The organism is Stenotrophomonas sp. STK17_22, from assembly GCF_051983905.1.
GTDB lineage: Bacteria > Pseudomonadota > Gammaproteobacteria > Xanthomonadales > Xanthomonadaceae > Stenotrophomonas > Stenotrophomonas maltophilia_A.
Genome location: NZ_CP197010.1, coordinates 2,479,285 through 2,590,870, shown reverse-complemented (window position 1 = coordinate 2,590,870; position 111,586 = coordinate 2,479,285). Strand labels below are relative to the sequence as shown.

Genomic DNA, 111,586 nt, shown 5'->3' with positions numbered 1-111,586 from the left:
CATCCTGGCACTGCTACTGAGGGGGATGCCGTTCTCGGTGTCTGCCGCCGTAGGGTTCATTGCAGTTTCTGGCGTTGCAACCCTGAACGGCCTGGTATTGATGCAGGCCATCCGCGAACGCCTTGATGCGGGCGATGCGCCGCTGGTGGCGTCTCTCAACGGCGCAGCGAGTCGTATCCGCGCCGTGCTCACCACTGCACTGGTGGCCATTGTCGGTTTCATTCCTATGGCCATCGCCAGCGGTTCGGGTGCAGAGGTCCAGAAGCCGCTCGCTACCGTGGTTATTGGTGGCTTGCTCACCGCAACCATCCTGACGTTGCTGGTGCTTCCCACCTTTGCGGGTCGCATCGCAAAGCGAGGCACAGCTGCCGCAGGAAAGGGCGAAAGCGACTGATCAACTGAAGGTGGCTCCGGCGCAGTATTTACTGCGCCGGAGCCTTCAATGATCAGGCCACAATTGGAGTATCAAGATGAGCCAAGAAAGTGAAGGTGGCGCATCCCCTAACAAAGGGGGCGCCCATTCCCATGGCGGCCTGTTTGGCGCCAATACAGAGCTGATGTTTGCCTTGGGCTGCGGGCTACTGCTCGTGACCGGCTTCATCATTGAAAGGTCGGCTGCGTTCGGGATCGTGTGGCTGCCCAAGTCGATGTACATGCTGGCGTACGTGTTCGGCGGATGGTTCACCCTGCGCGAAGCTATTGAGAACCTCCAGCAGAAGCGTTTCGAAATCGATACGCTTATGTTGGTGGCGGCAGCGGGTGCCGCTACGCTTGGGGCGTGGGCAGAGGGCGCGCTGCTGCTGTTCCTCTTCAGCCTGGGTCATTCGCTGGAGAACTACGCGATGGGGCGCGCCAAGCGCGCCATCGAAGCCCTCGCCAAGCTTGCACCGGAAACCGCCTTGGTGGTGAAGGAGGGTGGCCCTGTGGAAGTACCGGTCACCGCGCTCGAACCCGGTGACGTCGTTCTCGTCAGAGCAAATGACCGTTTGCCCGCTGATGGCTTCGTGATCAAGGGCACGAGCAACGTCAATCAGGCACCGGTCACGGGTGAGAGCATCCCTGTGGACAAGCATGCCGTAGCCGACGCCGAAGTCGCGAGGCGCAGCCCCGACGCAGTGGATATCGCGTCGAGGGTGTTTGCCGGAACCATCAACGGCTCCGGTGCCCTCGAGGTGGAAGTCAGCCGACGCTCAACCGAGTCTGCGCTCGCACGCGTGGTAAAGATGGTCAGCGAGGCCGAGACACGAAAATCACCTACTCAACGCCTGACCGACAGGTTTGAACGCATCTTCGTTCCCTGCGTTCTGGCCCTTGCCGGCGTGCTGCTCTTCTCATGGGTAGTGATCGATGAGCCATTCCGGGACAGCTTCTACCGGTCCATGGCCGTGCTGGTCGCCGCCAGTCCTTGCGCATTGGCCATTGCCACACCCAGCGCTGTTCTCGCAGGCATCGCCCGCGCCGCACGCAGTGGCGTGCTGATCAAGGGCGGTGCGCCGCTCGAGGAGCTCGGCATGGTAACGGCGATCGCCTTCGATAAGACCGGCACCCTCACTGCAGGCAAGCCACGCGTGACCGATGTCGTCACGGCAGAGGGCGTGAGCGAGCAGGAACTGCTTGAGGTGGCCGTCGCAGTGGAGGCACTGAGTGACCATCCGTTGGCGGGCGCCATCGTTGTCGACGGCAAGGCGCGCCTCTCCGGACAGGTCACGCTTATGGCAAGTGGGTTCGAGAATCTCGCCGGGCGAGGCGTGCGCGCAGAGGTGGGGGGGCGACCGGCCTGGATCGGGAAGGCGGAGATGTTCGGGGCAGACGGAGTTCCGTTATTGGGGGCAGCCGCCAAAGAAGGCATCGAAGCGCTGCGCAGTCGCGGACGGACGACGATGGCGGTGCGTCTGGGCGATCGAGATCTGGGCATCATCGGCTTGATGGACACCCCACGCGCCGAGGCACGCGAAGCGCTCCAAAAGTTGCGCGGTTTGGGTGTGAGCCGGATGATCATGATCTCCGGTGACCACCAGTTGGTCGCGCAATCAGTAGGCAGCGACGTTGGCGTGGATGAGGCCTGGGGCAATCTCATGCCAGATGACAAGGTATCCGCCATACGCGAGATAAAGGCGAGTCAGAGGATTGCTATGGTCGGCGATGGAGTCAACGACGCGCCCGCCATGGCCAGCGCCAACGTAGGTATCGCGATGGGCGCAGCCTCCTCCGATGTCGCCTTGGAAACGGCGGATGTCGCGCTTATGTCAGAGGATCTACGGCAGGTCGCTTTTTCTGTGGCCCTGAGCCGACGGACCAAGCGCGTTATTCGCCAGAATCTTTATGTGAGCCTCGGCGTGGTGGCCTTGCTAGTGCCCGCTACGGTCATGGGGCTGGGAATTGGTCCTGCCGTGGCAGTGCATGAGGGGACGACGCTCCTGGTTGTGATCAACGCGCTTCGGCTGCTCGGATTCCGAGCGGCCTGACCGTGAACATACTACTGATTGACAATGATCGAAGCTTCGTTCGGACCGTCCTGCGCGAAATTGAAGCCAAGCATCACAGCGTGGACGTTGCGCTGGATGGAGTGACAGGCCTGCATCTTGCTGTATCCAACAGCTATGACGTCGTGGTGATTGAATGGGACCTGCCGCGGATAAGCGGCCTGGATGTCGTGCGCAGGTTACGAAGAGAGCATAACGCGTCGGTGCCCATTGTCATGCTTGCGTCCAAAGCTGACCTTGCCGACAAGGTCGATGCGTTTAGAACAGGAACCGACGACTACCTCACCAAGCCCTTTGAGCTACTGGAGCTTGAAGTTCGCTTGGAAGCGTTGGTGGCACGGTCGCGTGGCAGGGTGGGCATGCGTCGGCTTGCGGTAGCCGATCTGACCCTTGATCTGACCACTCTGGAGGTGTTTCGTGCCGGAGACCGACTTCAGCTCTACCCGGCGTCACGCAAGTTGCTGGAGGTGCTGATGCGTGAGAGTCCAGGGGTGGCATCCAGAGAGCAGCTTGAGCGTGCAGTGTGGGGTCACCAACCGCCGGACCATGACCTACTTCGATCACATATATCCAGTCTTCGCAGTGCCATTGATGGTCCTTACAAGCAAAAGTTGATTCACACCATTCCACGCTTTGGATACCGACTGTCCATTCAAAGTGCGGAAGACATCCGAGCCGTCGTGATGGACAGACCGGGTTCCGATGGATGACCGGGGGCACCCATGTACAAAAAATTGCTTGCCGGCGTGCCGGTTGTCACCTTTGTTGTCGGCGCTCTGTGGGGCATGCTGGCGATGCAGCCGTACGCGCCGAAACCACATGAAGGAATGATGTGGATTCCAACCACAGTCACAGTTTGCAGCATGGCCATGGCGTGGATTGGCGCGGTGATCGTGGATCAAGCCTGGACTACATCGAAGAAGGGGACGCGCCATAATTCGGTGTTTTCCGCCAGCAGCCTAATGTTCGCGTTAGTGGCCGTCCTTGTAGTCGCAATTACTTGGACGGGATGGAATGAGGTTAGCGGGCCAGTGGTACTGCTTGTTGGCTTGGCACTGTCCTTGTTCTCTTCAGCCACATCTCTTGTTGCTGCTGCGCGCCATCGCGCAAGAATTCCCTCAACGATATTCGCGATGCTCCTACAAGCCACCATCATTCTGTCAGTTGCATCTTTAGCAGGACGGGCCCAACCAGAGGCAGGCAGGATAAGCGGAAGCTGGTTCACCGCATCCACCCTGGTTCTGGGCCTCTCTGCACTTGCTGCCGCCGGGTACTGGCAAGCTATGCTACGGGACCCTTCGATTTCATTCTCACTCATGCTGCGCTCAATTGTGCGCCTTCTAGCCAGCAATATGCCGGTGGAGGAATGGTGCACAAAGAACCTTCTCCATGGCGGCGTGCCTCACGGGAAACGGCGCAAAACACCGAGCAGGAGGAGGAGGGAGCGGCGGGGCCGGCGATAGCACCCGGATGATGACGCGGGTTTTTCGGGGCGAGGGATCGAGCAATGCCGGGGCTTCCGTGAGTCTACTTGTACGCCGCAAGGGCCGGCACAGGCCATTAATCCAAAAGCGCCATAAGGTGGGCATGCACGCGCTGCAACCCTGGAAAACCCTCCTTTAGCATGTGCGCCAAGGCAGACGTGCTCTGGAACTTTCCGGTCACCTGCACTCGGCGGAGCCACCCGTTAGCTTGGTTCCGATCACTGAAAACAGTGTGCAGCGCTCGGTAGATTCCCAGCAGCAATGAAATGCGCACCAGAACCTCGCAGTCAACTTGGTCAATTGCACCCTGACACCAACGCTCAAGCAGGGATTCATCTGGGATCCCGAGCAGGTTGGACCCCTCGCACGTCGAAAGGGACCACTCTTCCGCCAGACGGAAGAACGTGCGTAATGCCGGCCCCTCAAGCGCGAGATGGTCAGTCATTCCTACCTCTATTCATAAAGGGCGGACCAAGACCCAAGACCCTCGCGTCGGGTGGCTGCCTTTAGAAATCACCAGCACGGGACGGCCCCAAGCCTCACTACGTCCCCACACTACGTCCCCAAAAGATAGCTCGGCGCAAATTGTCCATACCCGTCCTGCAAGGAATCGCCAATAGCTTACTGTCTACCTAGCGACCGGGACAGCAGAAAAGAGCGTCCGAACAAGGACGGCCATCGCAAGTGACTTACAGCGTGAGCCTACTGGTGCGTGAGCCTACTGGTACGATGCAGGCGGCCAATGAGACGGAAGTCCGTCCTACCTTTAGGCAACGGTTACATCTCAGCGCTTGAGGCACTTCTCAAGATGGGTAGTGTGTGTGCGCAACGATGGCCGGGCAAGCCGAGCGAGACAACCTGCAGCCAGTTCTAATATATCCGCAAACCAGATATTCTAAGCCGTCACGAATGCATCGGGGCTCGACCGCCGGATCGAACCGCCGCCGCCGGGCCTTCTGATGCCACCATTCATTGCCCCTGCCACCGGAGCATTCCGCCAATGCGACCGACTATACTTGCGCTGGATCTTGAGGGAACGTTGCTATCCAATGCGGTCAGCCAGATCCCGCGCCCCGGCCTCTATCGCTTCCTAGAGTCAGTCAACGAACTCTTTGAGTCCTTGGTCATCTACACGACCGTTCCTGAGATTTCATTCCGAGCGATCGCCAAGCTCCTGGCGGATGAGGGCTCTGTTCCTAGTTGGTTCACCCAACTTCCATATGTCGACTGGAGTGGCGCCACGAAGGATCTTGCCAATGTAGCTAGTGCACCTGGTCGGGCGCTCCTCCTAGATGACCACCAGGCCTATGTTCATCCGGGACAGGAAGATTGCTGGATTGAAGTGGCATTGTTTGCAGCTCCTTACCCTGCAAACGACTCCGGCTTGGACATTGCCCTTGAGCAGATCAGGATCAGGCTAAGTAGAGCGATGTAGTTGGCGAGTGGCTGGCAACCGACGAGCGGCATAGGGCAGGGCATAGGGGGGGATCACTATGTCATTGAGTCGTGACCATCTTCGCCCTGCTTGTACGACAGAGAACACTGCTCGTGTTCTGCGCGGCGCGCTTACCCAGTTTGCGATTGGCTGACGATTGCTGCTCCAGCTAATTGGCTGGGCCCTAGAGCACCCAGCGGTCGGCAGCTTCCAGCCAATATCGCGCCCCCAAGGGGAGGAATGTCTCCATAGCCACATCCAGCATAAGTGGCCGACGCCAGCTATGGTCGGGCAGAAAGCAAAAATCAGTGGCAGCGAGCGAACCCGCATGGCTGCGGCTGAGCAACCACGCGATCTTTTTCCCGATCTCCCGGTCCAGCACGCGACGGGCGTCTTCTCCATCTATTGCGCCCTGCAGGAACTCCGAGGAGGCATTGCGCATGCTCGCCCACAGGACGTATCTCTTCCGACCCAGGCTCAATGCGTCCCACTCGGCCAACTGCATCGATCGTAGGCGATCACCTACTGAGGGGTCCAGCCGATGCTTGCGGAGCAGGTTCGCCAAGTATGACCGCGTCTCGCTTCTGCCCAGCGAAAGCCCCAAGCCACGCTTTAGGCCTGAACCACATTCTGCAGCCCACCGCATGAGAGCGTCAGTCAGCATGGGATTCAGCCGAGATACGTGTAAAAATGCCCCATAGAATCAGATTTCCTCTTATGAATCATGAGGATGTCGGAAAAAAATGGTACCTTGTCGAGGCTATCCACGACCCCGCCCCTTTTCGCCTGACGCGGTGTCGGCAGCGGCCTGATCGGGTTTCAGCTGCACCAGTAGTTGTTCCAGTGTTTCCAGTCGTACGCCGGCACGCAAGGCCTCGATCTCGGCCTGCTCGCGGCGTTCCCGCTCCTTGGCCGCTTCGGCACGAACACTGGCCAACTCGGCCCGCGCCCTCTCCAGAGCCTGTGCGTCTTCGGCCCACCGCCCCTGCAATGCCTGATGCTCTGCGGCCATCAGCCGCAAGGCGTCCAGTTCCTTTTGCTGGACCTCGATGCCGCGGCGGACTTCGGTCAGCTCCCGCTCCAGGCGCCCGTGGCGCTCCAGCCATTGGCTGTTGTCGCGGTTGAGCTGGAGCAATTCGTGGTTCTTGGCCGTCAGGGCCTCGTTAGCCTGGCGCAGCGCGACCTGCAGTTCTTGCACCTGGTGCTCGTGGCGCCGCTGTTCCTGTTCGCGCTGCTCCTTCACCGAGGTTCGGTAGTGCTCCAGTGCGTCGCGGGCGTGGGCATGCTTTTCTTCCAGCGACTTCGCATGGGCCTCGTGCTCGCCCAGGCGGGCGGTCAGGCCGGCGATGCGCTCATTGAGTCGGGCCACCTCGGTCACCCGATCGGCCAAGGTCTGCTGGGTCGACGCATGGGCGGCGCGCTCTTCCTGCAGGATCGTCTCGGTCCGCTGCAACTGATCGCCGAGTGCGGCTGTTTTCTGCTGAGCCTGCTCCAATGCGCCCGTACGCTCCTGTCGCTGGGCCGCGAAGCGCTGCTGTGCTTCGGTGACGACGATCTCAGCCTCCTCGTGCAGGCGCCCGGCGAGCCGGCCTACTAGATCCTGCAGGGCTTCGCTGACCGCAACCTTGGCGCCCAGGCCTTGCCCTTCCTCTTCTTCCAGTTCCTTCAGGTAGCGGTGAATGGTGGTCTTGGAGCCGGTGTTGCCCAGCGCCACCCGCACCGCGTCCACTGACGGGTGCTTGCCCTGCGCCCGCAGCGTATCGCGGGCCTTCTGGATGTCGCTCTTGTACAAGCCGCCGCGTGCCATCGCCCTCTCCGACTATTTCGTAATGTATTACATACCACGTAATTACATAACAATAAAGTACGGAAGTGGTCATAACTTCGGCTATAAATTTACACGGGATAATATTGAATTATCCCGCCTGATCATTTTATTCGAGTGGGACGGAGGGAAATTCGGTACGAAATACCGATTTCGAGGTGCGGCTGCACATGGCGCGAGAGCGTGGGACCTCAAGCGGCCCGAGAGAACGCACACGCGTTTCCCCTCGCCTGCAGTTGGACGGCATTGCGGCTTTAGGAGACGGCGGGTTCGCATGGAAGGCGCCCTACTTCTCCGGCGCGGTTATCGTCTCGTGGGCCCCGCACAGGGGCTACCAGGGTTGGCTCGGACTAAGCGGAATGGCGATGACCCCGCGGATAGGCCATGGCTTTTGCGCCGATTGCGGCATTGCTCGAACCCGAAACCGTCACGGGTGGTATCTTCGCTATGTCGCGCGCCAGTTGCGTTCAGTGCATGAACTTCCTGCAGTCGAACCCTCTTGAAGTCGCCACGCGGCCATCCTCTTTCGCGCCTGTTGATCTTCACAGTGGGGAACGAATGCGTGTCACAGTGCCCGAAAAGATTTCAATGCCGTTCTGGAACATCCGGACTTCGTTGCCTCGTCGCTTGACTCCGAAGCACTCGTTCTGGCCGGCGGGACGTACCCATGCGTAGCACAGGCAAGGGCCCTTGACCTTCCATGTGCCATTGAACCTTTCGCCCATATCCACGCCGATGACCGATCCGTCGCGACGGAACTGATTGGTGTAATGCACGCCGTCGCTAAGCTCATGATCGGAGAAAAGTGACTGCAGATCCTTGCCTTGGACAGTACGCCAACCTGCGTCCTCGGCAAGGACGATGCCGGGAAGCATGGAGGCCATGAGCCATCCAGACGCGACGATCACCTTCATTCACCGCCTCCTTTGGAGTGAAGCGACTGCCTCTTCCCACATTTGCGGAGTTCGGCGTGCATGGATGTCCCGGCTCATCATGCAACATGCGGGATGATGGTCACCGCGCCCGGCCGGAAGGATCGACAGCTTGACGCGCGATCCCAAGTTCGATGGGCCTTTTCGTTGCGACATGGCGATCTCGACGTTAGCGTACGTACTTGATTGTGACAGCGGTCTTCGCGTCCGAAGCAACCTGCGCCGGCGCTGATTCCAGATCACCGACATGCGCGTTCGCAACGCCAATTCGCGACGCCGCGGCTCCGTGCGTTACTTCACGTGAGAGCTTTTCACGAAGGGGCGTCCACCGCTTACAGCACCGCACTCACTCGACTGGATTCGTCTCTGCGTCGTGCTCCGCGACTTCCGCCAGCGAGAGCCGCTCGTCACCATTGAAATCCACGCCTGCGAAGTGCTGGCTCAGCGAGTGTTCCATAGGCAATTCCTCCGGCCTGAGGTACCCATCGCGGTTGGAGTCCAAGTCGGCGAACTTAGCTCGGATATCTTCCAGGTCGCAACGTTGCTTCAGCATGCCGACTCCGCGCGAACTGAAGTCGGCTGCATCGCCCCAGGCGGCCAGTTCAATGCACGTCGTAGGAGCTGAATTCGCTGGCCGCGACACCGTTCCTTCATCCTGCAAACTGCTGGAGCGGACCTCCGGAGTGGACACGAGCAGAACAAGTGCGAGGAGCAGAAACGTAGGCTTTTGGTCAATTTTCATTGCAGCTTCTCCAGAAAGTGCGTGTGCGGATATACCTCGGTTCCGGCAGTCGCCGGCGTGATGATGACCAGGCGCTGTTTCGTCGCCCAACGCAACCGGTTCAGTGGCCAAGTGCCTGCGACACCCAGCCCCACAGTGCGGCGCCTGCAATCACCGCCGGAATCACCAGCCGCGCCTTGCTGGCGAATAAGATGCTCAGGACGATCGCAAATAGGATCAGAGCCTCCAGGCCCGTCAGGCTTACGCGCAGAAGGGCCAGCGTCGTTCCCGCAATCAGGCCGACCACGCCTGCGGTCACGCCCTCCAAAAAAAGCCGCACGCGTGGCTGATGCACTATGCGTTCCAAGGCATCGTGACCCAAAAGCGTGAAGGCGAAGGCCGGCAGGAAGATGCCCACGGTCATCACCACTGCGCCCCACGGCCCGCCGCCGAGGTAGCCCACGAAGGTCGAAAAGATGATCAGCGGCGCCGGCAGCAATCCCGACAAAGCCAGGCCGTCAAGGAACTGCGCATTGCTCATCCACGCGCCCTGGGTTACGGCATCGCGCTGCAGGAATGGAATGACGGTATAGGCGCCACCGAACGTCAACAGGCCGGCCTTCAACCCGGACCAGAACAGCAGCAGCAGCGGTACCGTCGCCTGCACGACGGCGGTGCTCTCTGCGCCCACATGACTCAGCGCGTCTAGTCCGGCCAGGCCGCCGTTGCGCACTGCGAACACGACGGTCCCGGCGGCCGCCACTCCGATCACGCCCAGCGCGGCGATGCCGAGGCGGTGGCGTGCCATCAGGTAGATGATCCCGCCCACAGCGAGGATCAGCGCGAAGTGCACACCGGCCAACTGCGCACCTGTCGCCAGGATCGCGATCGCCCAGAGCCAGCGATCGGTGACGACGTGGCCGCCGATGCGAAACACGGCGCGCACGATCAGCGCCGCCACCGCCACCTGGACCGCCGCGAAGATGGCCAGCACGCCGTCGGCCTTCAACCCGAAGCGCACGTACGCCCACGATAGCGCGAACATCAGCACGAACCCCGGGAGCATGAAGCCCAAGCCCGCCAGCACACCGCCCCAGCGGCCGCGCGACAGCATCCCGAAATACACGCACAACTCGTGCGCCTCTGGGCCCGGCAGGATCTGATAGACGGCCAGCACCCGGTTGAACTGGGCGCTGCTGATCCAGCGCTCTTGCTCCACCAATTCATGCCGGATCATGCCGATCTGGGCGACCGGGCCACCCCAGGCTAATGCGCCGAAGCGTAGGAACCGCAGGAACAGCCGCAGCCACGGTTCTTGCGGTACCACGTAGGTGGGCGCGTCGTTGGTCTCGCTCGCGGCCACAGGGTTGGTGACTGTGCTCATGGGGCTCCCGTGGTCGTTGTTTGCGTCAGGTCGTGCATCGGATCACCGCGCCGCGGATTTGACTTGGGCACTTTGGGCATCCAGCACACGGCGAAACCCTTGGGCCAGCCCGGCCGCAGGCCCCTTGCCCCAGAAGTGGACGAAATAGAACGCCGGCTGCTCGCCCACCATGTGGTTGTGCAGCGCCACGACGTGGAAGTCTGCCTGGCGCAGTGCACGCAGCACCGGCTGGACTTCGTCGGCGGTCATGATCACGTCGCCGGTGACGGCAGCAAGCCGATCCGACCCGGTGAAGGCCGCCCAGGTCGTCAGGCCCATCGATCCGCCTACCGGCCGGCCGTGCATGCGTCCCTCCCGGCCGATCGTCACCTTCACCACGTCGCCAGTGATTTCCGGTGGATGCCCGATGGCCTTGGAGATGGCAGCGGCATCAATCTTTCCCGGTGTGGGCACGGGACCGCCGAAGCCAGTGGCCGGCTGCGGGCGCTGCGCGCGCACGGCCTTGATGGCGTCCCACACCTCTTTGACGCTGCCGGCCAATCGCACCGGATCGCCGTGACCGCCGATGTGCATGAAGTACACCTTCGGAGAATCGAAGAAGAAATGGTTGTGGAGCCCGGTCACATCGAGGCCGGCCTTGAACGCTGCGTCCATCGCCGCATCGACCTCATCCTCGAAGACGACGGTGTCACCCATCAGCATCGCGTTCTCGTCCGCCGGCATGAACGCGGCCCACGAGCCGAGCCCTGCGGGCGGCGGCAGCCGCATGCCGTCCACGGTCACCGCCACGTCGTCGCGGCTCCACCCGATGCGAACCACCCCGTCCGGTTGCACCTTCGCGACTGCGCCGCTGGCCTCGCCAATCCGGGCGGAGTCGATCTCGGCCGCGTGAACGCTGGCCCAGCCCCAAAGCAGCGACAGCGTGAGGGCCCGCAGGGCACGATGAGCGATGGCGTTCATGACTACTCCTTACATTTACATCGACAAAAAAGATGAAGGGGCACTTGCGCTCGCGACGACAGCGTCTCAATCTGACGGGCGAACTTGGGGTCAGGCAGCGGAAGGCCTGCAGCAAGCCTCCAGTCGCTGCGCCACGGTGTCCCATTGGATGTTCTGGAAGAACGCATCCACGTACTTGGCGGCCGCGGCGCCGTAGTCCATCTGGTAGGAGTGCTCGTACATGTCCATCACCAGGATGGGCAGCGTGGCCGCCGGGCCGTGAGCGTGATCGGCCATCCAGTAGTTCTCGAGCTGGCGGGTGTGGGTGTTGAAGCCGAGTACCACCCAGCCCGAGCCGCCGCCCAGCCCGGTGCCCATCCGGCGGAATTCGGTTTCCCATGCATCGAAGCTGCCGAAGGCTTCGGCCAGGGCCTTGCGACTGCCGGCATCGGCCTGGCCGCTGCCGCCCAGGTTGTCGAAGTAGTACTCGTGCAGCACCACCGAGCCGGTGCGCAGCAGGTGCTCCCGCTTGAGTTCGTTGTAGAGGTACGGCGGCATGTCCGGTGCGGCGAGCGCCTCGGCAAGGTGCTTCTTCGTCACGGCCAGCGCCTTGACCGAGCCGCCGTAGTTGTTCTCCCAATGCGAGCGGATCAGGCGTTCGGACAATCCTTTCAGTTTGGACGGGTCGAACGGCAGCGGCTTGAGCGTGGGGGTGCTGACGGGTGCAAGTGTGGAGGTGGACATGGCGGTGGTCTCCGAAGTCGGAACGGCATGGGCGGCCTTGGCGGCTCCCAGCGCGAGGGGGGCCGCAGCGGCCAGGCTCAGAACGTGGCGGCGTTGCGTGTCGATTGGTGAAGTCATGGTCATCTCGGTGATCACCGGAGCTTGAGGAGAAAGGTGCGGCCCATGCAGTGCGCGCATTGCTGCATCGCGAGCGCGCTTCGATTGAGTGGGAGGCGATTCACGCGGTGCTCCCGTTGCTGCGGAAACTGGCCAGCAGCCCGTCGAACACGGCGCAGGCGCGTTCCAGCAACTGGTCGTCATCGGCCACGGTGTCGCGCAATCCCGCCAGAACGCTTTCCACGCCCGACGCTTCCGGCGGCGGTGCGCCGCCCACGTCGAGGTAATGCACCAGCAGGCCCACGCGTGCGATCGGGCCTTGTTCCAGGCCGAAGCTGGCGGCGAGCACCTCGAAGGTGACGCGGTGGGCGACGTGGCTGAAGGTGGCGCCGTCGAAGTCGAAGCCCAACGCCTCCGGCGGACAGTCAGCCGGGTGGGTGAGCCACAGAATGCGGGCCTCGGGATCGATGAAGCGGCGGATCAACCAAGCGCTGGCCAGCCGATCCACCCACGGACGTCGCCGCGTGGCCCACAGGCGGCCTTGGTAATCGGCGGTGCGCAGCCGCTGGATCGTACCGGCCACAAAGCGCGGCTCGTCTGGCGCCTGCAGGCGGGCACAGGCCATTTCCAGCTCGGCCAGCGTGTCCTCGACCTGCCGCCGCGCTTCGCCCGGGAAGAAGTCGATCGCAGTGATCGACTCGAAGGTCCTGCGCAACTTGCGCGAGTGCTTCAACGCCTCTGACGGCGTAGTGTCGGGAAGGCTTTCACGAAGCCGCGTGGCATCGGCCAGCAGCTCGGTGTAGTCCCGGCTGCGGTCGAACAGGGCTACGTAGGGCGCCTCGTCGGTGGCCTGGGCGGTCAGCAGATGGGTAGCACCGCCACCCCCGGTCACATCGACCGCCACCGCTTCGAGCACGGCACGGTGCTCCGCCGCCGCTGGCAGCACGTAAACACCGTCCCGCAGGGCCGCAGCACCCGCCGCCTTGAGCGAGCGCCAAGCCCGCTGGCGCACCGTGGCATTCTCGGTGGGCAAGGAAAGAACCATGATGAGCCAATTCATTGGTAGAGTATCCTACATGAATGATGTAATTACTACGTCAAAATTAAGCAAGGCAATCGCGCGTGCCGTCGGCGGAGGTCGCAGATGACAGTGGAGCGCTATCTGGAGGCCGCCAACCGCGAAAACACGCAGCGCAGCTATGCTTCGGCACTGCGACATTTCGAGGTCGAATGGGGCGGGCACCTGCCGGCCACGCCGGACAGCGTGGCCCGCTATCTGGCTGATCACGCGGGCGAACTTTCCACCAACACGCTTCGGCACCGGCTTGCGGCCCTGGCAGGCTGGCACCACGAACACGGCTTTGTCGATCCGACCCGGGCTCCGCTGGTGCGCAAGGTGCTCAAAGGCATACAGACCCTGCATCCGTCGGTAGAAAAGCAGGCCGAGCCGCTGCAACTGACCCGACTGGCACAGGTGGACGATTGGCTTGGCGCCGCGATCGCCGCCGCACGCGAGCGCGGCGATCATGCGGACGAACTGCGTCATCGCCGCGATCGCTCGCTGATCCTTCTGGGCTTCTGGCGCGGCTTCCGTGGCGACGAGTTGATCCGGGTGCAGGTCGAGCACCTGCGCCTGGTCACCGGTGAGGGGATGACCTGTTTTCTCCCGCGCAGCAAGGGCGACCGGCAGGCACAGGGCAACACGTACAAGGTGCCGGCGCTGTCGCGGCTGTGCCCCGTGACGACCACGTGGGAGTGGATCGACGCCGCCGGGCTGACCGAGGGGCCACTGTTCCGTGCTGTTGATCGCTGGGGCCACGTTGCGGACGAGGCGCTACACCCCAACAGCCTGATTCCGCTGCTGCGCCGGTTGCTGACGTGCGCTGGGCTGCCTGATGCCGACGAGTACAGCAGCCACTCGTTGCGCCGCGGCTTCGCCGGCTGGGCCAATGCCAACGGCTGGGACGTGAAGGCATTGATGGAATACGTCGGCTGGCGCGATGTGCACTCGGCGATGCGCTACATCGATGGCGGCGATCCGTTCGCCCGCCAGCGGATCGAAGCGAGCTTGCCGGGAACGCCAACGCTGCTTGGGCCTACCTGAGGATACCGAATGGCGTCGATTGAACGGACCGCATACCCGCAATTCAAGCGCAACCCCGTCGTACGCGAACTGGTTGCGGCCTACACGCCGACCGACGCCGAACTGGCCTTTGTTGCCGAGAGTACCCGGCAGCCCGCGCACCGCCTGACATTGGCGATCCTGATCAAGACCTTCCAACGGCTGGGATATTTCCCTGCGTTGGACGAAGTGCCGCCGGCAGTGGTCCGCCATATCCGCGGCGCGCTGAAACTGAGGGTGCAGGTCAAGCCGGCGGTCCTCGCCAACGCCTCGCGCTATCGCTATTACCGCCGGATCCGCCAGTTCCTGCAAGTCCGGGCTTACAGCGATGGCGGCCTGAAGATCGCGGCACGGGCGGTATACGAAGCCGCCGCAGTCATGGACAACCCGGCGGACCTCATCAACGTGGCTATCGAACAGCTCGTGCGCGATCGCGTCGAGCTGCCGGCGTTTTCCACCCTAGACCGCTTGACGCGGCGCATTCGCACGCTGGTCAACGGTCGCTATTTCGCCCAGATCGAAGCGCGGCTGACCGTCGACGAAAAGCAGCGCCTTGAAGGTCTCCTGCAGGTCGAAGAGGGGCGCAAGAAGAGCCCGCTGCACGCGATCAAGCGCCTGCCCAAGCGCGCTTCGCTGCAGCACTTCCAGGAACTGATCGACCACATCGCCGAACTGGGCGAGTTGGTCGGCAGCGAGTTGCACCTCGCTGGCATTCCGGAAATCAAGCGCAGACACTTCGCCGCAGAGGCACGGGCGCTGGATGCCTCCGAGTTGCGCAAGTTTCGTCCCGCCAAGCGCTACGCCGTACTGGTGTGCCTGATCCACCGGGCCCGCGTCCAGACCCGTGACGATCTCGCGGAGATGTTCATCAAACGCATGGGCAATATCCACAATCGCGGCCGCGAGGAGCTTGAGCGGTTGCGGGCACGCTACCGCGAGAAGACCGAAGCGATCGTGGCGACGATGTCGGACGTGGTTCGCGTCCTTGACCATCATCCCGGCGACACTGAGGCGGGCCGGGAAATCCGGCGCCTGGTCAACGCCCACGGCGGCGTGCAGACCCTCCAGGCCGACTGCAATGCCATCGCGGCGCACAGTGGTGACAACCATTTGCCGCTGCTGTGGCCGTTCTACAAGAGCCATCGTGCCACCATCCTGCGGATGGTGCGCATGCTGGATCTGGCCTCGACCACGGAGGATCGCTCGCTCATCGATGCGATCGAGCTGATCCTGACGCAGGAACGGGCCCGCGGCGATTGGCTGGATGAACCGGTCGATCTGGCGTTCACTACCCAACTCTGGCGCAAGAGCATCGTCCATCGCACCGAACAGGGCGAGGAGCGCATCCACCGGCGCCTGTTCGAGGTCTGCGTGTTCTCGTCGCTGGCCAACGAACTGAAATCGGGCGACGTGGCCGTGCGCGGATCGGAAACCTACGCCGACTACCGCGAGCAGTTGCTGCCGTGGGAGCAATGCGAGCCCATGCTGGAGGACTACTGCGGCCAGGTCGGCCTGCCGGCAACGGCCGTGGGCTTCGTCAATGCGCTGCAATCACGCCTGATGCAGGTCGCCGAGCTGACCGATCAGGGCTATCTGGAGAACGGCCAGGTCGTCATCGGCGAGGACGGTATCCCTGTGCTCAAGCGCAGCAAGGCCAAGGAGATGAGCAGCGGCGCCCGTGCCCTGGAGACCGCGATTCTCGACCGCCTGCGCGAACGCAGCGTCATCGAAATCCTGTGCGACGTGGCTCACTGGACACGCTGGACCCGACACTTCGGGCCGTTGTCCGGCTCGGACACCAAGATCGAACAGCCAACCGAACGCTACGTCCTCACCGCCTTCACCTACGGCTGCAACCTCGGGCCGGCCCAGGCCGCCCGGCACCTGCGCGGCGCCGTCTCGGCACACATGCTGTCGTTCGTCAACCGCCGGCACGTGGACGCCAACAAGCTGGCGGCGGCCTGCCGCGACATCATCAACAGCTACGCTGGCCTGCAGCTCCCCAAATTCTGGGGCGACGGCAAGAGCGCCGCCGCCGACGGCACCAAGTACGACCTCTACGACCAGAACTTGCTGGCGTCGTACCACATCCGCTATGGCGGTTACGGCGGCATCGCTTACCACCACGTCTCCGACACCTACGTGGCGTTGTTCAGCCACTTCATCCCGTGCGGCGTCTGGGAGGCGGTCTACATCATCGACGGCCTACTGAAGAACACCTCCGACATCCAGCCCGACACCGTCCATGCCGACACGCAGGGGCAGTCGCTGCCGGTGTTCGGGCTCTCGCACCTGCTGGGCATCCAGCTGATGCCGCGCATCCGCAACTGGCGCGAGTACAAGTTCTTCCGCCCGGACGAGGACATCCGCTACGAGCACATCGAGCCGTTGTTCCGCGACACGGTCGACTGGGACCTGATCGAGACCCACTGGAAGGACCTGATGCAGGTCGTGCTCTCGATCAAGACCGGCAAGATCGCGGCCTCGACGCTGCTGCGCAAACTGGGCAACTACAGCCGCAAGAACCGTCTGTACCAGGCCTTCAAGGCGCTCGGTGCGGCCGTGCGCACCTTGTTCCTGTTGCAGTACATCTCCAACCGCGAGCTGCGCGAGCAGATCACCGCCTCGACCAACAAGGTGGAGGCCTACAACGGCTTCGCGAAGTATTTCTTCTTCGGCGGGGAAGGGGTGATTGCCGACAACGACCCTGTCGAGCAGGAGAAGGCCGTCAAATACAACGATCTGGTCTCCAATGCTGTCATCTTCTACAACGTGGTCGAGCAGACCCGGATCATGAAGTCGCTGATACGACAGGGGTGGAAGATCACCCGGGAGGACGTGGCTTCGCTCAGCCCGTACGTGACCAGCCACGTGAAGCGGTTCGGCGACTACCTGATCGATGTAGAGGCGATTCCGGAACCGTATGAGATCGAACTGGCGTTGGCGGCATAGTCTTGGCGCCAGAAAATATTCTCTAACCAGCTGATTCAATGGATAAAAACGGATCTTGTGAGCGATTTTTACACGTATGTCGGCTGAACCCCAGCATGGCCTCAAGGTTTGCGTCAGGACGCGACCAAGGAGATTGATATCTCCAAGCCAAAGGCTCATACAACGACCTGGCCGTTGAGTTCGGATCATCGCTTGAAAGGCGATGCAGGACCTGCAGCGTTGAGAGCGTATCAAGCGCATCTGAGGCCAAGCCATACGATGCCACTGGGGCGCTTACAGTTCTTGAGCGCTCTAGCGCGCACCACGCGCAAGCGAGGAATGGGCCAATAGAACGAACAAATTCGTCCAGTTCTGGCCAATGCAAGATGAGGGTCGGTTGGTTAACGACATAGGCCACACTGCCCTCAAATCGCGCTTCCAGTTGTCAGGATATCAATACGATCATAGGCTGTCTATCTGACTTTCAGATATCCAGTAGCGTGAGTCATGAGCTTTACGTGGCAGGCGCAGCTCCAGCCCCCGGCTTAAGCTGAGGGAACACCGGATAGTGCGGAGGGGGCAGAATACAAGGCTCGCCCGTACTCGAGGGAGCGTTGGTCCATATGCTAGAACACCGGACAGGCCAGCCTGAGGCTGGCTCAGTTCTGGCGACACGCACCTTCAATCACATCATCCGTACGTCAGAAATATCTACGTTGCGTCACCTGTCAACCAACATACCCTACGTTTCGCCTACCACGAGTCAAAATTTTCTGCAATGGTTCGTCCTGCACTGAAATTTTCCTTCTCAAAAGCTGAAATCTCTGCGATGGCGACCTAAAAATGTCTGCGACGGACACTTCTGGAGGGAGCTGCAGTGTCCGCGGCTAGTGCGACTGACAAGTCGCGACATCTCAGGCTTACTTGAGATTTTGTTCACGACCGATACACACGCGCCTTGTCTAAAGTGATATACCATGTCGCCCGTGTCAGCCTCCTCACTTCTACTGCGACTGTTCCTGATCGCCATGCTCGTGCTTAACGGCGCGTGGTCGGCGTTTGCGTCCGTCAGTATGAACCCGGTCATGGAAGAGCAGGCCAGCGAAGTGGCTGCCGCGGTGCAAGTCGACGAAGACTGCTTCGCCCATCACAGTGCTGAGCATCATCCCGATGCCACATCGATTGAAAAGGCTGGCACTGGGCATGGCGACCATGCCGGTCCCGACTGTTGCAAGTCTTCTGCGTGCCGGTGCGCCTGCGTACACGCTTGCGCGAGCGCACTTCCTGCGCGCCTGCATGTTTCGGTGCAACTGGCCTTGGGCCTGGATGTCATGCCGCTGCCCCTAGGGCATGCGGCACCTGCCTTGCCTCATCTGATCCGACCACCGATCGGCTAAGCGTCCCTAGGCGCCGCAATGGCGCCGTTGGTGTGGCTTGCATGCCTGTTTAGGCCAGCCGCCCGCTCTGTACCACCGCCCGCCGGTGGCAACACGACGCTTGGAGCATTTTCATGTCGCATGATGATTTTCGTGGTCCACGCGGTGGACCGCTGCTGCCTTCGCGGCGGCGATTTGTCCAAGGCTTGGCCTTGGGAGGCGCAGTCGCAGGATTAGGTTTCTGGCCCAAAGCCAGTTGGGCGCTCAAGGGGCCGGGACAACCCAACGTACTATCGGGCACTGAGTTTGACCTGACCATTGGCGAGACGCCGATGAACTTCACCGGCAAGACCCGCACCGCGATCACGGTCAACGGGTCCGTTCCGGCGCCGTTGCTGCGGTGGCGGGAAGGCACCACGGTCAACTTGCGCGTCTCTAATGCATTGCCCGCTAACTCCATCCATGGCGCGGACACCTCCATCCATTGGCACGGCATCATTTTGCCGGCCAACATGGACGGCGTGCCGGGTCTGAGCTTTGACGGTATCGGACGTGGTGAGACCTACCACTACCGGTTCACCCTGCATCAGGGCGGAACCTACTGGTACCACAGCCACTCAGGGTTCCAGGAACAAGCCGGGCTCTATGGCCCGATCGTCATCGACCCATTGGAGCCGGAGCCCTTCAGTTTCGATCGCGACTACGTCGTGATGCTGAGCGATTGGACAGACCTGGACCCGACGGCCCTGTTCGATCGTTTGAAGAAGATGCCGGGCCATGACAATTACTACAAGCGCACGGTCGGCGATTTTGCGCGCGATGTGAAGCGCAACGGCCTGTCGGCCACGTTGGAAGATCGCAAGATGTGGGGCGTGATGCGGATGACGCCCACGGACCTGTCCGACGTCAACGCCAACACCTACACCTACCTGATGAACGGCACGACCTCACTGGGCAACTGGACCGGTTTGTTCCGCAGTGGCGAGAAGGTGCGCCTGCGTTTCATCAATGGCTCTGCCATGACGTACTTCGATGTGCGTATTCCGGGGCTGAAGATGACCGTGGTGGCGGCAGATGGCTTGTATGTCCATCCGGTTTCCGTCGACGAGTTCCGCATCGCGGTAGCAGAAACCTTCGATGTGATCGTGGAGCCCTCCGGGCAGGACGCATTCACCATCTTTGCCCAAGACTCCGGTCGCACCGGCTACATCAGCGGCACGCTCGCTGTGCGCGAAGGATTACGCGCGCCCGTTCCGTCTGTGGATCCCCGGCCGCTGCTGACGATGGCAGACATGGGCATGGATCATGGGTCGATGGATATGTCTGGCGGCAGCAAGGGCATGGAAGGCGGCTGTGGTGCGGCCATGGGCATGCCTGGCATGACCCCACCTGTCAGCGGTAACGCGACCTCGGCCCATGCAGGCCATGCGATGCCCGCCGCCGGCGATGGTGCCATGGCAGGCATGCAGCACGGGGGCATGCAATCACACCCTGCTAGCGAGACCAACAATCCCCTGTTGGACAACCAAGCCATGAGCGTGAGTTCGCGCTTGGATGATCCGGGCAATGGCCTGCGCGATAACGGCCGTCATGTGCTGACGTATTCCATGCTCAAGAGCACCTTTGAAGACCCTGACGGACGCGACCCCGGTCGCGAGATCGAGCTGCATCTGACCGGACACATGGAGAAATTCTCCTGGGGCTTCAACGGTCAGAAGTTTTCCGATGTCGAGCCGCTGCGGCTGAACTACGGCGAGCGTATGCGCATCGTATTGGTTAACGACACGATGATGACCCATCCCATCCATTTGCACGGCATGTGGAGTGACGTGGAGGACGACAACGGCAACTTCATGGTGCGCAAGCACACGGTGGATATGCCGCCAGGTAGCCGACGCACGTATCGCGTGCGTGCCGATGCGTTGGGCAGCTGGGCGTTCCATTGCCACCTGCTTTATCACATGGAAGCCGGAATGATGCGCACGGTGAGGGTCGACGAATGAACATCAATAGACGCGATACCACCCTGACTGCGCTGACGGCTATCTCGCTGGCCCTGGCCAATGCGGCCAGCGCCCAATCTATGCAGCACGGCTCCATGCAGATGGAGCAGGGCGCGCAGACCCAGACTCAGGATCACTCTGCACATCAGGCACCGACATCAAAACCTGCGCCAGCCCAAAAGCCTGCAACACCGGCCAAGACGAGCGAAGCGACGATCGATCATGCGGCGATGGGCCACGCCGAGCCGCAGGCTAACGCAGCCGAGCCTGCCATGCAGGGCATGGACCATTCGCAGATGGGGCACGGCTCGCCCGCGAGCACACCTGCGGCGCCCACAGCGCAGGCGCAGTCGATGCAGGGCATGGATCACAGTCAGATGGCACAGCCCGCTGCAGCCGACACCTCCGGCACGGCCACGCCTGCGATGCAGGGGATGGACCATTCGCAGATGGGCCATGATTCGCCCGCGCCCGCTACACCAGAAGCGGGAATGCAATCGATGGAGGGCATGGACCACAGTCAGATGGGACACGGGCCTGCAGCGCCAACGCAGCCGCGCACCCCGATTCCCGCGGTGACGGACGCGGATCGCAAGGCGGCCATCGCGCCGGAACACGCGCATCCGGTGCATGACAACTCGATCAAGAGCTACGTGCTGCTCAATCGCCTGGAAACCTGGGATGCCGATCCGGGCACCGGGCTGGGCTGGGAGGGCCAGGGCTGGATCGGTACGGACCTCAATCGCGTCTGGCTCCGCAGTGAAGGCGAACGCACGGATGGTCAGACCGAGTCGGCTGATCTGGAAGTGCTTTACGGCCGCAGTATCTCCACGTGGTGGGATGTGGTGGCCGGTGTGCGTCATGACTTCAAGCCTGGGGCATCGCAGAACTTCGCCGCTATCGGTGTACAGGGCTTGGCGCCGATGAAGTTCGAAGTGTCCGCCACAGCCTATCTCGGCGAAGGGGGCCAGACTGCCGCCAATGTCGAGGCCGAGTACGAATTGCTGCTAACCAACCGGCTGATCTTGCAGCCGCTGGTGGAAGTCACCGCCTATGGCAAGAACGATCCATTGCGCGGGATAGGTTCGGGTCTGAGTGCCGCTGAGGCGGGGCTACGACTTCGCTATGAGTTCACCCGAAAGTTCGCTCCCTACATCGGCGTGGTGTACGAGCGCGCGTTTGGCAATACCGCAGACATGCGACGCGAGCATGGCGAGTCCTTTGAAGACACGCGCTTGGTCATCGGCCTTCGTACCTGGTTCTAAGGGGAACTGACAATGAAATCCAACAAAAAGATGTGGGTATGGCTCGGTGCCGGCGTGGCATTGGTTGCGGTGGTCGCAACCGCCACGCTCTCTCTGGGCGTGTACAACGTGGCCGCCGACGATCCGCATAGTCGCCCGGTGTATGCGCTACTTGAAACGGCGCGCGAGCGTTCCATTGAGGTGCGCGCCGCCAAGCTTCAGCTACCCACGAACCTTGATGATCCTGAGCGTATCCGCCAGGGTGCGGGCAACTACAACGCCATGTGCGTGACCTGCCATCTTTCACCAGACGCGGCGGCCACCGAGATGAGCAAGGGCCTGTACCCCGCGCCACCGAACCTAAGCAAACAGCCGGTCGCTCCAGCTGAGGCGTTCTGGGTGATCAAGCACGGCATCAAGGCCAGCGGCATGCCCGCTTGGGGCGGCAGCATGGACGATGAGTTCATATGGAACATGTCGGCCTTCCTGCAGAAGTTGCCCACGCTGGACGCGACTGCGTACAAGGAACTTGTCGACAGCAGCGAGGGCCATTCGCATGGCGGCGGCGAGACGCAAGGCCACCATGACGACGAAAAGGCCGAGGATCACCCTGCCTTATTCGAGCCGGGCAACAACTCCATGCCGCATGCGCACCCGCCGGGCGTGGACGACGATCACCACGGCCCGACACCCAGCGACACGGAAGTCGGGTTGGTGAGCCACGGCCATCCCGACGGCAAGGTGGAGTCGCACCCTGCACCACACACGCCCGTGGCCGATGACGGCCATGCGCACCCCCATTGATCTTCTTGGAGCCCACGCAATGAACGCAACAGCAATCTCGTTCACCCTCGCACTGGCACTGGCCGTCGTGTCCCCCGCAATGGCGCAGGCGACACAGCCGCACGCACATCACCCCGCTGCCGCGGCATCTGCGGACGTCGACGTCCCAGTCACTGCAGAGGCCGCGGTCGCCGTAGCGGAGCGTTTCAACAGGGCCCTGTCTAGCGGCGATCTGGCCACGGTCGAAGCCCTGCTCGCTGCCGACGTTCTCATCCTCGAGTCCGGGGGCGCCGAACGCAGCCGCGAGGAATACATGGGCCATCACGCAGTCAGCGATGCGGCGTTCCTCAAGGGCGCCCATCGCCAGCTGCTCCGTCAGCGCGCACGAGCCGCTGGCGAGTTCGCGTGGGTCGGAACCGAAAGCGAGTTGCATGCCCAGAAGGACGGCCAGCCACTGACCGTCCAGAGCGACGAGACGATGGTGCTGAAGGAGACCGCGGACGGCTGGCGGATCGTCCACATCCACTGGTCCTCGCGGACCAAGCGCTGAGTCGAGAGATTGAAATGACTACGCTCACATTGCACCGTCTGACTTTTGTGGTCCTTGCCGTGGCTGGTCTGGGTGCTTGCACCCAGGATGCTTCATCCGCGCAACCCACAACCTCGCCCTCCGCACAGGTTGTCGTCCAATCAGCCGACGCGACTCCAGCAGCCCTGCCACGCATGACCGTCCACAAGACCCCGACCTGCGGGTGCTGCGGTGTCTGGATCGACCACGTGCAGAAGGCGGGATTCACCGTGGATGTGCACGACATGGATGACCTGGGTCTGGTCAAGGAGCGGTTGGGTGTCCCCTATGCAAAGGGCTCCTGCCACACGGCCGAGATCGGCGGATACGTCATCGAAGGCCACGTTCCGGCCGCGGACATCAAGCGTCTCCTCGAAGAAAAGCCGAACGCACGCGGCCTGGTCCTCCCAGGGATGCCGCTTGGTTCTCCGGGCATGGAGGTCCCGGAGGGACGCCAGCAGCCGTTCACGGTCGAGCTGATACATCGCGACGGAACCACCGAACCGTTCGCACAGCACTGATCCGTCGCAGCAACAGGGGACGGTGTTGCGGGCGCGCCGATTCTCGCCCGCGAGGAAGAAGGAGAACTACATGACTCACCATTCCGCAGCACACCGGCCCCAGGCCATGAACGAGTGCATCGACAACTGCACGCAATGCCATGCGATCTGCCTGGAGACCATCAACTACTGCCTGACCAAAGGAGGTGTTCACGCGGCCCCGGAGCACATCGCCCTGTTGGCGACGTGTGCCGATACCTGCGCAACCAGTGCCGACGCGATGCTGCGCGGTGCCAGCGTTCACGACGTGGTTTGCGGTGCCTGCGCGGAGATCTGCCGCCAGTGCGCCGATGCATGCGACGCCATGAACGACCCTGAGATGACGCGCTGCGCCGAAGTTTGTCGCCGCTGCGCGGAAAGCTGCAGCGCCATGGCAGCGTAATGCGTCGAGGATCCCGCCTGAGCCGGTGGGATCCTCGTCTCGCGAAAGCGGAAGTATCAAGAAAATCCGACAAATCGTGGTTTCAGTGACAGTCCGACATCTAACGCTTGTCGCATCGAACACAGCGCGGCCCCTCCCGAACGGGCTTTGCATCACATTCCAATGAGGATTTATCCATATGAAGTCGTCCAACGTCATTCGCTCCTTCGCGCTCGTCCTCGCAATCGCGGCCGGGCAGTTTTCGCTGCAGGTCGCGCACGCCCACGCCGCGCTGCAGCAGTCCACACCGGCGGCAAATGCGGTGGTGGCCTCGCCAGGCCAGATCGATCTCGTGTTCAACGAGACATTGATTCCGCGGGCGTCGCGTCTCAAGTTGCTCATGAAGCACGGCAGTTCCACCATGCCGATCGAGAATTTCACGACCGAGATCGTCAACAACGGCAAGACCCTGCGTGCCAAGTTGCCTGGACCGCTGGCTCCGGGCGTCTATACCGTGGAATACCGCGCCGTCGGTGGTGACAACCACCCCATGCCGGGCAGCTTCAGCTTCACGGTGCGCTGAGGAGTCGCGAATGTTCGACCTGTCGGCTTATGCACTGAGATTCTTGGAATACCTTGTCATCATGGTTCTTTTCGGGGTTCCACTCTTCGGTTGGTACGGGTCGCGTCGATCGGCACTCGCCGACGCCTTGGCCGGGTGGTCACTCATGGGCGTTCTATTGGCGGGTGCCGTAGCCGGTCTCGTGCTCACCGGGCTCGATGTCGTCTTCAAGACCGCGGGCATCATGGGAATGCCGCTTGCCGAGGTTGATCGCGCATCGCTTGGCTGGTATCTGCTCGAGACGTCCGCGGGCCGGGCAGCCATGGCGAGAGGCGCGCTGCTGGTCGCCCTGATGTTCGTGCTCGGATGGCATCGTCGCCGCGGGAAGGTGGAGACCGCCTTCCCGCTGGGGGCGATGCTGGCGGGCGGCGCACTCGCTTCGCTGGCATGGAACGGCCACGCCGCCGCTGGCGAGGGCTTGGCAGGCGCGGTCCGGCTTGCTGCAGGCATCGTCCATCTTCTCGCGGCAGGCGGCTGGATCGCAGCGGTCCTGATGTTCCTTGCCATGCTGCTGCGCGGCAAAGAGACGAACGGCAGCGGGCGTCTGCGATCAACGCATGACTTTCTGCATGGTTTTTCGACGCTGGGAACGATCTTCGTTGGTGCGCTCATCGTGTCCGGCATCGCGCACTACGGGGATCTCACCGCGTGGTCGTTTTCGGCCCTGTTCCAGAGCACCTACGGGAAGTTGCTGCTTTTCAAACTGGCCCTGTTCGCTGGAATGCTGGGTTTGGGAGCGCTGCACCGATGGACGCTGGTGCCGCGCTTGGAACGAGCGCTGACCAGCGGAGATCCCGCGCAGGAGGTGCGGGCTTTGCGGCAGAGTGTTACGGCTGAGGCCGCGCTGGCCATCTTGATCCTGATTGTTGTTTCAGTGCTCGGGACGCTCAGCCCCGAATAGCTGTGTAACCCGCAATGGCACACTGCCTTGGCAGTCCATCCCCACTAAAGCGAGCATCGGCATGAACTCACCGTCGTCCCATGACCATCACCATTCTGCAGGCGCAGCCCCTGTCGAGGCTGCGGATGGACGGGTCATCACCAATCCCGTCCGCTATACGGACGATGCTCCCCAGCAAGTTGAAGTGACCGCCCCAGCAGCGGTGGCCCAACCCAGCGGTACCCACGCCACGGTCTACACCTGCCCGATGCATCCGCAGATTCGTCAGCCAGGTCCCGGCACCTGTCCGATCTGCGGCATGGCGCTGGAGCCGGAGATGCCCTCGCTGGAGGAGGACGACAATCCAGAGTTACGCGATTTCACCCGAAGGTTCTGGTGGACGTTGCCTTTGACGTTGATCGTCCTGGTCTTGGCCATGCTGGGACACCGTCTGCCCGGCTTGTCCACGCAGGCGCGCACCTGGATTGAGCTCGTGCTGAGCGCCCCGGTGGTGCTCTGGGCGGGGTGGCCTTTCTTTGAGCGCTGCCTACAGTCCATCGGCAATCGCAGCCCCAACATGTGGACGCTGATCGGCATCGGCGTGGCCGCCGCGTTTGGCTACAGCGTGGTGGCCACCGTGGCACCGGACCTGTTTCCGGACTCTTTCCGCGAGCATGGACGGGTAGGGGTCTACTTCGAGGCGGCAGCGGTCATCGTCTCGCTCACCCTGCTCGGACAGCTGCTGGAACTGCGGGCGCGTTCCAAAACCTCGGCGGCCATCAAGTCCCTGCTGGGATTGGCGCCCAAGACGGCTCGCCGCGTCAAACCCGATGGGGGCGAAGAGGACGTTGCGCTGGATGACGTGCACGTGGGTGATCTGCTTCGCGTACGACCGGGCGAGAAGGTGCCGGTCGATGGGGAAGTCATCGAAGGCCGCGCCAGTGTCGATGAGTCGATGCTGACCGGTGAACCCATTCCGGTGGAGAAGGCTGTCGGTGATCACGTTATAGGCGCCACGCTCAACGGGACGGGCGCCTTAGTCATCCGGGCGGACAAAGTCGGATCCGGGACGGTACTGGCGCAGATTGTGCAGTTGGTAGCCCAAGCCCAGCGCTCCCGCGCGCCGATGCAGCGTATGGCGGACAAGGTGGCGTACTGGTTTGTCCTGGCCGTGCTGGCCACGGCGGTGCTCACGTTCTTCGGATGGGGTCTGTTTGGACCCGAACCGTCCTGGACCTTTGCCGTCCTCAATGCCGTATCGGTTCTGATCATTGCTTGCCCGTGTGCCTTGGGTTTGGCTACCCCCATGTCGATCATGGTCGCCACTGGCCGCGCTGCGCAGGTCGGGGTCCTGTTCCGCGATGCTCAGGCGATCGAGCAGCTACGTCTGATCGACACGTTGATCGTGGACAAGACCGGTACGTTGACCGAGGGGCGTCCAGCCTTTCGCGACACGCTCTCCAACGCCGGCTTCGACGCCGATCAGATCCTTTGTTTGGCCGGCAGCTTGGAGCAGGGCAGTGAGCACCCCTTGGCCGAGGCCATCGTGGCTGAAGCCCAGCGACGTGGCTTGAACCTGGTGGCCGCCCAAGATTTTGATTCGCTCACCGGCCAAGGCGTCCGCGGGCGCGTGTCCGATCAGGATGTCGTGCTCGGCAACCAAAGCCTGATGGCGTCGGTTGGCGCCGATGTAGCACCTTTGCAAAGCAGCGCCGAGCGTCTTCGGAAAGAAGGCGCTAGCGTGATGTTCCTGGCGGTCAATGGTCGGTTGGCCGGCGCCATTGCGGTGGCTGATCCCATCAAAGCCACGACCTTGCCTGCCTTGAACCTGCTACGTGCCGATGGCCTGCACGTGGTGATGGCCTCCGGTGACGCACAGGCGACGGCCGAGGCCGTGGGGCGCACGCTGGGCATCGAGGATGTGCGTGGTGGCGTCAAGCCGCAGGACAAGGCCGACCTGGTCCAGCAACTCAAAGCCCAGGGTCGTCGCGTGGCCATGGCTGGCGATGGCATCAACGATGCGCCGGCCCTGGCGGCAGCCGATGTGGGCATCGCGATGGGGACGGGCACGGATGTGGCCATGTCCAGCGCCCAGCTCACCCTGGTCAAGGGTGATTTGAGGCGCATCGTGCAAGCCCGTGCCATCTCGTCTTTGACGGTGGCCAATATGAAGCAGAACCTGGGCTTCGCCTTCGTCTACAACGCCATCGGCGTGCCTATCGCCGCCGGCTTGCTGTATCCCAGCTTCGGCCTTTTGCTCAGTCCGATGATGGCGGCCCTGGCCATGAGCCTGAGCTCGGTTTCGGTGGTCACCAATGCCCTGCGTTTGTCCGGCTCCACCGTTGTTGCCACCCCCCACCCTGACCGCGCCGATGAGCCTGCGCGCGGCCATTCCTGTCACTGATGGCTCATATCCCACAAGGAGTACTGCAATGAAGCGTTATGCCTCCCTCTCGATGATGGCCTTGTTCCTGATGGCGGGCGCGGCCTTCGCCGGCGGCCAGACCACCACGCCCACCACCGACCACGGTCAGCACAAGCCGGCGGCGGCCGATGCCGATTTCACCAAGCTCGATGCCAACAAGGACGGCTCGCTGTCCAAGGAAGAACTGGCCAAGCACAAGCTGGCGCCGCACTTTGGCATGCTCGATAGCAACAAAGATGGCAAGCTGAGCCCGCAGGAATTCGCTGCCGGCAAGGGTATGTAAGTGTTCTCAGCCCGGGAGCTGTTCCAACAGTTCGCGGGTTCTTCCGCCGTTCTGCCATTCCCACGGAGATTGTTATGTCCTCTTCGCACGGTACGCACGAAAACGCGCAAGACCCGCAGTCCCAGCACGCAAAACCGCACGCCTCACACCAACCTGCCCACCAGGCACAACAAGGGCATCAAGGCCATTACGGCCGCCTGTTGTTGATGATGGGCCTGTCTTTCGTGGCCATGTACGCATTGATGTACGCAATGGTCGATCAGTGGGCTAACGTCTATAACAACGTGAACCAGTTCTACATGGCGGGCCTGATGGCCGCTCCCATGCTGCTGATCGAGCTGTGGCTAATGTCCAGCATGTACCCCGATCGCCGACGCAATCTGATTCTGGCTGGTCTGACGGTGGCGTTCATGCTGTTCTGCTGGTGGGGCATTCGCACTCAAGCAGCGGTCACTGACAAACAGTTCATCCGTTCGATGATTCCCCACCACGCTGGCGCCATCCTGATGTGTGAGGAGAATCGTCTGAAGGATCCTGAGTTGGTGAAGCTCTGCCAGGACATTATTACCTCGCAGACACAGGAGATCGCGCAAATGAAGCAGTTGCTGGCTGAGCGTTCCCATTAGCTCACTGCCTTTTGCCAGCCGATATCACTTCACTGAGCCTGCGCACTGACCATTCGGTGGATCAAACGCGCGGCCACACGTGCGGTGGCTTGATCCGGATCCAGGGGCGGACACAGTTCCGCCACGTCGACCACACGTACCTTGCCCGAGGCCATGACCAGATCCAGCAGGGCTTCCAGGACCTCCAGACTCACCCCGCGTGGGTTGGGGGCGCTCACGCCCGGGGCCACCACCATTGAGTACGCCGGCAAGATCACCAGCGGCTTGGGTAGCTACACCCAGTGGCGTGGCTTGGGCTCACTGCGTATGGGCAAGAACCGTTGGACCGGCGTCTATTCGGCGCAGTACATCGGCAGCGCGGACGACATCATCGCCGTGCCCGACACGATCGGCTCGCATGTGTCCAGCGTGGTGTACCACAGCCTGCAACTGAGCTACGGCATCAAGAAGAAGTGGGATATCTCCGCCGGCGTTGAAAAAGTGCTCGATAAGAAGGCGCCGTTCGTGAAGAACAACCCCAACACCGACACCGACACCGACACCATGACGTACGACTTGCTGGGTCGTCGCTGGAATGTCCGCTTTGGTTACCACTGGTAAGCCACGATCACGAGGAGCTACACATCATGAGAAACACGCAACTATCCGCCACACTACTGCTGTTCGCTGTGGCCGGCAGTGCCGGTGCGCACGACCTGTTTGTCGCTTTCTCCAAGCCTGGCACCGCAGCGGGCGAGGCGAACACAGCGTTGGTGAACAATGGCACCTTCGATGAAAGTGCAGGTGCAGTCACCCGAGCGCGTCTACAGGACGTTTCGCTGAGTCAGGGCGGCGCTAAGGCTGCACCGGACTTGGCCAGTTGGAAAGAGGTCGGCAAGCAGAGCCAGCTCACCGTGCATCCGGCGGGCGAGGGCACCTATCTGCTGGGGGTCTCGACGATGGCCTCCACCAGCACGCGTACGGCCAGCGAGTTCGGCAAGTACCTGGAGTTGGAAGACTTGCCCGATACCCTGGCCACCTATGATGCGAGCAAGTTTCCCAAAGGGGTCACCTATAGCTATACCAAGCATGCTCGTACCATTGGACAGGTGGGCACAAAACTGACCGACGATTTCGCTGCCTCGCTGGGCTATCCGCTGGAGATCCGCTTGGCCCGCAATCCTGGAAGCGTGAAGGTCGGCGAACAGCTGTCGTTCCAGGTGCTGCAGCAGGGCACGCCAGTGCCCAACCTACGCGTGTACGTCGGTCATCGTGCTGACGCACCGGTCAAGGGTGGGCACGGTAGCGCTACGCTCCTGCGCACCGATGCCCAAGGCCAAGCCAGTTTCCAGGTGACCACCGCCAAGACCTGGTACATCCACACCAATCACATTGTGCCCTCTACACAAAAGGGTTTGGATTTTGTGTCGGATCGGGCGTCGCTGAGCTTTGAGATTTCCCCGCACGCCGGGCACTGATAAGTAAGCATGTAGGCGGTACTCTCCCCTTTGACGCCAGTCATGACTTCTTCCATGACTGGCGTCTTTTTGTGGGGACTTACCTCAAGTGCTCAGTCTGTCTCTCATTGGTCGCCCCGCGCCGCGCGCAATCCACGTCGCCGCACTAGATAGAACGCTGCGGGAATCACCACCATAGAGAGCACCGGTGCGGTGAGCATGCCACCCAGCATCGGCGCGGCGATACGTTGCATGACCTCCGAGCCGGCACCGGCACCGACGAAAAGCGGAAACAACCCGGCCAGGATGACGGCTACCGTCATCGCCTTCGGGCGCACCCGTTGCACGGCGCCTTCGTAGATAGCCTCTTGCAGGGTAGACACATCTTCCGGCGCACCGCTGGCCAAGCGCTGCTCCCAGGCATGACGCAGGTACAGCAGCATGATGACGCCGAACTCAGCCGCAACGCCGCCCAGGGCGATGAATCCGATCATGCTGGCCACCGAAATCGCATGGCCCAGCCCCCAGATCAACCAGAAACCGCCCACCAACGCCAAGGGCAAGCTGAGCAGGATGATGGATACATCGCTAAGCCGGCGAAACACCATCCAGATGACCAGGAAGATGATCGCCAACGCCGCGGGCACCACCCATTGCAGGCGTGCCAAAGCCCGTTGCAGATACTCGTACTGCCCCGACCACGCCAGACCATAGCCGGCAGGCAAACTCACCTGGGTCTGCACCGCGGCTTGCAGGTCCTGGACCACCGATCCCAAGTCGCGATCGGCCACATCCACGTAGATGTAGCCCACCAACCGGCCGTTATCGCTCTTGAGCATCGGCGGGCCTGGGCTGATTGACAGCTCCGCCACCTGGCTCAAGGTCAGTTGCACACCGCCTGGCGCGATCAGCGGCAGATCCTGCAAGGCCTGCAACGAGTCACGCTGGCCACGGGGGTAGCGCAAGACGATGGGATAGCGTTCGCGCCCCTCGATCGTTTCCCCGATTGGATCACCGCCAACGACCGTGGCAATCAGTTGCTGGAGTTGGCCTTGAGTGAATCCGTAACGTGCAGCGATTTCCGGGCGCACCTGTACATCGACATAGCGCCCACCCGTGACGCGTTCGGCCAGTGCCGAACTCACGCCGGGCACAGTCTTGGCCACCTGCTCGATCTGCTGGCTCAGGCGCTCGATCTGCTCCACATCGGGTCCGGAGACCTTGATCCCAATCGGGCTCTTGATGCCGGTGGCCAACATATCGATGCGATTGCGAATGGGCGGGACCCATAGGTTGGTCAGACCGGGAATCTTGACCGCTGCGTCCAACTCCTGGCGTAGCTTCTGGGGGGTCATGCCCGGGCGCCATTGATCCCGCGGCTTGAAGGTCACGGTGGTCTCAAACATTTCGATCGGTGCCGGATCGGTCGCACTTTCGGCACGGCCCGCCTTGCCGAACACGTGCTCAACCTCCGGTACGGTCTTGATCATCCGGCCCGAGAGCTGGAGCAACTGACGGGCCTTGTCGGCGGACAGGCCGGGCAGGGCCGTGGGCATGTACAACAGGCTGCCTTCTTCCAAGGGCGGCATGAACTCACTGCCCAACCGGCTAAAGGGGATCAAGGTGAGCACTAGCAGCAGGCCGCTGAGCAGCAAGGTGACACCGGGATGTTTGAGGACCCACAGCAGGATGGGCCGATAGCCAGCGATCAGGATGCGATTGATGGGGTTCTGCTGTTCCGGGCGGATGCGGCCGCGGATCAGGTAGCCCATCAAAACGGGGATCAAGGTCACCGACAACCCTGCTGCGGCGGCCATCGCGTAGGTCTTGGTGTAGGCCAGAGGCGAGAACAATCGCCCTTCCTGCGCCTGCAGGGCAAAAACCGGCACGAAAGACAGGGTGATGACCAGCAAGCTGGCGAACAGGGCCGGTCCGACCTCGGCCGCCGAGCGGGCCATCAGCTGCCAGCGCTCCTCACCCTGAGGTTCCCGGCCGTGCGCCTCCCGCCAGTGCTCCAGATGCTTGTGTGCATTTTCGATCATCACCACCGCTGCATCGACCATCGCACCAATGGCGATGGCGATGCCGCCTAATGACAGCAAGTTGGCGGAGATCCCCTGGGCGTGCATCACGATGAAGGCCGCCAGGATACCCAAAGGCAGGGTGATGACGGCCACCAACGCCGAGCGTAGGTGCCACAGGAACAGCAGGCATACCAGCGCTACGACCAGAAACTCTTCGCCAAGCTTGTGGGTGAGGTTGCGTACCGCATCCTGGATCAGCTCGGAGCGGTCGTACACCGGCACCACTTCCACGCCCTCGGGCAAGCTGGATTGCAACGCCTGCAGTCGCGCTTTGACGTTCCGAATGGCCCCCAAGGCATCCTTGCCGGTCCGCAGGACGATCACGCCGCCGGCCACCTCACCTTGACCATCCAACTCTGCGATACCACGACGGAAGACCGGCCCGCGACTGATCGTGGCCACCTCGCCGAGCAGGACGGGGATGCCGTCGTTGCCGGTTACCGGCACCTGTTCGAACGCCTCCTGTGTGCGCAGGTAGCCTTCGCTGCGCACCATCAGTTCGGCTTCGCCTTGTTCGATCACCGAGCCCCCGGTAGCGCCGTTGGCCGCATCCACCGCCTCGATGAGCTCGGCCACCGTCAGTCCACGGGCCGCCAACGCCTGCGGATCGGGCTGGATCTGCCAGGCGCGCACCGCACCGCCCACACTGGCTACTTCAGCCACGTCCGGCACGGTTTTTAGCTCATAACGAAGAAACCAGTCCTGCAACGCACGCAGCTGCCCCACATCACGTTGACCTGTCCGATCCACCAAGGCGTACTGGTAGATCCAGCCCAGTCCTGTCGCATCAGGACCCAGCGCCGGATTCACATTCGGCGGAAGTCGATCGCGTACCTGGCTCAAGTACTCGAGCACTCGAGAGCGCGCCCAGTAAAGATCAGTGGCATCGTCAAACAGGATGTAGACGAATGAATCACCGAAGAAGGAGAAGCCGCGTACCGCCTTCACGCCCGGCACGGACAACATCGTGGTGGCCAACGGGTAGGTGACCTGGTCTTCGATGATGCGCGGGGTTTGCCCCGCCCATTGCGTGCGGATGATGACCTGGGTATCGGACAGGTCCGGCAGCGCATCCAGCGGCGTGTTCTTTACCGACCAGATACCGACCACCGCCAGCAGCGCGGCGGCAACCAGCACCAGCACGCGATTGGCGATGCAAGCATGGATCAGGCGCGCGATCATGGTGTGCCCTCCATCGCTTCGGACATGACCTCGCTTGCCTGGCAATCAGCGGCTGCGGCGGGGCCGAACTTGGGTACCAACTGCATATCCATGAACGGTGACTTGCCCGGCTTGTCGAAATGCTTCTCCGGCACCATCGGGTCATACCAGTACTGCACCGGGCAGCGCGGCGGCGTAGAGGTGGAGGTGTCTGGCGCGACAGGCGCCGGCTGTCTGGACGGTGACGGCACGACAGTGCGTGGTTCGTGCCCGGCGTCATGGCGCTCGTGCACACCTGATGCGCTGGCAGGGCGTGTCGGTTGTGCAGCACCCAGGCGCTCCAACGCACCGGAGAGACTGGCTTCGGAGTCGAGCAAGAACTGACCCGAGACGACCACGCGTTCACCACCGGCCAAGCCTGCCACGATCTGCGTGCGCCCTTGCACGCTACGTCCCACACTCACCCGCACTGGCCGGAAGCTCCCGTCCGGATCCTGCACGATGACCCGGCTGTCCCGCCCGGTGGCGATCAGCGCCTCCGTGGGAACGACTGGCAGGGCCTGCTCGGCGTCGGGCTGCACCAGAACCTCGGCGAACATGCCCGGCACCAGCCGACGCTGCGGGTTGCGCAGCACAATTCGCGCCCGCTGCGTGCGACTAGCCATGTCGACCTGGGGAAGCAACGCCTGGATCTGTCCGGCAAAGCGCTCTGCCGGCCAGGCACTGACCGTGGCCTGCACTGAGGTCCCCGGCCGCAAGGTGCCCAGCGCTGCCTGGGGTACCGAGGCCTCCAGCCACAACGTGTCCAGCCCATTGATCTTGAACAGTGGCGTACCGGGCATCACCGTCTGTCCCTCGCGTGCCAGGATCTCGGTCACGACACCACTGTGGTCTGCGCTAAGCACGACGCCACTTCTGGCCGAGGCGCCAGAAGGAACACCCAACGAACGCAACCGTTGTTGCGCCGCACCCTGCAGCTCACGCGCGCCCGCGGACTGAGCTTGGCTCAGGGCATGTGCTTCGGCGATGGCCGCGTTCCATGCCGGGGCCTGCACGGTGGCCAGCGTTTGACCACGACGAACCTCGGTAAACGGCGCCTTTACCTGCACGTGGGTGATCAAGCCTTCCATGCGCGCACTGATCACGCTTTCCTGGGTCAGATCCCACGTCAGTGTGCCCGGCACGCGTACGGCAGTCCCTAGTAACTCTACCGTCACTTCCTGAGTGCGTATGCCCACGTTCTGCTGCAGGCGCGGATCGATCTGCGTTCCGCCCCCTATGGCCTCATCTGCGTATTTGGGCAGCAACTCCATATCCATGAACGGAGATTTGCCCGGCTTGTCGAATCGCTGCTCCGGCGCCATGGGGTCGTACCAGTACAGCACCTTGCGTGCTTGATCTGCGACGCTCGTGCCGGGGGGCGGGGTGGTATCAGAGGTTCGAGTCATCCAGGCGTAGCCGCCGGCAAAGCCGAGCGCCAGCAACCCGAGGGCCACGGCGAGCTGTGTGAGACGCGTCTTGGTCGGGCTCATGGCGTGTTCTCCTCATGGGGTAGCAGATAGGCCAGTGCCGCCCAGGCACGGCCCTGTTCGCCCAGCAGACGGGCGTTCTCCAGGTGCAATTCGATCTCATCGCGCCGCGCTTCCAGCCACGGCTGCAGGTCGGCACCGGCGCCGTAGGCGGCCAACGCCGTGCGTGCACGATCGCGCGCCAAAGGCAGGCTCTGCGTGTTCTGGCGCTCCAACTGGCCGGTTAACCCGCGCCATCGCGCTATCGCGCGTTGCACCGACTCGGCTTGGATGCGCCGGGCCTCATCGCGCTCTGCGGACACCGCCTCCAGCTCGGCCCGCCGTGCCGCGATGCCTCGTGCTTGGCGGTTCTTCTGGAACAGCGGCAGGCCCACACCCACTTCCACCATGAGCATGTCGCTGCGCGCCATGCCGTCGGGTGCGCGCTCGCGACGTCCGTAGGTGAGCTCCACACTCCAATCCGGGCGGGTTTCGGCCACGGCCGCATCCACCTGGGCCTGGGCTAAGCTCTCGCGTGCCTCCCAGCCCAGTAGTGGCGTGTGTTGGTCCAGTTTGGCCAGCAGTTGGGTGGGCTCCAATGGCAACTGCGAAAAATCCGGTGCCGCACCACTGGCCAAGATCGCCTCTGGTGCAATACCCAACCACCGCGCCAGGCCGGCCTGCGCGGCGGCGTGCTCCGCATGTACCTGCTCCAGGCGATTGTCCAACTGCAGTAGGGCGGCCTGGGCGGCAAGCACATCACTGGCCCCGGCCGTGCCGCCTGCCAAGCGAGCACGCGCCGCACGCTCGGCTATACGGGCCGGCTCGCGCAGACCTTCCAACGCATCTACGGCTTGCTGCGTACTCCACAGCTCGATCCAGGCCAGCGCGGCCGCTTGGGCCACCATCTGCTGTTCGGCCATCGACAGTGAGCGCGCTTGCGCCAGCGTCGCTTGCGCCAACGCGTGCTCGGCACGTCGTTTCGCACGCGCAGGAAACTCCTGCATCAGACCGATTTGCTGGGTGGTCATCTCATCGGCCCGCAAGCTGAAGGCATCGGGTCCGCTGACGGGCCAGTTCGCCAGCCCCACGATCAAACGTGGGTCGGGAAGCGCGCCAGCACGCGCGGCTTCTTCGGTACTGGCATCGATCTGCGATCGGCGCACGTGCAGGGTTGGGGCGTTAGCAAGCGCCCGTTGTAGGGCTTCTGTGTAGCTGATCGGGATAGCGGGCGATGCCGCCAGCACAGGACCACTGAGCGCCAGGGCAAACACGAACCCACACGCCATCTTGCGCCTTGCACGCAAGAAGAAAGACATCTCCATAAGACCTCCGGGAAACGACAACGAGCGCGCTGCAACGCATGCAGCACGAGCACGGGTCAATCCAGGAGGGGGCTTAAATCAGCAGGCTACAGAAGCGCTGCAGGGGAGGCGGATCGGACACGCACACCGGAACATCCCGATACAACTGCGCGTGTACCGGTGGCAACAGAGCCTGCACCAGCGCGAAGGCGGCCAGCGCGGGCTGGTAAGGCACTTGAGGGGCCTTCGCATCGGCCGTGGCGATGTGATCGCGCTGGCAATGCTGGTCGCACAACGCCGGAGCATCGGGATCCGGCGTGGACATCTCTTCGCAACCGACCATCAGGGTCGCTTGTCCAGCTTCCACCGATTCCAGCGGACAGGCGTAAGCCACCAGCGCGAGTTGCTGCAGCAGCAGCGCCCACAGTCCCAGCCATGCCAGTCGGGCACGAGAACGGGGTCGCCGCCACCGCCTCAGCAGCCTCACCATGACAGCTCCCGCACGCCCGAAGCAGCGCCTGCGGACGCTGGGCAGATCAGGGCAGGGGACGTGCGAGCTCTCATGATGGCCAGTCTAGCCCTCTTGGGGCCGACTGTCATTGATCAGGATCAAGCCCTCGCGCGGACTCAGCGGTGGCATCCGCCGCAGCAGGAGGATGCGACGGCCGGGGCGGCCGGCGTACCAGCCTCAGAAGGGAGCACCGCAGCGATCACATAGCCTTGCCGCTGGATAGCCTCAACCGCCTGTTCTACGGCAAGCAGGCCCTCGATCTTGACCACGCCACTGCCCAGATCGACGTCCACCTGGGCGTGGGGGTCAAGGGCCTGAATGGCTTGGGTGACCGTTCGGACACAGTGACCACAGGTCATACCTTCAACAACGAGATTCATGGACAACCCTCCAAAAGCATCGGCGGTTTGCCGACGGCGTGACGATGAGCCTTCCCACGGTGGGAAGGTCAAACGACAGGCAAGTTGAGTGGTAATCCGTCCCGCGTTGTTGACCTTCCCATCATGGGAAGGCTCAGGCTACCTGCTCGTTCCTATTGGCCCTCACTCCATGGACATAACGCTCACTTATGCGAATTAAGTTATTGATTATATTACATTAATACAGGAATCGCAAGGTCTGTAGTTGCACCGTGCCCTGGCCGGCCACAAACGCGATAAGCTAAGCATTCCTTAGTGCTAGTCATTCTTGATGTCATGACGATGCCATCTGAGCGCACCCGCAATGTGCTGCAGGCGGGCGCGTTCCTCAGGCAGCTAGCGGCCAGCCAAGCCGTGCCTAAAGAGGTGCGGCAAGAGGCATATCGACTGCTGCGGCACTATCCAACCGTCAGCGACATCGAGGCGATTGCTGAGCGCGAAGAGCGGCTGCGAGCGCTGACCCAGTCGGCCTTCGTACGACCCTACCTGAGCAGCGAGATCGAGGCGGATTGGTTCTCCGGGTACCCGCTCGGCCCTCATCGCATCTGACCATGAAGCAACCGAGCAGGCCGCGTGGAAGAGGGACTACGTCTGCGGAGACAGCGCTGGAGGCTTCCTTTGAACGGGCCCGCGACAGTGCGGCCGAGGAACGCGCATTCTTCAAGCGACTGATGGATGCGATCGTGTACGTGCATGCGCCCATCTCGGACGACGCGCAGACACTGCGGCTGGTCCAGTTCCGCCATCCTGACGGTTTCGATGCGATCCCTTTCTTTACCTCGCTCGACAAGGCGCAGGCGGCCAGCTCGTCTGCTGTCAGAATTCTGGGAGTTTCAGGCCGTGAGCTGCTAACCGGTACTCGCGGCGCGACGTTGATGCTCAATCCCAACTACGGCGGCGTTGTCCTGTACCCGGAAGAGGTTGCGACATTGTTGGATACGGGCTTTCTGGCCAGGGTGGAACGTCTGGCGCCGGCGGAGTTCGCGGTGAGACCTGCCCAGGCCGCGCCGGCTTGGCTCGCTCCGGCCATCAGCGGCAGCCTTGAGCACGCCGACTTCGTCTCGTCGGCCTATCTCCTGGAAACTCACTCGTCAGGGGGCGTCGAACAGCCTCCCGGTCTGTTGATCTGGCTGGTGGTGGACCTGGCTTTCGCCGAGCGGGCGGCTCGTCTGGTGACCACCGCCATACAGCCCTTATGCTCAGATTTGGACGTCATCATCGACTTGGCGGTCCACGACGTATCGCTGCCTTTGCCGGCGGGCTTGGATGATCCCCAGATCCTGCCCATATTTTTTCACGAGAATCAAGCCAACTTGAGCACAGCTCATCGGCCTATGAGCCCTGAAGATAAGCTACTAGCACTCCTTCCGGGATTGACCGAGGAAGAGAAGGAACGGCGGACCCGCGAGGGTATGGCCGACGTCGACGCTGGACGTACGATCCCGCACGAGGAACTACTGCAATGGATCAGGCGACGGTCAGAGCCTTCTTGAAGGTTTCCGTTGGGTCAGGAGCGTGGAAACTCTTGAATCCAATATTCAAGAAGGGCACGCGTGCCTGAGCAGTACTCCAGGAATGCCTGTGTCACGCGGCTTCTGGTTCAATCAAGCCTAGGTCTGTAATCCACGAACTGCCTGACGTCGAGGGGTGTTTCCTCGTTGAATCATGGTGTTAGAGACGATTCGGCTGTTTTTCTCACGAATCCCTGCCGACCTTCTTGAAAAACTGAACCAGACCTACCCAAACGCTTCCGTAAGGCAGGTGGTGAGAGGGCAGGTTAAGCACATCAGGGATAGCAATCCCAAGGAGATAGAAGCGCTATGACAGGAGGCCAACGATCAACTTCCTACTATCGCCGAGCTAAAGAGGGTCAGTGCGGTTGATCCAGAGTTCCGGATGGAAAACAGCTTCTTTGGGCCCAAGCCAGTCATCACCGCCCGCATCATCAACCGCTCAACACTGCCATTGAGCGAAGCGAGCTGGAATGCGGCGCTGTACATCAGCTACATCCACACGCGTCGAGCTGGAGATGATCCCTGAGACAGCAATGGACTTTACGGACAAAGCCTATCTAAGTGCCGATCTTCAGAAGCGCATTGATTTCCTTGAGAACCAACTCAAGCAAGCGAGCGAGTTCGAAGATGTCTGATGCTACCAAGCCCCGCCGGCGGATCACCCTCCGGCGGGGCTTGGTAGCGGTACCGACGTTCACCCCCGCCAAAGAGGACCATTACACAATGCGCCCGTCCATCCTCGCCTTGGACTTAGAAGGAACGCTGATTTCCAACGCTGTAAGCCAGATCCCGCGCCCGGGCCTCTACGAATTTCTGGAGTCGGCAAAGTCGCTCTTTGAGGGTCTAGTCATCTTCACCACAGTTCCGGAGCCTAGATTTCGCGAGATTGCCGACCTATTGGCTTGCGAAGGAGCGGCCCCGGGTTGGTTTGCCCGCTTGCCATACATAGACTGGACTGGGCCGACGAAGGATCTTGCCAACGTTTCCCAGCCCATCGGCTCTGCATGGCTACTAGATGATTACGCCCCCTATGTACAACCGGGACAGGAACATTGCTGGGTCCCGGTTCAACTGTTTTGTTCTCCTTACCCCGAGGACGACGCGGGACTGGACGATGCCATCGAGGCAATCCGTAAGCGACTGAACGAGTACTAGAGGGCCATCTCTTGGCCAGCGTCCAATGGGCCACAGGCTCGCCGGTCAACCAAGGTCCAGCGCTTCGTTGGAGAACCGTCGATATAGACCTGGGGGGGCGTTTACCGCGATAGAGTCCTGAGCCCCCTCAAACCATCTCATGGACCCGTGGCAGCTGGTCGGTCTACTCAGACTAGAAGCTAAAGCTGCCAACTGCCGCTAGGTTCCAGCCAGTACGCCATGCCCAGCGGCAGGAAAGTCTCCATTGCAACGTCCAGGATCAACGGCTGACGCCAACCCTGACCAGGCAAGAAGCAAAAATCCTTCCGGGCGAGGGTTCCAGCTTGCTCGCGTCCAGCTAACCAGATGCATCTGCGTTTTATCTCGCGATCAAGTGCTCGCCTCGCGGCATGCTCATCCAAACCGCTTTGTATGAACTCCGAGGCAGAATTTCGCATGCTCGCCCACAGCACGTAGCGCTTACGCCCCAAGCTGAGCGCATTCCATTCAGGCGATCCAATCGACTGAAGCCCGTCGCCTAGCTTCGGGTCCAACCGATGCTTCCGCAGAAGGTTTGCCAAGTACGCTCGAGCTTCGGTGGATGCCAGTGAAATTCCGAGATTCCGCCTCGCACTGGGCGTGCACTCAGCCGCCCACTGGGTGAGCGACCGGGTCAATGCCGACTCAAGGTTCAAGTCACTGCGAGACCACGGAGATTTGTAGGACCAAGCCAGGGGCTCATACAGAGATCTTGCGGCAAGCCGAGAACATTCGACTGGTTCGCGATGGAGGACGCGCAGCGTCGCAAGCGTGTCAAGTGCCTGCGAGGCCAACCCCTCAGCAGCTACCGGCGAACTAGCCGTTCTTGAGCGCTCTAGCGCGCACCACGCGCACGCAAGAAAGGGACCTATTGAACGAACGAAATTGTCCAGTTCTGGCCAGGGCGCGATGAGGGTCGGTTGGCTAACGACATAGGCCACACAGCCCTCAAATCGCGATACCAGTTGTCAGGATATCAACCTGCCCACAGACTGTCTATCTGACTTTCCGATATTGACCCTTAGGTGTTCTCTCCAGTTCAACGATATCTGAACATCCGATATCCTAGCCGTGCAGCGAATGAGCGGGGAGCGCCCCGGCGCACGACGCAGAACGTTACCGCATGTTGGGAGAGCCGAAATGATGCGCACCAGCGCTAGCCACCCGTTACTGATTGCAGAGTTGCCTGTTGGAGCCCATGGAGGCGGCATAGGGGTGACATTTGCGCCAGGCAAGTACCAGGAAGTCGCCATGACTGGAGCATGGGCGAGAGACCTAGATGTGGACGTCTCGGCTATTCAGGACTGGGGTGCCACTCACCTAGTCACCTTGCTTGAGCCTTGGGAGCTCAAGGACCTTCGAATCGAGAGCTTACCGGCGATAGTGGCGGGGAAGGGCATCTCTTGGCATGGACTGCCAATCACTGATGGAGCCGCACCAGACGACAGACTCCTCAAAGATTGGCTACAGCTAAGTGCTGAGCTCGTCGCTGACATGCTGAGCGGTCAAAGGATCGTGGTCCACTGCAAGGGGGGGTTGGGACGCGCGGGAACGGTCGCTGCCATGCTTTTGCTGCAGTCTGGCGAGGCCAAGCGGGCATCGGATGCCATCCACATGGTGCGGCATGCCAGGCCAGGCGCAATCGAAACGATTGCTCAAGAGGAGTTCCTAGAGTACTGGGCGCAGAGCCTTCACCCGGGCGGAGCTTGACCACTCAGGTGCGCAGTCAGGAACTCAAGGACGAGTTGCCTGTGGATCCAGAACTCGAGGGCTTCTTAGGTCTGGATCCAGAAATCGACGGCGTCTCCATAGTGGATCTTCGCGAGGGTTCAGGGCACATCAAAAATTCGCTGCCTCGAAAGCTAAGAACCTTGCTGTCGCACGAATCAGGGTCTTGTGCTGGGGCCGGACCAGCGCTATCGCTGACTAAGGCAGGGCAACCTCCAGGGACTGTACTGCGACGGCGCGATCAATAGACATCTGTCAGATGTATCGCCACCACTATCGATCTAATGAATGCTGACTCAGCCGATGCGTGCTGCCTTAGGAGTTACGATCTGACTGCACTCGTGGCCGAGGCGAAACGCCACGACGTACAGGACCGTGGCATCCATCGGCATACCTGAGCCCATCCGAATGACGACCTTACGCTGACCGTGCGACAGTGATACTCCCAGTTCCCGCAGGACCTCAATGCGCTGCTGCAGCCCGTCGTAGATGTCTAGCTTGTCGACTTCTGAATACAGGTCTTGGCAGTCGCGATACTCACGGTAGTAGTCGACCAGTGCAGCAAACTCGCTCGCCGCCTCGCGCGACAGCTCGAAAGCCGGTTCGGACAGATCCATGTCGCACGAAACGATCAGGCTGGCCAGCTCGCGCCCAGCAGCAAGCGGGGACACCGCCAGGGTGATGTAGTCGCGCTCAAACTGCGCTTGCGCCGCCTGCAGTTCCTCGTCTGTCGGCAGCGAGAAAGGCTTGTTGAGTGCATCGATGTCATTGAAATCGAAGGCGCGCGCCAGTGCGCGACGGGTGTCGAAACTGGCCGAGTCACCCTGCTCAACCCGCTGAACTGTTCGCACGTTCAGGCCCGAGATCTCGGCCAATTGTTCTTGCGACCAATGACGCAACTGGCGGAACTGGCGAATGCAGGCGCCAACCTCAGCAGCGGTAAGCAGGCGAGGCGGGGTCTTGGTGGTCATAGAAGATAACTCCGGAGGGGTAGGGAGCCCAGATTAGGAGGGTGCCGAACTTGGAAACATGACAGTCGCCCGACAGGCCCCCGACACAGATCAACTGCCAGGACTTGCCCCAACGAGAAATCCGGGGCAACTGCTTATGCGCCCGTGATGTTCTCCCCGTGCCCCCAGAGGGGGGCGAGGCCCAACTGCCTAGTCACTCACCACAGACCCCACCCTAGACGCGCAGGCGATCCGGGACAGCTCTATGGCGAGGGCTGATGGGGGGTCAATGGCTCCAACTCTGGCAAAACACCCCCAAATTGATGATGCAGTGCATTCATCCATGCCAGAACTGGTTCGCCTGGCCACAGGTGCGCCAGATTCAGAAGGGTTAGCATGGCAAGCGCATTGCTGTTCATGGCCACCCCCGCCAGAAGCGCGCCCGGGTAGCCATTTAACTGCCTTGCCAAGGGGTGAATCCCGGCATGGAGATAGGAGTTCAAGCCGACATAAAGGCATTGTCTGGCTCTGCCCAACAACTGTGATGCTCCTCGGGGCCCAGAGGACTCAAGCTTTACGAGCATGTCCTGAACGCCAGGGAGCCTCTTTGCCGCTTGCTGACTCTCCAGAGTCAGGGGCGCAAGAAGCTTCTCGATGTCGGTGTCGGTAGCTGCATAACATGCCCAGGTTGCACGCACGAGGGCCTCATACTGGGGCCGGACCAGCGAGATTGCTGACTGGGGCAGAGTAGCGATCAGGGACTGTACTGCCACGGCGTGATCAAGGGACATCTGGCAAAGTGCCGCCACCGCCGTCGATCTTCGGTCACGTCCATGCTCTATCTCCATCCAAGCGGCTCGAATTTCACCCAAGAGCTCTAAGGAGCCCTCCAGCACAGACGCCCGATCCTGGTCAGCCGATTGAGGCACAAGTCATCCTAGAATCGTGATCTGCAGGCAAGAGTAACGGCTCGTCCATCGGGCAAAGCCCTCAGTTGGCCGGCTGGGCTGCAGCATCTGTTAGCCGGTAATCTCTGCATTGCATCATCCGTGCATCAGCAATTTCTGCGTTGCGTCAGTCGCAAGTCAAATTTTTCTGCAATGGACCGTCTTGCACTGAAATTTTATTCCTCAAAAGCTGAAATCTCTGCAATGGCACCCTAAGAATGTCTGCGATGAACAGCGTTCTGGTCCGCGCGCGATTGCTTCCTATATTGCAACCATACGCTCAGCCAGCCAACCGCCGGGATCCATGATCGCGCGAGCGGACGATCCCGGTCGCAAATGGCTGGCTGCCGTCACTCTCGTGGCTTTGAGCGATCAAGGGGAGCAGTCTGGCCCACGTGTCGAACAGAAGCCTTGGATCTTGGTGGATCAGAAGCGAAACCCGCAGCGCATCTTCCATCGCCTTGAGGTAGCCGCGGCGTATCTCAAGTGCGTTCTCGCAAGCATTGGGGCGACCAAGAATTTGTGTGATCGCGGAGGCCATAGCAGTCTGGACAGGAGGGGAGGGGAAGGCGATAGTCTGCAAACGTCTAGACGATCCCGCAATGAGCATCCTCAACGTTCTCCTCACTCGTGACCACCTCGTCGTCGCAGCGGATACCCTGGCAGAGGATGCTCTCACAGGGGCGTATTCCGCGGGGGCAAAGCTGCTGCTGATCCCTCAGCACAACGTAGTGCTTGCTGCGCGCGGGTCTACGCAATTCTTCCTGGGGGGCTCGCAGAATTCGGAAAAAATCGTACGCTAAGGTTTTCCGGGCATCCGTAGGGGCCGAAACTTCCCGTCTTCCAGTCTGCGGCTCTGCCGCCAGACGTAATCGCCGGTGAGGTTGATGTGCTCCCAGCCCAGCGGCGACAGGAATTGCAGCAGCTCGCCGTCCACCGGCTTGCCGGCCTCGACCAACCCCTGGGTGGCGCGCTCCAGGTACACCGTGTTCCACAGCACGATAGCCGCCGTCACCAGGTTGAGGCCGCTGGCCCGGTAGCGCTGCTGCTCGAAGCTCCGATCCCTGATTTCCCCAAGGCGGTTGAAGAACACCGCCCTGGCCAGCGAGTTGCGCGCCTCACCTTTGTTCAGGCCGGCATGCACGCGGCGGCGCAGCTCAACACTTTGCAGCCAGTCTAGGATGAACAGCGTGCGTTCGATCCGGCCCAGCTCGCGCAGGGCCACGGCCAGGCCGTTCTGGCGCGGATAGCTGCCGAGCTTGCGCAGCATCAGCGAGGCAGTGACGGTGCCCTGTTTGATCGAGCTGGCCAGGCGCAGGATGTCGTCCCAATGGGCGCGGACGTGCTTGATGTTCAGGGTGCCGCCGATCAGCGGCCGCAGCGTCGGGTAGGTCTGCACGCCCTGCGGCACGTACAGCTTGGTTTCGCCGAGGTCGCGGATGCGCGGCGCGAAACGGAAGCCCAGCAGGTGCATCAGGGCGAAGACGTGATCGGTGAAGCCGGCCGTGTCGGTGTAGTGCTCCTCGATCCGCAGGTCGGACTCGTGGTACAGCAGGCCGTCGAGCACATAGGTGGAATCGCGCACGCCGACATTCACCACGCGGGTGCTGAACGGCGCGTACTGGTCGGAGATATGGGTGTAGAACAGCCGTCCCGGCTCACTGCCGTACTTCGGGTTGACGTGTCTGGTGCTCTCGCCCCGGCCGCCAGCCCGGAAACGCTGGCCATCGGAGGATGAGGTGGTGCCGTCGCCCCAGTGGGCGGCGAAGGCATGCTGGTACTGGTGGTTGACCAGCTCGGCCAGGGCCGCCGAATAGGTCTCGTCGCGGATGTGCCAGGCTTGCAGCCAGGACAGCTTGGCGTAGGTCAGACCGGGGCTCGACTCGGCCATCTTGGTCAGCCCGAGGTTGATCGCATCACCGAGGATCGCGGACAGCAGCAACGTCCGGTCTTTGGCCTCGGCCCCGTCCTTCAGGTGGGTGAAGTGGCGGCTGAAGCCCGTCCAGTCGTCCACGTCCATCAGCAGTTCGGTGATCTTGATGCGCGGCAGTAACTGACTGGTCTGGTCGATCAGCGCCTGCGCCCGATCCGGCACCGCCGCATCCAGCGGGGTGATCTTCAACCCGGACTCGGTGAGGATGGCATCGGGCAGCTCGTTGTCCTTGGCCAGGCGGGCGACAGTGGCCAACTGCTCGTCCAGCAGCTGCAAGCGCTCTTCCAGATACTGGTCGCTGTTCGGGTTGATCGCCAGCGGCAGGGCCTGTTCCCGCTTGAGCGCGGCGAACTTCTCGGCCGGCAGCAGGTAGTCGTCGAAGTCGCGGAACTGCCGCGAGCCCTTGACCCAGATGTCGCCGGAGCGCAGGGCGTTCTTCAGCTCGGACAGGGCGCAGATTTCGTAGAAGCGCCGGTCGAGGCCTTCCGGGGTGATCACCAGTGGCTTCCAGCGCGGCTTGATGAAGGCGGTGGGAGCATCGGCCGGCACCTTGCGCAGGTTGTCGGCGTTCATCTCGCGCAGCGTCTGCACGGCTGCCAGCACGCCCTGCGCGGCCGGGGCGGCGCGCAGCTCCAATACCTCCAGCAGAGCCGGCGTGTAGCGGCGCAGGGTGGCGAAGTTCTCGCCGACCAGGTGCAGGTGGTCGAAGCCCTCCGGCCGGGCCAGCAGCTCGGCTTCGCTGACGCTCTCGGTGAACTCGTCCCAGGGGATCACCGCCTCGATGGCGGCATAGGGGTCGCTGCCGGCTTCCTTGGCCTCCAGCAGCGCCTGGCCGATCTTGGAGTACAGGCGCACCTTGTCGTTGATCGCCTTGCCCTGCTTCTGGAACTGCTGCTGATGCTTGTGCTTCGCGCCGCTGAACAGCTTGACTAGGATGCGGTCGTGCAGATCCACCAGCTCATCAATCACGGTTGCAGTGCTCTCCAGCACCACGGCGGCCAGGGTCGCATAGCGCCGCTGCGGCTCGAACTTGCCGAGGTCTTTGGGCGTCATCTGCCCACCCTCGCGGGCCAGCTTGAGCAGGCGGTTCTGGTGGATGTGCCGGCCCAGGACTTCGGGCAAGTCCACCAGCTGAAATGTCTTCAGCCGCTCGATGTGCTCAAGCATGTGCCGAGAGTTGGGTTTCAGCGGTGCCTGGCGCAGCCAGGTCAACCAGGTGATGCTGCTGCCGGCCTTGAGCTTCAACAGCTCGTCCAGCTTGGCCCGATGCGAGTCCGTGAGCGGTTCAACCAGGGCGCGGTAGACCCGCCGATTGGCCCGTGCAATGGCCTCCGAGCAAGCCCGGTCGATCACGCTCAACGCCGGCAGGATGCGTCGCTTCTGCCGCAGGCTCTCCAGCGCCTGGCCGGCCAGCAGCAAGCCCTTGTCGGTCTGCTGGGCCAGTTCGGTCAGCTCGCGCACCAGGGCGCGGAAGTCGGACAGGCCGAACGGGGCCAGTTGAAGGTAGGTGCGCAGTTCCTGGGCGTGCTCGCGACGGGTCACATCGCGCTCGCCGTACTTCGTCCAACTCGCCGGATCGGTCTGGACTTGCTTGGCCACCCACAGGATGACCGGTTCGGGCAGCTCGCTGTCAGTGCCCAACGCATAGCCGGGGTAGCGCAGCAGGCAGAGTTGCACGGCGAAGCCGAGGCGGTTGGCGTCGCCGCGCCGCTGACGGATCAGCGACAGGTCGGAGTCGTTGAAGGTGTAGTAGCGGATCAGGTCATCCTGGCTTTCTGGCAACGCGAGCAGGGTGCCCCGCTCCGTGGCCGAGAGGATCAAGCGACGCGGCATGTGTCAGTCGTCCGTGCGGAGGTACTGGTAGAGGGTTTCCCGGCTGTCATTTTCAGAAGGTGACTGCACGGAATATCAAGAGTCGGCTGCACAGTCTTTTCTGATCTGTGGTCGTCTCAGAAAACGGAAAATAAAGCACGCTAAGCTGTGGAAGCCCCTGCCAAGCTCGTTCCACCTTGCAACGACGCAATCAGCGGACACGAAACATTCCCCTGCCGCGAATGGCAGGCGCACACCAGGTCAGACAGCACAGCCTCCATGCGCGCCAAATCGGCCATCTTCTCGCGCACGTCTTGGAGCTTGTGCTCGGCCAGGCTGCTGGCCTCCTCGCAGTGGGTGCCATCGTCGAGCCGCAACAGCTCGGCAATCTCGTCCAGACTGAACCCCAGCCGCTGTGCCGATTTCACGAATTTCACCCGAACCACGTCCGCCTCCCCATAGCGGCGGATGCTGCCGTAAGGCTTGTCCGGTTCCGGCAACAGGCCCTTGCGCTGATAGAAGCGGATTGTCTCCACGTTGACCCCGGCCGCCTTGGCAAAAACGCCAATGGTCAGGTTTTCCAAATTATTTTCCATATCGCTTGACTCCGTACATGAGTACGGAAGTAAGGTTACGCTATCCAATCCAAATTCAAAAGGGCCAACGTATGTCTGAACCACAAAACGGGCGCGGTGCGCTCTTCGCCGGCGGGCTGGCCGCCATTCTTGCATCGACCTGCTGCCTGGGGCCGCTAGTACTGGTCGCCCTGGGCTTCTCCGGTGCTTGGATCGGCAACCTGACGGTGCTGGAACCCTATCGACCGTTGTTCATCGGCGCGGCGCTAGTGGCGCTGTTCTTCGCCTGGAAGCGGATTTACCGGCCCGTGCAGGCATGCAAGCCAGGTGAGGTCTGCGCGATTCCGCAGGTGCGCGCCACCTACAAGCTGATTTTCTGGATCGTGGCCGTGCTGGTCCTGGTCGCGCTTGGATTTCCCTATGTCGTTCCATTTTTCTATTAACCAGGAGTTCATCATGAAGAAACTGTTTGCCTCCCTTGCCCTCGCCGCCGCTGTTGCCCCGGTGTGGGCCGCCACGCAGACGGTCACCTTGGCCGTTCCTGGCATGACCTGCGCGACTTGTCCTATCACCATTAAAAAGGCCTTGAGCAAGGTCGACGGTGTTAGCAAGACCGAGGTCGACTTCTCAACCAAGCTTGCCGTCGTAACGTTTGACGATGCGAAGACCAACGTCCAGGCGCTTAGCAAGGCGACGACGGATGTAGGCTACCCATCTGAGCTGAAGAAGTAAGGCAACAAATAACGGCAGCATCGCTAGAACCACGGCAGAGATGCCGCTCAGGCGATTCTGCCGGTCGTCATCGCGTGAGCAGCCTGTAAACGACCCACGGAGCCTGTTCCCTGAAGCGCACAACCGATTCAGTGACCGAGGCGTCGTACTAGTTGGCTTGGGCACAACGGATAAAAGAGAGAGCGGAATGCAAGAGTTAAACGAAGTTGGTTTGAGCGTGGCGGGAATGACTTGCCCAAGTTGTACAAGGCACGTTGAGGACGCGCTGCTGGCGGTCCCCGGCGTAACGCGAGCGGCTGTCGATTATCCATCGAACAAGGCGCAAGTCACAGGCAATAGGCTTGACGTGTCCGCGCTCGTAGCAGCAGTGGGCGCCCTTGGTTACGGTGCTACGCCTACAGACGAATTTGAAAGCAAAGAGCGCAGAGTTGAACAGCCAGGACTCCTTGGCAAAGCCGCCCAGTGGCTGAGCGGCGAGCGCGCGGTGGAGAAACCGGCAGGTCAGCTGCATGTGGCGATCATCGGTACTGGCGGCGCCGCTGTGGCAGCAGCGCTGAAGGCAGCTGAAAACGGTGCCCGTGTCACCCTGATCGAGCGGGGAACTATCGGCGGCACCTGCGTCAACGTGGGCTGCGTCCCTTCTAAGATCATGATTCGGGCAGCGCATATCGCTCATCTGCGACGCGAAAGTCCTTTTGACGTGGGACTGTCGGCAACGCCCCCAGTTGTCCTGCGTGACCGTCTGCTGGCGCAACAGCAGGCCCGTGTGGACGAGCTGCGTCATGCTAAATATGAAAGCATCCTCGAAAGCAATCCGTCGATCAATCTGGTGCGAGGCAGCGCCCGATTCAAGGATGGCCAAACGCTTATCGTGGAAGCGGCAGAAGGTGACACTCGCGAAGTGGCCTTCGATCGCTGTCTCATTGCCACTGGTGCAAGCGCTGCCATCCCGCCGTTGCCTGGTCTTGCAGGAACGCCATATTGGACGTCCACCGAAGCCCTGGTTAGCGAAGCCATTCCTAAACGGCTGGCAGTAATTGGCGCCTCGGTCGTAGCACTGGAACTGGCACAAGCGTTTGCGCGCTTGGGCAGCGAGGTGACGGTCCTGGCCCGGCGCACCTTGTTTGCCAGTGACGACCCTGCCATTGGCGAGGCCGTGACTGCAGCTTTCCGTGCGGAAGGCATCACGGTGCTGACACAGACGCAGGCGAGTGCCGTGACCTATTGCGACCGCCAATTCATCCTGACGACCGCGCAGGGCGAGTTAAAGGTGGATCAATTGCTTGTTGCCACCGGCCGCACGCCAAATACCGCAAGCCTGAATCTCGAGCGCGCAGGTGTGACGTTTGACTCGCAACATCGCATCCTGATCGATCAAGGCATGCGCACGAGTGCTTCGAACATTTACGCAGCTGGCGACTGCACTGACCAGCCTCAGTACGTCTACGTTGCAGCCGCGGCTGGTACCCGGGCTGGCATTAATATGACCGGCGGCGACGTAAAGCTCGATCTCGACGCCATGCCGGCAGTCGTGTTCACCGATCCGCAAGTTGCCACGGTAGGCTACAGTGAAGCAGAGGCCCAGCGCATTGGTCTGCAAACCGAAAGCCGTACGCTCACGCTCGACAATGTGCCGCGTGCACTCGCCAACTTCGATACCCGCGGCTTTATCAAGCTTGTTGCTGAGGCAGGGTCCGGACGCATTCTCGGAGTCCAGGCTGTGACACCGGAAGCAGGCGAAATCATCCAGACTGCCGCGATTGCCATCCGGGCCCGCATGACCGTCCAGGATCTGGCTAACCAGCTTTTCCCTTACCTCACCATGGTTGAAGGTCTCAAACTGGTGGCACAGACTTTTTCGAAGGATGTGACACAGCTATCGTGCTGTGCCGGCTAAACCTTGGGCACCAAAACAGGGACAGAGGAGTTTTTATGTTTTGTGACATCAGACTTAAATTACGCCGTGTACGCGCGTGCTTGACGATCGTACTGGCAAGTACCGCAACGTTAGGCATGCCAAACCAAGCGTTGGCGGCTTATGATTTTTCTAAGCTCGGCGCCGCGATTGAAACATTGTCGCCAGAGACCGTCAGTGATTGGGAAAAGAAGGCCAGGGCTGGCGATGCCATGGCTCAGAACATCATGGGTCTTGCGTACAAATGCGGTATGGGCGTAAAGCAAAACCACGCGGCATCGATCCAGTGGTTCCGCAGGGCGGCCGAGCAGGGTGAAGCCGATGCACAGTTCAACCTCGGGCGCCTCTACGGAAGTGAAGTCGACGGTATGTATAAGAATGGGCGTGCGGCTCCTGCCAACGATGCAGAGGCTTTCAAGTGGTACCGCCTCGCTGCCGAGCAGGGACACACGCAGGCTCAAGTCAGGCTGGCCCAGCTGTTTGCAAAGGGTCTTACCGACATCGCGCCCGACCAGGTGCAGGCATACCAGTGGATGAGTCTGGCCGCAGCGTCGGGAGAACCGACAGCAGCAAAAGTCGTTGCAGACTATGCAGCTCAAATGAAGCCCGAACAGTTACAGCAAGCCCAGCTGCTGGCCGAGGAATGGCAACGCCGGCAAGGCACAAAGTAATTCGTCTTTGTTAAGCGCAGGACGTAACCGCCGAGTAAGGTTTATCCCGGTTGATCGCTGCCCGATATAACAGGTGGAAAATGGACAAGACTATTTATTCCAAAAAGATTGCCGAAAGCCTTTCATCTGGCAATCATCCTAAAGAGTTCGCAACGCTCTTTGTCGCGCTGCTCCGACAGCTAGCGATGGGGGGACCTGTATCACGCGAAAAGCTCGCCGGCGCACTCGGATGGTCTGGAGCGAGAGTTGCAACGGTACTTGAGCAGGCACCTGGTACGGAATATGACGACGAGGCCAATATCATTGGACTGGGGCTGACACTACGTGAAACCTCTCACGTTTTTGAGGTGGATGGCCGTCATTTGTACACATGGTGTGCGCTGGACACCTTGATGTTTCCCGCCTTGACCGGCAAGATTGCCCGTGTCACTTCCCGCTGCGCCGCCACCGGTAGGCCGATCACTCTCACCGTTGCACCAGAAGCAGTGCTTCATGTCGAACCGGCAGAAGCAATGGTTTCACTGCGAACTCCGGATACTTCGCCCGACATTCGTTGTTCGTTTTGCTGTCATGTGCATTTCTTTGCGTCTCCGTCTATTGCAAATTCGTGGGCTTCGACCCACCAAGGGATTGAGGTCGTGCCTGTCGAGAGTGCGTTCGACCTTGGTCATGATGTCGCGCTTAAGCTGCTAGAGGACTGCGAGGAAAGCCCAGTATGAATGCGTACTCGATATCGAAGCTGGCTGATGATGCTTGCGTCAGCGTGCATGTCGTGCGCGACTACATGATACGCGGCTTGTTGCACCCTGCTCGGCGAACCGAAAGTGGCTAGAACATTTTCGATGACAAAACACTCGGAAGGCTGCGGTTTCTCCGCGCAGCCTTCGAGTCCGGAATTGGGCTCGACGAACTGGCGCGACTTTGCAAAGCATTGGACGCAGACGATAGCGAAAGCCTGGACCGATGCGTCGAGCGCGTGCGATGGAAGATCGACGTGCGTCGAACAGTTTTGACTGTCGTCGAGGCCTCTTTGAATGAAATGGCGGCCGGTGCAGCTACTTGAGGTCCGGCCGGTAAAAGCGTTGGAATTAGCCACTTCGTATATAATATATTGATTAATATAGCTTTTTCGATGAATGTTTGACTAAAGCCTTTATCGCGACAGTGACTCCTGAAGCTGCTTAAACTGCCCCTGAATCACCGCTTTTTCCTGAAGAATCAACTTGTTCTCATCGGACAGAACTTCCGCTCTATTCTGAGAGGCTTTCAGATCCGTTTTGGTGACCTCTAATGCTTGGGATAGTACGGCCACCTGCTTATCGGCATCTGCTTTCTGGCTTGCGAGTGCGGCAATATTATCCGCCAATTGTTTGCTTTCATGCTTCCGCTCCCGGTTTTTTGCCGAGGCGTCGTTAAGTTGATGCTCCAAGTTCTGGATATCGGCCACTTGCCTATCCAAGGTGCTTTTGTGCATCGCATTGGCCTGTTCGAGCTCATGCGTTTGTCGTTGTAATTGCGCATTAGTGTCTATCAGCTCGGACGCTCTTGACTCGGCTTGGATGAGCCGGTTTTGCAGGTCTTGAATCTGGTCTTTCAGGCCCCGGTTAACCATCTGGAATTGCTCGCGCTCCTGCTGCCGGTCTTCGGCGGTGCGTTGCTGGTAGGGGGCACCTCAGAAAACGGAAAATAAAGCACGCTAAGCTGTGGAAGCCCCTGCCAAGCTCGTTCCACCTTGCAACGACGCAATCAGCGGACACGAAACATTCCCCTGCCGCGAATGGCAGGCGCACACCAGGTCAGACAGCACAGCCTCCATGCGCGCCAAATCGGCCATCTTCTCGCGCACGTCTTGGAGCTTGTGCTCGGCCAGGCTGCTGGCCTCCTCGCAGTGGGTGCCATCGTCGAGCCGCAGCAACTCGGCGATTTCATCCAGGCTGAAGCCCAACCGCTGGGCCGATTTCACGAATCGCACCCGTGTCACGTCCGCCGCGCCATAGCGGCGAATGCTGCCATAGGGCTTGTCCGGCTCGGGCAACAAGCCCTTGCGCTGATAGAACCGGATGGTCTCCACGTTGACGCCGGCTGCCTTGGCAAAAACGCCAATGGTCAGGTTCTCCAAATTATTTTCCATACCGCTTGACTCCGTACATGAGTACGGAAGTAAGGTTACGCTATCCAATTCAAATAGGAGATGGAACCATGAAGCTCGCCCCATATATTTTAGAACGTCTCACCCCGACCAACCGGCCCAAAGGTTTTGCGGAGTTCTTGGTCGCGCTACTGGGTGAACTTGCCAAGGGACGCCCGATTTCGCGAACTACGCTTGCCAGGACTCTTGGCTGGCCCGCTGAGCAAGTGGCGGCTGTGCTCGAACAAGCCACCAGTACCGAATACGACAACGATGGGAACATCATCGGCTATGTCCTCACCTTGCGCGAGACGTCGCATGTCTTGGAAATTGACAACCGCCGGCTGTATGCCTGGTGCGCGCTGGACACCCTGATGCTCCCGGCGTTAATCGGCCGTACAGCTCGCGTCTCGTCGCATTGCGCTGCAACTGGAGCACCCGTTTCGCTTACGGTTTCACCCAGCGAGATACAGGCTGTCGAACCTGCCGGCATGGCGGTGTCCTTGGTATTGCCGCAGGAAGCAGCCGACGTTCGTCAGTCCTTCTGTTGCCATGTACATTTCTTTGCATCTGTCCCGACGGCGGAAGACTGGGCCTCCAAGCATCAAGGATTGGAAGGATTGGCGATCGTCAGTGTCCACGAGGCTTTCGGCTTGGGCCAGGAGTTTAATCGACATCTGTTGCAGACCATGTCATCTAGGACACCGTGATCGGATATCGACCCAATGTTCTACGGCACCGGCATCGGATTCGCAGCGCGCGGATTGAACTCGGCGAAACGGTATATGCATTGCCGTGAACCGACCCAAAGGAGGTGTTCGATGAACGCCTACACGGTGTCCCGGCTGGCCCTTGATGCCGGGGTGAGCGTGCATATCGTGCGCGACTACCTGCTGCGCGGATTGCTGCGGCCAGTCGCCTGCACCACGGGTGGCTACGGCCTGTTCGATGACGCCGCCTTGCAGCGACTGTGCTTCGTGCGGGCCGCCTTCGAGGCGGGCATCGGCCTCGGCGCATTGGCGCGGCTGTGCCGGGCGCTGGATGCGGCGAACTGCGATGAAACTGCCGCGCAGCTTGCTGTGCTGCGTCAGTTCGTCGAACGCCGGCGCGAAGCGTTGGCCAATCTGGAAGTGCAGTTGGCCGCCATGCCGACCGCGCCGGCACAGCATGCGGAGAGTTTGCCATGAACAGCCCCGAGCGCATGCCGGCCGAGACGCACAAACCGTTCACCGGCTACCTGTGGGGCACGCTGGCCGTGCTGACTTGCCCCTGCCACCTGTCCATCCTCGCTGCCGTGCTGGCCGGCACAACCGCCGGTGCATTCCTTGTCGAGTATTGGGTCATCACGGCGCTCGGTTTGACCGGCCTGTTTCTTCTGTCACTGGCGCGGGCGTTGCGGGCATTCAGGGAAAGATCATGAGCGCTTCCCGGCCGGATGGATGGACTACGGCGGAGGGCCCAAGCGTTCGAGCGCGGGCAAGGCTTTCTGTTCGCAAAGCCGATGCCGGCGGCGGCATTCGCCGTCTTCGTCAGTCAATGGAGGGGTGCCACCATGAATGCAAATGATCCGACCGCCACCAGTTGCTGCGTGTGCTGCAAGGAAATTCCGCTCGATGCCGCCTTCACACCGGAAGGCGCGGAGTACGTCGAGCACTTCTGCGGGCTGGAGTGTTATCAACGTTTCCAGGCGCGGGCCAGCACTGCGACCGAAACGAGCGGCGAACCGAACGCTTGCGGTTCGCCGCCGTCAAATTGAGACAAACCACGCTTTCGCTACGTCGCCTCATGTCGGCATCAAATTCGGCTGAGTAGCTTCTCGCCATCTGGACGTAGCTCGCCCTTGGGTGAAATATGCCGATACAGGGTCTGCCGCGTGATGCCAAGTTCCTGGCACAGGTCGCCGACCTTGGTCTCTGACTGCCCCATTGCCGCCATCGCCAGCCGCAGCTTGGCGGCGGTCATCTTGAACGGCCGGCCGCCTTTCCGGCCGCGTGCCCGTGCTGAGGCCAGGCCCGCCACGGTGCGCTCGGCGATCAACTCGCGCTCGAACTCGGCCAGCGCGGCGAAGATACCGAAGACCAGCTTGCCGGCGGCGGTCGTGGTGTCAATGGCCGCGCCGTGCCCGGTCAGCACCTTGAGGCCGATGCCGCGTCCGGTCAGGTCATGGACGGTATTGATCAGATGGCGCAGGTCGCGCCCGAGCCGATCCAGTTTCCAAACGACCAACGTGTCGCCTGGCCGTAGTGCCTTCAGACAGCTCGCCAGACCGGGACGATCCTCGCGTTTTCCGGACGCTTGGTCTTCATAGAGATGCGCCGGATCAACACCGGCCGCGACCAGCGCATCGCGCTGCAAGTCCGTCGCCTGGGAGCCATCCGCCTTCGATACTCGCATGTAGCCAATCAGCATCTTGTACCTGTCACATATACGTTCGATTATGTGACAGTTTGCATCGGGAAGCTCTGCACGTCAAAATTTGTCACTTAACCCGTCATTCTGTCTAAGGCATGCAAAGGGTAGGCTAGGCTCATAATGTGACAGAAATTCCGGGGGGATGCCTTCCTTCGCGAAGGTGGCGCGCAACTGTTCCAAGGAAGCGGGGTCGCGCCGACCATAGGAAGCCAACGCGAACAGCGAGCGTGCCGTCTCGGGGTTGTGTCGTGCTTCAATGATGGCCTCATCAATGGCCTGGATTGCACGCTGCCAGTGATCGACGGGTTCGGGCTTCGGCGCTTTCGCCGGCAGGCCACTGGTGAACCCGGTTTGGGGCTCGGACCAGAATAGCTTTGCGTGCTCGCCTGGCGGGCTTATATCCCTCACCTCAATCAAGCTGATTGCCGTTGCCGCCGCCTCCAGCATCTGCAACCGTACTGCCGGGTTCAGGGTTTCATACGGTCGCCACAGACTTTGCCCAGCACGCAGCGGATGCCCGCAGCATTCCCAGATTTGGCGGAGATACCCCGCGTAGGTGCCGCACGTCGAAAGCGGGGTGTTCAGCTCATCGAGCAGCGTGCGTAGCAGCCTAAACCACAATCCGGCGTGGATGCGTCGGCGCGGCAACTCCACGTGGCCGGTCGTCAGTGCCTGCCAGGTACGCTGGTCCATCGCCGCAATCGCGTCGCTGGCAGTGCGCGGTTCGGCGTCGGCGTTCTCCCAGCCGAGAAACCGCCCTGGCACGCCCCAATAGGATTCCAGCCAGCAGCCATGCAGTGGGCAGCTCAGCATCAGGGGCAGCTTCCACGCGAGCAGTACGGCTTGGTTCTCCGGATCGTTCAGACAGAGCGGGCAGGCGCGATGTATCGGCTGGCTGGGCAGCCAGGCACGCCAGCTCGTGATGGATCGCGTCCTACGGCGGAGTTTCGGCAGCAGCACCGAGAGCTGGAACGCATAGGTTTCCAATGCATCTGGAATCTGATCATCAAGGCTGTCCAGTAGCCAAGGCACCCAGCCGGCGAAACTCATGCAACGCAGCCGGTCCGGCTCGATGCCGCTCCGCTGGGAGAGCATCGCCAGCAGCGCCAGTGGTGGCGCGGTGTCCAGGTCATCAACCTGGCCGTGACCAAGATCGTGCTCCAGCAGCTCGGACACCTCCATGTGATAGCAAAGGGCCACGCGGTTGAGCCACGAAGACAAGGCTTCGCCTTCCCTGGGAGCCGGATGCAGTGGCCAGTGTGGCGCTGGCTTCACATCAGTTCCCGCTCGAATTGCCGCCGCCGCTCGCTGGGACCGGTGTAATCGGCCATGCTGAGCGTGCGATGGTTGATCGCTTCCTCACCGCTCTCCACGGCAGCGACGGCCGCCGCCATCAACAGGTGCGCCAGCTCGCCGATGGTGCCCTCGCTGCGCGTGAGCAGGTAGCGGGCCATATCCAGCGTGGCAATCGACGAGGGTCGCCGCAGCGGGAGCGAAGCCGCGAAGCTGGCCAGCAGTGAGCAGCAATCGTCGTTGGCCTCCCACACCGGCAGCATCATCGGCTCGAAGCGGTTTTCCAACTGGTCGTCCGAGCGGATCGCCAAGTAGGCATCGCGTGTGCCGACCCCGACCAGCGGGATGCGCAGCTCGTTGCCGAGGAAACGCAGCAGGTTGAGGAATTCCCGGCGGTTGACGCTGTTGCCGGCCAGGACGTTGTGCAATTCGTCGATCACCAGCATGCGCACGCCGACCTTGCGTAGCAGTGCCAGCGCCAATTGCTCCATTTCCGGCAGCCGTGGGCGCGGGCGCAATGGCGCGCCCATCGCGGCAAGTAGCGCGACGTAGAAGCGGATTACCGACGGTTCGGATGGCATCTGCACGACCAGTACCGGAATGTGCTCCTGGTCGGCGTCGGAGCTGGCCGGGTGGGTGCGGCGGAATTTCTCGACGATCATCGACTTGCCGTTGTTGGTTGGACCGACCAACAGCAGGTTGGGCATGCGTTGTTTGTTCGGCCACGCATACAGGGCTTCCAGCCGATTCAGCGCCTCGACTGCTCGCGGATAGCCGATCCAGCGGTCAGCGCGAAGGCGATGGATGCGTTCGTCCGCCGGAAGACGGGCCAAGCCCTGGGCCACCGGCATCAGGTGGGACAAGTCGATGATGGGATATTCTTCCACGGCTACCACTCCTCAATCTGGTCGAACGGTTTGGCAGGTGGCTGGTTGTCTGCCTGCGGGTCAGCCATGTCCGCGTCCGGTGGTGGCGTGGTTTTGAAAAGAACTGCCGTTGCCTTGAGATGCTGGCGTCGATCCGCGTCGCGCCGCGCCTTGCGCGTAGCTTTCTGCGCGGTGGACACGATTTCGCGCATCTGGCCGATCATGCGAAACAGCGCCGACTCATCCACCTGTTCGCGCCCTTGCTGCCGCAATTTCGCCAGCGCCTGTCGTTGTTCCCAGAGGGTGACAGCCGGGTGCGACAAGGTGCGGTATGGAATTTCCAGATAGTGCTGCCCCTCCGGCTCCAGCACCCAAATGCGGCTGATGTCGCGCGGGTCGCGCCGGATCAGGAACGCAGGCAAGCGGTCGCGCCGAGCTATCCACGGCTTGAGCGCATCGGCGTAGTAATGGATGTGGTCGATGACGAAGCCGGTGCGGGTCAGCGTGCGGCGGATGATGGGCAGAAAATCGACCAGAAAAGCCGTGGTGCGAGTGATGACGGTTGGCACGCCGGTCCGCGCGATAGCTTCGGCCCAGCGCGCTGCCGGCGGCTGGAGCAGGCCGTTGTGCACGGAGCCGTGGTAGGTGCCGACCGCCAATGTGAGCCAGCGCTCCAGCTCACGCAGCGTCAGGGCGGCCTTGTTTTCGGAATCGTAGTCGCCGCGCTGGTCAGGGTTGGAGAAGGTCGTCCCTGGCAATTCGTCGTGGATCATCTGCATCGCCGTGCCGATGATCCGTTCCACGATGCCGCCGTAGTGCGGCTGCCCGAGCGGGCGATAGTCAAGCCGGATGCCATGCTGCTCGCAGCCTCGGCGTAGCGCTTCGCTCTTGAACTCGGCCGCGTTGTCCAGGTAGAGCAGCCTGGGCTTGCCGCTCATCGGCCACTCCATTTCTATGTTCAGACCCTCCAGCCAGGGACGCTTGTCGCAGGCGACATGCACAAGGCACAGGCCGACCGAAACAGATGACGGCGCTTCCAGCGTGACGACCATGCCGAGCACGCAGCGGGTAAACACGTCGATGGCGATGGTCAGATACGGACGGCCAATCGGTTGCCGGTCGCGCTCGTCCACCACGATCAGGTCGATGACCGTGTGATCAATCTGCACTTGTTCCAGTGGCGCGGTCACGGCGGGAGGCTCACCACCGACACCTTGCAGGCTGCGGGACGCATCCTGACCTTCCCGGCGGCGAGTGGCCTTGAGCGGATCGAGGCCGGCGATCCGCAGAGCCACGGTGTTGCGCGCCGGCGCCCGCAGCTTTTGCGCTTTGCAAGCCTGCGCGACCTCGCGGTGGAACGCTGCCAGGCTACGCTTCTGCTTGGTCAGGAAGCGCTTTTGCAGCAACTCGCGGATGATGCGCTCAACTGATTCCGGCAAGCGTCCCTTGCCTTTTCCGCCGCCGGATCGGCTGCGAGCCAGGTCCGTCACAAGCCCAGCACCTTGCCGGGCACGGCGGATTAGGACATACACCTGCCGCCTGGACAGGCCAAGCGCGTGAGCAGCGGCATCGGCGGCTTCATGCCCGACCACATCAAGCGCTGCCAGCGGCCCGATGATTTCCGCCCGTTGCCGGGCCTGCGCCCAAGCCGCATCGGGCAGGGTGGCCACGCCTTGCTCGGCAATCAATGATGTGTCTGACGCCATGCTCACACCTCGCTTTGGTGCACACGAGTATTGAGCATAGTCGAGATTGGTGCAGATGACTTCTGATATTGCGTTGTCAGGAGTCGCCTGCACATCTGGCGTTACGCCCCGTCAATTGGTGCAGTCGTCTTCTGAAAATGACACCGGCTGATGTTGAACTCGCGGGCAAGCTGCGCCTTGGGCTCGCCGGCCGTCGCTCGCTGCCGCAGGGTAGCAGCCTGCTCATCGGACAGGGCTTTCTTGCGGCCCCGGTACGCGCCACGCTGCTTGGCCAAGGTGATGCCCTCACGCTGCCGCTCGCGGATCAGGGCGCGCTCGAACTCAGCGAAGGCCCCCATCACCGACAGCATCAGGTTGGCCATCGGCGAGTCCTCGCCAGTGAACACCAGGCCCTCCTTCAGGAACTCGATGCGCACGCCGCGTTGAGTCAGCTTCTGTACCAAGCGACGCAGGTCATCGAGGTTGCGGGCCAGCCGGTCCATGCTGTGCACCACCACTGTATCGCCTTCGCGGACGAAGCTCAGCAGCGCTTCGAGCTGGGGGCGCTGGGTGTCCTTGCCCGATGCCTTGTCGGTGAACACCTTGCTCACCTGTGTCTGTTCCAGCTGGCGTTCCGGGTTCTGGTCGAAGCTGCTGACCCGGACGTAGCCGATGCGGTGCCCCTGCACGATGTCTCCTTGGTTGAAGGCGGCTTAAGTGCTCCTTCTGTTCCGTTGTGCCTCAAACCCCGTTTCTGTCAGGCTGAAATCTATGACCTTCGCAGGCATGTGTCAAAAAATGCGAAAGATGACTCTATTCTGACTAAGCGGCGCGGCCCTGCCTGACATCCAGTTAGGGTATGCCTCAATCTGACGGTAGCGAGTCGCAGGCGTTCGGATCGGCATCGGTTTCGTTCCCTGTCTTGGCACGCGCTTCGAAGCGTTGATAACACTCCAACCCGCAGAAGTGCTCGACGTATTCCGCGCCTTCCGGGGTGAAGGCGGCATCGAGCGGGATTTCCTTGCAGCACACGCAGCAACTGGTGGTGGTCGAGTCACTTGCATTCATGGTGGCACCCCTCCATTGACTGACGAAGACGGCGAATGCCGCCGCCGGCATTGGCTTCGCGAACAGGAAGCCTTGTCCTGTGTCGCAGTCCGCTTGTCGCAATAGATCAAGACTCGCCGATGTTTCCACGCCTTCAGCCACCACATCCATGCCCAGCCCGTGCGCAAGCTGAATCACGGTGTGCACGATGGTTTGGTCGCGGCGGTCGTTGGCGAGCCCGGCGACAAACGATTGGTCGATCTTGAGCGTGCTGATTGGGCAGCACTTCAGATGTTGCAGACAGGAATACCCCGTCCCGAAGTCATCGGCGGCGAAGCGCACACCGATCTGCCGCAAGGCGTCCAGGGCGGGGAAGATCGCCGGATCACCAAACGCGACCGATTCGGTCAGCTCGATTTCGAGATACTCGGCGGGCAACTCGGCATCAGCCAGCACGCCCTTTACCCACCCGTCGAAGTCCGGTCCCACTTGGCTCGCCGAAACATTGACGGCCAGCCGGAACGGTCGCCATGCCAGCATTCGCCAGTCACGCATCTGGCGGCAGGCTTCGCCCAGCACCCAAGCGCCGATTTCAGGCATCAGGCCGGACGATTCGACCACGGGCAGGAACTGGCCCGGTGGCAATAGTCCAAGCGTCGGATGACGCCAGCGCAACAGGGCTTCCGCGCCGACAATCCCACCACTGCGCAGATCGACGACGGGCTGGTAGTGCAGTTCAAGCTGCCCGCGCTCGACCGCTTGGGCCAGTTCCGGCGTCGTCCATCCATCCGGCCGGAAAGCGCTCATTCTCTTTCCCTGAATGCCCGCAACGCCCGCGACAGGGACAGAAGGAACAGGCCGGTCAAACCGAGCGCCGCGATGACCCAATGCTCGCCGAGGAAAGCACCGGCGGTTGTGCCGGCCAGCACGACAGCGAGGATGGGCAGGTGGCAGGGGCAAGTCAGCACAGCCAGTCCGCCCCACAGGTAGCCGGTGATCGGTTTGTGCGTCTCGGACGGCAAGCGCTCGGGGTTGTTCATGGCAGACTCTCCGCGTGCTGTGCCGGCTCGGTCGGCAGGGTGGCCAACTGCACTTCCAGATCGGCCAACGCTTCGCGCCGACGCTCGACGAACTGACGCAGCAGGGCAAGCTGCGCGGCCGCTTCGTCGCCGTCCGCCGCATCCAGCGCCCGGCACAGCCGCGCCAGCGCGTCGAGGCCGATGCCCGCCTCGAAGGCCGCCCGCACGAAGCACAGCCGTTGCAAGGCGGCGTCATCGAACAAGCCGTAGCCGCCTGGTGTGCACGCCACCGGGCGCAGCAATCCGCGCAGCAGGTAGTCGCGCACGATATGCACGCTCACCCCGGCATCAAGAGCCAGCCGGGACACCGTGTAGGCGTTCATTGAACACCTCCTTTTTCTCACCCGGCGCAGCAGGAAAGCTGCTTCACATCCTTGTTGAAGGTCTGCGCCGCGAGCTTCAACCCCTCGACCATCGTCAGGTAGGGGAACAACTGGTCGGCCAGTTCCTGCACCGTCATGCGGTTGCGAATGGCCAGAGCCGCCGTCTGGATCAGTTCACCCGCTTCCGGCGCGACCGCCTGTACGCCGATCAGCCGATGGCTGCCTTCCTCGATAACCAACTTGATGAAGCCGCGTGTGTCGAAGTTGGCGAGCGCACGCGGCACGTTGTCCAAGGTCAAGGTGCGGCTGTCGGTCTCGATCCCGTCGTGGTGGGCTTCCGCCTCGCTGTAGCCCACGGTCGCCACTTGCGGATCGGTGAACACCACGGCCGGCATTGCGGTCAGGTCGAGCGCCGCATCGCCGCCGGTCATGTTGATCGCGGCACGGGTGCCGGCCGCTGCCGCCACATAGACGAACTGCGGCTGGTCGGTGCAGTCGCCGGCCGCGTAGATGTTCGGGTTGCTCGTGCGCATGCCTTGGTCGATGACGATGGCACCTTGCGCATTGACAGTGACCCCCGCTGCGTCCAGCGCGAGGCTGCGCGTGTTCGGTGTCCGACCGGTGGCAACCAGCAGTTTGTCGGCGCGCAATTCACCGTGCGTGGTGGTCAGCACGAATTCACCGTCCATATGGGCGACCTGGCTGGCTTGCGTGTGCTCCAGCACCTCGATGCCCTCGGCACGGAAAGCGGCTGTCACCGCCTCGCCGATGGCCGGGTCTTCACGGAAGAACAAGGTATTGCGCGCCAGGACCGTGACCTTGCTGCCCAGCCGGGCAAAGGCTTGCGCCAGCTCCAGCGCCACCACCGACGAGCCGATTACGGCAAGGCGTTCGGGAATGGTGTCGCTCGCCAGGGCCTCGGTGGAAGTCCAGTAGGGTGACTCTTTCAAGCCCGGAATCGGCGGGACCGCCGGGCTGGCACCCGTGGCGACCAGGCAGCGGTCGAACATCACGACGCGCTCGCCACCCTCGTTCAAACGGACGGTAAGGCTCTGGTCGTCCTTGAAGCGCGCCTCACCGTGCACAACGGTGATGGCCGGATTACCGCCCAGGATGCCTTCGTACTTGGCGTGCCGCAGTTCGTCGACGCGGGCCTGCTGCTGGGCCAGCAGCTTACTGCGGTCAATCGTAGGCACAGTTGCCGCAATACCGCCATCGAACGGGCTTTCCCGGCGCAGATGGGCGATGTGGGCGGCGCGGATCATGATCTTGGACGGCACACAGCCGACATTGACGCAGGTGCCGCCGATGGTGCCGCGCTCGATCAGCGTGACCTGCGCGCCTTGCTCGACGGCCTTCAGCGCCGCCGCCATCGCGGCTCCACCGCTGCCAATGACCGCTACCTGCACCGGGGGCTCGTTGCCACTGTGCTTTTCGGCGGCGGCCATCCATCCCCGCACCTTGTCGAGCAGTCCGACGCGGTTGTCCGCCAGTGGCGCATCGGCTAGCGTTGCCTTGTAGCCCAGTCCGGCCACGGCGGCAGTCAGCGCGTCCGGCGATGTGCCCGGCACGATGGCGAGTTGCGCTGTGCCCTTCGGATAGGACACCAGCGCCGACTGCACGCCTGGCACTTTTTCCAGCGCTTCCTTGACGTGCGCCGCGCACGAGTCGCAAGTCATGCCGGTGATTTTTAGATGGGTCATGCAACAGATCCTTTATCGTTTGTGGCGCCAGACAATGACGTCCGTTGTGCTGCGGTGCCGTTTTCAGTGACTCACTGCTTGACGCTGGACGGATAGCCCGCGTCTGCGGTTGCCTTGGTCAGCTTCTGCACGCTGGTCTTGGCATCGTCGAAGGTGACGACCGCTTGGCGTGTCTCGAAAGTCACGTCAACTTTGCTGACGCCTTCGACCTTGGAAATCGCCTTCTTGACAGTGATCGGGCAGGCGGAGCAGGTCATGCCCGGTACGGACAGCGTGACGGTCTGGGTGGCGGCCCAGACGGGGGCAACAACGGCGGCGAGGGCGAGGGAGGCAAACAGTTTCTTCATGGTGAACTCCGATCAGTAGAAAAATGGCATGACGTAGGGAAATCCGAGCGCGACCAGAACCAGCGCGGCCACGATCCAGAAAATGAGCTTGTAAGTAGCTCGCACTTGGGGAATCGCGCAGACCTCACCCGGTTTGCAGGCCGCTGCCTGCCGGTAGATGCGCCGCCAGGCGAAGAACAACGCCACCAGCGCCACGCCGATAAAGATGGGGCGATAGGGTTCCAACACCGCCAAGTTGCCGATCCAAGCGCCGCTGAACCCCAAGGCGATCAGAACCAACGGCCCGAGGCAGCAAGCCGAGGCGAGGATGGCGGCAAGCCCTCCAGTGAAGAGCGCGCCGCGCCCGGTTTTTGGTTCAGACATGCGCTTGTCCTTTCGAATTGAAATTGGATAGCGTAACCTTACTTCCGTACTCATGTACGGAGTCAAGCGATATGGAAAACAATTTGGAGAACCTGACCATTGGCGTTTTCGCCAAGGCGGCCGGGGTCAATGTGGAGACCATCCGTTTCTATCAGCGCAAGGGCTTGTTGCTGGAGCCTGACAAGCCCTATGGCAGCATCCGCCGCTATGGCGAGGCGAATGTAACGCGGGTGCGCTTCGTGAAATCAGCCCAGCGGCTGGGCTTCAGCCTGGATGAGATCGCCGAGCTGCTGCGGCTGGAGGATGGCACCCATTGCGAGGAAGCCAGCAGTCTGGCCGAGCACAAGCTCAAGGACGTGCGCGAGAAAATGGCTGACCTGGCGCGCATGGAGGCCGTGCTGTCTGAGTTGGTGCGCGCCTGCCATGCGCGAAGGGGGAACGTTTCCTGCCCGCTGATCGCGTCACTACAGGGTGGAGCAAGCTTGGCAGGTTCGGCTATGCCTTAGCGTGCTTTATTTTCCGTTTTCTGAGACGACCCCTTAGAAAGCCTAGTCAAAGAGCTGTCACGAGAACACCGTTAGCTTAGCGTACGATTTTTTCCGAATTCTGCGGTTCCCCCTTCCTCCGCATCTACGAGCTTGCACTGCAGGCCAGCTTCCGCGCAGATTTCACAATAGAACAGCTATCTGCCGAGCTAGGGCTGGTGGTGGACCAACTCTGGCCGAACTTTGAGAAAGCGGTTAGCGAAGCGGGATTGCCGATCGAGCAACTCGGGACCGAGTTGGTGCTTGGTGGATGGTCGTTGAAGAACGGCCGGATGATGGCCACGGCGTATGCGAAGAGTGACAGCCGGCGCCCTTGCGTTGTCCAGCCGATCGGGGGGCAGATGGCGTCGCCGGGCGAACCGCTCCAGGCCGCGACCCCTAGCATGGCCCAGGTGGATCTGCTGGCCCATGCGCGTCTCCAGGTCAGCTACCTCAATGGGCAATTGGGCCGGAAAGTAGCAGGAGGTCGACTGCTAGTTGGGTTTCTGCAGAAGGGGCAAGCCCTGCTCAAGGATCTAGGAGAGATCTAGGTCGCGGGAGTCAAATACGCTAGGGGCTGAAATCGAAGTTCAGGTCTGGCCCTAAGGCAGAAGGCCAAAGCAGACCAAGGTCGTCCGTGGATTTGGGATGTTTATCGAGGGCAGGGTGGATGTCCGCTTCTGGCCGGAAGCGGACATTGGGCGGCGACCGGCCCGGTGATGGCATCCGCCTTCGACCCAAAGCGGGCATCGTTCTCGACACACCTGAGTTGATCCGTACTCCAAAGCCTGTTTCCGCTACCCCTTGTAGTGCTCGACGTAGAGCCCCAAAGCTGCCAACGACGCATACACGGCGGACCCAGCGTTGGTCGCGTACAAGGCAAAGGGAACCGGAGGATCGCAGGGAACTGTTGCGATGAACCACGGAGCTGAGCTCGTCAAGCTCGTCCTAGGTGATGTGAGGAATCCTAGCTCCCTACGCATACCTAGCGCCTCGCGGACGTACGCCTTGTTCCAGCCGCCAGTCTTGCACGAGACCCCAAGAAGTAACTCCGTAAATGCGGGATAGCGACGGGTCTTAATCGGACGATATACACCGACGTCAATCTCGTGACGGTCAGCCGCTTTGACCACCGTCGTGCCTTTCCAGCTATGGCTTAGTGTGGTGACCTGCACTGAAATCCTAATCTCGAGCTTCTCAGTAGACGTAGATCCACTGATGTAATCGTGATCCGGATGGTTTGCTTTGCATGGAGATCCTCCAAACGTCAGGACGCCTGCCATCTTGGGGGTACACGTGAGCTTGTAGCCCGCACTATCGATGATTCGCAGAAGCCTAAGCAGCACCCGAAGTTCGTAAGCCTTTCCTTTCGCGTAGGGAGACCCGCTCGCCTTAGCACGCGAAATGGCTGCTTTCACAGCGTTGAGGATTGCTAACTTACTGATCGTCACAGTCGCGGTCCTCGTGGCGCGTGTTCCTCGCGAGGGTCGTCCGGTGGCAGATATCGAGCGATATAGGCCTCAAGATCTGCCTGCTCGTGATCCGTCAAACGCTGGGGTGATACAGTTGGTAGATGTGACCGGATTGAGCGAACTCGGCGACCTTCTGGTGTCTCAACAGTGTAATGAACGTCCTCCAGTCCGGTGAGACCTTGGACCAGCTTCCCGATCTCACCCAAGGTTTGCGAGAGGGCGTCTTGGGTCGTCACAGGTCTAAAATCGAGAACCGCCGCAAGTGCGGCTGCAGCTTGTGCATTCGTGTCGTCCTCGTAATCAGACATCGCCTGAACAATCGCGGAGCGAAGCGATCTAACAATTTGTGGATCAAGCTCAGACGCAAGGGCTAGCGCCTTCCCTATCTCCCTAATTACCTCTTCACCACCTTGATCTTCTGCCATTCACAACTCCACAGCTGTAGACATTAACGGGCCGCGCGGGATGAACCGCCCGGATTCTCTAAATTCAATTGCCGAAGGTTGCCGTTGGCAATGTTCCTTAAGAGTAAGGCACAGTGCGGTTTGGTTCCATAAGCGGATCGCGCTGGCTGTATCCCGAAGTGTGCGATGACGCCGAAGCTGGATAGTGTCGCTGAATTGGACCATCAGGCACTTAGGTCTGAGCCCTGATACAGATTGATGATATGACTCCAAGTCGCGTACGGGCTGCGAAGAGCACCGGCTACTTTGGTCCGCTTCTGACCGAAAGCGGACATTCGTTTAACCAAGGGTGAAGGAAACTTTTAGGGCCAGGATGGACTTCAACTCTCTCGTTCGCTCGCTTCTATCCGATGCGAAGATGCGCCGTAACAAGCCTCTGCGAGACTAGTGCGCGAGCCAGGTCGCTGACATTGCTCCATGGCCTATGACGTGCCCCGCACCCGCTGGTCAAATGGAACCGCCCTCGGCACCATGGGCACGACCATCTAAGGAGTTCTTCATGCTCTACCAAGATAAGTACGTCGCCTTCATCGACATGCTCGGGTTCTCCGCACTTGTCCAAGAGTCGGCAGCCGACATGAGCAAGCTTGATGAAATAGCAGAGGCCATCGACAGACTAAAGAACACAGCGTGCTGCAACCCAGCAACAGGACTTTTGTTCACTTACTTCAGCGACTGCATCGTCATATCAAGCAGCCGCTCTCCTGCTGGCCTTGCCGACATCCTGAGCTGCATCAGAATGTTGGCCGAGAACCTGCTAGTGGTTGATATATTGATACGTGGAGGGCTCACAGTTGGAAGCATTCATCATGATTCTCAGATGATCTTCGGACCGGCGATGCTGGACGCCTATCGCATGGAATGTAAGGAAGCACGCAATCCCATGGTGCTCGTGAGCGAAGAGGTGCGATCGGATGCTCGCGCTGCGGGGTTAAGCAACCTGTTGACGTGGGATGACGAAGAGCCAGACCGCCACTATGTCCACTATCTGATCTCGTACAGCGCTTATGACTCTAATCCAAGGGCGGGCGTCGTGATTCTCGATAGCCAGGCCGCTCTCATCCGGCATTTCATCGCCAAGAGGCTGCTAGGCGCTCCGGGTAAGATCCTGGATAAAGCCGAGTGGATGGAACGATATTGGAACGAGAAGGTGGCGACAGGTGGAATTCTCGGACGTGTTGACAGGGTCGCAGACCTTGTTAGGCCCAATGCGCGACCATTTCGCAGCAGACTCGCCGTTCTAGCACCGCAACCGGGCGCCACTAGTGTGGACTAGCGAATCAGGCAAGCAGCTGCCGATTCCTTGCAAAGATTCAATTCAATTGGCCATACGGAAGCACGTGCAATCCCTGATGGCAGTCGGGACCACCATCTCCCCATTGCCAGCCGCGTCTGAACCAGCGCCCGGAACGCTTCAGCGGAAGGGGCTGGTCCCTTCCGCTGGTGCCTGCCCTGGTTGCACCGGCTATGCGCGGCCACCACGTTCCCGGACACGTCTCTGCCCCCGTCCTGTTGGGCCACCAGGTGCTCGGCGGTGCATTGAAAGGCTCGGGCCTTACTGGCCTTCAGCCCGAGCTCTGAGGGTGCAGTGAGCCACATCGGCAGGCCGCAATAGAAGCAACGGCCCGATTGGGCGTAGAAGGCAGAAGTGCGAAGGGATCTGCGGCGTTTGGCGGTCATGGATGGCTCCGGAATCGAAGGATTCCCGTGCCCCCATTGGGTGGACCTCGGGCACCCGGAGCCTATTGGCTATGCGGGCACAACACCGGCGCTTTATAGCGACTGGCTAAGGCGTTATAGCTCAGCGCTTGAGCCGCTACAAGGCCCAGATGCCGACCAGAACGGGAGGGAGTCACCGACGCCCAGTTAAGGTCAAAGCTTGGTCAGGGGGCGAGCGACGCGCTTGAGCAGGTGGAGCGGGGCGTGGCGCGTCACCCAGGGAAGTCGCGGTGTTGTAGTCCTGCTCAACCCGCTGAACTGTTCGCACGTTCAGGCCCGAGATCTCGTCTAATTGTTCTTGCGACCAATGTCGCGACTGGCGGAACTGGGAAGTGCAGGCGACAAGCTCTGACCGATCAGGTGCGCAGTTGGGAACTCAAGGGCGAGCTGGATGTGGAGCCAGAAATCGAGGGCGTCTTAGGTGCGGATCCAGGAATCAAGGGCATCTTTGGGGGAGATCTGGAAATCGCGGGCGTCCTTGTGGGGAAATACGGGCGGACAGCTGTGGGATCTGGGGCGTTTCCGTTGTGGCAGTCAGAGCCGACGAAGGAGGACCAGCGCTGACCGAAGCGCCTGACAGAATTGCGCATAATGTATACAACGTGAGCGTTATCGAAGCCCGGCACGGCCGCCTGAGCCTTGTGGGGCAGGGCGAAACCAACGGCCAAACATAGGGCCATCGCGGTGGCCGCGAGCTTACGCCAAACGGCCTTTTCGTCTGAGCTGATGGCCCTGGCTTCGCCGACAATCCCCAGCACGCGCGCCAGCGGGGTGCCTGTGAGCCCCGCCAGAGTTGCGCACACAACGGCATTCGGGAGCGAAACGCCCCGCCTGTAGTTGCTTACAGCAGCAGGCTTGATCCCCAAGGCCTTCGCAAGCTCGGAGTCATTGCTCGACTTCGTGGCGGCCTTCGCCGCGTCCAGCAGCGCATCAATGGTTGACATGGTTTTCAAAGCCCCTTGACTTTGGATTACAAGGGGTATTGAATCACGTCCGGATTCAAAGGGCCTTTGAATCCCCCGCCACCGGCACCCCAAGGCCGCTGGCGGGTTCCCTTGGGGCAGGGGCTTGGGGAGGGGTAGGGCACATGGATGCACTTGTCACCGCCGCGCTGCTGGGTTCCGTCGCAGCCGTCTCGTTTGGGGTAGTCAAACTGGTTTCGTGGTGCGCCGGTCGGGTAGGGGAGTCATCCCGCCGTGCTGCACACGAAGCCGCCTTCGTAGCCCAGGCACGCGCCGAACTGGCCGCAACTGGCTGGACCCCGAATCACGAAGCCCTCTATCAGGCTGAAATCGCCGCCACCAAGCGCGGTGATCTGCTGGCCGCCGCTCGCTACGCCGAAGAGCAGGAGCGCGCCGCATGAGCAGGTATCCCTCGTTCGCCGAACTGGCGGAGTTCGATATGGGTCTTGCGGCGTGCGCCGCGCTCATAGCCGTTTGGCTGGGAGGCGCGTTGGTCTCCATCGTGATCGAGCAGGCATGGCTGGGGCTTCGTCGGCTGTGGAAGCTCGCGAAGGGGGCAGGCAATGGCCGTTGATCGCGCTCGCTTCAGGATGGCCGTAGAGGGCCGGGCAGGGGGCTTTTCCCCGCTTTCGCCCGGTCAAAAGGGGCAGCGGGCGGCGGCGGAGATTGGCCCGGGGAGTAACACGGGCCAAAAGGGTCAGCAGGACGCAATCATCGACTACCTGACCATTGTGGTCCCGCTCTCCGCCCTTGAAGAAGTGAACTGCAAGAAGCTGGACCTCTTGCTGTTCCGCATTTTCGGCTTCCGTGGCGAAGTTGTTGCCGGTGCGATCCGTGAGAAGAACTGGAACTTCTACGAGCAGTCGGCGGTGCTGATCGACCGGGAAAACGAGGTGGTTGGCCGTGTCGGCATCGGGGGCAAAAAAAGCACCGTGTGCCTGAGCCTCACCGGCATGGGCTGCAAGTGGATTCGTGACTGGGCACGCGTCTACAAGCAGTGCGCCATGCTCGATGCCAAGATCACCCGCGTTGACTGCGCGCACGACGACTACGAGGGCGAACGCCTGGACGTGCATGCGCTCCGCGAGGTTGCCGCGCAGGGCGGCTTTACCGAGGGCGGATGCCCTCCGCGTCACCGCTTCATTTCCGATGAAGGCCACAACACCGGCTGCACGCTGTACGTCGGCGGCAAAGGCCACAAGGAACTGTGCGTGTATGAAAAAGGCAAGGCCGAAGGCCTCCCGTCCTCGCGCTGGGTGCGCGCGGAAGTGCGCCTGTACGGCAAGCACATGGAAATCCCGCTGGATGTGCTGTTGAACCCCGGCGCATACCTGCGCGGTTCGTACAGCGCCTTGCAGAACCTCATTACTGGCGTGTGCACGCGACTGCGCACGCTGCAAAAGCAGGTGGAAACCTCTGTCGAAGCCGGTATTGAGTGGGCGCATCGACAGGCAGGGCCCTTCCTCAACGTCCTTCGCGGAGCGCTCGGCGATTCATGGGCCGACTTCGTAGAGAGCCGCATCCTCCGTGACGGTCACCCCGGACGGTTTCGCGGTATTGCCAAGGGTGACGCACTCCATCGCTATGTGAGAGAAGAACTATGCCTATCTGCCGCGTGAAGTCGGCTGCTGTCGATGAACAGCACAACGCCAAGACGAACTCCATCATCCGCTCCCAGATGGTCGGCCTCGACCTGGGCAACGGCTTTGAACTGCCGTTCCGCGTCGGCCTCGGCCAGCGTCCGCCGTACCCGGCTGGCGAGTACGACATTGATCCCAAGTCGTTTGCACTTTCGCCCTATGGCGATCTGGTGCTGAAGCGCTACGTAGACCTGATTTCCATCGGGTTCAAGGCCGCACCTCCTGCGGCGAAGGCCTAAAGCGATGGGCATGCTCATTGCCACTGAGAACCCGTACACGTTGATCCTCATCGGGTTTTGCATCGGCGTGTTTACAGGAATCTTCGCCGTCGGTCTGGCGGCCAAGATTCTTGGTGGTCGCTGAGCATGGCCCGCGTCCTCACATGCGTCACCTACGAGGAAGCAACCGGCACCTGTTCTAAAGAGGTCTGGTTGGAGCAATCGGATGTGACGCATTACCTGCCCACTGTTGAACAGGCCAACGTGGTCGGCGCCACCTTCTTCACCTCAGTGATGATCGTGGCCGTCGCAAAACGCCTGCTATTCCCACCAGAAGAGAGAGAAATCCGATGAACCGCAAGAACCGTGAAAGCATCGTGCTGCGCGCCAAGGCTCTGGCAGCATCCACCAAGGCCCGTGGCGTGGCATTGGTCGGTGCTGCGTCCATGCTGCCGTCACTCGCAATGGCCCAGGACGCGGCGTTCGATCCGTCCAGCATCACCGTCAAGATCGGCACCTACGCAGGCTACGCGCTGGTGATCATCATCGCCTTCGCCGCTGCCGTGTGGGGCCTTCGCGCAGCCGGCCTGATCGGCAAGAAGTGATACCGGCAGGGCAGTTCCAGTAAGGGGAGGGCAACCTCCCCTTTTTCAATAGGGGGATTTATGGAAGGTTTGGTGATGTTGCTGTGGTGGATGGTTCTCACCGCTGCCTGCGCGAGGGTGTGACGATGTCGCGCCTGCATATGATGTGGCTGGCCGTAGTCTGCGCGACAATGAGCGTGGCATCGTTGCTTGCGCCACAGAGCGCTTATGCAGCTGTGGATCAAGGTGAGGCATATGCGAACTGTCAGTATCAGGTTCGCAGAACGCTATCTGACTATCCGGGAGCCAGCACTCGTTGTACCAAGGACGGCTCCGCGTACCGGTGTACCTTCTCGCATCCCAGTAGCACCGCTGGTGCATGGATTGATTGCGTTCCGGAACGCTTTTTCCCTTACGCAGGAACCTGTCAGGGTCGAAACTCTCTAAGCCCTCCGGGCGACGCAGCGCTCTGGTATAGCGCTCCCAATACGTGCGTCGGTGGATGCAGGCTTCTTGGTACACCCTTCACTCAAGAGAGTGGCGGGGTCAAGGTCTACGGGATGAAGGACCGCTATTACAGCGGCGACGTGTGTGAGTCGGTTAGTGGGCAACCTGGCATCAGCCCAGACCCGCCAACAAAGGAATCGGAGTCGAAGCCGAAGCCAAATGAATGCACAGCGCTCGGGGGAGGCCAAACAGCGTGTATCAAGCCCAATGGCGATCATTGCGCAACTTCGTCGACAGGGAAGACGTTCTGTTGGAAACCCAACGAAACTGGCGAGAAGAAGGACGGCTCTGACGCTCAGACCAAGGGCGAGAAAGGCAAGCCGGTCATGCCCCCGGCGTCGGACGATCCAACGAAGGAGTATCAGCGAAAGGAAGGCCATCAGCAGACGGCCTGCATAAACAACACATGCACCACGTATAACGTCACCAACTACGGTCAGACCGGCAAGGGTGAGGCCAAGAATTCAACTGGTGACAACAACGCTGATGGCACCGGAAATACAAGTGGCAACGGCACGCCCGGCAAGGGAAGTGGCGGCAGCGGGAAGGAGGGGGAGGGGGACTCGGCCAGCGATAGCGGCAACTGCGACACGCCGCCGCTTTGTACAGGCGATACGTTGAAATGTCTCCATCTTCGATTCACGTGGAAGATTCAGTGCAACACGAAGGGTTCGGAGATCAGCAAGGGTGACGGCTGCGGCGACAACGACGTTCCGGTCTGCGCCGGTTCCAGCTGCAAGGCCGAAGCGTACGCCCAGCTTCTTCAGCAGTGGCGGGCACGCTGCTCCGTTGAGAAGCTCACGAAAGGCGTTGAGGAACACGCAGGCCAGGGCGACGGCGACGACGGAAAAGGGAGCATCTTCATTGATGATTCCGGCAAGAATCCGTCGCTTGACGAAGGCAAAGTGTCGTACGCGGGCGGCCAGCTTGGCTACAGCTTTGAGGTCGAGGGGGTGAAGTTCGAGATGCCTCAACAAGTGCTCGATTTCCTGCCAATCCTCCGAATGCTCATCATCGCTGTCGCGACACTTGCTGCCATTGGGATCATGAGGGGGAACGGATGAGTCTCTTTACTGAGGGGTTGGGCGTATGGCTCTCCAAGGTAATCATCAGCAAGGCTGCGCGCTGGGTCACCAAGACCTTCTTTGGCCTCGGGATCGGCCTCGGCAGCTACGTGATGATCTTGCAGCCACTGTTGGACTGGGCCATCGCCAAGTGGCAGGCAATGCCGGGAAACATCGCGATGTGGTTGCATGCTCTCGGCGTTGACGTTGCTGTCTCAATCATCCTGAGTGCCTACGGCTTCAAGGGCACGGAGCGACTGTTCTTGCGCCGGAGAGACAACCCGTGAGCATCTACAAAACCGCTGCAATGTCGCTACTGACCGGCATCCTTGGCAGCGGCAAGACGCTGCGCGCAGTGCAGCTGATGATGGAAGCCATCAAGGATGGCGAGAAGGTCTACCAGTCGGGGTTTAAGGGATTGCAAGTGTCCGGCGTCATCGACTGGGAGGATCCGCGCAAGTGGCAGGAGCTGCCGCCCGGCGCGATCCTTTTTGTGGATGAGGCTCAGAAGTGGTTCGGCGAGCGGCGTTCGGGATACGCCCCGGACTACCTCAAAGCAATGAATACCATGCGTGGCGAAGAGGGCGTGCGCATGGTTCTGCTCACCCAGCATCCCAAGTACCTGGACAGCCATATCAAGGACCTTGTGGGTTGCCATGAGCATCTGCTCCGGGAGTCGGGGAAGCTGTCATCCAAGCTTTACCGCAGTGACGAAATCATGGAGGACCCGCGCAGCCCTCGCGGCCGATCCAAGGCCGACTACGAGACGTTCCGCTTCCCGATTGAAACGGCCGGCAAGATGTACGTCTCTGCCAACAGCGCGCATACGATCAAGTACCGCATGCCGGCAGTGGTGAAGAAGGCCATTTTGATTGGCGGCCTCGGCGCGGCTGCGTTGTTCGGCGTGTGGTACTTCATGTTCCGCAGCGCATACGCGGATATCGCCGAACAAGAGCAGGGCGCTGCCGCCGCGCCCGGCGAGCCCACGGCGAGCCGGAGCGGCGGCAGTGAGCCTGCGAATGCGTCAGGGAGCCGTGTTGCAATGCGGACAGGAACGGACTACATCGCCGCGATTACACCGATGGTTCAGGACGTGCCGTGGTCGGCTCCCGCGTACATGGAGCGGCCAGTGGTCTCTGACCCGCATCTGTACTGCATGAGTACGGAGAACAGCTGCCGCTGCGTCACGGATCAGGGCACTAAACCTATCGTGGCTGTCAGGGATGACGTTTGCCGCGAAATTGCCCGCTGGGGCGAGCCCTACAACCCGTTCAAGGCCCCTGCGAGCAAGAACGATCATCTGCGGCCACAGGACACGCCAGAGCGCTCCGAATCAGCCTCGCGCCAGGACAGACGAGGCGAGGGCAGTGTTGCCAGTCAGGGGGCGACAATCAGCCATGTAGAACGGCTCTCAGGAAGCTTTCCTGAGGTCGCGCCCTTCCCAAGCGCCAGTCGAATGACATCAGCCACACAGCCGAACAAGATGTGATGAGCGGTGAGGTTTGCTGGCGGTGCCGTTCGTCGTGGTAGCCTCTGCCAGAGCTATAACAGCCTGACAGGGGTAGGGTATGGATATCCGAGCTGGTTTCTGCATTGCTTTACTTGCGCTTGCGCTCCCCGCGGCTGCGCAGATTCAATCTGCTACAGGGCCAAAGCCCAGGCCGCTGCCTGTTGCACCCAAGGTGGCGCACAATTCGATGTCCAAGACAACGACACCCTTCAACTGCGACCAATATCGCTGGCCTAATCATCCGCACCCGGCAATGAAGGGCGTCTGCGATGGGATCGAGGCCCGGACATTGCAGGATGAGGCGCGCAACGCCGGGCGTCCGTCTCCATCAACGGAGGTGGTTTCGCTACCGTCTCTGGGCTCTGATGCGGCCAAACGTTCGGGATACGCATGTATCGGCGGACAAGCATTCCGGAAGCTATCGAACGGGTGGGCGCAAGTGTCGTCGCCCTCAGGTGGCTGGCAACGCTGCCGGGAGCAATGACGGGGTGTAGGGGCAGCGCCCCTACGGAAGCGCCTCACACGCGCTGGAGAGGCTTCGGCCCCGGTGCTGGCAGGACTGCCGTGGTTGGCTCGGCGTCGGGTCCGGCCATCGCCACCGGCAACCGCTTTTTGCGGCGTTCTGCCAGGGCATCGGAGAGATTCACTACGGTGGCGGCCTTGTGCGGCAACGGTTTTCGCGTGCCGCCGATCGCGCGGCCGTTTTCCATCATCCTGCGCCATTCCTGTGCTTGGCAGGCGGTGAGTGACAGCCAGGCCAGATCTTCCGGCAGCAGCTCGCGGCCTTCAGGAGTGATCAGCCGATCACCGAGGAAAGAAAAACCGGCCCAAGGGCCGGTCAAGTCGATACGGTGGTGCGGGTCGAACACGATCATGCCGCGATCTCATCCTTGGCCGGGGTCCCAGGTCGCAGGCAAGAGCCGAGCCAGAGGCCCAGCCATTGCCACGCGGAGCCGACGAAGGAGGACCAGCGCTGACCGAAGCGCCTGACAGAATTGCGCATAATGTATATTATGTTACAGGCAAGATCGCTACCCAAGAAGCCAGAGCCTCCCCAGTCCTCAGATCCCTGACTTCACTCCTGGCCATGTTGAGCGCTGCGAATTTAGGGCAGCTTGTGAGGCAACTTGTAGCAATTGATGCACTGAGCTGCGTGCAGTCCCAATGACTCGCTGTGATCTTGGCGTATCGCCAATGGCGGGGCGCGAATCTGGTGCGTCCCCAATGATGTTGCCAAGGCGCTTTAGCCACGCGCCTTCGAGAGCATCTACTTCAGGAGACGGCTATGACCATCAGCTTCATTTCTGAGCCACCTCAGCGGCCTGGGGTAACGATCAGGGGCGTCCCGTCTAGCCGGGCCCGGCAATCCTCGCCTGCTTGAATTCTGGGGCAGCTTAGTGGTCTCTCTGCTGCAGATTTGGCGAGCAGAGCGGCGGATTCCGTTACGGTGACCGAGATGGAGTGGCGCCTAGGAAGACGCCACTGGAAAGCCTTTGTGACGTCACAGTCGCTGGTTGATCCAATCCCAGGTCGCCTTGTTCAACCAGCCTTGGTGGCTGCCGGTGGTGATGCGCGCTACGAAAAGTCTGTCGTTCTTATCGAGCGGATGCTTAAGATCATCTGTGAGCGCGTCGGGTGTTAGGTTCGTTGAAATCCAACGAACTGACTCCAGTCCGGGATCTGCAACGTTCTGATATTGGTTGACTTGCTTGAGAAACGCTGTGCGCTTTGCGTCGTAGTTGGCTTCGCGATTCAAGTTCCAGGTGACGACATAGACAGCCATTTCGATCCCTCGAGCCTGACACCAAGTGTGTCCGCGCGATCATAGTAAGCGTGATGTATGTCACGCAACGGATGGTTGAGTGATTTGTGTGGAAAGCCGTTGAACGAGCCCCTACCCTATGTTCTGATGGTTCCGATAAGATATATTTATCGGAACTCGGACGATTTTTACGCTATATTTTCAATTACTTATGAGCGACCTCCTGCCAACTCTGACCACCGCGGCTCCTGCCAAACCGACCGTGGCGCAGCTGTCGCAGTCCTCGGCGGATGCGGTGCGCGAAGTCTTCGCCGAAGCGGCCTCGGCCAACACCACGCGCAGTTACGCCAGCGCCTTGCGCTACTGGGCGGCTTGGTACCAAGGCCGCTACGGCGTGGTCATCGCCATGCCGGTGGACGCGTCTTGTGTGATCCAGTTCATCATCGATCATCTGGCCCGGCGCTCAGGCGATGCCCTGGCCTGGGAGCTGCCGCCGGCATTGGATGCGCTGCTGGTGGAAGGCAAATTCAAGCAGCGCCAAGGACCGCTCAAGCTGTCGACCATCGTCCACCGCGTCGCGGTGCTCTCCAGCGCCCATCAACTGCTCAAGCTGGCCAATCCCTGCGAAAGCAGCGAGGTGCGGCAACTGCTGGCCAAGGGCCGTCGCGCCGCGCATAAGCGCGGCGAGCGGCCGAGCAAGAAGACGGCGATCACCGCGACCGAATTGATGGCGATGATTGCGACCTGTGAGGACGATCTTGTTGGGAAACGGGATCGTGCCCTGCTCTACTTCGCTTTCGCCAGTGGTGGGCGCCGTCGGAGCGAGACGGCCCATGCCACCTTGAGCAAGCTTGCGCCGATCGACGGCGGCTACCTCTACCACCTGGACGTCGGCAAAACGCTTCAGGAGGGCGTCAAAGCAGGCGGCTCGCCGGACAAGCCCTTGTTAGGTCCGCCGGCCGAAGCGCTTCGCACCTGGATCGAAGCGGCTGGACTGCAGGAGGGTGCCCTCTTCCGCCAATTAACACGCGGGAAAGTTGGGGCTGGCTTGTCACCCAAGTCGGTGGCCACCATCATCCAGAATCGCGCACGCGCTGCCGGGTTGGTGGGGTGCTTTGGCGGTCACAGCCTACGATCGGGATTCGTGACGGAAGGTGCTAGGCAAGGAATTGCCCTGCCAGCCATTATGGCAATGACCGATCACCGATCGGTGGCCAGTGTCATCGGCTACTATCAAGCCGGTGCAGCCGAGACGAATCCGGCAGCACGAATGTTGGAATCTGCACTAGAGTCAACTACAGAGCGCGCCCCTGTGGCAGCTGGGAAGGTGCCTCTGTTTGCCTGTGAGTAATGGACACCTCTGGCACGGCATACGGGTTATCTCGCGGCCTTTCCCACGCGCCCGTACTCGATGGGTACTTTCACGTAGGCTAGGCTGATCTCTTCCTGAGCGAGCGCGTCCATCAGGCGTTGGTACCCTGCCTCGTCCACCGAGACGGTGACTGCGACCGGCTGGTCTGCCAGCTCGAAGAAATGCGCGGAATGGAAGCGCCCGACGTGATCGAATCCTTCTGCGCCGCTGACCATTGTGCCGCCTACTGCACCGTGCTCCTTGGCGATGTTCAGCAACCACTCGCCGATGGGGGTGTGCCGATGCCTGCGGTCCTGCGCTGTGAAAAATGTCAGCTGATAGCCTTTCATGGAGCCTCCTAGGGTGAAGATTGTCGGGCGAGCGAAATGGTGGCCATACCCAGGGCGGTCAGCACCAACGAACCACCCACATGCAGGACAACCATGCCGGCCGACCATCCGAGGCGACCTTCGCGTAGCAGCGTCAGCAGTTCGGCCGAGAACGTAGAGAAGGTGGAAATCCCTCCGGCCAATCCGGTGATGATGAGCAGTCGCCAGGCCGGGGACAGGTTCGGCATCGAGCCGAAATAGGCGATGGCGACACCGACGATGTAGGCCGCGATCAGGTTGGATGCCAAGGTGCCCATTGGGATATGCGGGACGAGTGCGTTCATGCTCAAGCTCAATCCATAGCGAACTAGGGCGCCGATCACCGAGCCGATGCTGAGAGCGAGGATTGCGTATGCGCCCGCCATCGTTAGCTAACCTCGCCGGTACATGCTGCATGGACGGTGCGGTGGTGGGCCAGCGGCAGTTCACACAGGAACAGCACGGCATGCACCTTACGCAGTTCCTCGCGATGCTCGTGCATGAACTTGCGTAGGCGCTCCTCGGTATCCAGCAACTCCAAGCATTGCGGGTGCCGCATGCCCGTTAGTTCAGGATGATGGTGCGACAGGCGCTCGCCGGGCAGGTAGCCAGAACCAACCTGATGGAGTATGGCCTGCACGATGTTGGCCTTCTTGGCGACCGTCAGCAGATGATGTGCCAGCGCAGGCGCACTCAAGTGATGCCAGAAGCGCGTGACCTTGGCTTTGGTGGCGGTTGGGAAATACAGTCGTAGGGCGACGATATGCTGCTGGCTGAACTTTGAGATCATTGGGCTTTTTCCTCTGCTGCGACGGATACTTCGGTCTTGTTCTCCGGCGCCGGCGGGACTTCTCCCGCCGACTCTTCCTTCTGTTTGTGGAAATGCGCAAGATCAGCGATACGTAGTTCTTCGGGAACTGAGTTGCGGTGCTTGCTGTGCTTGCTGTGACCCACGCGCTGGGCATGGTAGATACCGGTGTGGCCCGAGAACAGATAGGCCGTGATGCAGCCGACTGCGGCCAGCGGGCCGATTTCCGCTCCAAACAGCTCCATCGCCATGAGCGTGGTGGCAATGGGCGTATTGGCCGCGCCCGCGAACACGGCAACGAAACCGATGCCGGCCAGCATGGAAAACGGCAATTGCAGCAGCGGTGCCAGGGAATTGCCCAGCGTCGCGCCGATGTAGAACAGCGGTGTGACCTCGCCGCCCTTGAATCCCGTACTCAGCGAGACGACCGTGAACGCCATCTTGCCGAGGAAGTCCCAGGGCGCCATCGGTTCCTGGAAGGAACGCACAATGTCAGGGATGCCCAGGCCGATGTAGCTGTAGGCATCGAGCGCCCACACCGCCGTGGCAATGACGATGCCGCCAGCAGCGGGCCGAAGCGGTGCGTAGTGGATCAGGCGTTTTACCACCGCGCTCAACTTGTGCGCGGTCGTGGCGAATAACATGCCCACGAGGCCGAACACGATCCCGGCCGCGACCACCGCCATCACGCTCCAGAAGCTGACGGGCACGATTTCACCCATCACGTAGTGCGTATGGTGGACACCCCAGGCCAGGCAGACCTGATCGGCGACGATGCCGGCCACGACGCACGGGAACAGCGCGTCGTAGCGCATGCGCCCGATGGCGAGGATTTCAAGACCGAACACGGCGCCGGCCAACGGCGTGCCGAATACGGAGGCGAAGCCGGCGCTGATGCCGGCCATCAACAGGATGCGCCGGTCCTCATGCTTCATGCGAAACAGGTGGGTGAGCTGGTCAGCCAGTGCGCCACCCATCTGCACGGCGGTTCCCTCGCGGCCTACCGAGGCACCGAACAGGTGGGAAACGACGGTGCCGCCGAGCACCAGCGGCACCATGCGCAGCGGCACAACCTTCTTGGGGTCATGAATCTCGTCAATGATGAGGTTGTTGCCGCCATCGACGGTCTTGCCCATCAGGTGGTAGAGCCACCCGACAGCGAAGCCGGCTACCGGCAGCAGCCAGATGACCCAGTGGTGCGTCTCGCGCCACGCGGTGGCGCGATCGAGGGAAACGAGGAAGAAGGCGGAAGCGGTGCCCGCTAGGAAGGCAACGAGGCTGGCGATAGCGAGCCATTTGCCGATATAGGGCAGCAGCTCAAGTTGTTCAGGACGGCGAAATCCGCGCATTGGTCATGTCTGCTCGAAATGAATCGGGCTGACCAACGGCAAGGGATGTGAACGCGAGCGCCTACAGCCCCGACCGTGGTCAGGTGTCTGTAGGCGTCATCAGCAGCAGGGGAATCGCTGCGGTTAAAGGAGGAACGCCATCTCCGTTTATTCAATTTAGCGCGTCTGAGTTGCAGTGTCCACATTGAGTCCGCAGGACCGCAATGACTCCCGGCATTTCCATGCCATGCTGGACCTTCTCGCCTGGGAGTGTGGCCACTTGACGGCCCAGTTGGATTGCATCTGAGCCTCGACGGCAGGCATCGGCCCGCATGTATGCGACGCCGCGTTGGGCGTGGAGTGCTAGCCCGCCAACAGCCATGATTGGGAGCGCATCATGACCTCCCTATCCTCGATAAATCTTCCTTATCTCCTGCCCAGCGATGCCCGTGTCCGGCCAGAGGCGGAAGTTCAGCGTCTTGGCCCCGATGCCCACTTCAGGCCGGATGCTGTCGTTCAAATCAGCAAAAACCAATGATTGCTGAGATGTACCCAGAGCAGTCGTTGCGCCGAGGCTTCTGCAGAATTCTGAGCATGACCTAACGCTGCCTTGGGCTATCTAGGAAAACTTAGCCGATTCACCTTGCCGGCAGGTACCGCTGCTCGCCAATTATCGTCAGGGTCTTGGCGCCACGGGTCATTGCAACATACAGACCCTTCGCGTCCAGAGTGTCTGCATCGAGAATGACTGCATGGTCGTACTCAAGCCCTTTCACCAGTAGCGTCGTACCAATGAGCTTACGGTGGCTGATGGGCCTTCCCGTTCGCCTCATTTCACGTTGGTACAGGTTTACCGCGTCCACCAGTGTCGCACCGCCACCGTCAATGTGAATCTTCAGAACGTTGAGAAAGCGATACAGCAGGTCACGACGGTAGGCTGACGTTTTAGGGTTGTCCTTTAACGCCAAGAAGAACGCTCTAAGGTGAGCACTTGTTGGGCTGTTCAGATAGGCATTGGCAGCATGAAGGACCACCGGGTACTTGGTGACTTTGCTCTGCTTTGCGACCTCACCTTTCTTCGTCCCCGCCGTCAAAATGTCCCCTATGCCAGTGAAGCACTTCTTGGAAAAAACCAAAGCTAGGAGGAAGCCTTGCTGGGTTGTTTGGGCTGCAACAAGCTTCTTGATGAATGAGTGAAGATCCTTGCCCTCAACCTCTTCAATGGAAGAAAACTTTCCCCCCATGGTTCGTGCTAACAGATGGGTCTTGTTCTTGTATTGCTGATCGCCACCATGCAGAGCAATCACACTATCGTGATTCCCCAGTAAGTCCATGAGAGAGGAGTACTGCTTTGACGCCAAGAATTCTGGGGTCGTATGCGCACGTTTCACACATGCAGGCAGGCCATTTGAAAGATCGATCTTCTGACCCTGTTCCAGAGTCTCTCTCGCCTTCTTGAGCCAATCCCCAAGCTTCGGGTCACCTGTTGTCTTCCAGCGCCACGGAGTATCTAGCTGACCGAGGCAGGTGAACGTCGGATAGACACTTACCGTCCAATCAACGGGCTTGCCTTCGTCACCACCAAAGTCGAAGATGGCCTGCATCGGATCGCCCAAGATTCGGCAGGGCATGAACTCAGCAAAGACACATACAAGGCCATGCTGCATATCAGAGCAGTCCTGGTACTCATCCACATAGACGCCGGCGTAGGTGGCAGCGACGACGCGGCGAACGAACTGCTTCCCCAGTAGCCCAGAACAGCACTCGTAGAGCTTGTTCCACTGCTTGCTTGTGGGGTGCTCTCCCTTCCAGCCGGAAGTCTTCGGATAGGCCAAACAGAGCCGCAGCGACCAGCTCGCAATCGTGTCAATCTGGTACTTGGAGGACGGCACGCCAAGAGCCGTCATCTTGGCCTTGATGGAGTTTACACCCGCGAAGGTGTGGGTCAAGATCAGTTGCTTCTTGCTGGCAGCTTTCACTGCCATGGCGATGAGGTGCGTCTTGCCGTAGCCGGCCGGCGCGATCACATACCCCTTGGTAGTGAAGTCGTTGAGCTTGAGGGCCAATTCCTCAGACATGCTCTGCCCAAGTCCAAAGCGCCCCCAGTTTGACTGCCAGGTCCCTCCTTGAGAATGCGGCGTCGTTGAACGCAGGGCTCACGACTTTGAACCACTGATCGCCCCGTGTGGTGTCTTTGAACCAGCCGCCCTTCTTAGCTGCAACCCCAATCACGGTCCGCAGCTTCGCACCATCAGCCCACTTAGCGATGTCCTGGTCAAGCGCCTCTTGAAACTCGGAGCGCACCTGGTCATAGACAGCAAAGCCCAACTCATCTTGCGCAAGCCTCAAACTGAACAGTACGCTTTCCCAAGGCAAATCTTGGAGTGCTCGTTCTTCCAAGGAGAGCTTGTCGCTCCACATGTGGACCGAGACACCCAATTTCACAAGTGCAGCAGCGTCTGCCATAGAGAACTGATCTTCAGCGTCTGCATCTGCAAGCACTGAAACGTCATAGCCGAGCAACTTGAACGCCTTTGCTAAGCCCTTGATCTTGCTGGCACCCTTCGCGTCCAGAAGGGCAATGCCGTGATAGGACAGAGGGTCCTTGCCCTTGCCGACTTGGTGATCGTCAAATCCTCGCACGAATCCAACTTCGGTAGCGCCCTCACAGACCACCACTTTTTTCGCCAAGAACGCTTCAGTGCTGGACCGAATCTTTCCTTGCACTTCAAGCTGTTCCAGACCGTCCTTCGCTGCGGAAGTGATCTGCACTACCCCGCCCTTGCTATGCACTACGTATAGCTCTTTGACAGTCAGTTCTCGCAGGACAGTGGGCGAGTGCGTGGTGAGGAGGTATTGACCTCGTTTGTCCTCTCGGACGTGCTTGATAAGACGGGTGATTCTGTGCGGCTCCAAGCCAAACTCCACCTCGTCAAACAACGTGATGTGGCCCTCTTCCAAACCCATCTTTTGAATACCGCACAGCAGCATTCGCCGAGACCCCAGACCTAGCTGACGAAGAGGGATGTCACCGTCATGGAGCGCTAACCCACCAGCTTTCAGGTTGATAGAAGCCAGATCGAGGTGAGCCTTGTAGGCGTCTGACACCGGCACCCCCAACAGCTTCGCAATCTCCTGCGATTTCTCAGCCGCAGTATCGAAGTTCTTGAGGGTGACAGGCCGATTGGCATCCAAGGAGGCTCTGGCCGTGCGAGAGGCAGTTGCCAGCAGCTCGTTCAGACTCTGTGCCTCAGTGAGCTTTGCCAACGCCGTGCCTGTAGCCCACGAAAGCTGCTTCTCGCTGTAGGCACCGATGAGACCAACACTAACCTTGTTCCTGTCGCCCTGCTTGAACGGAACACCGTCAGGGTGTCGATCACAGACAACCACCCACTTGGGCTCAAGATCCTTGTCGACCGTCAGCCGCACGGTCAAGACACCCTCCAAGTGATCTTCAGGCTCGTCAGTGAGTTTGAGCGTCGCTGAATCCCAGCCGCGGAGGTACAGCCCGTACTTGTCCAACGAGCAGAACGCTTCTGTTAAGGCCCCGATGGTGACTTCAATTACGATTGAGTCGGCGACATTGCACTGGTGAAAATCAGAGTCGCTGAGGGTCAGGTTCCACTGGGGATGGAAGGCATATCTGATGGCCTCCAAGATCGTGGACTTGGAAGAATCACCTTTGCCAATCAGGCAGAAGATGTCGGCATTGGGGAGGCTCCAGTCAAGTTCTTTCACGCCTCGAAAGTTCTGGATTTTTACTTTTCTGATCTTCACCGAGCAAGGTCCTCCAGAACATCACCTATGAACTGGGCTACTCCCGATCAATGCTTCCCCAAGCACAGCATGGAACGTCTCTTCGCCCTATGCCCATCATAGATACATTTCGTCACGCCGAGTATCCACAGGGGGGGGGGAATGCAAGCGAATTCTACTGGTTTTGAAGAGCGAGCGGCAGAATCTTTGGTGCTAGCGGAATGACCGAAGTGCGACCGATAACGGGCGCTGACGCAAGACTGCAATCTCTGCGCAGCAGACATTGGCCACCGAGCCACGAATGGCCGCAACGGGTCAGCAGCTGCCCTCCCCTACCCCCGATAAACATCCCTTATCCATGACTGACCTTGGGCCTACTGTGATCCCATGGAGATGAGAGATAAGGTGCGGGCGCGCTTTGGCGTTAGCCCGATTGACGCCAACGACCTATATCTCTCCAAGATCCTTGATCACGGCCTGCCCCTTCTCCAGGAAACCAGCCAACAGCCGTCCTCCAGCGACCTGTCGCCCTACGCGTTCATTGAGCCAAGTAGCCTGGACCTTGCCAGCAGCAAGAACGTCGGCTGGAGCGAAGCTATCCGGCCTGCCGGCCAGCGGTTCCCCAGGTGAAGCCAAGCCCCCATCGAGGGGCTGCACTATCGTTGGTCTGGAGCTGTCGCTCTTCGCATAGGCTGTGGCCACCATCCGGCCTCTCTTCGGCGACCAGCCACCCAGCACCAGCTCGGTCCCAAGCTTTTCGACCGGCAAGCGAGCCTCGGCTGCCGCCCTCACGTAATTCGGCCACAGTTGATCCACTACAAGGCCCAACTCGGCGGAGAGCTGCTCCATCGTGAAATCAGCACGGAAGCTCGCCTGCAGAGCCAGCTCATAGACGCGAATGAAGAACTGCGTGGAGCCGCGCGCGGCCATCACAAGGTTGTGCTGCGGAACCAGCAGCAACTTCGCGCCAGAGGAACGGGCTCCGGTCTGGGCATCCTCTGCCAAGGTGTCAACAGCAACGAGGAGCTGGTCAGCACGCAGCAAAACGTTGAGGATGCTCATTGTGTACGCCCGGTGGCCCACAAAGACTATCCATCCTATTCATACGCAAGTCGAGCCCAATATGACACTCACCTTGGAGCAAATTGCTGAGCGACTGCGCGCGTGCGAGGTCGACTTGGAAGCCCATCGGGCGTACCTCAAGGCAATGGAATACGCGCTTGGCGCCACCATCGCCACCCATAACGATCCGCCATCACTGGCCCGCATGTGGGACCTGATGCTGGTAGAAGCGGCGGACGTTCACGCGGGCAGCAACGGCGCTGTTTTCACCGCTGCCCTTCAGCAGTCTCTTCGGATGCTGACCGATCAGATCTCCTCGATCGAGCCCAGGGCTACCAATCAGCGCCCAGCAGACCAGTAAGGATTCGCTCAAGCTCGGCGGCGGCCTCCTGCTGGGAGCCCGCTTTGATCGAAAGGCCGCTTTGCGACGGACCGGGCCTGGTCTCAAACCGCGTAACAGTGCCGCCCCCATGGCCATCCACCTGCACCCTGGCCGTTACGGTTCTGCCTCTGGCGCTGAATGTCCAATCTTGAAACTCGTGCATCTATAGATCTCAGTGTGGGAGCGGAAGGTAACGATCACAAAGTGATGCGATGAAAGGGCCAACCCATCCCCTAGGTGGGTACCCGAGCTTTCGCCCGCCATGCTCCTGTCTCAACGTCCCTGCGTAGCGCCCACGTCTTGGCGGGTATCTTTGCGCCACGGGCCGTGAGGTACTCCGGCATTGAAAGAAGAACCTCTTCCCCACTTACCGAGCACCTGGTCGAGAGGACTACGCCATCACTCAACTCCACCAGGCATGTGGTCTCGCCCTCAGCTTCCGGCAGTCTGCCAGAGAGATCGGCGGTAGCCCCGGGATAGATGTGGGTATGCGTGAACTCAAAGCGCATCGATCTGTCCCCTGCTGCCCTTGATTGCTTATACACCCGGGCACAGCACAGGGTGCAATCTCCGGGAGCGCCGCATCAATTCAGGCTGCCGCCGGCTCGCGGCGTTGCGCAACCAGGTCGGCGAGTAGCTCCATACCCGTAACGGGATCAAACCGGCCTGTGAGGCGCTGAGCGAAATTGGTCCAGTCGGCACGGACCAAGGACTTAAGCTGAGGGGTGGTCACCCGCATGAATAGCAATGGCTGTTCCGGAAAGCGAAGCTGCTGGACGTTGCCTCGAGCGAGTTGCACCAGTTCCGAATGGATAGCCAGCGACTCGACGTAGACCAAAGTTGCAGCTACCGAGCTGGCGGCCCCCTCGAGGTAGGTGAAGAAGCGGCTTCCATCGAAGCACACGACCGCACTCGACCCGCACGCCTCGTTGAACCTAGCCCCGGCGGTCATTAGTTGGGCAAGCCGACTTTCCTCCACTTCTTCTACGGCAGAGCTTACGAACACGACTGAACACTTGAGCATGCGGCACAACCTCGAATTCAGAAGCGATCGTATGCCCAGCCCTGTGCTCAGCGCGTGCAAGAAGCAGAGGAAGAAGTGGCGCACAGTCGCGGAACTTTCACGCTGGCACAACTACTCTTCGCACGCCACTCAAGACTGAGCGGTCGTGAGCGGCATCAGGCCGCTGCGCGCAATTCGCAGGAAGCGATCAGCCTTTACACCGTCGCCCCTGAATGATCAAGAGCAATCCCCTAAACGCACCGCCCTTCGAGCCAAACTCCCCTCAGTTCGTGTGGAAAACCAGGTTCAAGGACAAATGTGTCTACACCGGTTGCGGAGTCGGCCTGCCCGGGCGCATTGAGAGCGATCAACAAGCCGAGATCCACGCAACCAAGCAGGCGCTTGCTGCACAGCTTGCGCACGTTAGGCTTTCGCAGTGCCACGAGGTGTTCGTCCGAAACACCACAGCGGCACTGATCACCGTCCACCATTTCCTTTCTCAAGCAGCTGAGAAGGATGCAGTCTTCTTCCTCTGCGCAGATGCGGAGGTTGCTGGGCAGATCATCGCCACACTCAACATTCAGGACATGCAATCCTGAGCAGCCTCCTACGTCTTTCTGCAGAGCTATGGCAGTGGCCCTAGGGAAGGTCTGATCAAAGCGCTCTGATACTTGGATTTCAGCGTCAAGGCGCCAAGTCGACCTCGATATGATCGATTTTGCGCCGTTTCTGACGCTTTTCGACGGGTTTCCCCGTCCAACAGACGGATTTACCCCGTCGGCAGCAACAGACGTCGCCGCGCCATCCACAGATTCGACAGCGCGAACAGCGTCAGCACCTGCGCCGTGTTCTTCGCCAAGCCGCGGTAGCGCACCTTGGTGTAGCCGAACTGGCGCTTCACCACCCGGAACGGGTGCTCCACCTTCGCCCGCAGGCTGGCCTTGAAGTGCTCCCAGCGCTCGGCGTACTTGCGCTCGCGCTTGTTCTTCAGCGCTCGCAACTTCGAGGGCTTCTCCGCGATCCAGAACGCAGCCTCCACGTCTTGCAGCTCCTCGCGCTTGTCCGCGCCGGTGTAGCCGCTGTCGCCGCAGATCGTATCTTCCTTGCCGTGCAGCAGCTTGTGCACCTGCGTCACGTCATTCACGTTCGCCGCTGTGCACTCCACGTGATGCACCAGGCCCGATTCCTCGTCCACGCCAATGTGCGCCTTCATCCCGAAGTGCCACTGGTTGCCCTTCTTCGTCTGGTGCATCTCCGGGTCGCGCTTGCCGTCCCTGTTCTTGGTAGAGCTCGGTGCCGCAATGATCGTGGCATCGACGATCGTGCCGGCCTTCAAGCTCTGGCCCTTGCGCGCCAGGTGCGCGTTCACGCGCTCCAGGAGCTGCGGCGCCAGATCATGCGTCTCCAGCAGCCGGCGGAAGTTGAGGATCGTGGTCTCGTCCGGAATGTTGTCCAGCCCGCTCAGGCGGGCAAAGCGGCGCATCACCGGCATCTCGTACAGCGCCTCTTCCATGCCCGGGTCGCTCAGCGCGTACCACTGCTGCAGAAAGTGGATGCGCAGCATCGTCGCCAGCGCGTACGGTTGCCGGCCACGCTGGCCCATCTTCGGGTAGTGCGGTGCGATCAGCGCCAGCAATACGTTCCACGGCACCACCTGCTCCATCTCCGCCAGGAAGATCTCGCGTCGCGTCTTCTTCCGCTTGCCCGTGTGTTCCGCGTCCCCGAAGCTCAGCTGCATCGTCGTCATCCGTCGAACCTTGCGCTATTGTCGCCGAGGAATTGTTCAGAGCATCCCTAGGGGCGGAGTGTCCGCCAACTTCCACTAAAGCATGTCGGGGGCTGCAGGATGGTCTGATCGAAGGGTGGATGGCCGCCAGTCAAGACGAATACCGCGCAGATAAGCCATTCATATTGAACCATCCAGCAAGCGGAGTCGATCACTCCAGTTGTGTGACCAAATGCCGATAAAAGCGGGACAAGCAATGCGACTCTGACTCTGAGTTAGGTACAAATCCGTTTCAGGGGGAGCTGATTGACCGTCTCTGGCAACCGCGCGCGATTTCTGTTGACGATTCTGGGTTCTGCAGCGCTGTCCATGCTGGCGATGCTGATAGTTGCTCAAGCCGTCTTGTATGTTGAGGATAGTGAGTCCACAGAGACCATCGCTGAAGCGGTGGTAGCTCGAGCAGAGACTGTCTCTCGAGCCCGGCGAGTCGCTTCAGATGCAGCGTTGAAGTCTGCTGTCATTGCGTGCTCCGACGAAGACGTTCGAGCACTCAAGGAAATCGCATTCAACTCGAGCTATATGAGCGACGTGGGACGCATCCAGGAGGGCCACCTGCTGTGCAGTGCGCTCTGGGGAAGGATCGTTCCGTTCAAGCTTCCTGCGCCGCACTATTCATCGGGCGAGACCAAGCTATGGAATACGTCCGATCTCGTTGGCTCGCCTTACGGAGGCACCAACCTGATCGCCCAGGGCCGGACATTCACGGTGTCATCGCCCTCGTCCTTCGATGGTTTGGACCCCGCGAGAACCAGCACATTCACTGTCGAAACGCGTGATCGCTCCTATGTGTTCCGGAGTGTGGAGCCTGCAACGGACGCCAGTGAAGCCGCATCATCCGGCATACGGCTGAGCCGATGCAGCAACAAGGCAAACGTCTGTGCATTCGTATCACGGCCCCGGCGGGGCATCTGGGACCTTGTCCCCTCTCTTCTCTACACCATCATCGGCATAGGTGCCGCGCTTGGCGGTACCTTCTCGTACCTCCTGATACGCCGAAACAGGACTGCAAGGCAGACGCTCCAGCAGCGTTTCAGCCTTGCCATGCGCCGAAACGAGATAGAGTTGGTGTATCAGCCTCTATACACCGTTGTGGATAGGCGCCTTGTCGGGTTCGAAGTGCTAAGCCGCTGGAGCCCACTTGGCGAAGGTGAAATATCTCCAGGTATCTTCGTACCGATGGCCCGTCAACTTGGTCTGAGTTCAGATCTTTTCCGGTACGTGTTGTCGAAGGCGCTGAGAGAGATGGCACCGGCCCTCGCAGGCGCGAATGCACCATACCTAAGCATAAACGCTGAGCCCGTTGACATGGCTTCGGAGGACACCGTTCGTTTCGTCGTAAGCGTCACGCAGCAGGCCAGTGTTCTACCGGATCAGGTCAGAATCGAGATCACCGAACGTGAGGAACTGGTCTGCCCTGGCGTAACCGCGCACATGGCAGCGTTGGCAGCATTGGGATTCCGATTCCTCATTGATGACTTCGGCACTGGCAGCTCCAACTTCTCACACTTTGCCCAATCCCCCTTCATCGGCATCAAGATTGACCGCATGTTCGTATCGGCCATAACCGAGGAATCACCCTTGCGTCCGGTGTTGCCGGGCATGTACCAGATCGCTCGCCAGCTCGGCCTGGAGGTGATCGTGGAAGGAGTGGAGACTGCAGAGCAGGATGCATTGCTGCAGCAGATCGCGCCTTCTGCAGTAGGCCAAGGATGGCTCTACGGCATGCCCGTCCCGGCTGAAGCCGCCGCTCTTCTCGCCAAATCACACAATGGCGACGAGCCATTCACTGACCCGTGAATGGCACCTGTTCCACTATGTACCCGCGCCGAGGAATGGCGCAGCAAGACGAAAGACCACTGTTACATGCACGAGCCTTCCCCACTCAGTGCAACCGAACGGTTGATGGTGTTCACACCCATCGCTGTTGACGCCCCGAAAGGGCATCGTCGTGATCGGATCTGAGTCGAACCTATGCGGCTTGCACGTAGGGGGCTACAGCTGCGGCCAGCACATCAATTCCCCACACCGATCCAGCAATTTCCTCAGGCTCACTCTTCTTGAAGCGCGACCAATCGGCCCTTGCCAGCTTGCCCACGAGCAGCTGATCGGCGGGAAGCCGATGCATTGACCAATAGGGGAACTGCCTCGTAGATACGCGGCCTCTCGCCAGTTCTACGACGCCCGTGTGGCTCGTAGATTGCAGCACGCGCTCATAGACGCTGGCAACCCCATCTTCCGGGCCTTCAAAGTACTGCACGAATCTAGCTCCGTCGTACAGCAGAACTCCCGTCACGCCTGCAACTTTGTTGAACCTCGCAGCATCGGCTACGAGCGCTTCTAGCTGATCAATCGAAAGACCTTCAACTGCTTCGCTTGCGTATACAACGGCCCGAATGGGCATGGTCTTTGCCTTGAAAGAGGGCCACATCGGCACCTATTCACACTCTACCACTCGGCACAAGTAGGGGCCGGGATGCGCATTCTTAACTCTTCAGAATCTGCTGCTCCCATCAACGAACCTAACGCCCGAGCAAGCCGCATTATGGGCGCCCCACGTTCAGGACTTCGTTCATCTTCATGCGCGACATCGGACAGTTCTATGTAACAAGCGTCGAAGGAGTGACCCGTGCAGATGGCACCTTGCTTCAGGTAACCCGCATTGATTGCTCCTGCTTGAAATGCTCACGGCAGTTCAGAGCGACCCCCGGGCATGGACTGGTTGACCTCAATGGTGCTGCAGCTCTCGACTGCCCTGGCTGCGGGAACCACCAGTCGGTCAGTCGCGCCAGGCTTGAGGAATTCAGCTCACAGGGCAGCGAGTAGGCGGCGTCGCTACCGCGCCTCAACATCACACCCACGTTCCCGATATCTCCCTAGCCGTATCTTTCCGCAATAGACCCACTTTGATGCTCCGATGAGTCACACCGGCATATTCAAGATCACCGATCTCACCTATAGGCTTGGCGCAGAGGGCGGCCTGGCCCGTGCCCTGCAGATTGAAGCCACCTGCACTGCCTGCGGGGCAGCCGGCGTGTGGAACGAGCAAGAGATGGAGCATGTCAGAGGAGGAACCGTGTTGTCCTGCCACGCCTGCGGAAAGCGACAAGCAATTAGCAACGCCCGCCTGATTGGATGTCCATCAGATATCCGTCACCCCCGAAACTGAACGAGATGTAGTTCACATTTCCCATCGCCTGGCGCGACAATCGTGATAGGGGCCTGTCGGCCCCGCCACGGGGAGTGGAGCCATGTTCAAGCGAGGGGAAGACGCGTTCCTGGTGCTGGAGCTACGCGTAAGGGAGTGCGAGCGCCGTATAGCAAAGTCCGATGGCCGAACCAGGGCATTGGAATGCGCCATACGGGCGGTTGTCGACAATGTTTCTAATCCCTCGGCCTTGCGTGCCGCGTGGGCGCAATTGATTCCGATGGCCCTGGAGAACCACGCCGAAGAGCGTGGAGAAGCGGCCAATGACTACGTCGATGGTCTACGCCAAGGCCTTAAGTTCGTTACTGAGCAGATTGACGCGGCCGCAGAACGGCCCTGCCCTCCTCGGAGATAGTTCCGAAGGTCGATCTAATCCTCGGCTACCTGATCGCGCCCTACCCTAGGCAGAATTCCCTTCGGTGGCCCAAACGCTGTCCTTGTGGCCGACCTTTGCGCGCTTCCTGGATTTCCTCGCCAGTTGCCAGAGGATGGCAGCAGCGACAAACGCGGTCGCGTCCACGGCCACCCCCGCACTTGAATGGTTCCAGGTGCCGGGGACGCCGGCTAAAGCCGCAAGGCTGCCGACCGGGATCAGTGCCGTCACTACGGCGCCAACGTACAGCAGCTCATAGGCGGAGCGCGCGGCCCCACGCACGAATGCCCAGGCCACTGCCAGTAGGAAGGCCGCATAGTAGATGCCTTCGTGCCATGCCGGGACATTGGCAACCAGCCCAGGAAGCCACTTGGTAGCTGCCAGTGTTGCCGAGATGCCGATGACACAGCCCAGGGACACACCGATGGTCAGCGATCCCAGCACCCGAGTGGATCGCTTCTGCTCCGGCAGGTTGGCATCGCGCTGCTTCTTGCGTCGTGACTCGATCCACAGCAGGTTGCCGGTGTAGAACACGATCGCACCGCCAAGCCCAAGGAGCAGGTACATCCAGCGCACTGGGTTGCCGCCAAAGCTGCCGAAGTGAAGCATGAAGAAGGCATTGACCGCCGTATCCCAGCCACCCATGTGTCCTGGCAGGTCATGTGTGTCCACCGCGCCAGTGTATGGATCGAGATGGGTGCTCATGTAGGTGCGGGCACGGGTCCCGTAGCGGATATCCAGACCGGTGACACGCCCCTCGACCACACCGGCCTTCTGCTGGAAGCCCAGGCTGTAGACCTCAAAACCAGGCAGCTGTGCCTTTACCTTTTCCAGCAGTGCCGGAGCAGGCAGAGGCTGAGCGCCCGGAGCGGGCCCGGCGTCGTGCTCTTCGCCCCATTGGATGCCGTTTGGATAGATCACCTTGTCCTGGATGTCGTAGATCTGATCGTGGAAAGCGAATACCACGCAGGTCACGGCCATGATCAGGTGGAACGGCAGGCTGACAATGCCCAGCGCGTTGTGCACATCCAGCCACATGCGCTTGATGTTCTTGCCTACCCTTACGGCGAAGAAGTCTTTCACCAGCGTTGGCAGCAGCACGATGACGCCGGAGATCAATGCCACGGCATACATCAGCGCAATGATGCCCATGATGGGGCGCGAAACCGCATCCGGGAACGGCAGGCCGACGAACTGGTGCAAGGTATCAACAAGCTGCGCCACGGGTGCCTTGCGTAGCTGCTCCACCTGAAGCCGCCCTTCCGCGTCGAAGCTTGCGCCAAATTCGGTGAACTGCCGCGGCTTGTCGCCACGGACTCGCCAGATCACCCGGGCAGGTGCCTCCGGCGAGGTCTGCACCATCACGCTGTAGTTCTTTGCCGCCTCGGGGTGCGCCTTGAGCACCGCGGCCAACAGGTCAGGTGCTCGTTCCATCGGGACCGGCGCAGACAGCGCAGACGGTGGTGTTGCCCATCTTTCCAGCGGCTTCTCGAACATGGTGATCGAGCCGGCATAGAAGGCAACGAACAGCATCAGGCCAGCAAGGATGCCGACCCAGATGTGCACGTCCTTGTAGACCTTGATGATGTCGTTGCGGATATTCATGCGAGGTCTCAGCCCAGATGGCTTCGCGCCAGCCAGAGCGCGCCAAAGGCCACAGCGTTGGCAGCACCCAGCCACAGCCAGGCGCGTGCGCTGCTACGGAAAAGGAAAACGAATGACAGGATGGGGGCCCACAGCAGCGCAACCAGCCACATGTTGAACTGGGCTTTGCCGCCGCCGCCATCAATGCCGCCGGGCCCGAACCAGGCGAAGAGGCCGGACAAGGCCAGGGAGAGCCCGAAACCCAGCAGTACGCCGGCGCAGGTCTTTCCGAGCCAGTGCCGGCTCTGCAGCTTGTCAGGGCTGGCCATGGGCACCTCCACGCTGTCGAGCGCGCCAGACGCCCAGGAAGGGCGCGGCCGACCAGACCAGCATCAGAATCGTCAGCCAGGTGAAGAAGGCCGCACCGCTTCCCATCAAGGACAGGAACATGGCCAGCGAGACCAGCGACAAGGTGCTGCCGGGAATCCATTTCCCACGGACAGGCCAGGGGCCAGCGTGCCGCCACTGCTGTTTCGGCGACGCCAGATAGAACAGCCATGCCCCAACCACACCCGCGGCTGAAGCCAGCACTGCCATCACGACCGACATTCTGGAAGTCTCATTTGGAGGCCCCGTGACCTGGCTGGCCGGTCACGGGGCAGAAGGGTTACCAGGTGAACCGGGCGGTGGCCGTGACGGTGCGTCCCGTGCCGAAGAAGCATGAGGAGACACCGCTGCACGTGGTCACGAATCGCTTGTCGGTCAGGTTGCTGACGTTCAGTGCGAACTGCGTGCCCACACTTCCGATCGCACCGACGTCATAACGGATAGCTGCATCCCACATCGTGTAGGACGGAATCAGGTAGACGTTGGCGCTGTCGCCATAGCTTTCGCCGTTGTAGCGGACGCCTGCGGCAAGGCTCAGGCCTGCGAGCGCCCCACCCTGGAAGGTGTAGTCGCCCCACAGCGCGGCGGTCCAGTCGGGGACCATCGCCAACTGCTTGCCCCGGTAGCCGTTGTTGCTCTTGGTGACTTCCGAGTCCATCCATGATGCGGCGCCGATCACGCTGAAGCCATCGAGGGGGGTGATGCGGCCTTCCAGCTCTACGCCACGTACGCGGCCTTCGCCGTCCTGCACCTGGCACTGGCTGGACCCAGTCGTGCCGCAGGTGTTGTGGTTGGGATCGGGGTCGTTGGTCAGGATGTTCTGCTGGCGCAGATCGTAGGCTGAAAGCGTGATCAGGCCATCGAATCCAGACGGCTGATATTTCACGCCCATTTCCCACTGCTTGCCGGTGATCGGGTCGAACGGGGTCCGGTCGAACGATTGGGTAGCCGTGCTGCCTGCCGGCTGGAACGACTCCGCATAGCTCAGATATGGCGTCAGTCCGTTGTCAGCCACGAACAGGATGCCCGCGTTGCCGCTGAAGGCCTCGTTCTTGATACGGCTCGGCGCGCGTGCGCCGTAGCGATCGGTGGCCACGGTGTACGACTGCGTCCAGGTGTCGTCCTTGGTCCAGTCGTAACGGCCGCCCACGGTGAAGCGCCACTTCTCCAGTGCGATCTGATCCTGCAGGTAGGCACCGGTCTGGCGGTTGACGCCTCCCGAGTAGCTGATGCTGTTGGTCACCGGAACATAGCCGGTGTAGACCGGATTGAAGATGTCGATTGGCGCCGGATCACGCATCGCGCCACGCGCCGCATCCCAATCGGCCTTCTGCCAGTCCACGCCCACCAGCAAAGTGTGTTCAGCCGAGCCGGTCTGGAACTTGCCGGTAACGCGAGTGTCGATGGTGTCGCCTTGAGAGTCCCCCTCGCCCCACGTGGCGCGCCGCTTCTGGGTGCGGCCATCCGGGTTCAGCCCACCATTGGTCACCACGGTGCGGAAGGTCGATTCCACGTTCGTGCGGCGAGCGCCCTGGCTCAGGGTCCAGTTCTCGTTGAAGGCATGCTCGAACAGCCAGCCGGCCGTCCAGATCGTGCGGTCGTAGGTGTTCCAGTTCGGTTCGCCAATGAAGGTCGTGTTCTTCATGCGCCCATAGGGGGTGGCCTTGAGCGTTCCGTCCATCGGCAGGAACTGGTAGGTCGAGCCACCGTCGTCGCGCTGGTAAAGGCCCAGCACCGTCAGTCGCGTGCGCTCGGCCATCTGGAAGGTGTAGCTGGGGGCCAGGAACCAGTGCTCCTGCTGGGTGTGCTTGATCTGGGTGTCACCGTCGCGATACAGGCCTACCAGGCGCCCGAGGTGACGCTTGTCGTCGGATGCCGCGCCTAGGTCGAACGCGCTGCTGTACTGACCGTTCCCGTCCAGACCCAACTGCAGCACCTGCTGCTGGTCAGGTGTCGGCGTCTTGCTGACCTGGTTGACCATGCCACCCGGAGCCACCTGGCCATACATGACGGCCGACGGTCCCTTCAGCACCTCGACTCGGTCCAGGTTCCAGCTGTCCACCATGGTCCGGTTCCACTGGCCACCCTGCGGCGCCCGCATGCCGTCGATGGTGACGTTGTTGCTCCAGCTGCCGGCATCGAAGCCACGGATGCGGAAGTCGTCGACGCGGTTGTCGATGCCGCCGCTTTCCAGGACAACGCCGGCCACATAGCGCATTGCCTCGTTGAGGTTCTGCACACCACGCGCGTCGAGCTCCTCGCGGGCAATGACCGAGACCGATTTGGCCATCTCCGCGACCGGCGTGTCGGTCTTGGTAGCGCCAGAGGTGTGGGTGGTTGTGCGATACGCGTTGACCCGCACCGCATCAAGCGTGGTGGCGCTGCCATCGGGTGTGTGTGGTGACGAATCTTCAGCGTGCCCAACCAGCGGCAACGCCAGCATCAGGGCAACGGAAGTGGACAACAGGGTGCGCATGGGCACTCGGGAGGTAAGGGTGATCTTGGACATTGGAGGGCCTACGGTAGGAAGTGCGCCCTAGGCGGCAGCTGCGGCGGCGTTAATTTCGCGTTAAATAATACCAAATGCAAATCGTTCGCACTAGCATCCGGATTCACCTCACCCTTCTCGCGCTCTCCGCTCCTTCGCCCCGGATCGAACCGCGGCGCACCAGCAAGTGCGCGAGGACGCTTCCAACTACCCCGGCTTAGCTACGCCCTTCTCCGTACCGGGGTGCCCAATATGTCCACAACGACGGCCACCAACACAACGAAGCTCAGCACTGAACTTGCCGACGGCTGCAATCTGGCCGTGGTCATCAATGTCCGGGCCCTGCAGTTGCGGGGCTGCGCTGTCTCCGAGCAAATGACCGGGAACTGGTACTCGTAGCTTTGCCAACGCCTGGGCCCTACGTTCGCAACTGCCTGCATTGATTCCCTTTTCGGATCGCGGCGGGCAGGATTGGGGCAATGAGCTTCTCCAGCTTCTGCAGTCCTGCGGATTGGTCCAAAGCATGAGCCGCTTCGCAAATGCTGGCCCAATGCAGTTGCAGAGAGCTTCATGGGCACCCTTAAGACGGAAAAGGCTGCCGATCCGCACTCCCCCGAGAGCGAGCCAGTCAATCCACCGCGGCCTACCCAAGGCCTCTACAATCCACCGGCTGGTCTGTCGGGTGCCAATCCCCCAACACCCATACTTCCGGGCTCATGGTCGTTGCCTTAAGTTGCTTCATGGCGTCCGTTCTGAGGGAGCACGGTCACGTCGCCATGGCGAAGCAACCACCTGTCGCTGCCGCGATCATGCAGCCTACTCAGTACCCGTTGATGTCGAACATCATGGATGCATTTCCAAGTCAGCTACGGTGGAGCAAGCTTGTGTCCTATGTTCCTTAGGGAATTGACTTATGTGGTGCGCCCGGCGGGTAGCTGTCGTGTTGTCTGGTCTAATGCCTTCCTAGGCTAGGACCCTACCCCATCGGAGAAACAGCCCCATGACCACTACGTCCCCTCCTCGCTTGCTGACAGCCACAGAAGTTGGCGTCTGCATCCGCCAGCTCCGTGAGCAGCGCCGCTGGTCACAGGAGCAACTGGCTGAGATAGCAGGACTGAATGTGCGCGCCATTCAGCGGGTTGAACAGGGCAAATCGGCCAGTTTCGACATTCGACGCGCGTTAGCTCACGCCCCTGAACTCAGCGACATCGACGCAATCAGTAAGCCCTTCCGGCTGCCCACGACCGAGGAACTGCAGGCGATGCAGGCACAGGTCGAGGACCGAGTTCGCCACTCTGATTGACTAATATCATGAGTACCGCGACTGCCAAGACTTGTACTCGGAAACCGAGAGGCTCGTTGTCTAACGGACGGCTCGACAATCGCGAATGAAACCACCTCACGAAACTCTCGGGACGGCCCTGGGCAGTTGACGAGCGTGCAGCAAGGGTTGACGCGGCGATTGGCATAGCGCTAACCAAAGCGAGGGGTGCCGACTAAACGCAGCACTGGCCGTGGGCATTCATGGTTGGTCGGTCACATGAGATCCGTAATTCTGAGATCATCTGGGTCCGATCTTCTGAACCAGGCACGCTTGCGCGCCAAAGGCCGATGCTCGAATGATCGCGCACCTCGTCGAACTATCTCTCGCCCAAGGAGCTCAATAGCTGACTGCTTCCATGATCCTCTGGATGTAGTGACTAGTACGACCTTTTTCCCAGGGAACATGTTGCTCCTAACAAACTCCCAAGCCGGCGGCGCTGGGCAACCACGCCAGATGGGTGTTCCCAAATAGATAGCGTCATAGGGAGCTAGATCCATCCACGCGGGATTTATCCACGCGTCATCAAGCCCCCCATCAGCCATAGCATTCACCCACCCGGCCAAGCCTAATGAGTAGTCAAATGCTTCGACAGCACGCAAATCGGCGTGTAACTCGTTCGCCAGATAACTAGAGGCTAAGGCGGTGTGCCCAGAGCGAGAGTAGTAGACCACCAGGGCATCGGGTAAAGGAGATCTCGATGGGGCCGGCGCCTTTAGCTTCTGAAGTTTCTCCAACCTTCGTCGCGCTGCCCACACGACACAGCATTCAATCGCCTTGATCCCAGCGGCAAGCGCGACGATGACTACGACGAGCTTGGTGATTAGCATCATTCAGTACTCTCCATCATGCACTCCCGCGTTACTTCTGTAGTCGCTCTGCGAGGTACTGCACTCAATGACATTGCATGGTCGAACACCCGCGATCGTCGCCATCTACTATAGTGAGCGGCTAATAGTGAAGCTTCCGAACACCGGCGACTGGCGCTGGCCATCGAATTCGCGGGTGCTGTGGTAACGCGCCATCGCGAATTTCCAGCGCCCGCGCATCACGGCGATGCCGTAGCCGCCCTGGGCCACCACGTGGCGCTTGTCCACGCTGTGGCTGCTGCGGAACGTGTTGCCGTCCAGGGTGATGTCGCGGATCATCCACGCCGCGTCGGTGGTCACGAACAGGTGCCACGACCAGCCACTGGGGCGGCCACCGCGGGTCGGTGCGGTGTTCTCACCGGCCGGGCGCAGCGGCGTGCTGCCGAAGTCGTCGGGCAGCTTCCAGCCGAAGCGCACTTCGCCACCGGCGTTGGCCTTGGTTTCCAGGTTGCCGATCGCACCGCCATAATGACTGATCGCATCCCAGCCCCAGCCGCCGGCATTGACGCTGGCATCGCCCGGCCAGCGGCGCATGCGCTCGTGGGTCAGCATGAACACCGGCTCGTTGCGCAGCTGGTTGTCCCAACCCTTGAACTTCTCGTCCCCCAGCGCGTCGTGCACGGCGTTCTGCACCTGCCTGCCCTGGGCCCAGGGCCCGACCACACCCACGGCCAGCTGGGTGGTCTGCAGGCGGTCGCCGCTGCGTGCGTTGAAGCCGAAGCTGGCCAGCAGCACGCCGGCATACGGCCGGTCATCCTCGATCAGGTCGCGGCGGGTCGGGTCGGTGGGGGTGAAGATGGCCTGGCCGATGCTGAAGATCATGTTCTGCTGCTCGAACCTGCCGGGGTGCAGGCCTTCCAGGTACTGGTTCACCCAGCGCGCCATGCGCGGCAGGCACGGGTCGGCGGTGTAGTCGACCAGGTTCGGCGAGACCAGGGTCAGCTGCGCGCCGTTGGTATAGCCCTGGTCTTGGTGGCGGCCACCGAACAGGTCGTTGTCGACGCGGAAGCTGATCTGCGGCGGGTGGTCGCGCATCGCGTCCGGACCACATTGTTCGGCCGCCTGGGCCACCGGGGCTCGGGCAGCGGCCAGGAACACGAGTGCCGCCATCACAGACAACCGACTAAGCGCCAGTCTTTTCATGGGCTTGCTGCCATTTGACTCAATGTGAGGTTCAATTGAAGATCTAATGCGCTGTCGCAGTAGACCCGGAGGAAGGGGTTTGAGCCATACACCAGGCCATCAGCCGGCCGCACGCCAATTGCTTTCAAAGGCGGCGAATCCCTGCAGCAGTATCTAGCGCTCTTGGGCTCGCCCAGACGTTCGCCTGAGCAAGAGATCGTCCAGGCCCTCCCTAAGGATGCTCTGAACAATTCCTCGGCGACAATAGCGCAAGGTTCGACGGATGACGACGATGCAGCTGAGCTTCGGGGACGCGGAACACACGGGCAAGCGGAAGAAGACGCGACGCGAGATCTTCCTGGCGGAGATGGAGCAGGTGGTGCCGTGGAACGTATTGCTGGCGCTGATCGCACCGCACTACCCGAAGATGGGCCAGCGTGGCCGGCAACCGTACGCGCTGGCGACGATGCTGCGCATCCACTTTCTGCAGCAGTGGTACGCGCTGAGCGACCCGGGCATGGAAGAGGCGCTGTACGAGATGCCGGTGATGCGCCGCTTTGCCCGCCTGAGCGGGCTGGACAACATTCCGGACGAGACCACGATCCTCAACTTCCGCCGGCTGCTGGAGACGCATGATCTGGCGCCGCAGCTCCTGGAGCGCGTGAACGCGCACCTGGCGCGCAAGGGCCAGAGCTTGAAGGCCGGCACGATCGTCGATGCCACGATCATTGCGGCACCGAGCTCTACCAAGAACAGGGACGGCAAGCGCGACCCGGAGATGCACCAGACGAAGAAGGGCAACCAGTGGCACTTCGGGATGAAGGCGCACATTGGCGTGGACGAGGAATCGGGCCTGGTGCATCACGTGGAGTGCACAGCGGCGAACGTGAATGACGTGACGCAGGTGCACAAGCTGCTGCACGGCAAGGAAGATACGATCTGCGGCGACAGCGGCTACACCGGCGCGGACAAGCGCGAGGAGCTGCAAGACGTGGAGGCTGCGTTCTGGATCGCGGAGAAGCCCTCGAAGTTGCGAGCGCTGAAGAACAAGCGCGAGCGCAAGTACGCCGAGCGCTGGGAGCACTTCAAGGCCAGCCTGCGGGCGAAGGTGGAGCACCCGTTCCGGGTGGTGAAGCGCCAGTTCGGCTACACCAAGGTGCGCTACCGCGGCTTGGCGAAGAACACGGCGCAGGTGCTGACGCTGTTCGCGCTGTCGAATCTGTGGATGGCGCGGCGACGTCTGTTGCTGCCGACGGGGTAAATCCGTCTGTTGGACGGGGAAACCCGTCGAAAAGCGTCAGAAACGGCGCAAAATCGATCATATCGAGGTCGACTTGGCGCCTTGACGCTGAAATCCAAGTATCAGAGCGCTTTGATCAGACCTTCCCTAAGTGCCGCAACAGCCGGCGCCCCAGGTGCTGACCTAGACTGAAGGGCACGTCACCTCGCTGCGAAGCAACGTCAGCCGCTCAAGATGGACGTTTCAGAATCACAGTCAGTTTGTTGATCTCTGACTGAGAGAATGGCCACCCCGCCAGCAACTCCGCATCATGTGAGGTGGGGCATATGCGCTCGGCGGGCTCGCCAGATGCGTCCAGGAATGACTCCGGTCGCAGCGAGTTTTGTGGAAGGCTCCCAATCGCAGGGCTAGCCTCCGTGCTGAGTACGGAGGCACCACCGCACTAGCTACTTACGCCGACCTGTCCACGCCGAAATGGAGCTACGAAGCAATCTAATGGCCCAGACTGCGACAACCGACGCGCCGATGAGGCCTGTGACTGAGTCCAGCCATGTCACGTCCCAGATCATCCCCACGACAAGTGCAGTAATTGCGAGTGCCGTTACAGCGGTGTCCGTAGCGACGTGAAGATAGGCCGCACGAAGATTGGGACTCCTGCGCGCACCGGGCCCCTTCTCGTCAGCATGGCGCTCATGCGGAACGTGGCAGTGATCAACCGCAGCACCTTCGCGATGGTAGGCAGAATGTAGCCACCGCGCTGAGAATATATTTGTAATCAAACCCGCAACGGCGATGGCAAGCGCTTCTGAGTACTGAACAGCCTCTGGCGCATGGAGACGCTCCGTCGATTCATAGGCCATCGAAGCGGCAATCCAAAGCATGATCATCGCGCTTACGCTCGCCGCGATGAGCTCAACCGCTAGCACCCGAGCCGCGCGCTCTGGGCGGCTCTGATTCCGCTCAGCGTACCAAGCGATAGAAAGTGCGAACAGGAGTACCAGCACGTGAGAGCTCATGTGCCAGCCATCTGCGAGAAGAGCCATCGAGTTGAAGGCCCATCCTCCAGCAATTTCGACGGACATCATGACCGCAGTGAGAGTCGCGGCCTTCGTAATTGCCCGTGCGTTGCCGGTGCTCTGTACGCCCTGCAGAGTCCGCTCGTGCATTGCGTTGGGGGGAAGCAAGGACATGGTCGAAGACTCCAGGCTCTGAGCGAAAATGTATACGCCGGTGGCGTACTGTCAGGAAGTACCGCCCCTTGCATGCAAGGGGCGGCATTTACACTACTTATGAGAGAACGCCGCTGAGTCGTGCAGCATGCGCGGACAGCGCATCCATGAGCGGCGGGTTCAATACGTCGTACGGCTCCAGGGACAGAGCCTTCAGGCGGCTACGGACGCCGTCCATCTGTTCCGGCCTTGCGCCGCCGCCTTCGATGATCGAAGACACGAATGCGGCGAAGCGCGGTTCTTCCCAGCCCTTCTGTTCGGACAGTTCAACGTGAATGAAGTCCAGGCCGTAGAAGGCATGGGACTTGTTCTCGATGCGGCCAAACATGTGGACACCGCAGTCCTTGCACGCGTGGCGCTGGATGGTCGCAGCCGGATCGACAATCGCCAGCTTGTCGGCGTTCGCCGTGATCGAAACGGTATCGCGGGGAACGACACCGACCACGGAGAAGATGGCGCCTTCCGGCTTCCAGCACTTGGTGCAACCACAGGCGTGGTTGTGGGCCACATTGCTTGCGACGGAGATCTCAACCGGCTTGTCAGAGCACAGGCACTTCAGCGTTCCGCCCTTGAAGCCGGCGGTTCCGGCAACGACGCCGGAATCGACCGAGGGATGGATAGTTTGGTGTTGCATGGACTTAAACTCCTATTGTTGGAAGTGCAGCACCGGTTGCCCGGTGCTGCGGTGCATCAGTAGTTGATGACAGTACGAATGGACTTGCCTTCGTGCATGAGTTCGAAGGCTTCGTTGATTGCTTCCAGGCCCATCGTATGGGTCACGAACGGAGCCAGATCGATCTCACCCCGCATGGCGTCTTCGACCATGCCAGGCAGCTGGCTACGGCCCTTCACACCACCGAAGGCGCTGCCAATCCAGCGACGACCGGTCACGAGCTGGAACGGACGGGTGGAGATCTCCTGACCAGCACCGGCCACACCGATGACAACGCTCTGGCCCCAGCCGCGGTGTGCACACTCCAGCGCCGAACGCATCACATTGACGTTGCCGATGCACTCGAAGCTGTGATCGACGCCCCAGCCGGTCATCTCAACGATGACTTCTTGAACCGGACGGTCGTAATCCTTCGGGTTCACGAATTCGGTTGCGCCGAACTGCTTGGCCAACTCGAACTTGGACGGGTTGGTGTCCACTGCGATGATGCGACCAGCCTTCGCCTGACGAGCACCCTGGATCACCGCCAGGCCGATGCCACCGAGGCCGAACACGGCCACGCTGTCACCTTCCTGCACCTTGGCCGTGTTGTGCACCGCACCAATGCCAGTGGTGACACCGCAACCGAGCAGGCAGACGTGCTCCGGATTCGCTTCCGGATTGATCTTGGCCAGAGAGACTTCGGCCACGACGGTGTACTCGCTGAAGGTCGAGCAACCCATGTAGTGATACAGCGGCTGGCCGTTGTAGCTGAAGCGGCTGGTGCCATCAGGCATCACACCCTTACCCTGGGTGGCGCGTACGGCAACGCACAGGTTGGTCTTGCCGCTCTTGCAGAACAGACACTCACCGCATTCTGCGGTGTACAGCGGGATGACGTGATCGCCGGGCTTCACACTGGTCACGCCCTCGCCCACTTCGACAACGATGCCGGCGCCTTCATGGCCCAGCACCACCGGGAACAGGCCTTCAGGGTCATTGCCCGACAGGGTGAATGCGTCGGTATGGCAGACACCAGTGCTGGTGATCTTCACCAGTACTTCGCCCTTCTTCGGCGGAGCAACATCGATTTCGACGATCTCGAGCGGTTGACCGGGACCGAATGCAACGGCTGCACGGGATTTCATGTGAGTTCTCCTTGGGTGTAACGAGATAAGTGCGACAACGGTCTTTGGGGCGAGCTTGATCAGTGGTACATCGGGCGCGCCGCCCCTGGCGCCGGCTCTAGAACGCGTTTCAATCAGGTCGAATGCGCCTACAGCATTCTTCTTGGCGAGCTGTTGGGACCAAGTATTGGACTTCGATGGATTGCTGTATATGGAACAGATTGGATTTCATAATTCCTTGCGTTGGAATTATTGACTCGCAGCTCCGCCCCTCAGCTCGTCCGCATCAATGCAACTTGAGGCGAGGCTCCGTACTCCGTCCCAATGCGTCTGCCAGCATGCGCGCAACCACACGGCGTGTACCGAACAGGCTCCTCTGGTGCATGCGATACAGTGAGATGTAGAACATCCTGGCCAGCCAGCCCTCGACCTTGAATGACCCCATGAGGTTGCCCATCAGCGTGCCAACGGCACCCTCCCTCGACAGGGACACCAGCGATCCATAGTCTCGATAGGTGAAGCTGGGCAGTGGGCGTCCCTCGATACGGCGGGTAATTGCCAGCGCAAGGAAGTGAGCCTGCTGATGAGCGGCCTGTGCCCTTGGAGGCACGTTTGTACCGCTGCGTCCATTCGGGCAGGCTGCACAATCCCCGAATGCGAAGATGTTCGGATCCTGCGTTGTCTGCAGCGTTTCAGATACCTCGAGCTGGTTGATGCGATTGGTCTTGAGGTTCCCGAGGGATGCAAGGAAGACGGGAGCACGGATGCCCGCCGCCCATACCTTCAGCCTCGCAGCAACCTTGATGCCATTGGCGAGTTGCAGGCCCTCTTCATCCACCAGGGTGACAGCCGAGCCACACATGACACGAACGCCTTCATGTACAAGTCGCTCGGCTACCGGCAGGCTCACGCGCTCTGGCAGAGCTGGCAGCACTCGCGGACCAGCCTCGATAAGCGTGATCTTCAGATTCTCGGGAGAGATCTTGTCCAGCCCATAAGCGCTAAATTGCCTCGCAGCATCACGCAACTCGGCAGCCAGCTCGACACCGGTGGCACCGGCGCCGACGATCGCAACCTCCAGTGTTTCTGACTTGCCACGCGCTTGCGCGCCCATGTACTCGCTCAGCAGCCGCTTCTGGAAAGCAATGGCGGCATCGGGATCGTCCAGGAACAGGCAATGATCCGCTGCACCGGGAGTTCCAAAGTCGTTCGTTCCGCTACCCACGCTGATCACCAGGGTGTCGTAGGAGATCGAGCGACGGGGCGCAATAACGTTGCCCTCCTCATCGTACAGTGGGGCAAGCTCGATCTTTCTGGACTTCTGATCCAAACCCGTCATCCGCCCCAACTGAAACTGGAAGTGATTCCAGCTAGCCTGGGCGAGATAGTTGAGCTCACTTTCTGCGGCATCCAACGCGCCTGAGGCAACCTCGTGAAGAAGTGGCTTCCACAGATGCGTCATCCGAGCATCGACAAGAGTGACTTTTGCTCGCCCTGAGCGCCCGAGCTTCCGGCCCAGCTGCGTAGCCAGCTCCAGCCCTCCGGCCCCACCACCAACAATGACAATACGATGCATTTTGATTCCCCAGGTATTTGAGTTGCCAGCGACGCCCACGAGCACTTCATGGCCCAGGCATCTAGACGTTGGTTAGTTCAGGACCTCAACGGAATGGAAGCGGAGCTGACCATCCCAATCCTTGTCGACGGCTACCTGCGCTCGTGCACGGCTTGCCTCGAGCGCTGCGAAGTCAATGTCAGCAATCGCCCACTCCTGATCGTCGGAGGTCGCTGCGAGCACGCCGTCACTGGGGAAGCCATGGTCCATCGGTGAGAGGATCATTGCCTCACCGGTGTTGACATCAAGCGCTTCACTCCAGTCGGCGACGCCAGCGGTGACCGCCTTTGCCACGAACATCCGATTCTCAAGCGCTCGCGCTCGGCACCCAACATCGACACGGGTGGCACCGGCGTCGGTGTCGGTGCAACTTGGCACCAACAGCAAGCGCACCCCTGCCTCCTGCTGGAGGCGAACAGGAAGCGGAAATTCGCTGTCATAGCAAACCGCAATCCCGACACGCTTTCCGTCCTGCTCAAACGCCGCGATGCGATCGCCAGGCTCGATGACAACTGCCTGCTTCTCGAAGCCAGTAAGCTGAAGCTTGTCCTGCCATCCGCTGCGACCATCAGCTGTGAACCACCAGGCACGGTTGCGATACATCCCATGGGATGTTGCGGTGAGGATCGTTCCTGCCTGGATGGTCATTCCCAGTTCGACAGCCAAGGTGCTATAGAGCTCACACCATGCGCTCTGATAGATCTGGAGCGACTCCAGGGTGGACCTCAGGCTAAGCTGAAGAGCTTCTGGAAGAGTCGAACCCAGTTCCAGCGACAGGTATTCCGGAAGTACTGCAAGCTCAACTCCTTGTTCCCGTGCGTCATTCAGAATTCGGCGCTGGCGCGCAGCGAACTCGGCAAAGGTCTTCGGACGACCGATCACGTACTTAGCTGCTGCAATCTTCATGTAACGTCCTCCAAGGAACGGAGCCAAAGTGAAAGTGTCTGCTCGGTTTCGTGCGTGGCCCCATGCTGCCGCCAAGGAAGAGCGACCTTCATCGCGCTCTGTTGTGCATACCCACGGCGAGTCCAGAAGCCTTCATTGCTTCGATATCCAGGTGGCCTAAGCGGATCAGTCTCCGACCGAACCACCGACGCGAAAGAAGACCACTTGAAGCCCTTTCGTCGGGCTTGCTCCTCTCTTCGATCAAAGAAGACGTGGCCCAAGCCAGCTCCTCTGTACTCCGGCCTCAGTACGGACTCCCCGCAGTAGAAGACTTCTTCTGGCCGGGGACCGTGCTCCTGGAAGGGACGAATGAAAGCGGCATCGGCGCTCAACAAAGGAAGGCCAGTCGATGCACCTACAACGTCCCTTCCATCCCTGGCCAGGACAACGATGCCCCCGTCAGACGTCGCATAGTTGCGGAGGTAGTGACGCTCATAGTCCATGTCTCCTTCGTACAGGTAGGGATAGCTACTGAATATCTCGATCCGCAGCTGAGCGACGCGATCGAGCCAGTCCTCGATTTCGGTGCCGACCAGTACCTCTACTCGCACGTTGGTAGCCATTTCAGGGCGCCTTGTGGACCTGGGAAATCCAGTCCTCCAGGTTGTAGTAGTTGGTAACGCGCGCAATCTTTCCATCACGGATGTCAAAGAACGCGCCACCGGGAAGAACATAGATCTGCCCTGCCGCTGCAGGGAGACCTTCGTCCGTGTGGTGGTAGAGTCCGTGCACCACGTACTCCGCGCCGGCACGCGCACCATCGCTGCTGTACATCACCACGATGTCGTGAAGCTGCTCGCTGTAGCAGGAATCCATGCGGCTCAGGAACGCGCGGAATGCGTCGATCCCTACTTCGCGATTCCCCTGATTTAGATCGTGCACAACGTCATCAGTGAGCATCGAGAGCATCGCGTCGCGATCACCGCGGTTGAATGCCTGGTAGTACTCTTCGATGTAGTTGAACTTGCTCATCAGGTTCTCCGGTCAGGTGAGGGTGTGGAGGAATTCTGGAGATCTGAAGAATTGTTGTATATGGAATTGATAGGATTTCATAATTCCCTGAAATGGAATAATATGAGCCCAACGACCACGGGGGCCTTGAGATGAACAGCGAGCTGGATCTTCTAAAGACGTTTAGGGCCGCGGCTGAGGCGCCGAGCTTTCGTGAGGCCGCTGTTCGACTGGGAAGCTCTCCTCAGGCCATCACCCGAGCGATACAGGCCCTTGAAAGTCATTACGGGGAGCTGTTGTTCCACCGAAGCACACGCCAGGTTCGCATCACGGCCTTTGGGGAGGATCTCTTACATCAGCTGCGGCCGGCGCTTGAGGGCCTAGACAAGCTGTGGCGCCCGCGAACCAAGGCGACGGCCTCACAGATTGTGGGCACAGTCCGAATTAGTGCCCCTCACAGCATGGGCTCCAGGGCAGTTCTTGCCGCCTTGGATACAGTGACCCAAAGTCACCCGGGAATTGTCTTGGACGTTCGCTTAAGCGATCGGGTTGCAGACGCTGTCGATGAAGGGATCGATGTCGGAATCCGCGTCGGCTTCATGCGTGATAGCAGATTCATTGCGAAGAAGGCAGGAGAGATGCGACTGCACATCGTTGGCTCCCCCGCACTTGTAGAGAGAATCGGAGCACCAGCGGAGACTAGCGAGCTCTCGCGGTTTCCACTGGTTGCGTCGGTGGACATCAATACAGGCAGGCCCTGGCCCTGGTACCTGGCTGGAGGCGTACAGGTGGCGCCGACAGCACCGGCCTTCATTGCAGACAATGCCGACATGGAGATGGCAGGGGTCATTGCGGGCTTGGGGTTTGCCCAACTTGCTGATTACATGGCTGCCCCACTCATTCAGTCAGGTGTTCTGCAGCGTGTGATGGAAGAATTCGATCCTGCCCCGTGGGGCTTGTACGTCTATCGGCCACAACGCGGCCCAGTCTCACCTCGCGTCAGAGTAGTTTTCGATGCACTCCATTCCGCCGTCGGAGCACTACCGAGCCTTATGCAGATGACGCCCTCCCCCACCTCGGCCCTAACGCCATCCAAAGCAGGGAAGCGCTAACGCCGAGTCGCTTGGCCTCTCTCTGATACGGGATCTGGCCACCATGAGCGCCAGGGACGCTCATGGTGGCCAAAAGAGCGTCGGGTCAACCCGCGCGGGCGAGTTCCTCAGCCAAGAAGGGGGCGGTGCGGCTTCTCTTCACGCGAGCGACCTGTTTTGGAGTTCCTGCCGCCACGATCTGCCCGCCCGCATCACCGGCACCTGGACCCACGTCGATTACCCAATCCGCCTGAGCAACGGCGCGCATGTCGTGCTCGATCATGACCACCGTATTGCCGGAATCAACGAGCCGCTGGAGCTGCACAAGCAGCCTATCCGCGTCCGAGGCATGGAGGCCCGTAGTAGGTTCATCCAGGACATACAGTGTCCGCCCGCGCTGGCTCCGTTGAAGCTCTGTGGCCAGCTTGATTCGCTGCGCTTCACCACCCGATAGCTCGGTAGCCGGCTGGCCCAGTCGAAGGTATCCAAGGCCGATCTCCTTCAGCAACTGAAGTGGGCGAGCGATCGCGTCCTCATCGCCAAAGAATTCACGTGCATCCTCGACAGTCATCCGCAGAACGTCTGCAATGTTCTTACCGTTCCAAAGCACCTTCAGCGTAGCCTCGTTGTATCGCGCACCGTGGCACGTTGGGCACGGTGCATAGACGCTAGGCATAAACAGCAGCTCGACGCTCACGAATCCCTCCCCTTCGCACGTCTCACAACGTCCCTTGGCCACGTTGAAGGAGAATCGACCTGCGTCGTAACGTCGACGCCGCGCATCTGGTGTTGCGGCAAACAGCTTTCGAACATGATCGAAAAGGCCGGTGTAAGTCGCGAGATTCGATCGCGGCGTCCGTCCGATTGGCTTCTGATCAACCTGGACGAGACGCTGAATAGCATCGACATCTCCGCCGAGGTGTCCCCCTGTCGTCTCGATGACGGTTGGCCCGTCTGCTGCCCCCGTTTCCACCGCGTCGTCCTCAGGCTCGTGCCCAAGTTGAAGCATCATCAGCTCCGGCAACGCCTGGGCGACGAGGCTGGACTTGCCCGATCCCGAAATCCCGGTCACCGCGGTGAGGATGCCCAAAGGTATCTTTGCATCAATGCGCTTCAGGTTGTGACGCTGGATGCCCTGAAGTTCCAGCCAACCACTCGCTTGACGCTCTTGGCCACTAGGGGGCGGGACCTTGTCAAAGAGGTACAACGCGGTACGTGACTCGTCGATGTCACGAAGACCATCCGGCTCTCCACTGTAGAGCACTTTGCCGCCCCGCTCTCCCGCCTCAGGCCCAACATCCACCAACCACTGGGCACGGCGCATCAGCTCCAGATCGTGCTCCACAACAAATACGGAATTACCACCGTCGCGGAGGCGGTCCAAGGCGTCATAGAGAGCCTGGCTGTCGGAGGGATGAAGGCCTGCCGACGGCTCGTCCAACACGTACACCACGCCAAAGAGCAGCGAGCTCAACTGCGTGGCGAGTCTCAATCGCTGCAACTCGCCAGCGGACAATGTCGGCGTAGCGCGATCCAAAGTTAGATAACCAAGCCCAAGGCCACGCAACTGACTGATTCGGCTCATCACTCCACTAGCGAGGCGCTGCGCGGCCAGGCGCTTCTCTTCCGACAGCGCTGAGGTGCGGCGGACGTCAGGAGACACCGCGTGGACCGCCCGCCCACTGGCCGCCCTATCGGCGCGATCACGACGGGTGGCCTCCTTGTTCGCCTTCCCCCCGCCAGCATGAGCACTGAAGTCTCCTCGAGAAATGGGCTCGAGCAGGGACGCCAGTTGGTCAAGAGGCATCTGCATGAATTGACCAATGTCCACACCCGCAAATGTCACTGACAGCGACTCTGCCTTAAGGCGCTTGCCATGGCAGGTGGGACAAAGCTTTCCCTCCATGTATCGCGATACGCGGCGCCTCATCAGGGCACTTTGCGTGTTAGCAAACGTGTGCAGGACATACCTACGGGCGCCAGTGAAGGTTCCCATGTAGCTTGGCTCAGTCTTACGCTTCAGGGCCGCACGCGTCTCCGCTGGCGTGAACCCAGCATAGACCGGCACAGTGGGCGACTCCTCGGTAAACAGAATCCAATCGCGGTCCTTCTTGGGAAGGTCCTTCCAAGGTCTATCAATGTCGTAGCCCAGCGTCACCAGAATGTCGCGAAGGTTCTGCCCGTGCCATGCAGGTGGCCACGAAGCAATGGCACGCTCACGGATGCTCAGCTTTGGATCCGGCACCATGAGGGCCTCTGTCACCTCGTACACATGGCCAAGGCCATGGCAGGTCGCGCATGCGCCCTGGGGAGTATTGGGTGAGAAGTCCTCGGCATAGAGCATAGGCTGATCAGCCGGATATGCTCCCGCGCGGGAATACATCATACGAATGAGGCTGGATAGCGTGGTGACGCTACCCACCGAAGATCGCGCATTGCTGGCACCACGCTGCTGCTGCAGTGCTACCGCTGGCGGGAGTCCATCGATGGAGTCAACATCAGGGACGCCTGCTTGATCGATTAGGCGTCGAGCATAGGGAGCAACGGACTCAAAGTACCTCCTTTGAGCTTCCGCATAGATTGTCCCGAATGCAAGAGATGACTTCCCGGAACCGGATACACCGGAAAAGACGACCAGTGCGTTGCGAGGAATTGAGACATCAACGTCTCT

At 60.9% G+C, this 111,586-nt stretch carries 116 protein-coding genes, 1 pseudogene and 1 riboswitch (2 of these 118 running past the window's edge); of the genes and pseudogenes, 55 read left to right on the top strand and 62 right to left on the bottom strand.

Annotated features, from left to right (window positions below; all coding sequences use genetic code 11):
* The 4 genes from ACSYS9_RS12095 to ACSYS9_RS12080 form a co-directional block, all read left to right on the top strand.
* Positions 1–394 carry the end of an efflux RND transporter permease subunit gene (locus ACSYS9_RS12095; protein WP_021201855.1) on the top strand. It extends 2,834 nt beyond the left edge of the window, so only the last 394 of its 3,228 coding nucleotides appear in the window; its start codon lies beyond the left edge, outside the window; the stop codon is at positions 392–394.
* A gap of 76 nt (positions 395–470) precedes the next feature.
* A complete protein-coding gene (locus ACSYS9_RS12090) occupies positions 471–2,465 on the top strand; it encodes a heavy metal translocating P-type ATPase (RefSeq protein ID WP_080241903.1) in 1,995 nt (664 codons plus the stop codon).
* 2 nt (positions 2,466–2,467) lie between these two features.
* On the top strand, positions 2,468–3,193 hold the full coding sequence (locus ACSYS9_RS12085; RefSeq protein ID WP_021201853.1) for a response regulator transcription factor: 726 nt from the start codon (positions 2,468–2,470) through the stop codon (positions 3,191–3,193).
* Positions 3,194–3,205: 12 nt separating this feature from the next.
* Complete coding sequence (locus ACSYS9_RS12080; RefSeq protein ID WP_143048137.1) at positions 3,206–3,946, top strand: hypothetical protein; 741 nt, start codon at positions 3,206–3,208, stop codon at positions 3,944–3,946.
* 97 nt (positions 3,947–4,043) lie between these two features.
* Here ACSYS9_RS12080 and ACSYS9_RS12075 read toward each other — a convergent pair whose 3' ends face one another.
* Positions 4,044–4,412: a hypothetical protein gene (locus tag ACSYS9_RS12075; RefSeq protein ID WP_021201852.1), complete on the bottom strand. Its 369-nt coding sequence runs from the start codon at positions 4,410–4,412 to the stop codon at positions 4,044–4,046.
* A gap of 555 nt (positions 4,413–4,967) precedes the next feature.
* On the opposite strand from ACSYS9_RS12075, the gene ACSYS9_RS12070 reads away from it, so the two are divergent.
* Positions 4,968–5,402, top strand: a complete 435-nt coding sequence (locus ACSYS9_RS12070) for an NIF family HAD-type phosphatase (protein ID WP_021201851.1) — start codon at positions 4,968–4,970, stop codon at positions 5,400–5,402.
* A 184-nt stretch (positions 5,403–5,586) separates the two neighbouring features.
* On the opposite strand, the gene ACSYS9_RS12065 is transcribed toward ACSYS9_RS12070, so the two are convergent.
* The 8 genes from ACSYS9_RS12065 to ACSYS9_RS12030 form a co-directional block, all read right to left on the bottom strand.
* Positions 5,587–5,844, bottom strand: a complete 258-nt coding sequence (locus ACSYS9_RS12065) for a hypothetical protein (protein ID WP_143048138.1) — start codon at positions 5,842–5,844, stop codon at positions 5,587–5,589.
* Between the two features lie 318 nt (positions 5,845–6,162).
* Positions 6,163–7,209 (bottom strand): DNA-binding protein, encoded by a 1,047-nt coding sequence (locus ACSYS9_RS12060; protein WP_021201849.1) that lies wholly within the window; start codon positions 7,207–7,209, stop codon positions 6,163–6,165.
* 560 nt (positions 7,210–7,769) lie between these two features.
* Positions 7,770–8,141: a hypothetical protein gene (locus tag ACSYS9_RS12055; RefSeq protein WP_021201848.1), complete on the bottom strand. Its 372-nt coding sequence runs from the start codon at positions 8,139–8,141 to the stop codon at positions 7,770–7,772.
* Positions 8,142–8,505: 364 nt separating this feature from the next.
* The gene (locus ACSYS9_RS12050) at positions 8,506–8,901 is read right to left on the bottom strand and encodes an EF-hand domain-containing protein (protein ID WP_021201847.1); all 396 of its coding nucleotides are present in this window, start codon (positions 8,899–8,901) and stop codon (positions 8,506–8,508) included.
* A 100-nt stretch (positions 8,902–9,001) separates the two neighbouring features.
* Positions 9,002–10,264, bottom strand: a complete 1,263-nt coding sequence (chrA, locus tag ACSYS9_RS12045) for a chromate efflux transporter (protein WP_080241902.1) — start codon at positions 10,262–10,264, stop codon at positions 9,002–9,004.
* 42 nt (positions 10,265–10,306) lie between these two features.
* Entirely contained in the window at positions 10,307–11,224 is a 918-nt protein-coding gene (locus ACSYS9_RS12040; RefSeq protein ID WP_021201845.1) for a DUF1259 domain-containing protein, read from the bottom strand.
* Between the two features lie 90 nt (positions 11,225–11,314).
* A complete protein-coding gene (locus ACSYS9_RS12035) occupies positions 11,315–12,064 on the bottom strand; it encodes a superoxide dismutase (protein WP_031269116.1) in 750 nt (249 codons plus the stop codon).
* Positions 12,065–12,164: 100 nt separating this feature from the next.
* Positions 12,165–13,088 carry a chromate resistance protein ChrB domain-containing protein gene (locus tag ACSYS9_RS12030; RefSeq protein ID WP_021201843.1) on the bottom strand — a complete coding sequence of 308 codons (924 nt, stop codon included), beginning with the start codon at positions 13,086–13,088 and terminating at the stop codon, positions 12,165–12,167.
* 99 nt (positions 13,089–13,187) lie between these two features.
* Between ACSYS9_RS12030 and ACSYS9_RS12025 the strand changes: the two are divergent.
* The 14 genes and pseudogenes from ACSYS9_RS12025 to ACSYS9_RS11960 form a co-directional block, all read left to right on the top strand.
* Positions 13,188–14,141 (top strand): annotated as a pseudogene (locus ACSYS9_RS12025) (site-specific integrase); the annotation flags it as partial.
* Between the two features lie 15 nt (positions 14,142–14,156).
* Positions 14,157–17,117, top strand: a complete 2,961-nt coding sequence (locus ACSYS9_RS12020; RefSeq protein ID WP_021201841.1) for a Tn3 family transposase — start codon at positions 14,157–14,159, stop codon at positions 17,115–17,117.
* A 956-nt stretch (positions 17,118–18,073) separates the two neighbouring features.
* Positions 18,074–18,493, top strand: a complete 420-nt coding sequence (gene copL, locus ACSYS9_RS12015) for a transcriptional regulator CopL (protein ID WP_012480218.1) — start codon at positions 18,074–18,076, stop codon at positions 18,491–18,493.
* A 113-nt stretch (positions 18,494–18,606) separates the two neighbouring features.
* Positions 18,607–20,475: a copper resistance system multicopper oxidase gene (locus tag ACSYS9_RS12010; RefSeq protein ID WP_012480217.1), complete on the top strand. Its 1,869-nt coding sequence runs from the start codon at positions 18,607–18,609 to the stop codon at positions 20,473–20,475.
* Positions 20,472–21,740: a copper-binding protein CopB gene (locus ACSYS9_RS12005; protein ID WP_005413421.1), complete on the top strand. Its 1,269-nt coding sequence runs from the start codon at positions 20,472–20,474 to the stop codon at positions 21,738–21,740. The genes ACSYS9_RS12010 and ACSYS9_RS12005 overlap by 4 nt, the downstream gene beginning before the upstream one ends.
* Positions 21,741–21,752: 12 nt before the next feature.
* Positions 21,753–22,523 (top strand): c-type cytochrome, encoded by a 771-nt coding sequence (locus ACSYS9_RS12000; RefSeq protein ID WP_005413420.1) that lies wholly within the window; start codon positions 21,753–21,755, stop codon positions 22,521–22,523.
* Positions 22,507–23,052 (top strand): nuclear transport factor 2 family protein, encoded by a 546-nt coding sequence (locus tag ACSYS9_RS11995; RefSeq protein ID WP_223224792.1) that lies wholly within the window; start codon positions 22,507–22,509, stop codon positions 23,050–23,052. Before ACSYS9_RS12000 ends, ACSYS9_RS11995 begins: the two co-directional genes overlap by 17 nt.
* Positions 23,053–23,066: 14 nt before the next feature.
* Positions 23,067–23,591 (top strand): DUF411 domain-containing protein, encoded by a 525-nt coding sequence (locus ACSYS9_RS11990; RefSeq protein ID WP_012480214.1) that lies wholly within the window; start codon positions 23,067–23,069, stop codon positions 23,589–23,591.
* Between the two features lie 70 nt (positions 23,592–23,661).
* Positions 23,662–24,012 carry a four-helix bundle copper-binding protein gene (locus ACSYS9_RS11985; protein WP_012480213.1) on the top strand — a complete coding sequence of 117 codons (351 nt, stop codon included), beginning with the start codon at positions 23,662–23,664 and terminating at the stop codon, positions 24,010–24,012.
* Between the two features lie 178 nt (positions 24,013–24,190).
* Positions 24,191–24,574 carry a copper homeostasis periplasmic binding protein CopC gene (gene copC / locus ACSYS9_RS11980; RefSeq protein ID WP_005413416.1) on the top strand — a complete coding sequence of 128 codons (384 nt, stop codon included), beginning with the start codon at positions 24,191–24,193 and terminating at the stop codon, positions 24,572–24,574.
* A 10-nt stretch (positions 24,575–24,584) separates the two neighbouring features.
* A complete protein-coding gene (gene copD, locus ACSYS9_RS11975) occupies positions 24,585–25,514 on the top strand; it encodes a copper homeostasis membrane protein CopD (RefSeq protein WP_017354978.1) in 930 nt (309 codons plus the stop codon).
* Positions 25,515–25,761: 247 nt separating this feature from the next.
* The gene (locus ACSYS9_RS11970) at positions 25,762–27,897 is read left to right on the top strand and encodes a copper-transporting P-type ATPase (protein WP_071227434.1); all 2,136 of its coding nucleotides are present in this window, start codon (positions 25,762–25,764) and stop codon (positions 27,895–27,897) included.
* 28 nt (positions 27,898–27,925) lie between these two features.
* A complete protein-coding gene (locus ACSYS9_RS11965; protein WP_005413412.1) occupies positions 27,926–28,201 on the top strand; it encodes a hypothetical protein in 276 nt (91 codons plus the stop codon).
* 74 nt (positions 28,202–28,275) lie between these two features.
* The gene (locus tag ACSYS9_RS11960) at positions 28,276–28,827 is read left to right on the top strand and encodes a DUF305 domain-containing protein (protein WP_031269107.1); all 552 of its coding nucleotides are present in this window, start codon (positions 28,276–28,278) and stop codon (positions 28,825–28,827) included.
* A 29-nt stretch (positions 28,828–28,856) separates the two neighbouring features.
* Here ACSYS9_RS11960 and ACSYS9_RS11955 read toward each other — a convergent pair whose 3' ends face one another.
* On the bottom strand, positions 28,857–29,045 hold the full coding sequence (locus ACSYS9_RS11955; protein WP_187756563.1) for an arginase family protein: 189 nt from the start codon (positions 29,043–29,045) through the stop codon (positions 28,857–28,859).
* Between the two features lie 46 nt (positions 29,046–29,091).
* On the opposite strand from ACSYS9_RS11955, the gene ACSYS9_RS11950 reads away from it, so the two are divergent.
* Both ACSYS9_RS11950 and ACSYS9_RS11945 read left to right on the top strand, forming a co-directional pair.
* Positions 29,092–29,427 carry a TonB-dependent receptor gene (locus ACSYS9_RS11950; protein WP_239511223.1) on the top strand — a complete coding sequence of 112 codons (336 nt, stop codon included), beginning with the start codon at positions 29,092–29,094 and terminating at the stop codon, positions 29,425–29,427.
* A gap of 26 nt (positions 29,428–29,453) precedes the next feature.
* On the top strand, positions 29,454–30,284 hold the full coding sequence (locus ACSYS9_RS11945) for a DUF4198 domain-containing protein (RefSeq protein WP_005413408.1): 831 nt from the start codon (positions 29,454–29,456) through the stop codon (positions 30,282–30,284).
* 104 nt (positions 30,285–30,388) lie between these two features.
* Here the strand turns inward: ACSYS9_RS11945 and ACSYS9_RS11940 are convergent, their stop codons facing one another.
* The 5 genes from ACSYS9_RS11940 to ACSYS9_RS11920 form a co-directional block, all read right to left on the bottom strand.
* Positions 30,389–33,529: an efflux RND transporter permease subunit gene (locus tag ACSYS9_RS11940; RefSeq protein WP_005413407.1), complete on the bottom strand. Its 3,141-nt coding sequence runs from the start codon at positions 33,527–33,529 to the stop codon at positions 30,389–30,391.
* Complete coding sequence (locus ACSYS9_RS11935) at positions 33,526–35,040, bottom strand: efflux RND transporter periplasmic adaptor subunit (protein ID WP_005413406.1); 1,515 nt, start codon at positions 35,038–35,040, stop codon at positions 33,526–33,528. Before ACSYS9_RS11935 ends, ACSYS9_RS11940 begins: the two co-directional genes overlap by 4 nt.
* A complete protein-coding gene (locus ACSYS9_RS11930; RefSeq protein ID WP_153855341.1) occupies positions 35,037–36,341 on the bottom strand; it encodes a TolC family protein in 1,305 nt (434 codons plus the stop codon). The genes ACSYS9_RS11935 and ACSYS9_RS11930 overlap by 4 nt, the downstream gene beginning before the upstream one ends.
* Positions 36,342–36,414: 73 nt before the next feature.
* Positions 36,415–36,810: a hypothetical protein gene (locus ACSYS9_RS11925; protein WP_005413404.1), complete on the bottom strand. Its 396-nt coding sequence runs from the start codon at positions 36,808–36,810 to the stop codon at positions 36,415–36,417.
* A gap of 137 nt (positions 36,811–36,947) precedes the next feature.
* Positions 36,948–37,190 carry a heavy-metal-associated domain-containing protein gene (locus tag ACSYS9_RS11920; protein WP_224482004.1) on the bottom strand — a complete coding sequence of 81 codons (243 nt, stop codon included), beginning with the start codon at positions 37,188–37,190 and terminating at the stop codon, positions 36,948–36,950.
* A gap of 315 nt (positions 37,191–37,505) precedes the next feature.
* Here ACSYS9_RS11920 and ACSYS9_RS11915 point away from each other — a divergent pair, with 315 nt between their 5' ends.
* The 5 genes from ACSYS9_RS11915 to ACSYS9_RS11895 all read left to right on the top strand — a co-directional run bounded on the left by ACSYS9_RS11915 (position 37,506) and on the right by ACSYS9_RS11895 (position 41,647).
* Positions 37,506–37,799 (top strand): BPSL0761 family protein, encoded by a 294-nt coding sequence (locus ACSYS9_RS11915; protein ID WP_440569370.1) that lies wholly within the window; start codon positions 37,506–37,508, stop codon positions 37,797–37,799.
* A 122-nt stretch (positions 37,800–37,921) separates the two neighbouring features.
* Positions 37,922–38,743 carry an SseB family protein gene (locus tag ACSYS9_RS11910; protein ID WP_019184713.1) on the top strand — a complete coding sequence of 274 codons (822 nt, stop codon included), beginning with the start codon at positions 37,922–37,924 and terminating at the stop codon, positions 38,741–38,743.
* Positions 38,744–39,146: 403 nt separating this feature from the next.
* Positions 39,147–39,290: a hypothetical protein gene (locus tag ACSYS9_RS11905; RefSeq protein ID WP_153855340.1), complete on the top strand. Its 144-nt coding sequence runs from the start codon at positions 39,147–39,149 to the stop codon at positions 39,288–39,290.
* Positions 39,291–39,391: 101 nt separating this feature from the next.
* Positions 39,392–39,919: an NIF family HAD-type phosphatase gene (locus ACSYS9_RS11900; RefSeq protein ID WP_021201831.1), complete on the top strand. Its 528-nt coding sequence runs from the start codon at positions 39,392–39,394 to the stop codon at positions 39,917–39,919.
* A 1,098-nt stretch (positions 39,920–41,017) separates the two neighbouring features.
* Complete coding sequence (locus ACSYS9_RS11895) at positions 41,018–41,647, top strand: cyclin-dependent kinase inhibitor 3 family protein (protein ID WP_306341171.1); 630 nt, start codon at positions 41,018–41,020, stop codon at positions 41,645–41,647.
* A 314-nt stretch (positions 41,648–41,961) separates the two neighbouring features.
* Here the strand turns inward: ACSYS9_RS11895 and ACSYS9_RS11890 are convergent, their stop codons facing one another.
* The 3 genes from ACSYS9_RS11890 to ACSYS9_RS11880 all read right to left on the bottom strand — a co-directional run bounded on the left by ACSYS9_RS11890 (position 41,962) and on the right by ACSYS9_RS11880 (position 44,103).
* Complete coding sequence (locus ACSYS9_RS11890) at positions 41,962–42,636, bottom strand: helix-turn-helix domain-containing protein (RefSeq protein WP_005413401.1); 675 nt, start codon at positions 42,634–42,636, stop codon at positions 41,962–41,964.
* 242 nt (positions 42,637–42,878) lie between these two features.
* The gene (locus ACSYS9_RS11885) at positions 42,879–43,406 is read right to left on the bottom strand and encodes a DUF6988 family protein (RefSeq protein WP_395760189.1); all 528 of its coding nucleotides are present in this window, start codon (positions 43,404–43,406) and stop codon (positions 42,879–42,881) included.
* A gap of 436 nt (positions 43,407–43,842) precedes the next feature.
* Entirely contained in the window at positions 43,843–44,103 is a 261-nt protein-coding gene (locus ACSYS9_RS11880) for a hypothetical protein (RefSeq protein ID WP_049401600.1), read from the bottom strand.
* A 61-nt stretch (positions 44,104–44,164) separates the two neighbouring features.
* On the opposite strand from ACSYS9_RS11880, the gene ACSYS9_RS11875 reads away from it, so the two are divergent.
* Positions 44,165–44,365 (top strand): hypothetical protein, encoded by a 201-nt coding sequence (locus ACSYS9_RS11875; RefSeq protein WP_032966765.1) that lies wholly within the window; start codon positions 44,165–44,167, stop codon positions 44,363–44,365.
* On the opposite strand, the gene ACSYS9_RS11870 is transcribed toward ACSYS9_RS11875, so the two are convergent.
* Positions 44,362–47,328 carry a Tn3-like element TnAs1 family transposase gene (locus tag ACSYS9_RS11870; RefSeq protein ID WP_005413400.1) on the bottom strand — a complete coding sequence of 989 codons (2,967 nt, stop codon included), beginning with the start codon at positions 47,326–47,328 and terminating at the stop codon, positions 44,362–44,364. The genes ACSYS9_RS11875 and ACSYS9_RS11870 overlap by 4 nt on opposite strands.
* A 140-nt stretch (positions 47,329–47,468) precedes the next feature.
* Entirely contained in the window at positions 47,469–47,903 is a 435-nt protein-coding gene (locus ACSYS9_RS11865) for a mercury resistance transcriptional regulator MerR (protein ID WP_032490487.1), read from the bottom strand.
* Positions 47,904–47,974: 71 nt separating this feature from the next.
* Here ACSYS9_RS11865 and ACSYS9_RS11860 point away from each other — a divergent pair, with 71 nt between their 5' ends.
* From ACSYS9_RS11860 to ACSYS9_RS11835, 6 genes are all read left to right on the top strand, one after another.
* Positions 47,975–48,325 carry a mercuric transport protein MerT gene (locus ACSYS9_RS11860; RefSeq protein ID WP_001294663.1) on the top strand — a complete coding sequence of 117 codons (351 nt, stop codon included), beginning with the start codon at positions 47,975–47,977 and terminating at the stop codon, positions 48,323–48,325.
* 13 nt (positions 48,326–48,338) lie between these two features.
* Positions 48,339–48,614, top strand: coding sequence for a mercury resistance system periplasmic binding protein MerP (gene merP / locus ACSYS9_RS11855; RefSeq protein ID WP_011405607.1), 276 nt, complete (start codon positions 48,339–48,341; stop codon positions 48,612–48,614).
* A 187-nt stretch (positions 48,615–48,801) separates the two neighbouring features.
* Entirely contained in the window at positions 48,802–50,511 is a 1,710-nt protein-coding gene (merA, locus tag ACSYS9_RS11850; RefSeq protein ID WP_440569366.1) for a mercury(II) reductase, read from the top strand.
* An 80-nt stretch (positions 50,512–50,591) separates the two neighbouring features.
* The gene (gene merG, locus ACSYS9_RS11845; protein WP_231990915.1) at positions 50,592–51,200 is read left to right on the top strand and encodes a phenylmercury resistance protein MerG; all 609 of its coding nucleotides are present in this window, start codon (positions 50,592–50,594) and stop codon (positions 51,198–51,200) included.
* 80 nt (positions 51,201–51,280) lie between these two features.
* A complete protein-coding gene (merB, locus tag ACSYS9_RS11840; RefSeq protein ID WP_011405610.1) occupies positions 51,281–51,919 on the top strand; it encodes an organomercurial lyase MerB in 639 nt (212 codons plus the stop codon).
* Positions 51,916–52,032 carry a MerR family transcriptional regulator gene (locus tag ACSYS9_RS11835; RefSeq protein WP_031943118.1) on the top strand — a complete coding sequence of 39 codons (117 nt, stop codon included), beginning with the start codon at positions 51,916–51,918 and terminating at the stop codon, positions 52,030–52,032. The genes merB (ACSYS9_RS11840) and ACSYS9_RS11835 overlap by 4 nt, the downstream gene beginning before the upstream one ends.
* A gap of 321 nt (positions 52,033–52,353) precedes the next feature.
* Here ACSYS9_RS11835 and ACSYS9_RS11830 read toward each other — a convergent pair whose 3' ends face one another.
* Positions 52,354–52,812, bottom strand: a complete 459-nt coding sequence (locus ACSYS9_RS11830) for a hypothetical protein (protein ID WP_011405611.1) — start codon at positions 52,810–52,812, stop codon at positions 52,354–52,356.
* 84 nt (positions 52,813–52,896) lie between these two features.
* Positions 52,897–53,331 (bottom strand): mercury resistance transcriptional regulator MerR, encoded by a 435-nt coding sequence (locus tag ACSYS9_RS11825; protein WP_010981353.1) that lies wholly within the window; start codon positions 53,329–53,331, stop codon positions 52,897–52,899.
* Positions 53,332–53,399: 68 nt separating this feature from the next.
* On the opposite strand from ACSYS9_RS11825, the gene merB (ACSYS9_RS11820) reads away from it, so the two are divergent.
* The 4 genes from merB (ACSYS9_RS11820) to ACSYS9_RS11805 all read left to right on the top strand — a co-directional run bounded on the left by merB (ACSYS9_RS11820) (position 53,400) and on the right by ACSYS9_RS11805 (position 55,084).
* Entirely contained in the window at positions 53,400–54,038 is a 639-nt protein-coding gene (gene merB, locus ACSYS9_RS11820) for an organomercurial lyase MerB (RefSeq protein WP_011405612.1), read from the top strand.
* A gap of 15 nt (positions 54,039–54,053) precedes the next feature.
* Positions 54,054–54,515, top strand: coding sequence for a mercury resistance co-regulator MerD (gene merD / locus ACSYS9_RS11815; protein WP_428992360.1), 462 nt, complete (start codon positions 54,054–54,056; stop codon positions 54,513–54,515).
* Complete coding sequence (merE, locus tag ACSYS9_RS11810) at positions 54,512–54,748, top strand: broad-spectrum mercury transporter MerE (RefSeq protein ID WP_005413392.1); 237 nt, start codon at positions 54,512–54,514, stop codon at positions 54,746–54,748. The genes merD (ACSYS9_RS11815) and merE (ACSYS9_RS11810) overlap by 4 nt, the downstream gene beginning before the upstream one ends.
* 132 nt (positions 54,749–54,880) lie before the next feature.
* Positions 54,881–55,084 carry a DUF3330 domain-containing protein gene (locus tag ACSYS9_RS11805; protein ID WP_005413391.1) on the top strand — a complete coding sequence of 68 codons (204 nt, stop codon included), beginning with the start codon at positions 54,881–54,883 and terminating at the stop codon, positions 55,082–55,084.
* Positions 55,085–55,122: 38 nt separating this feature from the next.
* Here ACSYS9_RS11805 and ACSYS9_RS11800 read toward each other — a convergent pair whose 3' ends face one another.
* The 11 genes from ACSYS9_RS11800 to merT form a co-directional block, all read right to left on the bottom strand.
* Positions 55,123–55,737, bottom strand: a complete 615-nt coding sequence (locus ACSYS9_RS11800; protein ID WP_010981357.1) for a recombinase family protein — start codon at positions 55,735–55,737, stop codon at positions 55,123–55,125.
* 60 nt (positions 55,738–55,797) lie between these two features.
* A complete protein-coding gene (locus ACSYS9_RS11795) occupies positions 55,798–56,961 on the bottom strand; it encodes a TniQ family protein (protein ID WP_017512239.1) in 1,164 nt (387 codons plus the stop codon).
* Between the two features lie 50 nt (positions 56,962–57,011).
* The gene (locus ACSYS9_RS11790) at positions 57,012–57,920 is read right to left on the bottom strand and encodes a TniB family NTP-binding protein (protein ID WP_000393453.1); all 909 of its coding nucleotides are present in this window, start codon (positions 57,918–57,920) and stop codon (positions 57,012–57,014) included.
* A 2-nt stretch (positions 57,921–57,922) separates the two neighbouring features.
* Positions 57,923–59,605 (bottom strand): Mu transposase C-terminal domain-containing protein, encoded by a 1,683-nt coding sequence (locus tag ACSYS9_RS11785; RefSeq protein WP_010791757.1) that lies wholly within the window; start codon positions 59,603–59,605, stop codon positions 57,923–57,925.
* Positions 59,606–59,706: 101 nt separating this feature from the next.
* Positions 59,707–60,273 carry a recombinase family protein gene (locus ACSYS9_RS11780; RefSeq protein ID WP_071227358.1) on the bottom strand — a complete coding sequence of 189 codons (567 nt, stop codon included), beginning with the start codon at positions 60,271–60,273 and terminating at the stop codon, positions 59,707–59,709.
* A gap of 175 nt (positions 60,274–60,448) precedes the next feature.
* Positions 60,449–61,438 (bottom strand): DUF3330 domain-containing protein, encoded by a 990-nt coding sequence (locus ACSYS9_RS11775; RefSeq protein WP_003132006.1) that lies wholly within the window; start codon positions 61,436–61,438, stop codon positions 60,449–60,451.
* Positions 61,435–61,671, bottom strand: a complete 237-nt coding sequence (gene merE / locus ACSYS9_RS11770; protein WP_003132004.1) for a broad-spectrum mercury transporter MerE — start codon at positions 61,669–61,671, stop codon at positions 61,435–61,437. Before merE (ACSYS9_RS11770) ends, ACSYS9_RS11775 begins: the two co-directional genes overlap by 4 nt.
* A complete protein-coding gene (gene merD / locus ACSYS9_RS11765; protein WP_000995360.1) occupies positions 61,668–62,033 on the bottom strand; it encodes a mercury resistance co-regulator MerD in 366 nt (121 codons plus the stop codon). The genes merE (ACSYS9_RS11770) and merD (ACSYS9_RS11765) overlap by 4 nt, the downstream gene beginning before the upstream one ends.
* Before the next feature lie 17 nt (positions 62,034–62,050).
* The gene (gene merA, locus ACSYS9_RS11760) at positions 62,051–63,736 is read right to left on the bottom strand and encodes a mercury(II) reductase (protein ID WP_003156770.1); all 1,686 of its coding nucleotides are present in this window, start codon (positions 63,734–63,736) and stop codon (positions 62,051–62,053) included.
* A 71-nt stretch (positions 63,737–63,807) separates the two neighbouring features.
* Positions 63,808–64,083, bottom strand: coding sequence for a mercury resistance system periplasmic binding protein MerP (gene merP / locus ACSYS9_RS11755; protein ID WP_003131987.1), 276 nt, complete (start codon positions 64,081–64,083; stop codon positions 63,808–63,810).
* Between the two features lie 12 nt (positions 64,084–64,095).
* Positions 64,096–64,446: a mercuric ion transporter MerT gene (merT, locus tag ACSYS9_RS11750; protein WP_003131974.1), complete on the bottom strand. Its 351-nt coding sequence runs from the start codon at positions 64,444–64,446 to the stop codon at positions 64,096–64,098.
* Positions 64,447–64,517: 71 nt separating this feature from the next.
* Here merT and merR point away from each other — a divergent pair, with 71 nt between their 5' ends.
* Together merR and ACSYS9_RS11740 are read left to right on the top strand one after the other, a co-directional pair.
* Positions 64,518–64,952, top strand: coding sequence for an Hg(II)-responsive transcriptional regulator (gene merR / locus ACSYS9_RS11745; protein ID WP_005413387.1), 435 nt, complete (start codon positions 64,518–64,520; stop codon positions 64,950–64,952).
* Between the two features lie 2,453 nt (positions 64,953–67,405).
* The gene (locus ACSYS9_RS11740) at positions 67,406–68,182 is read left to right on the top strand and encodes a hypothetical protein (protein ID WP_032966761.1); all 777 of its coding nucleotides are present in this window, start codon (positions 67,406–67,408) and stop codon (positions 68,180–68,182) included.
* On the opposite strand, the gene ACSYS9_RS11735 is transcribed toward ACSYS9_RS11740, so the two are convergent.
* The 3 genes from ACSYS9_RS11735 to ACSYS9_RS11725 all read right to left on the bottom strand — a co-directional run bounded on the left by ACSYS9_RS11735 (position 68,179) and on the right by ACSYS9_RS11725 (position 69,569).
* Positions 68,179–68,505 carry an HNH endonuclease gene (locus tag ACSYS9_RS11735; protein WP_323162603.1) on the bottom strand — a complete coding sequence of 109 codons (327 nt, stop codon included), beginning with the start codon at positions 68,503–68,505 and terminating at the stop codon, positions 68,179–68,181. The genes ACSYS9_RS11740 and ACSYS9_RS11735 overlap by 4 nt on opposite strands.
* Before the next feature lie 253 nt (positions 68,506–68,758).
* Entirely contained in the window at positions 68,759–68,908 is a 150-nt protein-coding gene (locus tag ACSYS9_RS11730; RefSeq protein WP_324615445.1) for a hypothetical protein, read from the bottom strand.
* Positions 68,909–68,981: 73 nt separating this feature from the next.
* Positions 68,982–69,569 carry a DUF3693 domain-containing protein gene (locus ACSYS9_RS11725; protein ID WP_440569357.1) on the bottom strand — a complete coding sequence of 196 codons (588 nt, stop codon included), beginning with the start codon at positions 69,567–69,569 and terminating at the stop codon, positions 68,982–68,984.
* Between the two features lie 143 nt (positions 69,570–69,712).
* On the opposite strand from ACSYS9_RS11725, the gene ACSYS9_RS11720 reads away from it, so the two are divergent.
* The 9 genes from ACSYS9_RS11720 (at position 69,713) to ACSYS9_RS11680 (ending at position 75,089) form a co-directional block, all read left to right on the top strand.
* Complete coding sequence (locus ACSYS9_RS11720; RefSeq protein WP_440569355.1) at positions 69,713–69,988, top strand: hypothetical protein; 276 nt, start codon at positions 69,713–69,715, stop codon at positions 69,986–69,988.
* The gene (locus ACSYS9_RS11715; protein ID WP_440569353.1) at positions 69,985–70,161 is read left to right on the top strand and encodes a hypothetical protein; all 177 of its coding nucleotides are present in this window, start codon (positions 69,985–69,987) and stop codon (positions 70,159–70,161) included. The genes ACSYS9_RS11720 and ACSYS9_RS11715 overlap by 4 nt, the downstream gene beginning before the upstream one ends.
* The gene (locus ACSYS9_RS11710; protein WP_440569351.1) at positions 70,151–71,206 is read left to right on the top strand and encodes a replication initiation factor domain-containing protein; all 1,056 of its coding nucleotides are present in this window, start codon (positions 70,151–70,153) and stop codon (positions 71,204–71,206) included. The genes ACSYS9_RS11715 and ACSYS9_RS11710 overlap by 11 nt, the downstream gene beginning before the upstream one ends.
* Entirely contained in the window at positions 71,188–71,466 is a 279-nt protein-coding gene (locus ACSYS9_RS11705; RefSeq protein WP_440569349.1) for a single-stranded DNA-binding protein, read from the top strand. The genes ACSYS9_RS11710 and ACSYS9_RS11705 overlap by 19 nt, the downstream gene beginning before the upstream one ends.
* A gap of 126 nt (positions 71,467–71,592) precedes the next feature.
* The gene (locus ACSYS9_RS11700) at positions 71,593–71,799 is read left to right on the top strand and encodes a hypothetical protein (protein WP_197617631.1); all 207 of its coding nucleotides are present in this window, start codon (positions 71,593–71,595) and stop codon (positions 71,797–71,799) included.
* A complete protein-coding gene (locus tag ACSYS9_RS11695; protein WP_305101001.1) occupies positions 71,796–72,050 on the top strand; it encodes a hypothetical protein in 255 nt (84 codons plus the stop codon). The genes ACSYS9_RS11700 and ACSYS9_RS11695 overlap by 4 nt, the downstream gene beginning before the upstream one ends.
* Before the next feature lie 539 nt (positions 72,051–72,589).
* Complete coding sequence (locus ACSYS9_RS11690) at positions 72,590–73,600, top strand: A coat protein (protein ID WP_440569346.1); 1,011 nt, start codon at positions 72,590–72,592, stop codon at positions 73,598–73,600.
* Entirely contained in the window at positions 73,597–73,887 is a 291-nt protein-coding gene (locus tag ACSYS9_RS11685; protein WP_197617634.1) for a DUF2523 family protein, read from the top strand. The genes ACSYS9_RS11690 and ACSYS9_RS11685 overlap by 4 nt, the downstream gene beginning before the upstream one ends.
* Positions 73,884–75,089, top strand: coding sequence for a zonular occludens toxin domain-containing protein (locus ACSYS9_RS11680; RefSeq protein ID WP_440569344.1), 1,206 nt, complete (start codon positions 73,884–73,886; stop codon positions 75,087–75,089). Before ACSYS9_RS11685 ends, ACSYS9_RS11680 begins: the two co-directional genes overlap by 4 nt.
* Before the next feature lie 539 nt (positions 75,090–75,628).
* Here the strand turns inward: ACSYS9_RS11680 and ACSYS9_RS11675 are convergent.
* Positions 75,629–75,985: a DUF3653 domain-containing protein gene (locus tag ACSYS9_RS11675; RefSeq protein ID WP_440569342.1), complete on the bottom strand. Its 357-nt coding sequence runs from the start codon at positions 75,983–75,985 to the stop codon at positions 75,629–75,631.
* A gap of 626 nt (positions 75,986–76,611) precedes the next feature.
* Positions 76,612–76,893, bottom strand: a complete 282-nt coding sequence (locus ACSYS9_RS11670) for a hypothetical protein (RefSeq protein ID WP_197578891.1) — start codon at positions 76,891–76,893, stop codon at positions 76,612–76,614.
* Between the two features lie 190 nt (positions 76,894–77,083).
* Here ACSYS9_RS11670 and ACSYS9_RS11665 point away from each other — a divergent pair, with 190 nt between their 5' ends.
* Positions 77,084–78,223: a site-specific integrase gene (locus tag ACSYS9_RS11665; protein ID WP_099596050.1), complete on the top strand. Its 1,140-nt coding sequence runs from the start codon at positions 77,084–77,086 to the stop codon at positions 78,221–78,223.
* Positions 78,224–78,249: 26 nt separating this feature from the next.
* Here ACSYS9_RS11665 and ACSYS9_RS11660 read toward each other — a convergent pair whose 3' ends face one another.
* The 7 genes from ACSYS9_RS11660 to ACSYS9_RS11630 form a co-directional block, all read right to left on the bottom strand.
* Positions 78,250–78,573: a DUF190 domain-containing protein gene (locus tag ACSYS9_RS11660; protein WP_099596051.1), complete on the bottom strand. Its 324-nt coding sequence runs from the start codon at positions 78,571–78,573 to the stop codon at positions 78,250–78,252.
* A gap of 8 nt (positions 78,574–78,581) precedes the next feature.
* Entirely contained in the window at positions 78,582–78,977 is a 396-nt protein-coding gene (gene crcB, locus ACSYS9_RS11655) for a fluoride efflux transporter CrcB (RefSeq protein WP_099596052.1), read from the bottom strand.
* 2 nt (positions 78,978–78,979) lie between these two features.
* Positions 78,980–79,381: a hypothetical protein gene (locus ACSYS9_RS11650; RefSeq protein ID WP_099596053.1), complete on the bottom strand. Its 402-nt coding sequence runs from the start codon at positions 79,379–79,381 to the stop codon at positions 78,980–78,982.
* Positions 79,378–80,748 (bottom strand): voltage-gated chloride channel family protein, encoded by a 1,371-nt coding sequence (locus ACSYS9_RS11645; protein WP_099596054.1) that lies wholly within the window; start codon positions 80,746–80,748, stop codon positions 79,378–79,380. The genes ACSYS9_RS11650 and ACSYS9_RS11645 overlap by 4 nt, the downstream gene beginning before the upstream one ends.
* A gap of 83 nt (positions 80,749–80,831) precedes the next feature.
* Positions 80,832–80,902: riboswitch (Fluoride riboswitch) on the bottom strand.
* A gap of 463 nt (positions 80,903–81,365) precedes the next feature.
* A complete protein-coding gene (locus ACSYS9_RS11640; RefSeq protein ID WP_180874484.1) occupies positions 81,366–82,805 on the bottom strand; it encodes a UvrD-helicase domain-containing protein in 1,440 nt (479 codons plus the stop codon).
* On the bottom strand, positions 82,798–84,504 hold the full coding sequence (locus tag ACSYS9_RS11635) for an ATP-dependent nuclease (RefSeq protein ID WP_099596056.1): 1,707 nt from the start codon (positions 84,502–84,504) through the stop codon (positions 82,798–82,800). The genes ACSYS9_RS11640 and ACSYS9_RS11635 overlap by 8 nt, the downstream gene beginning before the upstream one ends.
* 426 nt (positions 84,505–84,930) lie before the next feature.
* The gene (locus tag ACSYS9_RS11630; protein ID WP_099596057.1) at positions 84,931–85,545 is read right to left on the bottom strand and encodes a hypothetical protein; all 615 of its coding nucleotides are present in this window, start codon (positions 85,543–85,545) and stop codon (positions 84,931–84,933) included.
* Between the two features lie 61 nt (positions 85,546–85,606).
* Here ACSYS9_RS11630 and ACSYS9_RS11625 point away from each other — a divergent pair, with 61 nt between their 5' ends.
* Complete coding sequence (locus tag ACSYS9_RS11625; protein WP_099596100.1) at positions 85,607–85,906, top strand: hypothetical protein; 300 nt, start codon at positions 85,607–85,609, stop codon at positions 85,904–85,906.
* Between the two features lie 610 nt (positions 85,907–86,516).
* On the opposite strand, the gene ACSYS9_RS11620 is transcribed toward ACSYS9_RS11625, so the two are convergent.
* The gene (locus ACSYS9_RS11620; protein ID WP_099596101.1) at positions 86,517–86,951 is read right to left on the bottom strand and encodes a BLUF domain-containing protein; all 435 of its coding nucleotides are present in this window, start codon (positions 86,949–86,951) and stop codon (positions 86,517–86,519) included.
* Between the two features lie 212 nt (positions 86,952–87,163).
* Between ACSYS9_RS11620 and ACSYS9_RS11615 the strand changes: the two genes are divergently transcribed.
* Positions 87,164–87,529: a hypothetical protein gene (locus ACSYS9_RS11615; RefSeq protein ID WP_219634248.1), complete on the top strand. Its 366-nt coding sequence runs from the start codon at positions 87,164–87,166 to the stop codon at positions 87,527–87,529.
* Positions 87,530–87,699: 170 nt separating this feature from the next.
* On the opposite strand, the gene ACSYS9_RS11610 is transcribed toward ACSYS9_RS11615, so the two are convergent.
* Entirely contained in the window at positions 87,700–88,668 is a 969-nt protein-coding gene (locus ACSYS9_RS11610; RefSeq protein WP_440569388.1) for an IS5 family transposase, read from the bottom strand.
* 294 nt (positions 88,669–88,962) lie between these two features.
* Between ACSYS9_RS11610 and ACSYS9_RS11605 the strand changes: the two genes are divergently transcribed.
* On the top strand, positions 88,963–90,513 hold the full coding sequence (locus ACSYS9_RS11605; protein WP_440569336.1) for an EAL domain-containing protein: 1,551 nt from the start codon (positions 88,963–88,965) through the stop codon (positions 90,511–90,513).
* A 172-nt stretch (positions 90,514–90,685) separates the two neighbouring features.
* Here ACSYS9_RS11605 and ACSYS9_RS11600 read toward each other — a convergent pair whose 3' ends face one another.
* The 5 genes from ACSYS9_RS11600 to ACSYS9_RS11580 form a co-directional block, all read right to left on the bottom strand.
* Positions 90,686–91,117: a BLUF domain-containing protein gene (locus ACSYS9_RS11600; protein WP_032966734.1), complete on the bottom strand. Its 432-nt coding sequence runs from the start codon at positions 91,115–91,117 to the stop codon at positions 90,686–90,688.
* A gap of 1,204 nt (positions 91,118–92,321) precedes the next feature.
* Complete coding sequence (locus ACSYS9_RS11595; RefSeq protein WP_099596060.1) at positions 92,322–93,899, bottom strand: PepSY-associated TM helix domain-containing protein; 1,578 nt, start codon at positions 93,897–93,899, stop codon at positions 92,322–92,324.
* Between the two features lie 8 nt (positions 93,900–93,907).
* Positions 93,908–94,207, bottom strand: a complete 300-nt coding sequence (locus ACSYS9_RS11590) for a hypothetical protein (protein ID WP_099596061.1) — start codon at positions 94,205–94,207, stop codon at positions 93,908–93,910.
* Entirely contained in the window at positions 94,194–94,487 is a 294-nt protein-coding gene (locus ACSYS9_RS11585) for a hypothetical protein (protein WP_099596062.1), read from the bottom strand. Before ACSYS9_RS11585 ends, ACSYS9_RS11590 begins: the two co-directional genes overlap by 14 nt.
* A gap of 58 nt (positions 94,488–94,545) precedes the next feature.
* Positions 94,546–96,741 (bottom strand): TonB-dependent siderophore receptor, encoded by a 2,196-nt coding sequence (locus ACSYS9_RS11580; RefSeq protein WP_180874485.1) that lies wholly within the window; start codon positions 96,739–96,741, stop codon positions 94,546–94,548.
* A gap of 1,012 nt (positions 96,742–97,753) precedes the next feature.
* On the opposite strand from ACSYS9_RS11580, the gene ACSYS9_RS11575 reads away from it, so the two are divergent.
* Positions 97,754–98,056, top strand: a complete 303-nt coding sequence (locus tag ACSYS9_RS11575; RefSeq protein ID WP_197603385.1) for a helix-turn-helix domain-containing protein — start codon at positions 97,754–97,756, stop codon at positions 98,054–98,056.
* A gap of 233 nt (positions 98,057–98,289) precedes the next feature.
* On the opposite strand, the gene ACSYS9_RS11570 is transcribed toward ACSYS9_RS11575, so the two are convergent.
* Together ACSYS9_RS11570 and ACSYS9_RS11565 are read right to left on the bottom strand one after the other, a co-directional pair.
* Complete coding sequence (locus ACSYS9_RS11570) at positions 98,290–98,904, bottom strand: flavodoxin family protein (RefSeq protein ID WP_414488682.1); 615 nt, start codon at positions 98,902–98,904, stop codon at positions 98,290–98,292.
* A gap of 108 nt (positions 98,905–99,012) precedes the next feature.
* A complete protein-coding gene (locus tag ACSYS9_RS11565) occupies positions 99,013–100,053 on the bottom strand; it encodes a lipid A deacylase LpxR family protein (RefSeq protein WP_180874486.1) in 1,041 nt (346 codons plus the stop codon).
* 304 nt (positions 100,054–100,357) lie between these two features.
* Between ACSYS9_RS11565 and ACSYS9_RS11560 the strand changes: the two genes are divergently transcribed.
* Positions 100,358–101,326 (top strand): IS5 family transposase, encoded by a 969-nt coding sequence (locus ACSYS9_RS11560; protein WP_440569388.1) that lies wholly within the window; start codon positions 100,358–100,360, stop codon positions 101,324–101,326.
* Between the two features lie 425 nt (positions 101,327–101,751).
* Here ACSYS9_RS11560 and ACSYS9_RS11555 read toward each other — a convergent pair whose 3' ends face one another.
* From ACSYS9_RS11555 to ACSYS9_RS11525, 7 genes are all read right to left on the bottom strand, one after another.
* Positions 101,752–102,495 carry a cation diffusion facilitator family transporter gene (locus ACSYS9_RS11555; RefSeq protein WP_099596065.1) on the bottom strand — a complete coding sequence of 248 codons (744 nt, stop codon included), beginning with the start codon at positions 102,493–102,495 and terminating at the stop codon, positions 101,752–101,754.
* A gap of 97 nt (positions 102,496–102,592) precedes the next feature.
* A complete protein-coding gene (gene gfa / locus ACSYS9_RS11550) occupies positions 102,593–103,168 on the bottom strand; it encodes an S-(hydroxymethyl)glutathione synthase (RefSeq protein WP_005413334.1) in 576 nt (191 codons plus the stop codon).
* Positions 103,169–103,224: 56 nt separating this feature from the next.
* On the bottom strand, positions 103,225–104,334 hold the full coding sequence (locus ACSYS9_RS11545) for an S-(hydroxymethyl)glutathione dehydrogenase/class III alcohol dehydrogenase (protein WP_005413335.1): 1,110 nt from the start codon (positions 104,332–104,334) through the stop codon (positions 103,225–103,227).
* Positions 104,335–104,599: 265 nt separating this feature from the next.
* Complete coding sequence (locus ACSYS9_RS11540) at positions 104,600–105,889, bottom strand: NAD(P)/FAD-dependent oxidoreductase (protein WP_099596066.1); 1,290 nt, start codon at positions 105,887–105,889, stop codon at positions 104,600–104,602.
* 72 nt (positions 105,890–105,961) lie between these two features.
* Positions 105,962–106,834, bottom strand: a complete 873-nt coding sequence (locus ACSYS9_RS11535) for a carbon-nitrogen hydrolase family protein (protein WP_099596067.1) — start codon at positions 106,832–106,834, stop codon at positions 105,962–105,964.
* A complete protein-coding gene (locus ACSYS9_RS11530) occupies positions 106,831–107,436 on the bottom strand; it encodes a GNAT family N-acetyltransferase (protein WP_017354477.1) in 606 nt (201 codons plus the stop codon). The genes ACSYS9_RS11535 and ACSYS9_RS11530 overlap by 4 nt, the downstream gene beginning before the upstream one ends.
* Before the next feature lies 1 nt (position 107,437).
* Positions 107,438–107,845 (bottom strand): ketosteroid isomerase-related protein, encoded by a 408-nt coding sequence (locus tag ACSYS9_RS11525; RefSeq protein WP_005413338.1) that lies wholly within the window; start codon positions 107,843–107,845, stop codon positions 107,438–107,440.
* A 131-nt stretch (positions 107,846–107,976) separates the two neighbouring features.
* Between ACSYS9_RS11525 and ACSYS9_RS11520 the strand changes: the two genes are divergently transcribed.
* The gene (locus tag ACSYS9_RS11520; RefSeq protein ID WP_032966742.1) at positions 107,977–108,936 is read left to right on the top strand and encodes a LysR family transcriptional regulator; all 960 of its coding nucleotides are present in this window, start codon (positions 107,977–107,979) and stop codon (positions 108,934–108,936) included.
* An 85-nt stretch (positions 108,937–109,021) separates the two neighbouring features.
* On the opposite strand, the gene ACSYS9_RS11515 is transcribed toward ACSYS9_RS11520, so the two are convergent.
* Positions 109,022–111,586, bottom strand: the 3' portion of a protein-coding gene (locus ACSYS9_RS11515) for an excinuclease ABC subunit UvrA (RefSeq protein ID WP_032967168.1). The gene runs 87 nt beyond the window's last position; the window shows 2,565 of its 2,652 coding nt (coding positions 88–2,652); its start codon lies off the right edge, out of view; it ends in the stop codon at positions 109,022–109,024.

Coding starts and splice junctions, on each gene's coding strand:
- ACSYS9_RS12090 (WP_080241903.1), top strand. CDS start 471: ATGAGCCAAGAAAGTGAAGGTGGCGCATCCCCTAACAAAGGGGGCGCC.
- ACSYS9_RS12080 (WP_143048137.1), top strand. CDS start 3,206: ATGTACAAAAAATTGCTTGCCGGCGTGCCGGTTGTCACCTTTGTTGTC.
- ACSYS9_RS12075 (WP_021201852.1), bottom strand. CDS start 4,412: ATGACTGACCATCTCGCGCTTGAGGGGCCGGCATTACGCACGTTCTTC.
- ACSYS9_RS12070 (WP_021201851.1), top strand. CDS start 4,968: ATGCGACCGACTATACTTGCGCTGGATCTTGAGGGAACGTTGCTATCC.
- ACSYS9_RS12065 (WP_143048138.1), bottom strand. CDS start 5,844: ATGCGCAATGCCTCCTCGGAGTTCCTGCAGGGCGCAATAGATGGAGAA.
- ACSYS9_RS12060 (WP_021201849.1), bottom strand. CDS start 7,209: ATGGCACGCGGCGGCTTGTACAAGAGCGACATCCAGAAGGCCCGCGAT.
- ACSYS9_RS12055 (WP_021201848.1), bottom strand. CDS start 8,141: ATGAAGGTGATCGTCGCGTCTGGATGGCTCATGGCCTCCATGCTTCCC.
- ACSYS9_RS12050 (WP_021201847.1), bottom strand. CDS start 8,901: ATGAAAATTGACCAAAAGCCTACGTTTCTGCTCCTCGCACTTGTTCTG.
- chrA (WP_080241902.1), bottom strand. CDS start 10,264: ATGAGCACAGTCACCAACCCTGTGGCCGCGAGCGAGACCAACGACGCG.
- ACSYS9_RS12040 (WP_021201845.1), bottom strand. CDS start 11,224: ATGAACGCCATCGCTCATCGTGCCCTGCGGGCCCTCACGCTGTCGCTG.
- ACSYS9_RS12035 (WP_031269116.1), bottom strand. CDS start 12,064: ATGACTTCACCAATCGACACGCAACGCCGCCACGTTCTGAGCCTGGCC.
- ACSYS9_RS12030 (WP_021201843.1), bottom strand. CDS start 13,088: ATGGTTCTTTCCTTGCCCACCGAGAATGCCACGGTGCGCCAGCGGGCT.
- ACSYS9_RS12020 (WP_021201841.1), top strand. CDS start 14,157: ATGGCGTCGATTGAACGGACCGCATACCCGCAATTCAAGCGCAACCCC.
- copL (WP_012480218.1), top strand. CDS start 18,074: ATGTCGCCCGTGTCAGCCTCCTCACTTCTACTGCGACTGTTCCTGATC.
- ACSYS9_RS12010 (WP_012480217.1), top strand. CDS start 18,607: ATGTCGCATGATGATTTTCGTGGTCCACGCGGTGGACCGCTGCTGCCT.
- ACSYS9_RS12005 (WP_005413421.1), top strand. CDS start 20,472: ATGAACATCAATAGACGCGATACCACCCTGACTGCGCTGACGGCTATC.
- ACSYS9_RS12000 (WP_005413420.1), top strand. CDS start 21,753: ATGAAATCCAACAAAAAGATGTGGGTATGGCTCGGTGCCGGCGTGGCA.
- ACSYS9_RS11995 (WP_223224792.1), top strand. CDS start 22,507: ATGCGCACCCCCATTGATCTTCTTGGAGCCCACGCAATGAACGCAACA.
- ACSYS9_RS11990 (WP_012480214.1), top strand. CDS start 23,067: ATGACTACGCTCACATTGCACCGTCTGACTTTTGTGGTCCTTGCCGTG.
- ACSYS9_RS11985 (WP_012480213.1), top strand. CDS start 23,662: ATGACTCACCATTCCGCAGCACACCGGCCCCAGGCCATGAACGAGTGC.
- copC (WP_005413416.1), top strand. CDS start 24,191: ATGAAGTCGTCCAACGTCATTCGCTCCTTCGCGCTCGTCCTCGCAATC.
- copD (WP_017354978.1), top strand. CDS start 24,585: ATGTTCGACCTGTCGGCTTATGCACTGAGATTCTTGGAATACCTTGTC.
- ACSYS9_RS11970 (WP_071227434.1), top strand. CDS start 25,762: ATGCATCCGCAGATTCGTCAGCCAGGTCCCGGCACCTGTCCGATCTGC.
- ACSYS9_RS11965 (WP_005413412.1), top strand. CDS start 27,926: ATGAAGCGTTATGCCTCCCTCTCGATGATGGCCTTGTTCCTGATGGCG.
- ACSYS9_RS11960 (WP_031269107.1), top strand. CDS start 28,276: ATGTCCTCTTCGCACGGTACGCACGAAAACGCGCAAGACCCGCAGTCC.
- ACSYS9_RS11945 (WP_005413408.1), top strand. CDS start 29,454: ATGAGAAACACGCAACTATCCGCCACACTACTGCTGTTCGCTGTGGCC.
- ACSYS9_RS11940 (WP_005413407.1), bottom strand. CDS start 33,529: ATGATCGCGCGCCTGATCCATGCTTGCATCGCCAATCGCGTGCTGGTG.
- ACSYS9_RS11935 (WP_005413406.1), bottom strand. CDS start 35,040: ATGAGCCCGACCAAGACGCGTCTCACACAGCTCGCCGTGGCCCTCGGG.
- ACSYS9_RS11930 (WP_153855341.1), bottom strand. CDS start 36,341: ATGGAGATGTCTTTCTTCTTGCGTGCAAGGCGCAAGATGGCGTGTGGG.
- ACSYS9_RS11925 (WP_005413404.1), bottom strand. CDS start 36,810: ATGGTGAGGCTGCTGAGGCGGTGGCGGCGACCCCGTTCTCGTGCCCGA.
- ACSYS9_RS11920 (WP_224482004.1), bottom strand. CDS start 37,190: ATGACCTGTGGTCACTGTGTCCGAACGGTCACCCAAGCCATTCAGGCC.
- ACSYS9_RS11910 (WP_019184713.1), top strand. CDS start 37,922: ATGGATGCGATCGTGTACGTGCATGCGCCCATCTCGGACGACGCGCAG.
- ACSYS9_RS11905 (WP_153855340.1), top strand. CDS start 39,147: ATGGAAAACAGCTTCTTTGGGCCCAAGCCAGTCATCACCGCCCGCATC.
- ACSYS9_RS11900 (WP_021201831.1), top strand. CDS start 39,392: ATGTCTGATGCTACCAAGCCCCGCCGGCGGATCACCCTCCGGCGGGGC.
- ACSYS9_RS11895 (WP_306341171.1), top strand. CDS start 41,018: ATGAGCGGGGAGCGCCCCGGCGCACGACGCAGAACGTTACCGCATGTT.
- ACSYS9_RS11890 (WP_005413401.1), bottom strand. CDS start 42,636: ATGACCACCAAGACCCCGCCTCGCCTGCTTACCGCTGCTGAGGTTGGC.
- ACSYS9_RS11885 (WP_395760189.1), bottom strand. CDS start 43,406: ATGTCCCTTGATCACGCCGTGGCAGTACAGTCCCTGATCGCTACTCTG.
- ACSYS9_RS11880 (WP_049401600.1), bottom strand. CDS start 44,103: ATGGCCTCCGCGATCACACAAATTCTTGGTCGCCCCAATGCTTGCGAG.
- ACSYS9_RS11875 (WP_032966765.1), top strand. CDS start 44,165: ATGAGCATCCTCAACGTTCTCCTCACTCGTGACCACCTCGTCGTCGCA.
- ACSYS9_RS11870 (WP_005413400.1), bottom strand. CDS start 47,328: ATGCCGCGTCGCTTGATCCTCTCGGCCACGGAGCGGGGCACCCTGCTC.
- ACSYS9_RS11865 (WP_032490487.1), bottom strand. CDS start 47,903: ATGGAAAATAATTTGGAAAACCTGACCATTGGCGTTTTTGCCAAGGCG.
- ACSYS9_RS11860 (WP_001294663.1), top strand. CDS start 47,975: ATGTCTGAACCACAAAACGGGCGCGGTGCGCTCTTCGCCGGCGGGCTG.
- merP (WP_011405607.1), top strand. CDS start 48,339: ATGAAGAAACTGTTTGCCTCCCTTGCCCTCGCCGCCGCTGTTGCCCCG.
- merA (WP_440569366.1), top strand. CDS start 48,802: ATGCAAGAGTTAAACGAAGTTGGTTTGAGCGTGGCGGGAATGACTTGC.
- merB (WP_011405610.1), top strand. CDS start 51,281: ATGGACAAGACTATTTATTCCAAAAAGATTGCCGAAAGCCTTTCATCT.
- ACSYS9_RS11835 (WP_031943118.1), top strand. CDS start 51,916: ATGAATGCGTACTCGATATCGAAGCTGGCTGATGATGCTTGCGTCAGC.
- ACSYS9_RS11830 (WP_011405611.1), bottom strand. CDS start 52,812: ATGGTTAACCGGGGCCTGAAAGACCAGATTCAAGACCTGCAAAACCGG.
- ACSYS9_RS11825 (WP_010981353.1), bottom strand. CDS start 53,331: ATGGAAAATAATTTGGAGAACCTGACCATTGGCGTTTTTGCCAAGGCA.
- merB (WP_011405612.1), top strand. CDS start 53,400: ATGAAGCTCGCCCCATATATTTTAGAACGTCTCACCCCGACCAACCGG.
- merD (WP_428992360.1), top strand. CDS start 54,054: ATGTTCTACGGCACCGGCATCGGATTCGCAGCGCGCGGATTGAACTCG.
- merE (WP_005413392.1), top strand. CDS start 54,512: ATGAACAGCCCCGAGCGCATGCCGGCCGAGACGCACAAACCGTTCACC.
- ACSYS9_RS11805 (WP_005413391.1), top strand. CDS start 54,881: ATGAATGCAAATGATCCGACCGCCACCAGTTGCTGCGTGTGCTGCAAG.
- ACSYS9_RS11800 (WP_010981357.1), bottom strand. CDS start 55,737: ATGCTGATTGGCTACATGCGAGTATCGAAGGCGGATGGCTCCCAGGCG.
- ACSYS9_RS11785 (WP_010791757.1), bottom strand. CDS start 59,605: ATGGCGTCAGACACATCATTGATTGCCGAGCAAGGCGTGGCCACCCTG.
- ACSYS9_RS11775 (WP_003132006.1), bottom strand. CDS start 61,438: ATGAGCGCTTTCCGGCCGGATGGATGGACGACGCCGGAACTGGCCCAA.
- merE (WP_003132004.1), bottom strand. CDS start 61,671: ATGAACAACCCCGAGCGCTTGCCGTCCGAGACGCACAAACCGATCACC.
- merD (WP_000995360.1), bottom strand. CDS start 62,033: ATGAACGCCTACACGGTGTCCCGGCTGGCTCTTGATGCCGGGGTGAGC.
- merA (WP_003156770.1), bottom strand. CDS start 63,736: ATGACCCATCTAAAAATCACCGGCATGACTTGCGACTCGTGCGCGGCG.
- merP (WP_003131987.1), bottom strand. CDS start 64,083: ATGAAGAAACTGTTTGCCTCCCTCGCCCTCGCCGCCGTTGTTGCCCCC.
- merT (WP_003131974.1), bottom strand. CDS start 64,446: ATGTCTGAACCAAAAACCGGGCGCGGCGCGCTCTTCACTGGAGGGCTT.
- merR (WP_005413387.1), top strand. CDS start 64,518: ATGGAAAACAATTTGGAGAACCTGACCATTGGCGTTTTCGCCAAGGCG.
- ACSYS9_RS11740 (WP_032966761.1), top strand. CDS start 67,406: ATGCTCTACCAAGATAAGTACGTCGCCTTCATCGACATGCTCGGGTTC.
- ACSYS9_RS11735 (WP_323162603.1), bottom strand. CDS start 68,505: ATGTGGCTCACTGCACCCTCAGAGCTCGGGCTGAAGGCCAGTAAGGCC.
- ACSYS9_RS11725 (WP_440569357.1), bottom strand. CDS start 69,569: ATGTCAACCATTGATGCGCTGCTGGACGCGGCGAAGGCCGCCACGAAG.
- ACSYS9_RS11720 (WP_440569355.1), top strand. CDS start 69,713: ATGGATGCACTTGTCACCGCCGCGCTGCTGGGTTCCGTCGCAGCCGTC.
- ACSYS9_RS11715 (WP_440569353.1), top strand. CDS start 69,985: ATGAGCAGGTATCCCTCGTTCGCCGAACTGGCGGAGTTCGATATGGGT.
- ACSYS9_RS11710 (WP_440569351.1), top strand. CDS start 70,151: ATGGCCGTTGATCGCGCTCGCTTCAGGATGGCCGTAGAGGGCCGGGCA.
- ACSYS9_RS11705 (WP_440569349.1), top strand. CDS start 71,188: ATGCCTATCTGCCGCGTGAAGTCGGCTGCTGTCGATGAACAGCACAAC.
- ACSYS9_RS11700 (WP_197617631.1), top strand. CDS start 71,593: ATGGCCCGCGTCCTCACATGCGTCACCTACGAGGAAGCAACCGGCACC.
- ACSYS9_RS11695 (WP_305101001.1), top strand. CDS start 71,796: ATGAACCGCAAGAACCGTGAAAGCATCGTGCTGCGCGCCAAGGCTCTG.
- ACSYS9_RS11690 (WP_440569346.1), top strand. CDS start 72,590: ATGAAGGACCGCTATTACAGCGGCGACGTGTGTGAGTCGGTTAGTGGG.
- ACSYS9_RS11685 (WP_197617634.1), top strand. CDS start 73,597: ATGAGTCTCTTTACTGAGGGGTTGGGCGTATGGCTCTCCAAGGTAATC.
- ACSYS9_RS11675 (WP_440569342.1), bottom strand. CDS start 75,985: ATGATCGTGTTCGACCCGCACCACCGTATCGACTTGACCGGCCCTTGG.
- ACSYS9_RS11670 (WP_197578891.1), bottom strand. CDS start 76,893: ATGGCTGTCTATGTCGTCACCTGGAACTTGAATCGCGAAGCCAACTAC.
- ACSYS9_RS11665 (WP_099596050.1), top strand. CDS start 77,084: ATGAGCGACCTCCTGCCAACTCTGACCACCGCGGCTCCTGCCAAACCG.
- ACSYS9_RS11660 (WP_099596051.1), bottom strand. CDS start 78,573: ATGAAAGGCTATCAGCTGACATTTTTCACAGCGCAGGACCGCAGGCAT.
- crcB (WP_099596052.1), bottom strand. CDS start 78,977: ATGGCGGGCGCATACGCAATCCTCGCTCTCAGCATCGGCTCGGTGATC.
- ACSYS9_RS11650 (WP_099596053.1), bottom strand. CDS start 79,381: ATGATCTCAAAGTTCAGCCAGCAGCATATCGTCGCCCTACGACTGTAT.
- ACSYS9_RS11645 (WP_099596054.1), bottom strand. CDS start 80,748: ATGCGCGGATTTCGCCGTCCTGAACAACTTGAGCTGCTGCCCTATATC.
- ACSYS9_RS11640 (WP_180874484.1), bottom strand. CDS start 82,805: ATGTCTGAGGAATTGGCCCTCAAGCTCAACGACTTCACTACCAAGGGG.
- ACSYS9_RS11630 (WP_099596057.1), bottom strand. CDS start 85,545: ATGAGCATCCTCAACGTTTTGCTGCGTGCTGACCAGCTCCTCGTTGCT.
- ACSYS9_RS11625 (WP_099596100.1), top strand. CDS start 85,607: ATGACACTCACCTTGGAGCAAATTGCTGAGCGACTGCGCGCGTGCGAG.
- ACSYS9_RS11620 (WP_099596101.1), bottom strand. CDS start 86,951: ATGCTCAAGTGTTCAGTCGTGTTCGTAAGCTCTGCCGTAGAAGAAGTG.
- ACSYS9_RS11615 (WP_219634248.1), top strand. CDS start 87,164: ATGATCAAGAGCAATCCCCTAAACGCACCGCCCTTCGAGCCAAACTCC.
- ACSYS9_RS11610 (WP_440569388.1), bottom strand. CDS start 88,668: ATGCAGCTGAGCTTCGGGGACGCGGAACACACGGGCAAGCGGAAGAAG.
- ACSYS9_RS11600 (WP_032966734.1), bottom strand. CDS start 91,117: ATGCCCATTCGGGCCGTTGTATACGCAAGCGAAGCAGTTGAAGGTCTT.
- ACSYS9_RS11595 (WP_099596060.1), bottom strand. CDS start 93,899: ATGAATATCCGCAACGACATCATCAAGGTCTACAAGGACGTGCACATC.
- ACSYS9_RS11590 (WP_099596061.1), bottom strand. CDS start 94,207: ATGGCCAGCCCTGACAAGCTGCAGAGCCGGCACTGGCTCGGAAAGACC.
- ACSYS9_RS11585 (WP_099596062.1), bottom strand. CDS start 94,487: ATGTCGGTCGTGATGGCAGTGCTGGCTTCAGCCGCGGGTGTGGTTGGG.
- ACSYS9_RS11580 (WP_180874485.1), bottom strand. CDS start 96,741: ATGCGCACCCTGTTGTCCACTTCCGTTGCCCTGATGCTGGCGTTGCCG.
- ACSYS9_RS11575 (WP_197603385.1), top strand. CDS start 97,754: ATGACCACTACGTCCCCTCCTCGCTTGCTGACAGCCACAGAAGTTGGC.
- ACSYS9_RS11570 (WP_414488682.1), bottom strand. CDS start 98,904: ATGCTAATCACCAAGCTCGTCGTAGTCATCGTCGCGCTTGCCGCTGGG.
- ACSYS9_RS11565 (WP_180874486.1), bottom strand. CDS start 100,053: ATGGCGGCACTCGTGTTCCTGGCCGCTGCCCGAGCCCCGGTGGCCCAG.
- ACSYS9_RS11560 (WP_440569388.1), top strand. CDS start 100,358: ATGCAGCTGAGCTTCGGGGACGCGGAACACACGGGCAAGCGGAAGAAG.
- ACSYS9_RS11555 (WP_099596065.1), bottom strand. CDS start 102,495: ATGTCCTTGCTTCCCCCCAACGCAATGCACGAGCGGACTCTGCAGGGC.
- gfa (WP_005413334.1), bottom strand. CDS start 103,168: ATGCAACACCAAACTATCCATCCCTCGGTCGATTCCGGCGTCGTTGCC.
- ACSYS9_RS11545 (WP_005413335.1), bottom strand. CDS start 104,334: ATGAAATCCCGTGCAGCCGTTGCATTCGGTCCCGGTCAACCGCTCGAG.
- ACSYS9_RS11540 (WP_099596066.1), bottom strand. CDS start 105,889: ATGCATCGTATTGTCATTGTTGGTGGTGGGGCCGGAGGGCTGGAGCTG.
- ACSYS9_RS11535 (WP_099596067.1), bottom strand. CDS start 106,834: ATGAAGATTGCAGCAGCTAAGTACGTGATCGGTCGTCCGAAGACCTTT.
- ACSYS9_RS11530 (WP_017354477.1), bottom strand. CDS start 107,436: ATGGCTACCAACGTGCGAGTAGAGGTACTGGTCGGCACCGAAATCGAG.
- ACSYS9_RS11525 (WP_005413338.1), bottom strand. CDS start 107,845: ATGAGCAAGTTCAACTACATCGAAGAGTACTACCAGGCATTCAACCGC.
- ACSYS9_RS11520 (WP_032966742.1), top strand. CDS start 107,977: ATGAACAGCGAGCTGGATCTTCTAAAGACGTTTAGGGCCGCGGCTGAG.